This is a genomic window from Aliidiomarina soli (assembly GCF_003986975.1).
Taxonomy (GTDB): Bacteria; Pseudomonadota; Gammaproteobacteria; order Enterobacterales; family Alteromonadaceae; genus Aliidiomarina; species Aliidiomarina soli.
Window position 1 is genome coordinate 632,586 of record NZ_PIPO01000001.1, and the last position, 115,343, is coordinate 747,928.

117 protein-coding genes and 1 tRNA gene (2 of these 118 cut by a window edge) are annotated in these 115,343 nt (G+C 50.8%); 31 read left to right on the top strand and 87 right to left on the bottom strand.

The window, feature by feature from the left end; genetic code table 11:
* The 6 genes from argH to CWE14_RS03115 all read right to left on the bottom strand — a co-directional run.
* Positions 1–1,257, bottom strand: the 5' portion of a protein-coding gene (argH, locus tag CWE14_RS03090; protein WP_126798023.1) for an argininosuccinate lyase. 594 nt of this gene lie to the left of the window's left edge; only the first 1,257 of its 1,851 coding nucleotides appear in the window; the start codon lies at positions 1,255–1,257; its stop codon lies off the left edge, out of view.
* Positions 1,254–2,474, bottom strand: a complete 1,221-nt coding sequence (locus CWE14_RS03095) for an argininosuccinate synthase (RefSeq protein WP_126798024.1) — start codon at positions 2,472–2,474, stop codon at positions 1,254–1,256. The genes argH and CWE14_RS03095 overlap by 4 nt, the downstream gene beginning before the upstream one ends.
* On the bottom strand, positions 2,471–3,391 hold the full coding sequence (argF, locus tag CWE14_RS03100) for an ornithine carbamoyltransferase (RefSeq protein WP_126798025.1): 921 nt from the start codon (positions 3,389–3,391) through the stop codon (positions 2,471–2,473). The genes CWE14_RS03095 and argF overlap by 4 nt, the downstream gene beginning before the upstream one ends.
* A 29-nt stretch (positions 3,392–3,420) precedes the next feature.
* The gene (gene argB, locus CWE14_RS03105; protein WP_126798026.1) at positions 3,421–4,215 is read right to left on the bottom strand and encodes an acetylglutamate kinase; all 795 of its coding nucleotides are present in this window, start codon (positions 4,213–4,215) and stop codon (positions 3,421–3,423) included.
* A complete protein-coding gene (gene argC, locus CWE14_RS03110; protein ID WP_126798027.1) occupies positions 4,212–5,240 on the bottom strand; it encodes an N-acetyl-gamma-glutamyl-phosphate reductase in 1,029 nt (342 codons plus the stop codon). Before argC ends, argB begins: the two co-directional genes overlap by 4 nt.
* Positions 5,241–5,348: 108 nt before the next feature.
* On the bottom strand, positions 5,349–5,915 hold the full coding sequence (locus CWE14_RS03115; protein ID WP_126798028.1) for a nitroreductase family protein: 567 nt from the start codon (positions 5,913–5,915) through the stop codon (positions 5,349–5,351).
* A gap of 135 nt (positions 5,916–6,050) precedes the next feature.
* On the opposite strand from CWE14_RS03115, the gene sppA reads away from it, so the two are divergent.
* Positions 6,051–7,916 (top strand): signal peptide peptidase SppA, encoded by a 1,866-nt coding sequence (gene sppA / locus CWE14_RS03120; protein WP_126798029.1) that lies wholly within the window; start codon positions 6,051–6,053, stop codon positions 7,914–7,916.
* 59 nt (positions 7,917–7,975) lie between these two features.
* Positions 7,976–8,977, top strand: coding sequence for an asparaginase (ansA, locus tag CWE14_RS03125; protein ID WP_126798164.1), 1,002 nt, complete (start codon positions 7,976–7,978; stop codon positions 8,975–8,977).
* Positions 8,978–8,984: 7 nt separating this feature from the next.
* On the opposite strand, the gene CWE14_RS03130 is transcribed toward ansA, so the two are convergent.
* The 14 genes from CWE14_RS03130 to yceD all read right to left on the bottom strand — a co-directional run bounded on the left by CWE14_RS03130 (position 8,985) and on the right by yceD (position 21,736).
* Positions 8,985–10,931, bottom strand: coding sequence for a sensor domain-containing diguanylate cyclase (locus CWE14_RS03130; protein ID WP_126798030.1), 1,947 nt, complete (start codon positions 10,929–10,931; stop codon positions 8,985–8,987).
* A 276-nt stretch (positions 10,932–11,207) separates the two neighbouring features.
* On the bottom strand, positions 11,208–11,990 hold the full coding sequence (locus CWE14_RS03135) for a TatD family hydrolase (RefSeq protein ID WP_126798031.1): 783 nt from the start codon (positions 11,988–11,990) through the stop codon (positions 11,208–11,210).
* Positions 11,991–12,036: 46 nt separating this feature from the next.
* Positions 12,037–13,008 (bottom strand): DNA polymerase III subunit delta', encoded by a 972-nt coding sequence (locus tag CWE14_RS03140; protein WP_126798032.1) that lies wholly within the window; start codon positions 13,006–13,008, stop codon positions 12,037–12,039.
* Positions 13,005–13,637: a dTMP kinase gene (gene tmk / locus CWE14_RS03145; RefSeq protein ID WP_126798033.1), complete on the bottom strand. Its 633-nt coding sequence runs from the start codon at positions 13,635–13,637 to the stop codon at positions 13,005–13,007. Before tmk ends, CWE14_RS03140 begins: the two co-directional genes overlap by 4 nt.
* The gene (mltG, locus tag CWE14_RS03150) at positions 13,634–14,659 is read right to left on the bottom strand and encodes an endolytic transglycosylase MltG (RefSeq protein ID WP_126798034.1); all 1,026 of its coding nucleotides are present in this window, start codon (positions 14,657–14,659) and stop codon (positions 13,634–13,636) included. Before mltG ends, tmk begins: the two co-directional genes overlap by 4 nt.
* Before the next feature lie 4 nt (positions 14,660–14,663).
* The gene (gene pabC / locus CWE14_RS03155; protein WP_157981772.1) at positions 14,664–15,485 is read right to left on the bottom strand and encodes an aminodeoxychorismate lyase; all 822 of its coding nucleotides are present in this window, start codon (positions 15,483–15,485) and stop codon (positions 14,664–14,666) included.
* Positions 15,486–15,500: 15 nt separating this feature from the next.
* On the bottom strand, positions 15,501–16,739 hold the full coding sequence (fabF, locus tag CWE14_RS03160) for a beta-ketoacyl-ACP synthase II (RefSeq protein ID WP_126798036.1): 1,239 nt from the start codon (positions 16,737–16,739) through the stop codon (positions 15,501–15,503).
* A 110-nt stretch (positions 16,740–16,849) separates the two neighbouring features.
* Entirely contained in the window at positions 16,850–17,089 is a 240-nt protein-coding gene (gene acpP, locus CWE14_RS03165; protein ID WP_126787857.1) for an acyl carrier protein, read from the bottom strand.
* A 127-nt stretch (positions 17,090–17,216) separates the two neighbouring features.
* The gene (gene fabG, locus CWE14_RS03170) at positions 17,217–17,954 is read right to left on the bottom strand and encodes a 3-oxoacyl-ACP reductase FabG (protein ID WP_126787855.1); all 738 of its coding nucleotides are present in this window, start codon (positions 17,952–17,954) and stop codon (positions 17,217–17,219) included.
* Positions 17,954–18,889: an ACP S-malonyltransferase gene (fabD, locus tag CWE14_RS03175; RefSeq protein ID WP_126798037.1), complete on the bottom strand. Its 936-nt coding sequence runs from the start codon at positions 18,887–18,889 to the stop codon at positions 17,954–17,956. Before fabD ends, fabG begins: the two co-directional genes overlap by 1 nt.
* Positions 18,890–18,995: 106 nt before the next feature.
* Positions 18,996–19,943: a beta-ketoacyl-ACP synthase III gene (locus CWE14_RS03180; RefSeq protein WP_126798038.1), complete on the bottom strand. Its 948-nt coding sequence runs from the start codon at positions 19,941–19,943 to the stop codon at positions 18,996–18,998.
* Between the two features lie 28 nt (positions 19,944–19,971).
* Positions 19,972–21,015: a phosphate acyltransferase PlsX gene (plsX, locus tag CWE14_RS03185; protein WP_126798039.1), complete on the bottom strand. Its 1,044-nt coding sequence runs from the start codon at positions 21,013–21,015 to the stop codon at positions 19,972–19,974.
* A gap of 5 nt (positions 21,016–21,020) precedes the next feature.
* On the bottom strand, positions 21,021–21,191 hold the full coding sequence (gene rpmF / locus CWE14_RS03190) for a 50S ribosomal protein L32 (protein ID WP_126787847.1): 171 nt from the start codon (positions 21,189–21,191) through the stop codon (positions 21,021–21,023).
* Between the two features lie 20 nt (positions 21,192–21,211).
* Positions 21,212–21,736 carry a 23S rRNA accumulation protein YceD gene (yceD, locus tag CWE14_RS03195; protein ID WP_126787845.1) on the bottom strand — a complete coding sequence of 175 codons (525 nt, stop codon included), beginning with the start codon at positions 21,734–21,736 and terminating at the stop codon, positions 21,212–21,214.
* Positions 21,737–21,872: 136 nt separating this feature from the next.
* On the opposite strand from yceD, the gene CWE14_RS03200 reads away from it, so the two are divergent.
* Positions 21,873–22,469 carry a Maf family protein gene (locus CWE14_RS03200; RefSeq protein ID WP_126798040.1) on the top strand — a complete coding sequence of 199 codons (597 nt, stop codon included), beginning with the start codon at positions 21,873–21,875 and terminating at the stop codon, positions 22,467–22,469.
* Between the two features lie 5 nt (positions 22,470–22,474).
* Here the strand turns inward: CWE14_RS03200 and CWE14_RS03205 are convergent, their stop codons facing one another.
* A complete protein-coding gene (locus CWE14_RS03205; RefSeq protein ID WP_126798041.1) occupies positions 22,475–23,116 on the bottom strand; it encodes an HAD family hydrolase in 642 nt (213 codons plus the stop codon).
* Positions 23,117–23,124: 8 nt separating this feature from the next.
* Positions 23,125–24,081 carry a 23S rRNA pseudouridine(955/2504/2580) synthase RluC gene (gene rluC / locus CWE14_RS03210; RefSeq protein ID WP_198675662.1) on the bottom strand — a complete coding sequence of 319 codons (957 nt, stop codon included), beginning with the start codon at positions 24,079–24,081 and terminating at the stop codon, positions 23,125–23,127.
* 446 nt (positions 24,082–24,527) lie between these two features.
* Here rluC and rne point away from each other — a divergent pair, with 446 nt between their 5' ends.
* Positions 24,528–27,692: a ribonuclease E gene (gene rne, locus CWE14_RS03215; protein ID WP_126798042.1), complete on the top strand. Its 3,165-nt coding sequence runs from the start codon at positions 24,528–24,530 to the stop codon at positions 27,690–27,692.
* A gap of 64 nt (positions 27,693–27,756) precedes the next feature.
* On the opposite strand, the gene CWE14_RS03220 is transcribed toward rne, so the two are convergent.
* The 11 genes from CWE14_RS03220 to gyrA form a co-directional block, all read right to left on the bottom strand.
* Positions 27,757–28,065, bottom strand: a complete 309-nt coding sequence (locus CWE14_RS03220; RefSeq protein ID WP_126798043.1) for a ComEA family DNA-binding protein — start codon at positions 28,063–28,065, stop codon at positions 27,757–27,759.
* A 105-nt stretch (positions 28,066–28,170) separates the two neighbouring features.
* The gene (pyrF, locus tag CWE14_RS03225) at positions 28,171–28,863 is read right to left on the bottom strand and encodes an orotidine-5'-phosphate decarboxylase (RefSeq protein WP_126798044.1); all 693 of its coding nucleotides are present in this window, start codon (positions 28,861–28,863) and stop codon (positions 28,171–28,173) included.
* Positions 28,864–28,878: 15 nt separating this feature from the next.
* Positions 28,879–30,036: a lipopolysaccharide assembly protein LapB gene (lapB, locus tag CWE14_RS03230; protein ID WP_126787832.1), complete on the bottom strand. Its 1,158-nt coding sequence runs from the start codon at positions 30,034–30,036 to the stop codon at positions 28,879–28,881.
* A gap of 7 nt (positions 30,037–30,043) precedes the next feature.
* A complete protein-coding gene (locus tag CWE14_RS03235; RefSeq protein ID WP_126798045.1) occupies positions 30,044–30,298 on the bottom strand; it encodes a LapA family protein in 255 nt (84 codons plus the stop codon).
* A gap of 80 nt (positions 30,299–30,378) precedes the next feature.
* Positions 30,379–30,669 carry an integration host factor subunit beta gene (gene ihfB / locus CWE14_RS03240; RefSeq protein WP_126787829.1) on the bottom strand — a complete coding sequence of 97 codons (291 nt, stop codon included), beginning with the start codon at positions 30,667–30,669 and terminating at the stop codon, positions 30,379–30,381.
* A 50-nt stretch (positions 30,670–30,719) separates the two neighbouring features.
* Positions 30,720–32,393, bottom strand: coding sequence for a 30S ribosomal protein S1 (gene rpsA / locus CWE14_RS03245; RefSeq protein ID WP_126798046.1), 1,674 nt, complete (start codon positions 32,391–32,393; stop codon positions 30,720–30,722).
* A gap of 130 nt (positions 32,394–32,523) precedes the next feature.
* Positions 32,524–33,210: a (d)CMP kinase gene (cmk, locus tag CWE14_RS03250; protein WP_126787826.1), complete on the bottom strand. Its 687-nt coding sequence runs from the start codon at positions 33,208–33,210 to the stop codon at positions 32,524–32,526.
* Positions 33,211–33,320: 110 nt separating this feature from the next.
* Positions 33,321–34,610, bottom strand: a complete 1,290-nt coding sequence (aroA, locus tag CWE14_RS03255; RefSeq protein ID WP_126798047.1) for a 3-phosphoshikimate 1-carboxyvinyltransferase — start codon at positions 34,608–34,610, stop codon at positions 33,321–33,323.
* Entirely contained in the window at positions 34,607–35,716 is a 1,110-nt protein-coding gene (gene hisC, locus CWE14_RS03260; protein WP_126798048.1) for a histidinol-phosphate transaminase, read from the bottom strand. The genes aroA and hisC overlap by 4 nt, the downstream gene beginning before the upstream one ends.
* A 53-nt stretch (positions 35,717–35,769) precedes the next feature.
* On the bottom strand, positions 35,770–36,852 hold the full coding sequence (serC, locus tag CWE14_RS03265) for a 3-phosphoserine/phosphohydroxythreonine transaminase (RefSeq protein WP_126798049.1): 1,083 nt from the start codon (positions 36,850–36,852) through the stop codon (positions 35,770–35,772).
* Entirely contained in the window at positions 36,839–39,490 is a 2,652-nt protein-coding gene (gyrA, locus tag CWE14_RS03270; protein WP_126798050.1) for a DNA topoisomerase (ATP-hydrolyzing) subunit A, read from the bottom strand. The genes serC and gyrA overlap by 14 nt, the downstream gene beginning before the upstream one ends.
* Before the next feature lie 217 nt (positions 39,491–39,707).
* Between gyrA and ubiG the strand changes: the two genes are divergently transcribed.
* From ubiG to CWE14_RS03300, 6 genes are all read left to right on the top strand, one after another.
* The gene (gene ubiG / locus CWE14_RS03275; protein WP_126798051.1) at positions 39,708–40,412 is read left to right on the top strand and encodes a bifunctional 2-polyprenyl-6-hydroxyphenol methylase/3-demethylubiquinol 3-O-methyltransferase UbiG; all 705 of its coding nucleotides are present in this window, start codon (positions 39,708–39,710) and stop codon (positions 40,410–40,412) included.
* A gap of 4 nt (positions 40,413–40,416) precedes the next feature.
* Positions 40,417–41,091 carry an HAD family hydrolase gene (locus CWE14_RS03280; protein ID WP_126798052.1) on the top strand — a complete coding sequence of 225 codons (675 nt, stop codon included), beginning with the start codon at positions 40,417–40,419 and terminating at the stop codon, positions 41,089–41,091.
* A gap of 315 nt (positions 41,092–41,406) precedes the next feature.
* Entirely contained in the window at positions 41,407–43,731 is a 2,325-nt protein-coding gene (gene nrdA / locus CWE14_RS03285) for a class 1a ribonucleoside-diphosphate reductase subunit alpha (protein ID WP_126798053.1), read from the top strand.
* A gap of 22 nt (positions 43,732–43,753) precedes the next feature.
* Positions 43,754–44,884, top strand: coding sequence for a class Ia ribonucleoside-diphosphate reductase subunit beta (nrdB, locus tag CWE14_RS03290; RefSeq protein ID WP_126787811.1), 1,131 nt, complete (start codon positions 43,754–43,756; stop codon positions 44,882–44,884).
* 15 nt (positions 44,885–44,899) lie between these two features.
* A complete protein-coding gene (gene yfaE / locus CWE14_RS03295) occupies positions 44,900–45,163 on the top strand; it encodes a class I ribonucleotide reductase maintenance protein YfaE (RefSeq protein WP_126787809.1) in 264 nt (87 codons plus the stop codon).
* A gap of 137 nt (positions 45,164–45,300) precedes the next feature.
* Complete coding sequence (locus CWE14_RS03300; RefSeq protein ID WP_126787807.1) at positions 45,301–45,570, top strand: GrxA family glutaredoxin; 270 nt, start codon at positions 45,301–45,303, stop codon at positions 45,568–45,570.
* Positions 45,571–45,707: 137 nt separating this feature from the next.
* Here CWE14_RS03300 and hrpA read toward each other — a convergent pair whose 3' ends face one another.
* From hrpA to CWE14_RS03315, 3 genes are all read right to left on the bottom strand, one after another.
* The gene (gene hrpA / locus CWE14_RS03305) at positions 45,708–49,577 is read right to left on the bottom strand and encodes an ATP-dependent RNA helicase HrpA (RefSeq protein WP_126798054.1); all 3,870 of its coding nucleotides are present in this window, start codon (positions 49,575–49,577) and stop codon (positions 45,708–45,710) included.
* Positions 49,578–49,681: 104 nt separating this feature from the next.
* Positions 49,682–50,104 (bottom strand): CBS domain-containing protein, encoded by a 423-nt coding sequence (locus CWE14_RS03310; RefSeq protein ID WP_126798055.1) that lies wholly within the window; start codon positions 50,102–50,104, stop codon positions 49,682–49,684.
* Positions 50,105–50,110: 6 nt separating this feature from the next.
* A complete protein-coding gene (locus CWE14_RS03315; RefSeq protein ID WP_126798056.1) occupies positions 50,111–51,169 on the bottom strand; it encodes an isoaspartyl peptidase/L-asparaginase family protein in 1,059 nt (352 codons plus the stop codon).
* A gap of 152 nt (positions 51,170–51,321) precedes the next feature.
* Between CWE14_RS03315 and sbcB the strand changes: the two genes are divergently transcribed.
* Entirely contained in the window at positions 51,322–52,755 is a 1,434-nt protein-coding gene (gene sbcB / locus CWE14_RS03320) for an exodeoxyribonuclease I (protein WP_126798057.1), read from the top strand.
* A 126-nt stretch (positions 52,756–52,881) separates the two neighbouring features.
* Here the strand turns inward: sbcB and CWE14_RS03325 are convergent, their stop codons facing one another.
* Together CWE14_RS03325 and CWE14_RS03330 are read right to left on the bottom strand one after the other, a co-directional pair.
* Positions 52,882–55,242: an efflux RND transporter permease subunit gene (locus CWE14_RS03325; RefSeq protein ID WP_126798058.1), complete on the bottom strand. Its 2,361-nt coding sequence runs from the start codon at positions 55,240–55,242 to the stop codon at positions 52,882–52,884.
* Positions 55,243–55,256: 14 nt separating this feature from the next.
* A complete protein-coding gene (locus tag CWE14_RS03330) occupies positions 55,257–56,390 on the bottom strand; it encodes a WD40/YVTN/BNR-like repeat-containing protein (RefSeq protein ID WP_126798059.1) in 1,134 nt (377 codons plus the stop codon).
* Between the two features lie 313 nt (positions 56,391–56,703).
* On the opposite strand from CWE14_RS03330, the gene CWE14_RS03335 reads away from it, so the two are divergent.
* On the top strand, positions 56,704–58,056 hold the full coding sequence (locus tag CWE14_RS03335) for a DUF1329 domain-containing protein (protein ID WP_126798060.1): 1,353 nt from the start codon (positions 56,704–56,706) through the stop codon (positions 58,054–58,056).
* Positions 58,057–58,144: 88 nt separating this feature from the next.
* On the opposite strand, the gene CWE14_RS03340 is transcribed toward CWE14_RS03335, so the two are convergent.
* From CWE14_RS03340 to CWE14_RS03350, 3 genes are read right to left on the bottom strand one after another with little or no spacing between them, the layout of a single operon-like run.
* Positions 58,145–59,020, bottom strand: coding sequence for an NAD(P)-dependent oxidoreductase (locus tag CWE14_RS03340; protein ID WP_126798061.1), 876 nt, complete (start codon positions 59,018–59,020; stop codon positions 58,145–58,147).
* Positions 59,017–59,820, bottom strand: a complete 804-nt coding sequence (locus CWE14_RS03345; protein WP_241972303.1) for a methyltransferase domain-containing protein — start codon at positions 59,818–59,820, stop codon at positions 59,017–59,019. Before CWE14_RS03345 ends, CWE14_RS03340 begins: the two co-directional genes overlap by 4 nt.
* Entirely contained in the window at positions 59,798–60,559 is a 762-nt protein-coding gene (locus tag CWE14_RS03350) for a Nif3-like dinuclear metal center hexameric protein (RefSeq protein ID WP_126798062.1), read from the bottom strand. The genes CWE14_RS03345 and CWE14_RS03350 overlap by 23 nt, the downstream gene beginning before the upstream one ends.
* A gap of 101 nt (positions 60,560–60,660) precedes the next feature.
* On the opposite strand from CWE14_RS03350, the gene CWE14_RS03355 reads away from it, so the two are divergent.
* Positions 60,661–61,065, top strand: a complete 405-nt coding sequence (locus tag CWE14_RS03355; RefSeq protein WP_126798063.1) for a hypothetical protein — start codon at positions 60,661–60,663, stop codon at positions 61,063–61,065.
* Positions 61,066–61,171: 106 nt separating this feature from the next.
* Here the strand turns inward: CWE14_RS03355 and CWE14_RS03360 are convergent, their stop codons facing one another.
* The 11 genes from CWE14_RS03360 to CWE14_RS03410 all read right to left on the bottom strand — a co-directional run bounded on the left by CWE14_RS03360 (position 61,172) and on the right by CWE14_RS03410 (position 69,950).
* Positions 61,172–61,399, bottom strand: coding sequence for a DUF3912 family protein (locus CWE14_RS03360; RefSeq protein WP_126787796.1), 228 nt, complete (start codon positions 61,397–61,399; stop codon positions 61,172–61,174).
* Between the two features lie 71 nt (positions 61,400–61,470).
* Complete coding sequence (locus CWE14_RS03365; RefSeq protein WP_126798064.1) at positions 61,471–62,004, bottom strand: DUF3833 domain-containing protein; 534 nt, start codon at positions 62,002–62,004, stop codon at positions 61,471–61,473.
* Complete coding sequence (locus tag CWE14_RS03370; protein ID WP_126798065.1) at positions 62,004–62,540, bottom strand: chalcone isomerase family protein; 537 nt, start codon at positions 62,538–62,540, stop codon at positions 62,004–62,006. The genes CWE14_RS03365 and CWE14_RS03370 overlap by 1 nt, the downstream gene beginning before the upstream one ends.
* Positions 62,533–63,057 (bottom strand): DUF2878 domain-containing protein, encoded by a 525-nt coding sequence (locus CWE14_RS03375; RefSeq protein ID WP_126798066.1) that lies wholly within the window; start codon positions 63,055–63,057, stop codon positions 62,533–62,535. Before CWE14_RS03375 ends, CWE14_RS03370 begins: the two co-directional genes overlap by 8 nt.
* On the bottom strand, positions 63,042–64,310 hold the full coding sequence (locus CWE14_RS03380; protein WP_126798067.1) for an SAM-dependent methyltransferase: 1,269 nt from the start codon (positions 64,308–64,310) through the stop codon (positions 63,042–63,044). Before CWE14_RS03380 ends, CWE14_RS03375 begins: the two co-directional genes overlap by 16 nt.
* A gap of 45 nt (positions 64,311–64,355) precedes the next feature.
* Positions 64,356–65,099 carry a DUF1365 domain-containing protein gene (locus CWE14_RS03385; protein ID WP_126798068.1) on the bottom strand — a complete coding sequence of 248 codons (744 nt, stop codon included), beginning with the start codon at positions 65,097–65,099 and terminating at the stop codon, positions 64,356–64,358.
* Between the two features lie 2 nt (positions 65,100–65,101).
* Positions 65,102–66,367 (bottom strand): NAD(P)/FAD-dependent oxidoreductase, encoded by a 1,266-nt coding sequence (locus CWE14_RS03390; protein ID WP_126798069.1) that lies wholly within the window; start codon positions 66,365–66,367, stop codon positions 65,102–65,104.
* Positions 66,368–66,419: 52 nt separating this feature from the next.
* Positions 66,420–67,136, bottom strand: coding sequence for an SDR family NAD(P)-dependent oxidoreductase (locus CWE14_RS03395; RefSeq protein ID WP_126798070.1), 717 nt, complete (start codon positions 67,134–67,136; stop codon positions 66,420–66,422).
* Positions 67,133–67,573, bottom strand: a complete 441-nt coding sequence (locus CWE14_RS03400; protein ID WP_126798071.1) for a nuclear transport factor 2 family protein — start codon at positions 67,571–67,573, stop codon at positions 67,133–67,135. Before CWE14_RS03400 ends, CWE14_RS03395 begins: the two co-directional genes overlap by 4 nt.
* 10 nt (positions 67,574–67,583) lie before the next feature.
* On the bottom strand, positions 67,584–69,014 hold the full coding sequence (locus CWE14_RS03405) for a cryptochrome/photolyase family protein (RefSeq protein ID WP_126798072.1): 1,431 nt from the start codon (positions 69,012–69,014) through the stop codon (positions 67,584–67,586).
* Positions 69,015–69,017: 3 nt separating this feature from the next.
* Entirely contained in the window at positions 69,018–69,950 is a 933-nt protein-coding gene (locus CWE14_RS03410) for a YbgA family protein (protein WP_420837091.1), read from the bottom strand.
* A 139-nt stretch (positions 69,951–70,089) separates the two neighbouring features.
* Between CWE14_RS03410 and CWE14_RS03415 the strand changes: the two genes are divergently transcribed.
* From CWE14_RS03415 to CWE14_RS03425, 3 genes are all read left to right on the top strand, one after another.
* Positions 70,090–70,674 carry an LON peptidase substrate-binding domain-containing protein gene (locus tag CWE14_RS03415; RefSeq protein ID WP_126798074.1) on the top strand — a complete coding sequence of 195 codons (585 nt, stop codon included), beginning with the start codon at positions 70,090–70,092 and terminating at the stop codon, positions 70,672–70,674.
* 85 nt (positions 70,675–70,759) lie between these two features.
* Complete coding sequence (locus tag CWE14_RS03420) at positions 70,760–71,374, top strand: sigma-70 family RNA polymerase sigma factor (protein WP_126798075.1); 615 nt, start codon at positions 70,760–70,762, stop codon at positions 71,372–71,374.
* Positions 71,371–72,045, top strand: a complete 675-nt coding sequence (locus tag CWE14_RS03425; RefSeq protein WP_126798076.1) for a ChrR family anti-sigma-E factor — start codon at positions 71,371–71,373, stop codon at positions 72,043–72,045. The genes CWE14_RS03420 and CWE14_RS03425 overlap by 4 nt, the downstream gene beginning before the upstream one ends.
* Before the next feature lie 89 nt (positions 72,046–72,134).
* On the opposite strand, the gene CWE14_RS03430 is transcribed toward CWE14_RS03425, so the two are convergent.
* From CWE14_RS03430 to thrS, 7 genes are all read right to left on the bottom strand, one after another.
* Complete coding sequence (locus CWE14_RS03430; RefSeq protein ID WP_126787782.1) at positions 72,135–72,425, bottom strand: integration host factor subunit alpha; 291 nt, start codon at positions 72,423–72,425, stop codon at positions 72,135–72,137.
* Between the two features lies 1 nt (position 72,426).
* Positions 72,427–74,817, bottom strand: a complete 2,391-nt coding sequence (pheT, locus tag CWE14_RS03435) for a phenylalanine--tRNA ligase subunit beta (protein WP_126798077.1) — start codon at positions 74,815–74,817, stop codon at positions 72,427–72,429.
* Between the two features lie 12 nt (positions 74,818–74,829).
* A complete protein-coding gene (pheS, locus tag CWE14_RS03440) occupies positions 74,830–75,810 on the bottom strand; it encodes a phenylalanine--tRNA ligase subunit alpha (RefSeq protein ID WP_126787780.1) in 981 nt (326 codons plus the stop codon).
* A 239-nt stretch (positions 75,811–76,049) separates the two neighbouring features.
* Complete coding sequence (gene rplT / locus CWE14_RS03445; RefSeq protein ID WP_126787779.1) at positions 76,050–76,406, bottom strand: 50S ribosomal protein L20; 357 nt, start codon at positions 76,404–76,406, stop codon at positions 76,050–76,052.
* Between the two features lie 25 nt (positions 76,407–76,431).
* Positions 76,432–76,629 (bottom strand): 50S ribosomal protein L35, encoded by a 198-nt coding sequence (rpmI, locus tag CWE14_RS03450; protein WP_126787778.1) that lies wholly within the window; start codon positions 76,627–76,629, stop codon positions 76,432–76,434.
* A 102-nt stretch (positions 76,630–76,731) separates the two neighbouring features.
* The gene (gene infC / locus CWE14_RS03455; RefSeq protein WP_198675661.1) at positions 76,732–77,286 is read right to left on the bottom strand and encodes a translation initiation factor IF-3; all 555 of its coding nucleotides are present in this window, start codon (positions 77,284–77,286) and stop codon (positions 76,732–76,734) included.
* Between the two features lie 6 nt (positions 77,287–77,292).
* Positions 77,293–79,206, bottom strand: a complete 1,914-nt coding sequence (gene thrS / locus CWE14_RS03460; RefSeq protein WP_126798078.1) for a threonine--tRNA ligase — start codon at positions 79,204–79,206, stop codon at positions 77,293–77,295.
* Between the two features lie 179 nt (positions 79,207–79,385).
* On the opposite strand from thrS, the gene CWE14_RS03465 reads away from it, so the two are divergent.
* Both CWE14_RS03465 and CWE14_RS03470 read left to right on the top strand, forming a co-directional pair.
* Positions 79,386–80,285 (top strand): DMT family transporter, encoded by a 900-nt coding sequence (locus tag CWE14_RS03465; RefSeq protein WP_126798079.1) that lies wholly within the window; start codon positions 79,386–79,388, stop codon positions 80,283–80,285.
* Between the two features lie 150 nt (positions 80,286–80,435).
* The gene (locus CWE14_RS03470) at positions 80,436–80,648 is read left to right on the top strand and encodes a CPXCG motif-containing cysteine-rich protein (RefSeq protein WP_126798080.1); all 213 of its coding nucleotides are present in this window, start codon (positions 80,436–80,438) and stop codon (positions 80,646–80,648) included.
* Positions 80,649–80,663: 15 nt separating this feature from the next.
* Here CWE14_RS03470 and CWE14_RS03475 read toward each other — a convergent pair whose 3' ends face one another.
* A complete protein-coding gene (locus CWE14_RS03475; RefSeq protein WP_126798081.1) occupies positions 80,664–81,290 on the bottom strand; it encodes a riboflavin synthase subunit alpha in 627 nt (208 codons plus the stop codon).
* Here CWE14_RS03475 and CWE14_RS03480 point away from each other — a divergent pair.
* Positions 81,289–82,395, top strand: a complete 1,107-nt coding sequence (locus CWE14_RS03480; protein WP_126798082.1) for a DUF3080 family protein — start codon at positions 81,289–81,291, stop codon at positions 82,393–82,395. The two genes, CWE14_RS03475 and CWE14_RS03480, sit on opposite strands and share 2 nt — an antisense overlap.
* Here the strand turns inward: CWE14_RS03480 and glsA are convergent.
* Complete coding sequence (glsA, locus tag CWE14_RS03485) at positions 82,392–83,336, bottom strand: glutaminase A (protein ID WP_126798083.1); 945 nt, start codon at positions 83,334–83,336, stop codon at positions 82,392–82,394. The two genes, CWE14_RS03480 and glsA, sit on opposite strands and share 4 nt — an antisense overlap.
* 171 nt (positions 83,337–83,507) lie before the next feature.
* On the opposite strand from glsA, the gene CWE14_RS03490 reads away from it, so the two are divergent.
* Positions 83,508–83,584: transfer RNA gene (locus CWE14_RS03490), tRNA-Val, on the top strand.
* Positions 83,585–84,098: 514 nt separating this feature from the next.
* On the opposite strand, the gene CWE14_RS14865 is transcribed toward CWE14_RS03490, so the two are convergent.
* The 4 genes from CWE14_RS14865 to CWE14_RS03510 all read right to left on the bottom strand — a co-directional run bounded on the left by CWE14_RS14865 (position 84,099) and on the right by CWE14_RS03510 (position 85,913).
* Positions 84,099–84,533, bottom strand: a complete 435-nt coding sequence (locus tag CWE14_RS14865) for a GFA family protein (protein ID WP_126798084.1) — start codon at positions 84,531–84,533, stop codon at positions 84,099–84,101.
* Between the two features lie 35 nt (positions 84,534–84,568).
* Positions 84,569–84,976 carry a GFA family protein gene (locus CWE14_RS03500; RefSeq protein WP_126798085.1) on the bottom strand — a complete coding sequence of 136 codons (408 nt, stop codon included), beginning with the start codon at positions 84,974–84,976 and terminating at the stop codon, positions 84,569–84,571.
* An 87-nt stretch (positions 84,977–85,063) separates the two neighbouring features.
* Positions 85,064–85,258, bottom strand: coding sequence for a hypothetical protein (locus tag CWE14_RS03505; RefSeq protein WP_420837092.1), 195 nt, complete (start codon positions 85,256–85,258; stop codon positions 85,064–85,066).
* Between the two features lie 55 nt (positions 85,259–85,313).
* On the bottom strand, positions 85,314–85,913 hold the full coding sequence (locus CWE14_RS03510; protein WP_126798086.1) for a pentapeptide repeat-containing protein: 600 nt from the start codon (positions 85,911–85,913) through the stop codon (positions 85,314–85,316).
* A gap of 309 nt (positions 85,914–86,222) precedes the next feature.
* On the opposite strand from CWE14_RS03510, the gene CWE14_RS03515 reads away from it, so the two are divergent.
* From CWE14_RS03515 to CWE14_RS03540, 6 genes are read left to right on the top strand one after another with little or no spacing between them, the layout of a single operon-like run.
* The gene (locus CWE14_RS03515; protein ID WP_126798087.1) at positions 86,223–87,491 is read left to right on the top strand and encodes an efflux RND transporter periplasmic adaptor subunit; all 1,269 of its coding nucleotides are present in this window, start codon (positions 86,223–86,225) and stop codon (positions 87,489–87,491) included.
* A gap of 15 nt (positions 87,492–87,506) precedes the next feature.
* Positions 87,507–88,205, top strand: coding sequence for an ABC transporter ATP-binding protein (locus CWE14_RS03520; protein WP_126798088.1), 699 nt, complete (start codon positions 87,507–87,509; stop codon positions 88,203–88,205).
* Positions 88,206–88,215: 10 nt separating this feature from the next.
* The gene (locus tag CWE14_RS03525; RefSeq protein WP_126798089.1) at positions 88,216–89,511 is read left to right on the top strand and encodes an ABC transporter permease; all 1,296 of its coding nucleotides are present in this window, start codon (positions 88,216–88,218) and stop codon (positions 89,509–89,511) included.
* Positions 89,512–89,516: 5 nt separating this feature from the next.
* Entirely contained in the window at positions 89,517–90,710 is a 1,194-nt protein-coding gene (locus CWE14_RS03530; protein ID WP_126798090.1) for an ABC transporter permease, read from the top strand.
* A 3-nt stretch (positions 90,711–90,713) separates the two neighbouring features.
* Positions 90,714–92,039 carry a sigma-54-dependent transcriptional regulator gene (locus CWE14_RS03535; protein WP_126798091.1) on the top strand — a complete coding sequence of 442 codons (1,326 nt, stop codon included), beginning with the start codon at positions 90,714–90,716 and terminating at the stop codon, positions 92,037–92,039.
* Positions 91,963–93,333, top strand: a complete 1,371-nt coding sequence (locus CWE14_RS03540) for a sensor histidine kinase (protein WP_241972304.1) — start codon at positions 91,963–91,965, stop codon at positions 93,331–93,333. The genes CWE14_RS03535 and CWE14_RS03540 overlap by 77 nt, the downstream gene beginning before the upstream one ends.
* A gap of 15 nt (positions 93,334–93,348) precedes the next feature.
* Here CWE14_RS03540 and CWE14_RS03545 read toward each other — a convergent pair whose 3' ends face one another.
* From CWE14_RS03545 to CWE14_RS03565, 5 genes are all read right to left on the bottom strand, one after another.
* Entirely contained in the window at positions 93,349–93,864 is a 516-nt protein-coding gene (locus tag CWE14_RS03545) for a hypothetical protein (protein WP_126798092.1), read from the bottom strand.
* Between the two features lie 297 nt (positions 93,865–94,161).
* Positions 94,162–94,476, bottom strand: a complete 315-nt coding sequence (locus CWE14_RS03550; protein ID WP_126798093.1) for a hypothetical protein — start codon at positions 94,474–94,476, stop codon at positions 94,162–94,164.
* A 125-nt stretch (positions 94,477–94,601) separates the two neighbouring features.
* The gene (locus CWE14_RS03555; protein WP_126798094.1) at positions 94,602–95,216 is read right to left on the bottom strand and encodes a hypothetical protein; all 615 of its coding nucleotides are present in this window, start codon (positions 95,214–95,216) and stop codon (positions 94,602–94,604) included.
* A gap of 21 nt (positions 95,217–95,237) precedes the next feature.
* Entirely contained in the window at positions 95,238–95,696 is a 459-nt protein-coding gene (locus tag CWE14_RS03560) for an SRPBCC domain-containing protein (RefSeq protein ID WP_126798095.1), read from the bottom strand.
* A gap of 98 nt (positions 95,697–95,794) precedes the next feature.
* Positions 95,795–96,106: a hypothetical protein gene (locus CWE14_RS03565; RefSeq protein WP_126798096.1), complete on the bottom strand. Its 312-nt coding sequence runs from the start codon at positions 96,104–96,106 to the stop codon at positions 95,795–95,797.
* Between the two features lie 469 nt (positions 96,107–96,575).
* Between CWE14_RS03565 and CWE14_RS03570 the strand changes: the two genes are divergently transcribed.
* On the top strand, positions 96,576–97,661 hold the full coding sequence (locus tag CWE14_RS03570; RefSeq protein WP_126798097.1) for a serine hydrolase domain-containing protein: 1,086 nt from the start codon (positions 96,576–96,578) through the stop codon (positions 97,659–97,661).
* Between the two features lie 160 nt (positions 97,662–97,821).
* Here the strand turns inward: CWE14_RS03570 and CWE14_RS03575 are convergent, their stop codons facing one another.
* A complete protein-coding gene (locus CWE14_RS03575; RefSeq protein WP_126798098.1) occupies positions 97,822–98,331 on the bottom strand; it encodes a Gar/GrdA family gentamicin resistance ATP-binding protein in 510 nt (169 codons plus the stop codon).
* Between the two features lie 108 nt (positions 98,332–98,439).
* A complete protein-coding gene (locus tag CWE14_RS03580; RefSeq protein ID WP_241972305.1) occupies positions 98,440–99,186 on the bottom strand; it encodes an SDR family oxidoreductase in 747 nt (248 codons plus the stop codon).
* Between the two features lie 99 nt (positions 99,187–99,285).
* Between CWE14_RS03580 and CWE14_RS03585 the strand changes: the two genes are divergently transcribed.
* The gene (locus CWE14_RS03585; protein WP_126798099.1) at positions 99,286–100,194 is read left to right on the top strand and encodes an AraC family transcriptional regulator; all 909 of its coding nucleotides are present in this window, start codon (positions 99,286–99,288) and stop codon (positions 100,192–100,194) included.
* Positions 100,195–100,216: 22 nt separating this feature from the next.
* Here the strand turns inward: CWE14_RS03585 and CWE14_RS03590 are convergent, their stop codons facing one another.
* The 15 genes from CWE14_RS03590 to CWE14_RS03665 all read right to left on the bottom strand — a co-directional run bounded on the left by CWE14_RS03590 (position 100,217) and on the right by CWE14_RS03665 (position 113,891).
* Positions 100,217–100,600, bottom strand: a complete 384-nt coding sequence (locus CWE14_RS03590; RefSeq protein WP_241972306.1) for a GNAT family N-acetyltransferase — start codon at positions 100,598–100,600, stop codon at positions 100,217–100,219.
* Positions 100,601–100,659: 59 nt separating this feature from the next.
* Positions 100,660–100,974, bottom strand: coding sequence for a hypothetical protein (locus tag CWE14_RS03595; RefSeq protein ID WP_126798101.1), 315 nt, complete (start codon positions 100,972–100,974; stop codon positions 100,660–100,662).
* 372 nt (positions 100,975–101,346) lie between these two features.
* On the bottom strand, positions 101,347–102,033 hold the full coding sequence (locus CWE14_RS03600; protein ID WP_126798102.1) for an SDR family NAD(P)-dependent oxidoreductase: 687 nt from the start codon (positions 102,031–102,033) through the stop codon (positions 101,347–101,349).
* A gap of 516 nt (positions 102,034–102,549) precedes the next feature.
* Complete coding sequence (locus tag CWE14_RS03605) at positions 102,550–102,996, bottom strand: hypothetical protein (RefSeq protein ID WP_126798103.1); 447 nt, start codon at positions 102,994–102,996, stop codon at positions 102,550–102,552.
* A 78-nt stretch (positions 102,997–103,074) separates the two neighbouring features.
* On the bottom strand, positions 103,075–103,482 hold the full coding sequence (locus CWE14_RS03610) for a GFA family protein (RefSeq protein WP_126798104.1): 408 nt from the start codon (positions 103,480–103,482) through the stop codon (positions 103,075–103,077).
* A gap of 530 nt (positions 103,483–104,012) precedes the next feature.
* Positions 104,013–104,747, bottom strand: a complete 735-nt coding sequence (locus CWE14_RS03615; RefSeq protein ID WP_126798105.1) for a hypothetical protein — start codon at positions 104,745–104,747, stop codon at positions 104,013–104,015.
* A gap of 190 nt (positions 104,748–104,937) precedes the next feature.
* The gene (locus CWE14_RS03625) at positions 104,938–106,041 is read right to left on the bottom strand and encodes a hypothetical protein (RefSeq protein WP_126798106.1); all 1,104 of its coding nucleotides are present in this window, start codon (positions 106,039–106,041) and stop codon (positions 104,938–104,940) included.
* A 118-nt stretch (positions 106,042–106,159) separates the two neighbouring features.
* Complete coding sequence (locus tag CWE14_RS03630; RefSeq protein ID WP_126798107.1) at positions 106,160–107,035, bottom strand: DUF4231 domain-containing protein; 876 nt, start codon at positions 107,033–107,035, stop codon at positions 106,160–106,162.
* Positions 107,035–107,535 (bottom strand): TIR domain-containing protein, encoded by a 501-nt coding sequence (locus CWE14_RS14870; protein ID WP_126798108.1) that lies wholly within the window; start codon positions 107,533–107,535, stop codon positions 107,035–107,037. The genes CWE14_RS03630 and CWE14_RS14870 overlap by 1 nt, the downstream gene beginning before the upstream one ends.
* 92 nt (positions 107,536–107,627) lie before the next feature.
* Complete coding sequence (locus CWE14_RS03640; RefSeq protein ID WP_126798109.1) at positions 107,628–108,959, bottom strand: PIN-like domain-containing protein; 1,332 nt, start codon at positions 108,957–108,959, stop codon at positions 107,628–107,630.
* A gap of 91 nt (positions 108,960–109,050) precedes the next feature.
* Positions 109,051–109,461, bottom strand: coding sequence for a transposase (locus CWE14_RS03645; RefSeq protein ID WP_126798110.1), 411 nt, complete (start codon positions 109,459–109,461; stop codon positions 109,051–109,053).
* A 314-nt stretch (positions 109,462–109,775) separates the two neighbouring features.
* Positions 109,776–110,552, bottom strand: coding sequence for a response regulator (locus CWE14_RS03650; protein ID WP_126798111.1), 777 nt, complete (start codon positions 110,550–110,552; stop codon positions 109,776–109,778).
* 21 nt (positions 110,553–110,573) lie between these two features.
* A complete protein-coding gene (gene bcsG / locus CWE14_RS03655) occupies positions 110,574–112,193 on the bottom strand; it encodes a cellulose biosynthesis protein BcsG (RefSeq protein WP_126798112.1) in 1,620 nt (539 codons plus the stop codon).
* Positions 112,190–112,372 carry a hypothetical protein gene (locus CWE14_RS03660; RefSeq protein WP_126798113.1) on the bottom strand — a complete coding sequence of 61 codons (183 nt, stop codon included), beginning with the start codon at positions 112,370–112,372 and terminating at the stop codon, positions 112,190–112,192. Before CWE14_RS03660 ends, bcsG begins: the two co-directional genes overlap by 4 nt.
* Positions 112,359–113,891: a BcsE family c-di-GMP-binding protein gene (locus CWE14_RS03665; RefSeq protein WP_126798114.1), complete on the bottom strand. Its 1,533-nt coding sequence runs from the start codon at positions 113,889–113,891 to the stop codon at positions 112,359–112,361. The genes CWE14_RS03660 and CWE14_RS03665 overlap by 14 nt, the downstream gene beginning before the upstream one ends.
* A gap of 118 nt (positions 113,892–114,009) precedes the next feature.
* Here CWE14_RS03665 and CWE14_RS03670 point away from each other — a divergent pair, with 118 nt between their 5' ends.
* The 3 genes in view from CWE14_RS03670 to bcsA are tightly spaced (at most 10 nt apart) and all read left to right on the top strand, a layout consistent with a single transcriptional unit that may run on beyond the window.
* Positions 114,010–114,246: a hypothetical protein gene (locus CWE14_RS03670; protein WP_126798115.1), complete on the top strand. Its 237-nt coding sequence runs from the start codon at positions 114,010–114,012 to the stop codon at positions 114,244–114,246.
* Positions 114,247–114,248: 2 nt separating this feature from the next.
* A complete protein-coding gene (locus tag CWE14_RS03675; protein WP_126798116.1) occupies positions 114,249–115,001 on the top strand; it encodes a cellulose synthase operon protein YhjQ/BcsQ in 753 nt (250 codons plus the stop codon).
* Positions 115,002–115,011: 10 nt separating this feature from the next.
* A protein-coding gene (bcsA, locus tag CWE14_RS03680; RefSeq protein WP_126798117.1) for a UDP-forming cellulose synthase catalytic subunit crosses the window boundary here: on the top strand, positions 115,012–115,343 show its start. The gene runs 2,209 nt beyond the window's last position; the window shows 332 of its 2,541 coding nt (coding positions 1–332); its start codon is at positions 115,012–115,014; its stop codon lies off the right edge, out of view.

The following is a 115,343-nucleotide window of genomic DNA, read 5'->3' on the forward strand; positions in this document are numbered from 1 at the left end:
CTCTGCTATCACCGGGTTGATCTGTTGCATCTGCGCAAGCGGGAGCTGTTCCAGACTAACCCCTTTATCGATCGCCTGCAGCACCAGCTTACCGCTTTGCTCATGCGCATCACGAAACGGAACGCCTTTGCTAACCAGATAGTCGGCTAAATCGGTGGCATTGCTATAGCCTCGTTTGGCCGCCTCCGCAGTAGCATTGGAGTCGACTTCAATATGAGCCAGACTGTAAGTAATGATATCGAGGCTATTTTTCCATTGACTGACGCCATCAAATAAGGCTTCTTTGTCTTCCTGCAGATCCTTGTTGTACGCCAGGGGCAAGCCTTTCAGCGTCATTAGCATCGCCTGCAAGTGGCCGGCAACGCGGCCACTTTTACCCCGTACCAGCTCGAAAACATCCGGGTTTTTCTTTTGTGGCATCAATGACGAACCACTGCTTATGGCATCGCCAAGAAGGAAAAAGCCTGCTTCACCGGAGGCGTAGAAGACCACGTCTTCACACAAGCGGGACAGATGAACCATCGACAGGCTGGCGACACTAAGACACTCCACTACAAAGTCGCGATCAGAGACTGCGTCGAGGCTATTCTCACACGCACTTTGAAAGCCCATTTCCTGCGCCAGTGCCTCACGATCGATATCCAGTCCGGTCCCGGCCAATGCGCCACAGCCAAGTGGTGACTGGTCCATGTGCAGGACAGCAGCCTGCAAACGCATATGATCACGTTCCAGCATCTCGACGTAGGCCAGTGCCCAGTGGGCCAGCAATACCGGCTGCGCCCGCTGCAAATGCGTATAGCCGGGCATGACCGTTGCCTGGTGGCGTTTAGCAAACTGGATGAGCGCGTTAATGCAACTGATAAGAGAGGCTTGCAAAGCCTGGTACTCAGCCTTTAGCCACAGCCTGAGATCGGTCGCCACCAGGTCGTTGCGGCTCCGCCCGGTATGCAGTTTACGGCCCACCGCGCCCAACTTGTCCTGTAACTCAGCTTCAATCCAGCTATGAATGTCCTCGGCGCGATCCCGCACCGGTAAATCCGCCGTTTGCTTGAGCTCCTCAGCCAGTTCATCAAGCCCCTGCAGCAACTGTTGGCACTCATCGGCGTTAATAATTCCCGCGCCCTGCAGCGATTTCGACCAGGCTTTGCTGGCGACAATTTCATACGGTGCCAGCACATAGTCAAACGGCAATGAGTCATTGAAACGGGTAAAAACCTCTGCTGAAGGCGCCGCAAAGCGCCCACCCCACATACTCATAGCTGACCTCCTTTGGTTTGCTGCAGCGCCCGGATCCGGCTCGGCAAACTGTGCAAACGAATAAAACCTGCGGCGTCTTTCTGATTATAGACATCGTCATCTTCAAAGGTGGCAAATGCTTCTGAGTAGAGGCTTTGCGGCGACCGTCTCTGCACCACGGTACACTGCCCTTTATACAGCTCCACCACAACGTCGCCGGTTAACACCGCTGCCAGTTCGCCTGCGGCCGCAGTCAGTGCATGGCGCACCGGCGTAAACCAGTTACCATCGTACAGAACCTGGGCCAACTGATTGCCAAGGTACTTACGCAACTGCACACTGGGACGATCCATCGTAAGCTGTTCGAGCCCCTGCAACGCGCGGTACCAGAGGGTTCCACCCGGGGTTTCGTAACAACCGCGTGACTTCATGCCGACCAGCCGATTCTCCACAATGTCAATCCGCCCTACGCCGTGGGTGCCGGCCAGTTCGTTGAGTTCACTGAGCATGGAGCTAAGTGTCCCCTGGCGTCCGTTGACCGCATTCAGACATCCCTGCACAAAGCGTAAATTAACCTCAAGTGGCTGATCCGGTGCCTCCTTCGGGCTGTTGGTTAAGGTCCAGACTTTATCGCTTGGCGACTGCCATGGGTCTTCCAGCTCTCCACCTTCGTGCGAGATATGCCACAGGTTAGCGTCACGGCTGTACATTTTTTCTTTACTCGCCGCACAGGGGATCTGGCGCTCAGCGAGGTAATTGAGCAAGTCTTCACGCGACTTGTAGGGCCATTCACGCCATGGCGCAATCACGCTTAGCTGCGGCGCTAATGCCGCGTAGGTTCCTTCAAAACGTACCTGATCATTGCCTTTGCCGGTGCAGCCATGCGACACCGCATCCGCCCCTAGCTCCAGCGCAAGCTCGACCTGAGCTTGAGCAATCACCGGCCGTGCCAGGGCGGTGCCAAGCAGATAATCGCCTTCATAAATGGCGCCTGCCTGCATCGCCGGAACCACCACCTGCTGCATCATTTTTTCTTTCAAGTCGACCACATAACAGGCTGACGCACCTGAGTTACGCGCTTTGTCTTCAATGCCTTCTAATTCGGCATCGCCCTGACCCACGTCAGCAACGAAAGCGATGACCTCACATTGGTAGGTTTCTTTTAACCAAGGCACAATCGCCGAGGTATCCAGACCGCCCGAATAGGCTAAAACAACTTTGTTAATAGACGTGCTCATTGGAATTCCTCGTTCATCATAATGGTTAAAAGTGCTTTTTGTACGTGCATACGGTTCTCTGCCTGGCGCAAGACCACAGCTTGCTGCTGATCCAGGATCTCACTGCTGATCTCTTCATCGCGGTGAGCCGGCAGACAATGCATGACATGACGGGCACCAGTTTGCTTAAGTAACCCGGCATTGACCTGATAGCCGCTTAAGGCCGCTTTTTTTGCATCTACCTCGCCGCCTTCCTCACCCATCGAGATCCAGGTATCGGTGTAGAGAACATCCATCGTGTGGAGTGCATCGACCGCATTGTGGGTTGTGACCCGGTGCGCCGGATACAACTGGTCCAATTGCGTCTGAATGTCCTTAGTGGGCTGCAACGACGGCGGCGTTACCACCTGCAACGAAAGGTCCAGCGCCGCGGCGCCAACCATCAGCGACTGGCACACGTTATTACCATCGCCCAGGTAAGCAACCCGGGTCTCGCTGAGCTCGTCGCCATAGAGTTCCTGCAAGGTCAGTAAGTCGGCTAAGGTCTGACAGGGATGATGCTGATCACACAACGCGTTGACCACTGGGATACGCCCCTGGCTTAACTCCGTCAGAGTCGCATGCTGGTAGACCCGGGCCACAATGGCATGGGTCCAGCACCCCAGATTATTGGCGATATCCTGAACCGTTTCGCGTGAACCCGGCCCAACCTGCTTACTATCGAGGTAAATCGCCTGGCCGCCTAATTGATAGATACCCACATCGAAGCTAACCCGGGTGCGCAGGCTCGGCTTTTCAAACAGCATCGCGATACTTTTGCCGCGTAAACAATTCGCGTACGCGGCCGGTTCTGCTTTCATCTGTCTGGCCAGATCGAGGACACCCCGAATATCGGCTGGCGACAAATCAAGCAGTGATAAACAGTGTTTAGACTGCATTGAAGTTCCTTGAATTAAAATAAATTGGATTAAGCTGACGTTGAATCGTCGACAACGATCCGGCTGGCCAGAGCCTGGCCATTGAGGATGGCGGTAAGCGGCGCCTGGCTATACCAGGCCGCTACCGCGGTGCTTCGTCGGGAAAGCTGAGCAGCCTGCAGCGCTGCTTCCAGTTTTACTTTCATGCCATCATGGACCACATTGCTGTCGATCAGCGCCTGCGCCTGCAGCGGTGTAACATCAGTCACCGGATTGCCCTGCTGATCAAGAATGGCATCCACATCAGTCAGCAACAGCAGATCGGCTTCCAACACCGCCGCAACCGCGGCTGCCGCAAGATCCGCGTTGACGTTAACCAACTGGCCGTTGGCCAGCATCCCCACAGAACTCACCACGGGCAGCAAACCGGCATCTAACAAGGTCGTCAGATACCCTGCATCGCTCTGCGCAATGTCGGGTATGCCAACAGCACCGCGGGCAGTGTCCTCAACCAGGCGACACCAATGGGCGTCCGCTAACGACATACCACAGGCAGCTGTTCCCAGCGCATTGATGGTGGCAACCAGCTGACTATTGAGCGCACCGGCTAAGGCCCCGGCCACCACTGGCATGTCGCTCGCCTGAGTGACTCTGAGCCCCTGGTTTTTAACCACCGGACGCTCGAAACGTTGCAACCAGGCATCGATCAAATCGCCCCCGCCATGGACCAGCACCGTGGGACGGGTCTGGCTAGTCGCGACCAGCCGGGTTAACAAGGATTCGAGGGCCGCCAGATCGTTCAGCGCCCGCCCGCCGATTTTGACAACTAAAGGAGGTTGCTTCATAGCAGTGCCTCCATGCTGTCAAACCCGTTGCTTAGATTAAATACCTGCACCGCCTGGGAGGCCGCGCCTTTGAGTAGATTATCCAGCGCAGCAATAATGACCACTTTACGACCGACAACCTGCACATAGAGATCGCAAAATGGCGTATGCGCGACATCATCGATCTTTGCTGGCTGATCACGCAGCCGAATCGCCGGCTGATGACCATAGGCCTGCTGGTACAATGCCTCTACCACCGCCTTGTCCGGGACACGACCATCCGCGTCGGCTTTCAGCGTTACCACAGCGGTCGCCACGATGCCGCGCTTGAAGTTACCCAACTGAGGGACAAATATAAGTTCACACTTCAGGTTTTGCTCAAGCTCAATCTGATGACGATGGGTCAGCACCGCATAGGGCTGCAAGCTTACTTCGCAGAAACTGGTGGTCAGGGATGCTTTGCGACCTGCCCCGGAAACACCGCTTACTGCGGTCACCACCGGCATCTGTGCTGAATCGCATAAACCACTTTGCAACAACGGCGCAAGCGCAAGTGTTGCAGCGGTGGGATAACAACCAGGGAGACTTTGCAAAGGCGCATCGTAGGCTGCGTTGGATTGATTTAGCTCAGGCAGCGCATAGTTGGCTGCAGCGAGCAACTCGGGGTGAGTGTGCTCGAAACCATAATAAAGTGGATAGTTATTCACATCGTCGAGGCGAAACGCGCCGGACAGATCATACACCCGACAGCCTTGCTGCAACAACAAGGGGGCCAGAAAGGCGCTTGCTTCATGGGGCAGCGCAAGGAAGACACTATCCACTGCAGAAGCAGCCTCGGTAATCAGGCTGTCACACCATGGCTCTACCATCAGCTCGAGTTGGCCGCTTAATTCTGGATAGAGTTTGTTTATTTCAACTGGCGAGGATCCTGCGGAACTAAAGGCGCCAGCAATGTTCACCGAGGGATGTCGCGCCAGGATGCGACACAAGGCCGCACCACTATAACCACTGGCACCTAAAACCCAAACCTGATGAGACTGTTGCATGCGTACTCCCGACTAGCTGCGCATTGTTTGAACCAATGGCAGCAGAATACGGGATACAAATGCGGCTGTAAAGAATTTTTATTCAGTTATTTGATATTAATATTCACTTTATTCATCCAGCTTTAGTCTCGTCCATTGCAACAGCGAGGCTTCGCGTTCAGGTTTGATAGGGGTTGGAACCGCAGGCGTGCCAACATAGAGGAAGCCAACCAGGTCATTGTCGCTACGAATACCAAGTCCTTTCTTAACCACTGTCGATTCAGCGTAAGACCCTGTGCGCCAGATAGCACCATAGTCCAGCGCAAAGCAGGCCTGTTGCATCGCCATCGTTGCACAGGCTGCACTGGCAAACTGTTCTTGCCGTGGCACCGCAGGATGTTCCTTATAATCGGTGCTAACGACAATAATCAACGGCGCTCGTAATGGTAACTGCCCCGCGCGTTCCCGATCGCGAAGATTAAAACCACTCTCCTGCTCGCAGGCTCGCTGAAAGAGCAGACCTAAGTTGACCAATTCATCGCCGGCCAGTAACTGGCAGCGAAACGGCAGCAAATTCATATGATCGGGCACCCGCAATGCAGCCCGTTGAATAAGTTGCAACGCCGCCTCATCCGGAGCCGGTGCAATCAAACGAGGCATTGAAGAGCGCTGGGTCAGTAAGTCTATCGCCTGCATGGGAATCTACCTTGGTAACTAGCTTCGGAAAGCCGCAAACATAGCATAAACGAAGTCTTTTGTTACAAAGTTTAAGCTGTACTAACGCCTTAAGTTGGTTAACATAGACTCCCCTATTTTTACTTGTGGATTCTTATGAAATTATTGCGCAACCTCTTGAGCAAGCTGTGGCGGATCATTAATGCCACGCGAATTGTTTTACTTAATGTAATTTTCTTTGTTCTTTTGATTCTCTTTATTACTGTGTTAAGCACAGGTGAAGATATTCCTGAAGTGCCTGAAGATGGCCTGCTGGTTATAAACCCCCATGGCATCCTGGTTGAAGAAGAAACCTATGTTGCGCCTTTCGATATGTTTTTCCAGGAAGCTTTTAACAGCGGCCCCGAAATTCCTGAAGTGAATGTACATCATTTAGTCGCCACTATTAATGAAGCGATTAACGATGAGCGGATTGGCGGGATTGTCCTCGACCTGCGCCACTTTTCAGGTGGCGGGCTGAGTAAAATGCAAATGGTCGGCGAACGGCTGAATGCGTTTCGTGAAAGTGGCCGCCCTGTCTTTGCAGTTGGAGACTATTACACGCAGAGCCAGTACTACCTGGCAAGCCACGCCGATACTCTGTACCTGAATCCAATGGGCGCGGTCAATATCGAAGGTTTCCATTACTATCAGATGTATTTCAAGAATCTGCTGGAAAAACTTAAGATCAACCAGCACATTTTTCAGGTCGGCCAATATAAGTCGGCGGTCGAGCCTTTCATGCGCGAAGACATGTCCGCCGAAGCCCGGGAAGCGAACCAAGCCTGGTTAAATGAGCTGTGGACACAGTACCTCAACGGTGTTCAATTGCATCGTGACATCGCCCCTGAAATCGCCTCAGGTCGGATTGAAGATTTCATGCGGGTGTTTGAGCGCTCTGGCAACGATCAGGCCCAGATGGCTTTAGACAGCGGTCTGGTTGACCGACTGGCAAGCCGCGAGGAAATGCGGGTTGATTTAATCAATATGGCAGGGCTGGATACAGACAAGAATACCTATCGCCATATTACTCTCGAGGACTACCAGCACGCATTACGTGCTGCCCAACGCCCACAAATTGGTGAAACCGGGCAACCAGAAGTTGCGGTTATTGTCGGTCGTGGCGCGATCATGGACGGCTCACGTCGCGCCGGCGAGATTGGTGGCGATAGTCTGGCCGCTGAACTTCGTGAAGCTCGCCTCAATGACAATGTGAAAGCTGTGGTTTTGCGCATTGACAGCCCTGGTGGCAGTGCCTTTGCCTCAGAGATTATTCGTCAGGAAATCGTCGAACTGCGTGAAGCCGGTAAACCAGTAGTAGCCTCAATGAGCTCTACTGCGGCATCAGGCGGCTATTGGATCGCAGCAGGTGCCGATGAAATTATTGCAGCACCGACCACCATTACCGGCTCCATTGGTGTCTTTGGCCTGTTCCTTACGTTCGAAGACAGCCTTGAGCATATCGGCGTTAATATGGACGGCCTGTCGACCACTGAAATGCCCTACTTCAACACTGCTAAGCAACTTGAGCCTGCCGCAGAGCAGCTCATTCAGAACTCGATTGAGCAAGTGTACCAACAATTTTTAACCCTGGTTGCGGATGCACGCAACATGACAACCGCTGAAGTTCATGAGGTTGCTCAGGGTCGTGTCTGGACCGGACAGGCAGCACTGGATCTGGGCCTGGTCGACGCGCTGGGTGAAATTGATCTGGCGATAGCCCGCGTTGCGGAGTTAGCCGAGCTGGAAGCGGACAGTTTTAAAGTAAGCTGGCCTGAAACCCACCTTAGCCCTGCAGAAGCCTTCGTGGCTGAAATGTTTGGTACTGCGATGACCTGGCTGCCAGAACGCGAAGCGGCAGTTCAACCATCAGGTCTGGCCGAAAAAGCATTGCTGCAAGTGTGGCAAGATGTGAAAATCCTCAACCAGTTTAATGATCAGGAAGGCGTTTATATGCGCTGCCTGCAATGTAAGGTTGACTAGTGATTTCACAGACTTCTCGTAAGAAGGTTTATATTGCCTACACGGGCGGTACTATCGGGATGAAAAAATCGGCGCAGGGCTATGTCCCTGCGCCGGGATTTCTGACCGAAACCGTCGCCAGCCTTCCCGAATTTACGCGTCCGGAAATGCCCGAGTTTGTCATTCATGAATACAATCCATTAATGGATTCGTCAGATATGGCGCCGGCTGACTGGCAGCGAATCGCCGAAGATATTCAGACTAATTATGCCCATTACGACGCTTTCGTGGTGTTGCATGGCACAGATACCATGGCCTACACCGCGTCCGCATTATCCTTTATGTTTGAAGATCTGGATAAACCAGTCATTATCACGGGGTCCCAGATCCCGTTAGCGGCGTTGCGCTCGGATGGTCAGATCAACCTGTTGAATGCTCTGTATATCGCAGCCTACTACCCTATTCACGAAGTGACGTTGTTTTTTAATAATCGCCTCTTTCGTGGTAACCGCGCTACCAAATCTGACGCCGATGGTTTCGATGCATTTTCATCTCCAAACTGCCCGCCACTGGTTAAAGCAGGCATAGAAATTGAGGTGCTGAACACCGAACTGGCGCAAAATATTAAATCATCCTTACGGGTGCAGTCAGTAACCCCCCAGGACATTGGTGTGGTCACCCTGTATCCGGGGATGAGTCCCGCGATCATCGACAGCCTGGTGCAGCAACCGGTTAAAGCACTGGTTCTGCTCAGCTACGGGGTTGGCAATGCACCTCAAAGTGCTGGATTGCTGGATAGCTTGCGCCGTGCCATTGAGCGACAGGTGGTGGTGCTTAACTGTACACAGTGCTACAAAGGCACAGTGAACATGGAAGGCTATGCGACTGGCAACGCCTTAGCGGATATTGGCGTGATTAGCGGTCATGACATGACCATTGAGGCCGCTTTGACTAAACTGCACTATCTGCTTAGCTGTGATATGCGTGGTCATGATCTGAAAGCTGCGCTGGAACAGTCGTTGCGTGGCGAACTGACCAGTAATCCACCCAATAGACAGGAACGGCTGTTAAAAGACCATTAATCGCTGTCTAATCAGACGCGGTAGCCCACTGATTGCGGCCTGCATGCTTAGCTTCGTAGGCCGCAATATCTGCACGACCCAGCAACATTGCAACCGAACTGTCGTCTTCCTGCAGGGCGGCAACGCCAATGCTGACCGTTACCGGTAAGACAGTCCCTTTAGTATCTTTAAGGTTACCGATCGCACGAACCAGTTCACTGGCAATACGTTCCCCTTGTTGCAACGGACAGTTTGGTAAAAAAATAACGAATTCATCGCCACCAAGACGACCCAACACATCGCTGTCACGGGTAAAGCGACGCAGCATGGCAGCAACATTTTTCAAAATTGAATCGCCAAACGCATGACCGTAGTCGTCATTTAATTGCTTGAAGTTATCCAGATCAAGAGCCAATACCATCAGTGCCTGTTGATTGGAGCGGGCTTCAATAAACAGATTTTGCATCGCTTTTTCGATACCGCGGCGATTCAATAGCCCGGTGAGCGTATCCTCGTGAGCGGCATGGCGCAGGGCTTCAATCTTTTGCTGCTGGGCCGTGATATCAGTGACGGTGCCCACATGGCCAATGCAGAGCCCTTCGGAAAAGACCGGGGCCGTTTCCAGACTCAGCCAAAGCAACTGCCCCTCACTGTGACGCATTTCCAGCTCCAGGCTAAGCGAGGCTTCTTCTTCCAATGCTAAATGAACCCGTTGGGCAAAGCGGTCACGGTGAATACCGCTAAGATGCGGCAAAAAGCCACTTTGCTGCAATTCACGGGCGTTGAAGCCGGTAATCGTGGTTAATCGAGGGTTAACATATTCAATCTGACCAGTTACATCGGCCATAAACAGACCCGCCGACGAGGTTTTCAGGATCTGATCAAGATAGGCCTGGCGCTGCTGCAAGGCATGTTGAGCCGCCTCATTTTGTGCCAACAGGCCATTGAAACGAAAGACTAACTGACGCAGTTCATCCAGGCCCGGTTCGGTAAGCTGGATCAGGCGCCCTTCTTTAATTGCGGATACTTCATTTTGCAGTCTGACTAAGGGGCGTAACGAGGTACGCACGATCCAGGTCAAAAACAGCAAGCTCATGACTATCGTAATTCCCCCCACTATCCATTGCACCCGGCGCAGCTGATGCACTGGCTGCATTGCTTCGGCAAGGCTTAGTGAGGTAACCAGGAACCAATCGCCTCCGGCCAGCGAACGCACAACCTGTATACTTTCGGTACCTTGCGCATCTTCGGTCATACCTGTCTGCTGGCTGGAGTCTGAGATGGCACCTTGCAGAAACTCAAAATCATCCCCCAATGGCATCCCCACCATGCGTGGCTCCGGATGGGCAATAACCTGCGCCTGCCGATTCACAATAGCCACATAGCCGTTACGCCCGATAGGCGTGGTAATAATACGGTTCAGCACCATATTATTATGCAGCGAGAATGCACCCACCACAGCACCGGCAAAGGAGCCGTCAGCATCTCGAACAGGCACCACTGCATTGACAATCAATTCGCTGGTGTAATAGGAGTTCTGCGGGGAGGTAAGAAAATAATCATCGCTTTGCTGAGCACGAAGAAACATGGCATTGCGCTCAATGCTTAGATTTTCATCCAGTGCACCAAGCTTCGGATATTCATCGACCACTCTGCCACGGGCATCAACGACCCACAAATGGTCGAACAGCTGCTTCAGCGCCGCTTCATCTTCAAGCATCGGATGGGTATTGTCCTGCCAACGGCTCAAATTCGCTGCCAGGTTGCGAAGCGCCTCCTGGCGGGTCAGAAGAATCACATCCAGCGTTGTTTTAAAAACGTCTGCGGTTTGCGTAAGTTTAGCTTCAGCCTGCGCTATCAACGTACGCTGCTGCACACTCATTGACACACTGATCAGAATAAGCACAGTCAGAGTGACACACAAACCTACGATCCAATAAAGTCGCGTCGACAAACGACGTGCCACTGATTTCACTACCGTACCTTAATAACTGCTTATATTAGATAAGAATACAGAATGGAGTAGCAGATAAAAAGCGCAGTGAGCAGCTTCTATACTAAATGACCGGGTAAGCTCAACTAATGTTGTCTTTTTTTGCATTATCAGGTTAAAAAACTAGCAAAATATAAACTCTGTTCTACACTCAAATTGTACAAATTCTGCACCAGTTAGCGCACGGCTCAATCCCATTGAGCCATTCCCCTGAGCTCGGGGTCCCCCTGGCCCCGAGCCTTTTTTTTCTGCCCGACGTTAAGCGCCCGCCTTTGCCTGCTGAAAAAGCTCATAGAAGTTATCCTTGGTGACCGCTGCCACTTCTTCAACCTCAATATTTTTTAGCTCAGCAATGCATTTGGCGACTTCAGTTACATAAGCAGGCTGGTTCTCCTTGCCGCGGTGTGGCACCGGAGCCAGCCAGGGTGCATCAGTTTCTATCAGCAAACGTTGCAATGGCACTGATTTTACCACCTCGCGCAGTTCAGAGGCGCTGGCAAAGGTGACAATGCCGGAAATCGAGATATAGAAATCAAGTTCCAGTGCTCGCTCGGCCATCCACTGATTTTCGGTAAAGCAATGCAGCACGCCACGACATTGCTCAGCACGCCCTTCTTTGAGCATCGCAATAGTGTCCTCGCGAGCGTCGCGGGTGTGGATAATCAATGGCTTGTTTACCTGGTTGGCAAGTTCAATATGCTTAGCAAAACTTTCCTGCTGGGTGTGGTGATTGTCTTTATCATAGTAGTAATCCAGCCCGGTCTCACCCACCGCTACCACATCGTCTCGCTGGCAAATAGTGGTTAGTTCGTCGTAGTCGACGCGATTCTTAGCTACATACAAGGGGTGAAGGCCGCAGGACATACTAATGTTAGAGCGACCAGCTATCAGCTCGGCCATCGGATAGAAGTCATCCAGGGTTACGCCAACACAAAGCATATGCTCAACCTTGGCAGCCGCTGCATCATTCAGTACCGTCTCAAGACCGAGCTCTTCGACGCGCTTTATTTTATCCAGGTGACAATGGGAATCTACAAACATAATAAGGGCTTCCACTTCATTTAGAATGGCTACTGCTAGTCAACTATCAACGCTGAGCAAGCTGGCGCAGCTGATTTAGCAATTGCTGAATAGCCAGCTGCGTATTGAGGCCGCTTTGCTGGCGCAGACGCGCTCTTAACTGATGACACTGTTGTAAGAAATCATTCAGCGCCGAGGTTGCAACCGGTTCCCGGGTGTCCCCTACAAGCCCGCTTTGCATCAGGCCATCCGCGTCGATCAGCAGGCTTTCATTATGTGTCTGCTGATAGCACAACGTATCACGCAGTAAACGTTCCATATCATCGAGTGCGCCCAGAGCGCCTTCTTTACTCGCCCAGGACTTTGTATCCGGTGTCTCTCCACCAAGCACACCAGCCATGCTATTGGCGCTTTGCAATGTACCCTGACCAAGCCGCTCCAGCGCGGTCAGGGGCGCATCACACCAGACTCGCAAGGTCTCAGTCGCATTCACCGGCTGCTCCCCATATTGGGTTAGCCACTGTGCTAGCTGGGTTATACCCGGACGGGTGACTGGGTAATACTGCAAGCGACTGCGGATCGTTGGTAACAGCGCCTGATAACGCCGACTGGCGACAATAATAGTAGTCGCTGCGGGGGGTTCCTCGAGTGTTTTTAACAAGGCATTGGCAGCCGCCACGGTAAGTTTTTCCGCTTCGGCTATCACCGCAACTTTATGACCGCCCTGATTGGCCGAGGTACTGAGACGCTGTTGCAACTGGCGAATCGCATCAACTCCAATGCTACTGTCATCATTGTCGCCGATACGGTGGTAATCCGGGTGTCCCTGAGCATGCCACAACAAACAGCTTTTACACTGCCCGCAGGCTTTCATCTGCCCCTCTGAGTGCTGGCATAACAGCCACTGGCTGAGCTGGTCGAGCAAACGATCGCTGCCAAGCTGAGGGTTCCAGATTATCGCCAAACCATGGCTTAAGCGCTGATTCTGCGCCGCCTGCATTAAGGCTTGCCAGGTCGCTCGTAACCAGGGTAGTTTCATGCGCTTGATAAACCCTGCAAAAATTGTTCAACCTGCTGACGAATACTTGCACTTACCTCATGCAACGGCTGGCCCGCATCAATCACCTTAATCGTCGGGTCTTCGCTGGCCAGCTCGAGGTAGCGGTTACGGGTCCGTTGAAAAAAACTGATGTCTTCCTGTTCGATACGGTCCAACTGGCCACGGCCTAGCGCGCGCTGAAGCCCTACTTCGGGCTGAATATCCAGATACAGGGTTAACGACGGCTTAAAATCACCTAAGGTAATATCCCGCAATGCCTGCAGTTTGGCGCGCCCCAACTGGCGCCCTCCGCCCTGATAGGCCTGTGATGACAAGTCATGGCGGTCACCAACGACCCAGGTGTCCGCTGCCAGGTTTGGCTTAATTACATTTTCCACCAACTGCAAACGGGCCGCATACATAATGAGTAGTTCAGCATCTGCGCTGACCGTTTCCTCCCAGTCTCCCTTGACCAGCTCGCGCAACGCTTCGGCCATAGGAGTACCGCCAGGCTCGCGAACATGGACATGGCGGATCCCGGCCTGGTTGAGGACCTCTTCAAGGCAAGCAACAGCCGTGCTCTTACCCGCGCCTTCAAGACCTTCGATGACAATAAACTGACCGCTCATTGGTTCCTCTGATACTGATAAACCGCCCGGTTATGTTCTTCCAGCGTACGCGAAAATATATGCTGACCATCGTTGCTACTGACAAAATAGAAATAGTCCGATTGCTCCGGGTTCAGGGTTGCGCGGATCGCTTCGTAGCCCGGCATCGCAATCGGTGTTGGTGGTAAACCATTAATTCGGTAAGTGTTGTAAGGCGTATACTGGTTTATATCAGAGCGGTAAATAACGCCCCGATAATCATCCCCCAGCCCATAAATAATGGTCGGGTCCGACTGCAGTCGCATCCCGGTGTGGAGCCGGTTTACAAATACCGAGGCAACTAAACCTCGCTCATGCGTCGCACCCGTTTCTTTTTCCACAATGGATGCCAGAATCAGTGCCTGATACGGAGCGCTTATCGGCAACCCGTCTTGTCGCTCAGCCCATAATTCGTCAAGGGTTTGCTGCATTCGGCCATACGCCTGACGCAGCAACTGCAGATCCGTAGTGCCTGCGGTAAAACGATAGGTGTCGGGAAAGAAAAGTCCTTCCGGATGTTGTGCTGGCGCATCCGGATCAATCATCGCGACAATATCCTGGTCAGTGAGGCCCTCAGTCACCGTTTCCAGATAATCGTGCGTAGCAAGCTGATCGCGCCACTGACTAAATTCACTGCCTTCGATAAAGGTCATTTGAAACAAGTGCTGTTGTCCGTTCACCACCCGGTGCCAAATCGAACGTGGGCTATCGGCCGGGTGTACGGCATAGACACCGGCGCGGATATGGTCGGCATTCATAAACAAGCGCGCCGCCACATAATTCATCAGGCTGTGTTCTATATAGCCTTCGGCTGCCAGCTTTTCTGTCAGTTGACGACCGTTAGAACCACGCGGCACTTCGAACAACACAGGCGAAAACAGATCGGCTTCCTGCATGGTGACGCGGGGTTGATTAAACCACCAATAAAGCGCAGCAACCGATCCCCCGGCCAGTAATGCGCCCAGCACCAACAGAATCAAAATATACTTCAGTAGTCGTGCCATGCTGTTAACGGCCCTCATTTAAGCGCGTAGTAAGTTGGTCTGGATAGTCCGCGGTCTGGGGTAATCGCCGGCCCATTATGGTGTGAACCGGTACCAGCCCCATCAGCGAGTTACAAATAAAGGCCTGTTCAGCCTGCTGCAGGTGGTGCAGTGGATAATCGCCCTGCGCGACCGAGTTGTGAGCGAGCAACTCAGCCCGTACTACACCTTTGATACCACTTTTATCAAGTTTGCTAGTGTACCAAGTATTGTGGCGCCGCCAAAACAGATTTGACGCTGTGCTTTCACAGACAAAACCGTTGCTGTCACAGACAATTAACTCATCCGCGTTGTCCGTCTCGGCCAACTCCTGCTTCAGCAGTACTTGTTCCAGACGATTCAAGGTTTTTAATCCAGCGAGCATAGGTTGAATCGCAAGGGTCTGTTGGCTCAGTTGTAGCGCGATGCCCTGTCGTCGCCATTCAGCATAATGCGCTGGTACCGCCATGCGGCTCAAAATACGCTGGGGTTGACTGGTTGCCGGCGCCTGGTAACCCCGGCCGCCTGTGCCCCGGGTCAGCGTAATACGTACCCCGCACTCTGCGCTGTCTGCTCCAAGTTGACGACACTCCTGCAAACATTGCTGCATAAGCAAACGACTATCAGCCAATTCAAAACGCAGGCGTTGCGCGGTGAGCAGTAAACGCTGCTGATGACGCTCCCAAAGCTGAGGCTCGCCATCGAGCAGGCGGATGGTGGTAAAAAAACCGTCGCCATACAACAACCCCCGATCCTGCAATGCAATGGACTCGGCAGGTTTGCCATTCAGCAGGATTTGCGTCAACACAGGCTCCTTTAACAGCTAGACTCGGCTAAATAGCAACGAGCCATTGGTACCACCAAAGCCGAAAGAATTACATAAGCTGACATCAAATGCCAGATCCCGTGCCGTATGTGGCACATAGTCTAAATCACAGTCAGCGTCCGGATTGTCCAGGTTAATGGTCGGTGGCACTTTTTGGTAATACAGCGACTGAATACTGAAAATGGCCTCAACTGCCCCTGCAGCCCCAAGCAAATGACCGGTCATCGACTTTGTCGAGCTTACCGGGATTTGATATGCAGCCTCGTTGAATACCGACTTAATCGCCTGGGTTTCAGCAATATCTCCTGCCCCGGTCGAGGTGCCGTGGGCATTGATGTAACCAACTTGCTGCGGGTTGATGCCTGCGTCGTGCAACGCATTATTCATTGACGCGGCGGCACCACGGCCATCGGCCGGTGGCAGGGTCATATGATAGGCATCTGAACTCATTCCGAAACCAGTTAGTTCGGCGTAAATCCGGGCTCCGCGTTTTTTCGCCTGTTCGTACTCTTCCAGCACTACCACACCAGCGCCATCACCGAGCACAAAGCCATCACGGTCGGCATCAAAAGGACGGCTGGCAGCCTGAGGGTCATCGTTCCGCGTGGAGAGTGCCCGTGCAGCATTAAAGCCGCCAATACCTAGCTCAGTGGAGGCTTTTTCAGCGCCCCCTGCCAGCATAACGTCGGCATCGCCGTAGGCAATCATACGAGCCGCCTGACCAATGTTATGCACACCTGTGGTACAGGCAGTTACAATCGCCAGACTGGGGCCAGTGATACCATAATGCATCGACAGCTGACCCGATAACATATTCGTGATCGAGGCAGGTATGAAAAACGGCGATACTCGACGGGGGCCGCTGTTTAGTAATTTAGTGTGATTTTCTTCAATACCAAGAATTCCGCCAATGCCTGAGCTGACCATCACGCCAATGCGATGACGGTTGTGATCGGTAATTTCAAGACCTGCATCAGCGACCGCTTCCATCCCCGCAACCACGCCGTACTGGATAAACACATCCATTTTCTTGGCATCTTTTGCCGACATATACTGCGACACATCGAAGTCTTTAACCAGACAGGCAAACTTAGTGGCAAAAGCACTGGTGTCAAAGTGTTCTATCGGGCCCGCCCCAGAGCGCCCGTCAAGTAAGGCAGACCAGGTTGAATCAGCATTCAGGCCGAGCGGCGTTACCATACCTAACCCAGTGACTACCACGCGTCGTTTTGTCATTGCCACGTCCCCGTTATTTTTATAGTTCTATCTTATAGCTCGAATTACTTGAATTGCAGACACAAAAAAAGGCGGAATATAAGCATTCCGCCTTTTTTTACCGGAACTGCTTAGTCTTCAGAATGAGCAGATACGTAATCAATTGCAGCCTGAACAGTGCGGATTTTCTCTGCTTCTTCGTCAGGAATTTCAGTTTCGAATTCTTCTTCCAGTGCCATCACCAGTTCAACGGTGTCCAGAGAATCGGCGCCCAGGTCATTTTCAAAAGAAGCTTCAAGCTTTACTTCTTCTTCTTTAACGCCCAGTTGCTCAACGATAATTTTTTTTACGCGTTCTTCGATAGTGCTCATTGTTATCCCTCAAATAGGTATAGCTCGTCTTAATTTGCGAGTAGTGTAGTAAAACCAAGCATCAGTTAAAAGCAAAAATTGCCCTTTCAACACGAGGTCTTACCTCGCAAGGGCAATTTTTCACCCGTTAAACCATGCTCATACCGCCATTTACATGAATGGTTTCGCCTGTAATGTAGGCTGCGCCTGGCGATGCTAAAAATACGACTGCCGCCGCAATTTCTTCGGGCTTGCCTAAACGAGCGGCCGGAATACCGCTAAAAATGCTCTCTTTTTGCTCGTCAGTCAAGGCCTTGGTCATATCAGTGTCGATAAAACCCGGTGCAACAGCATTTACAGTGACGCCGCGCGCTGCAATTTCTTTGGCTAACGACTTGGTAAAGCCGACTAAACCAGCTTTGGCTGCACAATAATTGGCCTGCCCCGGGTTCCCTGTTGTTCCAACCACTGAACCGATATTAATAATACGCCCATTGCGTTTTTTCATCATCCCACGCATGACCGCTTTGCAAGTCCGGAATACCGACGTCAGGTTGGTATTCAGTACCTCATTCCAGTCATCTTCTTTCATCCGCATCAGCAGATTATCTTTCGTGATACCGGCGTTATTGACCAGAATATCAAGCCCGCCATGGACTTTCTGAATTTCGCTGATGACCTGCTCGACTGAGGCTGCATCAGCGACGTTCAGAACCATCCCTGTGCCCTTCTCACCCAGGTAGTCACTAATTGCCTGAGCACCCTTCTCTGAAGTTGCAGTACCCACAACAAAGGCACCCTGCTCAGCTAACGCTTCGGCAACGGCACGACCGATACCACGGCTCGCACCCGTTACCAGCGCGACTTGTTCATTTAATGAAAACATTAACTCTCCTGCTCCTGTAAAAACTGTTGCACCGACGCTGCATCGTTTACTGCGCTGGCATTTAACGATTTATCAATCCGTTTGCATAAACCGGTTAATACTTTACCTGGACCGAATTCATAAATCTCGGTAATACCTTCAGCGGCAATTGCCTGCATGATTTGTGTCCAGCGAACCGGTGAATAAAGCTGCGCCACCAGATTGTCGGCGATATGCTCAGCCTGTGCTTCGCTCACATCCACGTTATGCAATACGCGAACCGCTGGCTTGTTAATACTGATATCTTTTAACTCTGAAGCCAGGGTTTCAGCCGCGGGCCGCATCAACTCACAATGCGACGGCACACTGACCGGTAACGGCAATACCCGTTTAGCACCCGCCTCTTTACAGCCATCCGCTGCTCTGGCTACTGCCTCTTTGCTCCCCGCGATCACCACCTGACCCGGCGAGTTGTAATTCACCGCCGCGACAACATCGCCCTGCGCAGCGTCAGCACAGGCTTGTTCAATCGCCGCGTCGTCGAGGCCAATCACCGCCGCCATAGCGCCGGTGCCCTCTGGCACTGCTTTTTGCATTGCCTGACCGCGCAGCTGAACTAATTTAATAGCCTGTTGGAAATCCAGCGCACCTGCACAGACTAACGCAGAATATTCACCCAGGCTATGTCCTGCCATTATCGCAGGCTTACTGACCCGATCTTCAACACAGCGGTAGATGGCCACGCTGGCTGCCAGTAATGCCGGCTGGGTAAATTCAGTCTGGTTGAGCTTGTCTTCAGGGTTGGACTGAACCAGATCCCACAAGTCATAACCCAGCACATCGGATGCCTGGGCAAAGGTTTGCTTCACTTCATCGTACTCGTCAGCCAGATCAGCCAACATACCAGCGGTCTGTGATCCCTGACCGGGAAACACAAGTGCGTATCGTTCTGCCATAAAGCCTCATTGTTGTTCGTTTAGGTTAATCGCTTTCGTTTATTCGTTTCTGCGGTGCGGACACCTCAATCTATGGGGGCGGAGACCCGGATTTCAATACTCTACTTTAATACTCAACAAGAGCAGAACCCCAGGCAAAGCCGCCGCCGAATGCTTCCAATAATAGCCGCTGGCCGCGCTGAACGCGACCATCACGTACTGCAACATCGAGCGCAATAGGTACTGATGCTGCGGAGGTATTGCCGGTATACTCCAGCGTCATCACCACCCGTTCCATTGGCATACTGAGTTTCTTTGCTGTCGCCTCGATGATGCGTCGGTTGGCCTGATGCGGAATCAACCAGTCGAGATCAGCCTTGGTCATACTATTATGCTGCAAGGTTTCACTGACCAGTTCACTTAACTTACTGACCGCTACTTTGAAAACCTCGGAGCCCTTCATATACAACCAGGCTTCATCGTCGACGCTTGGCGTATGACCAGAGCCAAGTAAACTGGCGAACTCGCCGGCACTGTGCAAATGGGTCGAGAGCACACCTGGCTCATCGCTGGCACTTAATACCATGGCACCGGCACCATCACCGAATAAAACAATGGTGTTGCGATCATTCGGGTTGCATAAGCGGGCAAGTACATCCGCGCCAACCACCAAAATATGTTTTGCCTGCCCATTGCGTATGTACTGATCGGCGATACTCATGGCAAACATGAAACCCGCACAGGCAGCCCCTACGTCAAAGGCAGGAATATTAGTAACCCCAAGAGCATGCTGCAACTCGCAGGCAGCACTCGGAAAGGCGCGCTCGGCGGAGGTGGTCGCGACTACAATCATATCCAGTTGTTCAGCGCTGAGCCCGGCCGCCTCAAGGGCCTGCTGGCAAGCCGGCACGCTCATAGAGACGACTGACTCAGAGAGGTCCGCAATACGTCGTTCACGGATGCCGGTGCGTTCGCGGATCCATTGGTCTGAGGTGTCGACGCGCTGTTCTAAATCCAGATTGGTCAAGCGCGTGGCAGGCAGAAAATGCCCAGTTCCAGAAATTCGTGCGTACATAGCGCTCACTGTCCCAGCTTAGCGCTACTCAATCTCGTTGGTCGGTAACCCGTTCGAGCAGCGCATCTTCAATTCGGTCATGAATAAGACTGGGGAGATCCGCCGCGGCTTCGTCAATGGCGTGAGAAATCGCGCTAAAATAGGCGTTCGCAGAAGCATTCCCATGGCTTTTCATGACCACTCCGCGCAATCCTAACAGACTAGCACCGTTATACTGGTCGGGGTTGAGCCATTGCCAGGATTTACGATGGCGACGGAACAGCAGTTTAGCCACCAGCTTGGTAAAGAAATGACCGCTGAAGCTCTTGCGCAGGTTATCGTATAGCAGCTCAGCCAGGCCTTCACAGCTTTTAAGCGCTATATTGCCGGTAAAGCCGTCACAGACAATGACATCCGCCGTCGACGAGAAAAGGTCGTTACCTTCCACAAAACCAATGTAATTCACATGGGTCGAGGCCTTAAGCAGCTGAGCGGCGTGTTTAACCACATCATGCCCTTTGAGGTCTTCCCGCCCCATGTTAAGAAGAGCAACCCGGGGTTGCGCCTGCTTATTTACCTGCTGCGCCATGACAGAGCCCATTACCGCAAACTGACACAGGGTTTCTGCATCACAGGTCGGATTCGCGCCGAGATCGAGCAACAGGCTTTGACCACCATCCTGTTGCGGCAGCGATGCCACCAGAGCTGGTCGTAAGACACCAGGCAAGGTTTTCAGGGTAAGGTAGGACATCGCCATTAAGGCACCAGTATTACCGGCACTGACGCATCCCTGAGCGGTTCCGTTATGAACCAGTTCGAGCACGCCACGCATCGACGAATCCGGCTTGGCACGAAGCACCGCACTGGGTTTGTCGTCCATCGCCACGACTTGACTGGCGTGTTGCATAGAAACGCGGGAAGATGCCACAACTTTAGGATAGCGTTGCAACAATGGAGTCAGGACGGCTTCATCACCGACCAGAATAAAATGTACATGCGTAAACGAAGACAGCGCTCTTTCGAGCGCTGTCACCACGATGCCGGGGCCTTGATCACCCCCCATCGCGTCTAACGCAATGGTTAGTTCAGTCATACGCCTTACTTGGCGATAACTTGCTTGCCTTTGTAATAGCCGTCAGCAGTCACATGGTGACGACGATGCGTTTCACCAGAGGTTGAATCCACCGACAGTGTAGGCCCGCTCAGCGCATCGTGTGAACGACGCATGCCACGTCTTGAACGTGTCTTTTTGCTTTTTTGTACAGCCATTTACCCTATCTCCTAACTATTTACTTTCGTTTTAAACCTTGTAACACCGCGAACGGGTTGGCTTTCTCTTCTGCCTCAGGCGGAAGGTCACCAAACGTCATGGCATCACGGTCAACTTCACAATCTTCCTGCGCATGCATGGCTACGATTGGCATTTCCAGAAGAAGTTCATCTTCCACAACATCGTGCAACATAACTTCACCAAGCTCATTCAACTCCACAGCCTCATAGGCTTCTGGCAAGTTCTCTTCGGTCTGGCGCTTCGTAATGGGCGCATAGGCGAAGTCACTTACTAAGTGAATTTGCATCGGCTGGTTGCAGCGTTGACATATAACATCAACGGTTACTTCCGCATGACCTGCGAAATAACTAACACGTTGCTGATCAATATCAAACCGTAGCGACACCGCAATATCTTGTGGTGTGTTTATGAGTGCTTCCCCTAAACGCTGCATATTACCTGCTGGCACAAGGCCATCGTAGGTCAACTGCTTCTGTGCGCTTTTAACGGGGTCTACCGATATCGGTATTCGAACCTTTTGCATAGCGCGCGAATGATATAGCCTGTCAGGCCTGGAGTCAAAAGAAATTCGTGAGCGGACAAGGTTTTCGCTACACTATGTCGGCTTTTTACACACACACCTACATTGACACCTTTCATTTGTGGAGCACCGATTAAACATGTCACACCCGCTACCCATTGTACTCGCTTCCAGCTCACCCTATCGTAAGGCCTTATTAGAGAAGCTTGGTCTGTCCTTTAGTTGTCAGTCGCCCGATATCGATGAAGCTCGGTTGGCGGATGAATCACCGCGCCAATTGGTGGCCCGGCTTGCTGCTGCAAAAGCCAAAGCGCTTAAAGAAGCCTTTCCCGCTCATCTAATTATTGGCTCCGATCAGGTCGCAGTGCTGGATAACGACAGCGCTATTCTTGGTAAACCAGGTAATAAAGACAATGCGATTGCACAATTGCAACGTTGCAGTGGGCAAACAGTGACGTTTTTAACCGGCCTCTCTTTATATAACAGTAAGAGTGACCGTATAGATACGCTGGTTGAACCCTATGAAGTTGGGTTCAGAACCTTATCTGAACGAGAAATTGAATCCTACGTAGATAAGGAAGAACCTTATAACTGCGCTGGCAGCTTTAAAAGTGAAGGTCTTGGGATTGCTTTATTTGACTATTTGCATGGCGATGACCCCAATGCCCTGATTGGTCTGCCTTTAATAAGGCTGCTGCAACTACTCCGCCAGCAAGGTGCTGACGTACTCGCTTAACTGGCTTATAAATGCTGGCGAAGCTCTGCAACAGCATTGATAATGAGTTTGGGGTTTGCACTTTGCAGACGTTCTTTCGAGTGCACCCCGTAGGTTACACCAATACTATCCACTCCGGCGTTCTGCGCCATCATCAGATCATGAATCGAGTCCCCGACCATCACCGCCTCTTCTTTAGCGAAGCCAGTTTCCTCAAGAATTTCCTCCAGCATCGCCGGGTGAGGTTTTGAAGGAACTTCTTTGGCACAGCGCGAGCTGAGGAAAAAGTGCTCAGTATCACTGGCTAGCCAGGCACGCTGCAAACCAGGGCGTGCTTTGCCGGTTGCAACCGCCAGCTGATAACCACTCTGCTTTAAATAGTCCAAAGTGGCTGTGGCCCCGTCAAACATTGGCGTCGGCGTGGTGTCCCGCTCCACATAAAAATCACGATAGACGTCAATCAGCGCCTGCTGGGCCTCGTCGCCATGACAATCAAATAAACGCTCAAGGGCGATCGGCAGGCTTAAGCCAATAATATCGTGAATTGCCTCTGTGCTGGGCACCGGGAGCTGACAATGCTGAGCCAGCGATTTCAATGAAGAAACAATTCGAGGTACCGAGTCCATCAAGGTCCCGTCCCAGTCAAAAATTACCAGCTTATACTGCATCGCTTGCCTCAAACCTTGGTTAACTTGTCCAACACCTGAACTAACTCTGCATCAAGGGGCGCCTCGACGGTGGTCCAGTCTTCGCTTTTTGGGTGATAGAAGCTCAATGTTTCTGCGTGCAAAAACAGGCGTTGCAGACCTAATGAACGCATTGCGGCTGAGAATTCCTGGTCACCATACTTGTCATCCATTGCAATCGGGTGGCCCGCCGCCTGGGTATGGACGCGGATTTGATGGGTCCGCCCTGTCACCGGGCTTGCCTGAACCAGGGTCCCTTCGGCGAAACGCTGGCGAATTTTAAACCGCGTTTCCGAGGGTTTCCCTTCACCGTCAACACGCACCATACGTTCGCCACTTTGCAGAACCTGTTTCCTTAATGGTGCCGTCACCGCCCGATCCAACTTGCTCCATTCACCCTGCACCAGTGCCAGATAGATTTTCTTCATCTGCTTTTCACGCAGTTGGGCATTCAGTAAACGTAACATGGAGCGTTTCTTCGCCACCAATAAGCACCCCGAGGTTTCCCGATCGAGACGATGAACCAGTTCCAGGGTGTCACTGCCACGCAGGCTGCGCAGTGCTTCAATTAAACCGAAGCTGATTCCGGAACCGCCATGCACAGCCATCCCGGCAGGCTTATTCACCACCAGCAAATAATCGTCTTCATACAGAATACGATCCGTGAGCTGGCTTACCTGGGCCAGGTTTGGATTGGGCAAATCAGTCGGCGCCGAGACCCGCACGGGCGGAACCCGAACCTGATCCCCAGCTTGCAGTTTGTAGTCTGGTTTGATCCGCTTCTTGTTCACGCGCACTTCGCCTTTGCGTAAAATGCGGTAAATCATGCTCTTAGGCACCCCTTTTAACTGGGTGCGTAAAAAGTTGTCGATGCGCTGGCCAGCCATATCGGCATCGATGTCCAGCCAGCGAACCTGGTGATGTGTATCTTGAGTGCTCTCATTCATGGCGCGCATTCTATTAAACTCTGCTTGTCAAAGCCAGCTAAACCATGCACAATAAGTCATTGGAATGGCTAGCTGTGAGTACCTCGTCAGCATACGGTTAGAGATGTTGATGTGTCAGGTCCCGCAAACAGCATTAAAGTGCGTACATGTTTAATGCTGTGTCGCCACGCTCGGTTCATTCCATAGGTACATATTTCGAAGCAACAGCACCAACACGGCGTAACGTGTGTAGGCTTAGTAAAAAATTTTTACTACACGTTGTTTTCAATTTGAAAGCAACGGGTAGGTAAACAGGCAGCAATGGCAATAATTAGATACCATCGGCAGCCTGTGAGCAGTTGAAAAAGCATATAAAGCAAACAGATACGTGCGTACACAGGCTAAGATTACTGTGTGTCGTGTAGTGTTGTGGCTATTTTCGTAACTTATATGAAGAGTCACAAACTATGAAAAGAATGCTAATCAATGCCACGCAGCAGGAAGAACTCCGCGTTGCGCTGGTCGATGGCCAAAAACTCTATGATCTGGATATCGAAAGCCCAGGTCACGAACAAAAAAAAGCTAATATATACAAAGGTAAGATTACCCGCGTTGAGCCTAGTTTAGAGGCAGCTTTTGTCGATTATGGTGCCGACCGGCACGGTTTCCTCCCCCTTAAAGAAATTGCCCGAACCTACTTCCCTGCAGGTTATAAATTTGATGGCCGTCCGAATATCCGGGAAGTCATTAAAGAAGGCCAGCAAGTTATTGTCCAGGTTGATAAAGAAGAGCGCGGCCAGAAAGGTGCGGCACTAACAACCTTTATCTCCCTGGCGGGTAGCTACCTGGTACTAATGCCGAACAACCCACGTGCCGGTGGTATCTCTCGCCGTATCGAAGGTGACGAGCGCACTCAGTTAAAAGACGCATTATCAACACTGGAACTGCCAGATGGCATGGGCCTTATCGTGCGTACGGCAGGTGTTGGCAAGTCGGCAGAAGAGCTTGCCTGGGATTTAAAAGTATTACGTCACCACTGGCAGGCGATTGAAGAAGCCGCGGAATCGCGCCCTGCTCCGTTCCTGATCCATCAGGAAAGCAATGTCATCTTCCGCGCTATTCGTGATTATCTGCGTCGTGATATCGGCGAGATCCTGATCGATGACGAAACCATATTTGAACGTGCAAAAGAACACATCAACCTGGTCCGCCCTGATTTCGTTCAGCGGGTAAAACTCTACCAGGGCGATGTGCCGTTATTTAATCATTACCAGATCGAATCACAGATCGAATCGGCCTTCCAACGCGAAGTGCGTCTGCCGTCAGGCGGTTCGGTGTCAATTGATCCGACAGAAGCGCTGACCTCTATCGATATTAACTCCGCCAAAGCAACCAAAGGTGGTGATATCGAAGAAACCGCATTGCAAACGAACCTGGAAGCGGCAGAAGAAATCGCCCGCCAGCTTCGGTTACGCGATGTCGGTGGTTTGATCGTGATTGATTTTATCGACATGACCCCGCCACGCCACCAGCGTGAAGTCGAAAACCGTTTAAAAGAAGCGCTTAAGCAGGATCGGGCACGGATCCAGACCGCCCGGATTTCTCGTTTTGGTCTGCTGGAAATGTCTCGTCAGCGTTTACGTCCGTCACTTGGCGAATCATCGAATCACGTTTGCCCGCGCTGTAATGGCCAGGGCACGATTCGTAGTAACGAGTCGCTGGCATTATCAATTCTGCGTTTGATTGAAGAAGAAGCGCTAAAAGACAATACGGCGCAAATCAATGCACAGGTACCCGTTGATGTTGCTACGTACCTGCTGAATGAAAAGCGCGGCTCGGTCAACGACGTTGAAAGCCGCCATAAAGTCAAAGTTCTGATTATTCCAAATCCGAACCTGGACACTCCTCACTTTGACGTGCAGCGTTTACGCCATGATGAGTTAGACGGTGTGCAAAGTATCGAATTAATTAGTCAGAGCGAAGCACGTGGTATTGTTATCACACCAACCAAAGAACGCAGCACGGATGAACCCGCGTTGAAAACTCTGGTTGCACCTGAAGCACCAGCTCCTAAACCGACTGCGGCAGCACCAAGCAGCAAGGTTGCGAGCACACCGTCTTTATTTAGTCGCTTGGCGAAGTGGTTAAAAGCACTGTTTACTGTTGACGAGAGCGATACCAAAACGCAAACGTCATCACGCCAGCAGAGCTCAGAACGCTCTGCCCCATCGCGTAACAACAGCGAGCGTCGCCGCAATAGCAGCAATAACCGTCGAGGTGGAAACCAGAACCGACGTCGTCCTGCCGATAACCGCAATCAGGACAGAAAGTCAGCGAAGCCCGAAAGCAACGGCCGTGATGATGCAACCGAGACGTCGCCAGCCAGCGAACAGTCTTCATCAACTGAGCAAAAGGCAGAGCCGAAAACTCGTAACAGACGCAACCGTCGTCGTAAAAATAGCGACACGCGGACTGATAATCGGGCTGATACTGCAGCCGATAATGCTGCATCGACTTCAGAGTCGGTAGCTGCAGAAAAAAGCGCAAGCAAATCGACCGAGAGCAAGCCGCAAACCGAACAGCTGAAAGAACGCCGTTCGCGTCGCAAACTGGCGAAATCGGTACGTCTTGAATCGCAGCCAGTTCAGGGTGAGCAAGAGGCCTCTTCAGAGACCTCTGCCACTGAGAGCCCGGTTGTCGAAACGAAAACGCCTGCAGCAACCACTAAGCCCGCAGCGACTGTGGTTGAGACTGAAGTTGCTGAAACTGAGAACAAGCAAGCTTCAGAGCCTGAAGCCGTCAACGATAATGCGACTGCACCAGCAGCGAAACCAGCGCAAGCAGCTAGCGAATCGTCTTCTGCCCAGCCGTCTTCAGCAGAGGTTTCAACAGAAGGTAATGCTACAGTAGAGAATGCTGAAGTAGCGAGTGCCGAAGTAGCGAGTGCCGAAGTAGAAAGTACTGACAGTAAACCAGCAAAAGGTGAAAAACGGGACCGTCGCTCACCTCGTCACATGCGAGCAGCCGGACAACGACGTAAGCATGAACGCGAAGAGTCTCAGTCTGTGGATGGCTCACAAAACACTGGTGACAAAGGACAAACTGACACCACTGTTGCTGAAGAAGCCACAAGTGAAGAAAAAGCCCCGTCTTCTGAGCTTAGTGCTGCTGACGTAAATCATAAAGCCGCTACAGCAGAGACAGAGACCACCGCCAGTGACGATCAGGCTAAGGACGACGCGGCTAAGCAGGCTGAAACTGCTGAAGTACAGCCTGAGAAAGCCAAGATTGCTGAGCAAGAAGCAGAAACTAAGGCAGAGAAGACCCCTGCCCCTGAAGCTTCAGTGGATGAAGCTGCGGTTGCTAAGCAAGCAGAGCCAGCCAAGGCACCGGCGACCCCAGTCAAGAAACCTAAGGCTGAAGCTAAAGTAGTACAACCAGCCCGCAATCATGCACGAGCAGAAATGGCGAAAGCATCGCCGTCTGCCTCTGATGACCTGGGTCAGGTTTTATCTGCCGCTCGCATAGAGACCCGCGGTGACTTCCCTCGCCCACAGCAGATAGCCACAGTCACTCAGGCTAAAAATCACGCCACGTCCGGCATGACCAAGTGCACGGTCACGCCTGACTAAAAAGCGTAGCGGTTAGCTAAAAGAAAAAAGCCAGGCCAGCGCCTGGCTTTTTTGTGCCAACAAATCACAGCTCAATTTTATCTTTATTGTTTTCCAGTGTTCGAATTCCCAGGCCTTTCACCTGTAACAGCTGCTCGATTTCGGTGAAGCCACCCAGGCGCTCGCGTAATTCAATGATCGCCTGGGCTCTGGCCATACCCACCCCACGTAATGCGTGAGCAAGTTGCTCAGCAGACGCATGATTGATATTAACCTTAGCCTGTTGTGCTGCTTCTGCCTGTGCTTGAGCAGGTTGCCACGGCTCAGCCAGAGCGGGTGCGGTAAAGGCCATTGGAGTTAACAGAGAAGCAAACATCAGCGTTTTATATAACATAGCATCGTCCTTATAAACAAAAAGGCTGCATCCATTGCAGCCTTCTTAGTGTATACCTGCTTTGCTACGCTGAATTATCTTTCAGCAATAACTGACATCTTTGAGTTAACCCGCAATGCTCTGATTGACTGCGTGCAGAGCCGCAACCGGGTCATCAGCATGACGTATCGGGCGGCCCATCACCAGGTAACTGACACCGGCGTCGATAGCCTGTTTTGGTGTCATCACCCGCTTTTGATCATCCGCCTGACTACCCTGAGGGCGTATTCCCGGGGTCACTAACAGAAAATCACTACCCAGTTCGCGACGCAGATCTGCCGCTTCCTGTGCCGAGCATACGACGCCATCAAGGCCGCAGTCTTTGCTTAATTTAGCCAGTGCCCTAACGTGCTCCTGCAGCGACCGTTGTACACCCAGTTGATGCAGTTCCTTTTCCGACATGCTGGTAAGGACCGTCACCGCAATAAGCTTAGGCGCGCTGTCGGCAAAAGGTTGCAACGCGGACGCAGCGGCTTTCATCATCTCTTCACCGCCACTGGCGTGGACATTAACCATCCACACACCAAGTTGTGCAGCCGCAGCGACGGCTTTCGCCACCGTGGCTGGGATGTCGTGAAACTTGAGATCAAGAAATACTTCAAATCCAAGCCGATGGAGTTCGTGGATCAGCGCAGGCCCTGCGCTGGTAAAAAGCTCTTTGCCGACCTTGACCCGGCACAGCGAACTATTCAGGGTCTTCACGAAGGTCAGCGCTTCATCCGCTTGCGCATAGTCCAGCGCCACAATCACTTTGTTCATTCAGTTCCAGCTCCTTTATTCACCATCCAGCCCTTTACTCGGCTTAATTGCTGCCCAGGCCTTGCAGGAAGGGCAATGCCAGTACAATGTCTGGGTCGCAAAGCCACAATGACGGCAATGATACTTCGCGTTCAGTTTCAACCGTTCAGCAACCATTTTCTGTAACATCACCAGGCTTTCTCTGGCTCTGCCCTGCTCTGCTTCGCGTACATGCAGCTGAATTAGCTTATGAAATCCTTTCGCCGTTGGGTTCTCAGCCAACGCCTGCGTGAGGAAATTCTCCGCTTCTTCGACGTGATTTTGCTCTGCAATTAGATCGGCTAACATGTTCACCACGCTGGCCGAAGGATAGATCTGCAGGCACTCATGTAAGTATGCCGCGAAACTTTGCGTATCACCCATGGCATGGTAGGCGTCGCGAATTAACGGCAACGCTTCGCTAACAAAATCAATATCCTGATCTTTAACCAGGGTTAAATAGCCCAGCGCTTTTTTATAACGGGCCTGGCCTAACCACCAACGACCAAGTGCAAGAGCCGCACGGACACAACTGCGGTCATGTTTAAGCGCTTTTTCATAATATTTTAAGGAGGTCTCAGCATCTTCCTGCAAGTCGGCGAGCTCGCAATAAAACTGAGCCACCGTAGGTTCAACGCTTTTGTCGGTACGGGAAATTTTCAGAGCAACTTTAATCGCCTTATGCCACTCGTGCGTTGACTCGTAGATGGCGATTAAATTATATAAGCTGGGTTCACGAAAACGAGGCTGGTTTTGCAGGTCACTAAACATATTCTCTGCCCGGTCATATAAACCGGCAGATAAATAGTCTTCACCTAATTCAAACAACGCCTGATGCCTGTCATGGTCGGCCAGTGACGGTCGCGATATCAGGTTCTGGTGGATACGGATGGCTCGCTCGACTTCGCCACGGCGACGAAATAGCTTGCCCAGGGCCCAATGTGTATCAAGGGTTTCGCTGTCGACATCGAGTATATCGACGAAAAGGTCAACCGCTTTGTCGCTCTGATCAGAGAGCAACAGGTTGATACCGGTAACATATTTCTGTGAGAACTGTTCCTGCTCTTTGCGTTGCTCAGCGCGAACACTATTGCGGCCCATGAACCAGCCATAGGCAGCAGCAATTGGTAGCAGCAAAAACAACAGCTCAAGCATAGGACTCTCAGTGCTTACGTTTATTAAGTTCTTTGCGCAAGCGACGGTTCTTCAGCTTTTCCCGCCAATAACTTAACGACAGACTCAGTGCACCAAAGACAAAACCGACCGCAAGGAATAATGCCAATAAACTGGCTATGGTCATCTCTTTTTGAGCAACAATAAAATTAACAGGAACCACTACTTTATTATGGGCACCAAACACCAGTGCAAAAATAAATAACACCGCCAAGGGTAAGAGAACAAAAAGCGCTCGCCACATAGGCTTTCCTTCGCAAGTTAATCAGTACATGTTAAAAAAAAGGCATGCCATTATAGCATGCCTTTTTCACAAACCTACGTTTAGCCAGCGTGCACCGCATTCACACGATCCCGTAACGCTTTACCTGGCTTAAAGTGTGGAACGTACTTGCCGTCCAACTGCACTTTATCGCCCGTTTTCGGGTTACGCCCCATGCGGGGCTCGCGATAATGCAATGAAAAGCTCCCAAAGCCGCGGACTTCGACCCGGTCTCCGTTAGAGAGTGCATGAATCAATGACTCAAGCACCTCTTTAACCGAGCGTTCCACGTCTCTGGGGCTTAAATGCGGCTGCTTATCCGCCAGTTGTTCGATCAACTCTGATTTTGTCATACCTGATCCTTTTCAACTCGCGCGCAGCCACATCGCCTTTCAAAAGAAGTTTAGTCTTCTTTTGCCGCTTTGAACGCTTCAGCCATTGCGTTACCGAATGCTTTGTCGTCCTGTTGGTTGTTAACCGACTCAACCGCAACTTTCTCTTCTGCTTCGTCTTTCGCTTTGATAGACAAGCTAAGAACACGGTTCTTACGGTCAACGCCCATGAAGCGTGCTTCAACAGATTCGCCAGCTTTCAGCACTTCTGATGCATCTTCAATACGGTCACGCGAAATGTCTGCTACACGGATGTAACCTTCAACGCCTTCAGTCAACTCTACAGTTGCACCTTTAGCGTCAACTTCTGTGATAGTACCAGTAACAATAGCACCCTTCTTGGTAGCTGTCAGATAGTTGTTAACTGGATCTTCAGAAATTTGCTTCACGCCCAATGAGATACGCTCGCGTTCTGCGTCAACCTGGAGGACCACGGCTTCCACTTCTTCACTTTTCTTGTACTCACGAACAGCTTCTTCGCCGTTTGCATTCCAAGAAATGTCAGACAAGTGAACCAGACCGTCGATACCGCCTTCCAGACCAATGAAGATACCGAAGTCAGTGATAGATTTGATCTTACCGCTAACTTTGTCACCTTTCTGGTAGGTCTTCGCAAACTCTTCCCAAGGGTTAGGCTTGCACTGTTTCAGACCCAGAGAAATACGACGACGCTCTTCGTCAATTTCAAGAACCATAACTTCAACGCTGTCATCCAGGTTTACAACCTTAGATGGGTGAACGTTTTTGTTGGTCCAATCCATTTCAGACACGTGAACCAGGCCTTCAACGCCTTCTTCGATTTCAACGAAGCAGCCGTAGTCAGTCAGGTTAGTTACGCGACCAGTCAGGCGAGCACCTTCTGGGTAACGAGTAGCGATATCGCTCCACGGATCTTCACCCAGTTGCTTCAGACCCAGAGATACACGAGTACGCTCACGGTCAAACTTCAATACTTTACAGTTAATTTCATCACCGACATTTACGATCTCGCTTGGATGCTTAACGCGCTTCCAGGCCATGTCAGTAATATGCAGAAGACCGTCAACACCGCCTAAATCTACGAACGCGCCGTAGTCAGTCAGGTTCTTAACGATACCAGTAACTTCCTGGCCTTCCTGCAGGTTCTCAAGCAGCTCTTCACGCTCTGCACTGTTCTCTTTCTCGATAACAGCACGGCGAGACACAACAACGTTGTTGCGCTTCTGATCCAGCTTGATCACTTTGAATTCTAAATCTTTACCTTCCAGGTGTGCAGTGTCGCGTACTGGACGTACGTCAACCAAAGAACCTGGTAAGAATGCGCGAACACCGTTCAGTTCAACAGTGAAACCGCCTTTAACTTTACCGTTGATAACACCGATAACAGTTTCTTCGTTCTCGTAGGCTTTCTCAAGCTGCAGCCAAGCTTCATAGCGCTTCGCTTTCTCACGAGACAGGATGGTTTCGCCGAAGCCGTCTTCTACCGCGTCCAATGCTACATCAACTACATCACCAACTGAGACTTCCAGCTCGCCTTCGGCGTTCAGGAACTGTTCAGCTGGGATAGCACTTTCAGATTTAAGACCTGCGTCAACCAGAATAAGGTCTTTCTGAATGGCAACGATAGTGCCTTTAATGATGGCACCAGGACGTGTTTCGACTTCTTGTAAGCTTTCTTCAAAAAGCTGGGCAAAATTTTCGGTCATATGATTAGATACTTTAGGTTAGGTTACATCCATTGACGTCACTGTCGAATGGGGTTGTGAATGATTATCAGCACCCTCCTGGCGCTGACCGTGAAAACCTGCTTACACAGGTTTCAGAACATGTACCGGCTTATGCTGAAAGCTTGTGATGTGCGTATTGCAGCACTTCGTCCAAGACTTTATCGATTGACATCGCTGTCGAATCCAACATAAGCGAACCCTCCGCTGGCTTTAATGGTGCCGCGGAGCGATTCATATCCCGTTCGTCACGCTCACGAATTTCTGTGACGAGTGCGTCCATATTAGCATCCATGCCTTTTTCTTGCAATTGATTAAAACGTCGCCGGGCACGTTCCTCGGCGCTCGCCGTTAAAAATATTTTCGCTTCGGCATCAGGGAAAACTACGGTGCCCATATCGCGACCGTCTGCGACCAGGCCAGGCATTTCACGAAACGCACGTTGGCGCCTAAGCAAGGCTTCACGTACCCGTGGTAATGCCGCAATTTTAGACGCCTGATTAGCCACTTCCTGCGTGCGGATGGCCATGGTGACGTCCTCACCTTCCAGTATCACATGGGTCAGGCCGGTTTCGTCATTAGCAATGAACTTAACATCCAGATCGGTCGCCAGTGCGACCAGGCTTTCTTCGTCCTGAGGACCAAAATTATGATGCAGTGAGGCCACCGCTAACACTCGATAAATGGCTCCACTGTCAAGCAGGTACCACCCCAGTTTATCTGCCAGCATACGACTGATAGTGCCCTTCCCGGAGCCACTTGGACCGTCAATGGTAATTACAGGTGGGTTCGCTGACATAACTTCCTCTTACGTATTTGGAACATGTAGTCACGCACCGGGAACTTCACCAGTGCATGAATCAGGCGGCGTAATTATACGGACTTTGGCCGAAAAAGCCATGTTGGCAGCTAGAGATGACAGATTTTCGCGAAGTCTTGAAAGAAGTCGGGATAGGTTTTTGCACAGCATGCAGGGTCTTCAATTTCAACACCTGCCGGCGCAAAGGCAAGCAATGCAAAGCACATTGCCATGCGATGATCATCATAGGTTGCTATCTGAGCGTGCTTAATAGTGGCGGGTGGGACAATGCGTAAATAGTCTTCGCCCTCTTCCACCTCAGCGCCTGTTTTGCGCAATTCCGTGGCCATCGCGGCAAGACGATCGGTTTCTTTCAGGCGCCAGTTGTAGACATTGCGTATTTCGGTTGCCCCTGCAGCAAAAAGCGCGGTGGTTGCTATGGTCATTGCAGCGTCGGGAATGGCATTGAGATCAAACTGACCGCCTTCCAGCCGGCCTCTCTCAACTTCAATAAAGTCGTCGCCCCAGGTCACCTTTGCGCCCATTTGCTGGAGCACGCTGGCAAAGGCTATATCACCCTGCAAACTTTTCTGACCAGTGCCTTCAACCCGCACGGTGCCGCCTGCGATCGCCGCTGCGGCAAGAAAGTAGGACGCGCTGGAGGCGTCCCCTTCGATAAGAAACTCACCAGGCGACTGGTAGCCGCCGGTGGCAGGTACCATAAACTCGCGATCTGATATGCGCTCGACCACCACCCCAAAACGTTCCATCATAGCAAGGGTCAGTTCAATATATGGCAGCGACACTAACTCTCCGGTCAGGGTGACATGTGTCGCTACTTGATTAAACGGCAATACCATTAACAACGCAGTAATAAACTGGCTGGAAAGGCTACCGTCAATGCATACACTGCCGCCGCTAAACGCCTGGCCATGGACCAACAACGGCGGGTAGCCTTCATTCTGTTGGTACTCTATATCAGCACCCATTGCAGTCAGGGCTTCAATCAGTGGCCCGATTGGCCGCTCAAACATGCGCTTATCACCAGTCAGAACATAGTCACCCTGACTGAAAGCGAGTGCCGCAGCCAGCGGCCGCATCGCGGTTCCTGCGTTACCCAGATGGAGTTGTTGCGACTCTGAGCATTGGAACAGCCGGCCAAGGCCATCGACCTCGATAACCAGCTCACCATCCAGCGTCTGCTCGCGCAAGCCGACACCTAACTGAATCAGCGCCTTACGCATGTAGCGCGTGTCATCACTATCCAGCATATTACGCAAACGCGTCGTACCACTGGCTAACGCGGACAATAATAAGGCACGGTTAGCCATGCTCTTCGAGCCTGGTAAGCGGACTTTGCCACTAGCTAACCGTTGCGGATCCAGCTTTAGGGTGTTCATTCGCTAAGAATAGACTCCATTGCTTTGCAAAAGGCATCATTTTCATCAGCCAGGCCAATGCTCACGCGCAGATGGTTTGGCAACTCATAGCCGCCCACTGGGCGTACAATGACACCAGCCAGCAAGAGCTTTTGGTAGATATCTGCTGCGTTCGGCCCTACTTCGATGGTCAGAAAATTACCATGCGACGGAATATAGTTAAGGCCATGCTGGTCGCAAAAATCAATCAGCTGCGTCATACCCGCCTGATTGACGTCAATAGATTCCGCCAAAAAATGCTCATCGGTCAACGCTGCAAGGGCTGCCGTTAATGCCAGCTGATTCATATTAAATGGCTGACGGATACGGTTCATCAGGTCTGCTACTGCAGCATGTGACACCGCAAAACCGGCACGCAAACCAGCAAGCCCATAGGCTTTTGAAAAGGTACGGCAGACCACCAGGTTTGGAAAACGGTCAATCCACTGCATCGACGGCGCGCGTTCATGCTCTGGCACATACTCATAGTAGGCTTCGTCCAGCACCACCAAAACATGCGCCGGTACTTTCTGTAAAAACGCCTCGATCTCCTGTTTCTGCAGGAAGGTCCCGGTCGGGTTGTTCGGGTTGGCGATGAAAATCATCCGGGTTTTATCAGTAATGGCGGCTGCCATAGCATCCAGATCATGGCCATAATCTTTGGCTTTGACCTGCACCGGCGTAGCGCCTATGGCCTTAGTCACCAATGGATAAACCACAAAAGCGTGTTGCGAAAAAATCACTTCATGCTGAGGCTGAACGAAGGTCCGGGCCAGTAATTCCAACACGTCGTTGGAGCCGTTGCCGAGCGTAATCTGGTTGATATCAACCGTAAACTTGGTCGCTAAGGCGTCTTTCAGATAAAAGCCGTTGGCGTCCGGGTAACGGGCCAGACCACTAATGGCGGTAGTCAACGCTGCCTGAACAGCCGGGCTTACCCCTAACGGATTTTCGTTGGACGCTAGTTTCACAATATCTTTGATACCTAGTTCACGCTCGAGCTCTTCGATTGGCTTACCGGCCTGATACGGCTGTAGTTCGCGGATGCCTGGTAAGGCCAACTCTGCAGGGTTAAAGCTAGTAGTCATTGATCTTGTTATCCTACTTGTTGGTGTTTTAAAGTTATTTTTATTGTTCGTTATCAGCGGTTTCGCTGGGCAAAGCGGGTCATAAAATCGACCAGCGCCTGGGTACCTTCATACGGCATCGCGTTGTACATGCTGGCGCGCATGCCACCGACAAAACGATGTCCCTTCAACGCCACCAGGCCCTCCTCCGCCGCTTCTTTTAAGAAAGTAGCGTCAAGCTCAGGCTTAGCCAACTGAAAAGGCACATTCATGATTGAGCGGTTACGCGGGTGGACCTGATTCTGATAAAACGGATTATTATCAATGCACTCGTATAACAAGCGAGCCTTGGCATGGTTGCGCTCACCCATAGCGGCGACGCCACCTTCTGCTTTAAGCCACTTAAAGACCTCACCGGACAGATACCAGGCCCAGGTATTGGGGGTGTTGTACATTGAACGCTCTGCGTCCTGCACCTGATAATTCATTACTGTGCAGACACGGTTTTGCCGGGTTTCAAGCAGGTCTTTACGAATAATAACCACCGAGAAGCCTGACGGCCCGATATTCTTTTGCGCGCCGGCGTAAATCACACCGAATTTACTCACATCGAGCGGCTCAGCAAGGATCACCGATGACATGTCAGCCACCAGGGGTGCCTTACTATCCGGGATCTCATGCAAGGCAATCCCATCGACGGTCTCATTCGGGCAATAGTGCAAATAGGCGGCGCCCTCACTTAACTGCCAGTTTTCGAACTGTGGAATGGCTTTACCTTGCGCTGTGTCTTCAGCGCTGGCTGCCAGATTGACCTTGCCGACATACTTCTTCGCTTCGTCAAACGCAATCTGTGACCAACTGCCAGTGGTGACGTAATCGACAGTGGCATCCGCACTGGCAATGTTCTGCGGCACCGCTGAGAAATGGTTACGCCCGCCACCATGCATAAACAACACCGCATAATTGTCCGGAATGGCCATCAGATCACGCAGGTTCTGCTCCGCTTCTTCGGCCATCGCCACGTATTCCGGCGAACGGTGACTAACTTCCATCACCGACACGCCACGGCCCTGCCAATCAAGTAGTTCAGCCTGTGCCTTTTTAAGCACAGCGGCCGGCAACATCGCCGGCCCTGCAGAAAAGTTATGAATTGTCATCGCCACCTGTCTCTGTCGCATCGTCTGCGGCTGGCGTGTCACCCTGCTGGGTCACCTCACCTTCGATTTCCACACCAGCTTCCGCTTCGGCTTCATCGCTGTCTGCAATGCGCTGCAAGCCAACTACAAACTCGTCACTAGCAGTTCGGATCAACGTCACGCCCTGGGTGTTACGGCCCACCAGTGAAACTTCGTCAACACGGGTACGTACCAGCGTACCGCGGTTACTGATGATCATCATCTGCTCACCCGGAACCACTTCCAGCGCGCCTACCACGGCACCATTTCGTTCGCTGACTTTAATCGAGACGACGCCCATAGTGGCCCGGCTTTTCGCCGGGTACTCACTCAACATGGTGCGTTTACCAAAGCCGTTTTCAGTCACGGTTAGCACCGCACCTTCATTCTCGGTACCTTCCACACTGCGCGGTACAATCAAGGACACAACTTTTTGCTCGTCGGTCAGACGAATACCACGTACGCCGGTGGCAGTACGGCCCATCGAGCGAACCTGTTCTTCTTTAAAGCGAACCACCTTACCTGCGTCCGAGAACAACAGAATATCCTGTTGGCCATCGGTGATATCAACGCCAATCAATTCGTCGTTATCGGCCAAGTTCAGCGCAATAATGCCGCTGGTACGGGGACGTGAGTAGTCGACCAATGGGGTTTTCTTGACTGTACCGTTGCGGGTTGCCATGAACACAAACTTGTCTTCATCAAAATTGCCAATCGGCAGAATGGCAGTGATCCGCTCGTCATTTTCCAACGGCAGTAAGTTAACAATCGGCTTGCCGCGCGAAGCACGACTTGCCAACGGTAACTGATAGGTTTTGATCCAGTACACCCGGCCACGGGTGGAGAAACAGAGCACGGTGTCATGAGTATTGGCCACCAGCAGACGCTCGATGAAGTCTTCGTCTTTCATCTTAGTCGCGGCTTTACCTTTACCACCACGTTTCTGCGCTTCGTATTCGGTCAGCGGCTGGTACTTCACGTAGCCCTGATGCGACAGCGTCACAACCACGTCTTCCTGCTCGATCAAATCTTCCAGGTTAATATCGTGGGCGGCTGCACTCAGTTCAGTGCGACGCTCGTCACCAAATTCTGCTTTAACCTGTTCTAACTCTTCTTCAATCACTTCCATTAAACGCTCTGCACTGGACAAAATGTGCAGGTACTCGGCGATGCGCTCAAGCAGTTCTTTGTATTCACCCAGGATCTTCTCGTGCTCAAGGCCGGTCAGCTTGTGCAAGCGCAATTCAAGGATTGCCTGAGCCTGGTTTTCAGTCAGGTGGTAGATGCTATCAATGACACCAAAACCGTCTTCCAGCCAATCTGGTCGTGCAGCGTCAACACCGGCACGCTCAAGCATAATGGCGACATCACCGAGGCTCCAGCCACGTGCAACCAGGGCTGCTTTCGCTTCTGCTGGAGACGATGAGCCTTTAATCAGCTCGATAATTTCTTCAATGTTGGCCAGCGCGATGGCAAGACCTTCAAGGATATGCGCGCGTTCCCGTGCTTTACGTAATTCGTAGACGGTACGGCGGGTCACCACTTCGCGACGATGCAGAATAAAGGCTTCGATCATTTCACGCAGGGCGAACAGTTTTGGCTGACCTTTATCCAGCGCGACCATATTGATACCGAATACCACCTGCATTTGGGTATTGCGATACAAATGGTTAAGCATGACTTCGCCGGACTCGCCGCGTTTCATTTCGATTACGACACGCAAACCGTCTTTATCCGACTCATCGCGCAGTCCGCTGATACCTTCAAGGCGCTTCTCTTTTACCAGATCCGCTATTTTTTCAATCAGCCGGGCTTTGTTCACCTGATACGGTAATTCGTGAACAATAATGGTGTCACGACCGTTGTCTTCAACGATCACTTCGGCGCGGGCACGGATATAGATTTTGCCACGGCCGGTGCGGTACGCATCGATAATGCCCTGACGGCCTGAAATGATACCCGCCGTCGGGAAGTCTGGCCCTGGAATGTATTCCATCAACTCTTCAAAGCTGATATCCGGGTTTTTAATCATCGCCAGACAACCATTAACGACTTCGTTCAGGTTGTGGGGCGGAATATTGGTTGCCATGCCCACAGCGATACCAGACGAACCGTTCGCCAGCAGGTTTGGAATTCGCGTTGGCATGACATCAGGAATTTGCTCAGTGCCATCATAGTTCGGCACAAAATCAACGGTCTCTTTATCCAGATCCGCTAATAACTGATGGGCAATTTTTGACATCCGTACTTCGGTGTAACGCATGGCCGCAGCACTGTCACCGTCGACTGAACCAAAGTTTCCTTGTCCGTCAGCCAGCATGTAACGCAAGGAAAACGGCTGTGCCATCCGAACAATGGTGTCATAGGCAGCGGTATCACCATGTGGGTGATACTTACCAATCACGTCACCGACTACACGAGCCGATTTTTTATAGGGTTTGTTGTAATCGTTGCCGAGCACGCTCATCGCAAAGAGCACGCGACGGTGTACTGGTTTCAGACCATCGCGTACATCCGGTAGCGCGCGGCCTATGATTACGCTCATTGCGTAATCCAGGTATGAATTCTTCAGTTCGTCTTCAATATTGACCGGAACCACTTCCTGGGCATGATCGCTCATACAGAAATTCCCTACAAATTAGCGTTGTTTGTTTGCTTCTAATCGACATTGCACGACCGCACCAGGATTGTTGGTTTAGTCACGCATGCACGCTCGTTTTAATCGAGTGAGCATACCATAGCCTGATTACCTTGAGTAGTCACAAAGCTAGTATCAAACCCTGAGGTTGAGTACACTGTGCGCCGTTGATTTTCACTTTGAACAGGAAGTAAACAGCATGCAGCAAAATGTGGATCTTAATGAAATTGATAAGTTCAGCAGTGTCGCTTCGCGTTGGTGGGATGCGGACGGTGAATTTAAGCCACTGCACCTTATTAATCCACTGCGTGTGAATTACATCGAAACTCAAAGTAATGGTCTGTTCGGTAAAAAGGTGATTGATGTTGGCTGCGGCGGCGGCTTGTTAAGCGAGGCGTTGGCCAAACTTGGCGCCGAGGTCACTGGCCTCGATATGAGTACTGAAGCACTCGACGTAGCGCGTTTGCACGCGCTCGACAGCGGCGTCAGCATTGATTATCAGCAAAACACCGCAGAAGCATTCGCAGAGCAGCACGCGGGCCAGTTTGATGTCGTTACCTGCCTTGAAATGCTGGAACACGTGCCTGATCCTGAAGCGGTCATCGCTGCCTGCGCAAAGCTGGTTAAGCCCGGTGGAGAACTGTTCTTCTCAACCCTTAACCGCAATCTAAAATCACGTCTGTTGGGGGTCGTTGCGGCGGAATATGTGCTGCGCTGGGTCCCCAAAGGTACCCACGACTATCAGCGCTTTATCAAACCAAGCGAGTTGCTGGCCATGGCTGAACGCCACGCGATTCGCGCCAGTGATATGACTGGCCTGCACTACAACCCATTGTCACGGCAGTTTTTTCTCAGCAACCGCAATGTCGACGTGAACTACATTGTGTACTGCAAAAAGGACTAACTCAGTGATAAAGCCAGAAGCAATCCTGTTTGATCTCGATGGCACCCTACTGGACACCGCTCCAGACCTGCACCGGGCACTGAATACCGTTTTAGCGGCGCATGGTCGCCCTGAGGTAACATTGCAACAGGCGCGGCCAGTGGCATCACATGGCTCAACGGGGTTACTTGAACTTGGTTTTGGTGATGATTTTAACGAACATAGCCGGCTTCCGTTAAGACAGGCATTTTTAGACGCTTACGCGGACGATCCTCATCGTGATACCCGCTACTTCGCCGGTGTCGAGACGCTACTGGCAAAGCTGCAAAACGCCTCTATCAAATACGCAATTGTCACCAATAAACCGACTCAGTTTACCGATGCCCTATTGCCCCACTTTACCCAATTACAGGCGTCATCGGCAGTGGTTTGCGGGGATACCCTCAAGGTCGCCAAGCCTGACCCAGCCCCCTTGCTATATGCCGCCCAGTTAAGCCAGGTCGACCCGGCCCGCTGTTGGTATGTCGGCGATGCCGAGCGTGACATCGAAGCCGGCCGCCGCGCCGGGATGACCACCGTCCTCGCTGCCTATGGGTATATTGCCGACCATGATCAGCCGGATCGCTGGCAGGCCAGTTATGCTATCTCAGATGCACTGCAACTGCTTGATCTGCTTAAACTAACGGATGCCGTATTGTAAATTTTATGTAAGTGAATGCTTTCGCTCTAGCGCATTGCTCGTAGAATAATGTTAGATATTTTAATAACCAAATAGTATTACCTCTCTACCCCTCGCCAGCTAAGGCTTATAGCCTCAAATCAAAAATGGCAAGATGAAAAATCCTGATTTCAGGTAATTTTAAGGTTGAGAAAGCCCCCGCTCAGGTCTAGTATATCCGGCAATTCCTTAAACACTATATATAGTGTAATTTCTAGTCAGTACCCAGACCTAGACACTATATATAGTGGTAATAACTTCGCCAAAAGACGGCAGCGCTAAACAGGTAAAGAAACCATGAGCCAATCGATCGAAGTCACTAAACGTAATGGTGTCCGCGAACCCCTAGATCTGGATAAAATCCACCGTGTTATCAGTTGGGCTGCAGAAGGCCTCAACAATGTGTCGGTATCTCAGGTTGAGATAAAATCACATATTCAGTTCTACGACGGGATTAAAACCGCTGATATTCATGAAACGATTATTAAGGCTGCGGCAGACCTGATTTCGGAAGAAGCCCCGGACTACCAGTACATGGCAGCCCGACTCGCCGTATTCCACCTGCGTAAACGCGCTTATGGCCAGTTTGAGCCGCCTCACCTGTACACTCATGTGAGCAAGATGGTGGATGGTAACCGTTACGATAAGCATCTGCTGGAGGACTATTCAGAAGAAGAGTTCAACCAGATGAATGACTTTATCGACCACTGGCGTGACATGAATTTTTCCTATGCCGCGGTAAAACAGCTGGAAGGTAAGTACCTGGTGCAGAACCGGGTTACCGGCGAAGTCTATGAAAGCGCCCAGTTCCTCTATCTGTTGGTTGCGGCCTGCCTGTTTGCCAAGTATCCAAAAGAAACCCGGATGGATTATATCCGCCGCTTCTACGATGCCACGTCACAATTTAAGATTTCACTACCTACGCCTATTATGTCAGGTGTGCGCACCCCTACCCGGCAGTTCAGTTCGTGTGTACTGATTGAATGTGGCGACAGCCTTGATTCCATTAACGCCACCGCCAGCGCTATCGTGAAATACGTTTCCCAGCGTGCCGGTATCGGCATCAATGCGGGCCGTATTCGTGCCCTGGGCAGCCCTATCCGCAATGGCGAAGCCTTTCATACCGGCTGTATTCCGTTCTTTAAATATTTCCAGACGGCTGTCAAAAGCTGTTCACAGGGCGGCGTGCGAGGCGGGGCTGCGACATTGTTCTATCCTTTGTGGCACCTCGAAGTCGAATCTTTGCTGGTGCTGAAGAATAACCGCGGTGTTGAAGAGAACCGTGTGCGTCACCTCGACTACGGCGTGCAGTTTAACAAAGTCATGTATCAGCGTTTGATTAAAGACGATTACATTACCCTGTTCAGCCCATCCGATGTACCGGGTCTGTATGACGCCTTCTTTGCTGATCAGGACGAGTTTGAACGCTTGTATGTACAGTATGAGCAGGATGACAGCATTCGTAAGAAACGTATTAAAGCGATCGAATTGTTCAGCTTATTTATGCAGGAACGCGCCAGTACCGGTCGTATCTACCTGCAGAACGTCGACCACACCAATACCCATAGTCCGTTTGACGCTAAGGTTGCGCCAATCCGTCAGAGCAACCTGTGCCTTGAAATCGCCCTGCCAACTAAGCCGTTGCAACACGTCAACGACGAAGAAGGTGAGATCGCGCTGTGTACCCTGTCAGCGTTTAACCTGGGTTCTATCGAGTCATTAGACGACTTTGAAGAAATGGCTGATTTAGGTGTGCGTGCACTGGATAGCCTGCTCGACTATCAGGACTACCCGGTTCCGGCAGCCTGGAACGCCACAAATGGTCGTCGTACCCTTGGTATTGGTGTCATCAACATGGCCTACTACCTGGCCAAGAATGGGGTTAAATATTCGGATGGCAGCGCCAATGGGCTGGTTCACCGCACCTTTGAAGCGATGCAGTACTTTCTGTTGAAAGCCTCGAACAACCTGGCGAAAGAAAAAGGCGCGTGTCCGAAATTCAATGAAACCACCTATGCTCAGGGCATTATGCCTATCGATACCTATAAAAAAGATCTCGATACCATTTGCGATGAACCACTGCACTACGACTGGGACGCCCTGCGCGAATCTGTCAAAGCGCATGGTCTGCGTAACTCGACCCTGTCTGCATTAATGCCTTCAGAGACGTCGTCACAGATTTCTAACGCAACCAATGGCATTGAGCCACCGCGTGGCCATATCAGTGTTAAGTCGTCGAAAGACGGAGTGATGAAACAGGTTGTACCGGACTACGAGAATCTTAAAGACGCCTATGAGTTGCTTTGGAGTATTCCGAACAACAAAGGTTATCTTGAGCTGGTCGCGATCATGCAAAAATTTGTCGATCAAACTATTTCTGCAAACACCAATTATGATCCGGGCAAGTTCGAAAGCAGCAAGGTTCCGATGAAGCAGCTACTGCAGGACCTTCTGTACGCCTACAAACTTGGCGTGAAAACCATGTATTACCATAATACCCGCGACGGTGCTGCGGACAACCAGGCTGACATGAAAGCGCGTCAAGCCGAACCAGAACAGCAAGCGGTCACCGCCACCATTGAAGAAGATGACGATTGCGCCGGTGGCGCCTGTAAAATATAACTCAGACAGGTACTAACTCAGAATGAAATACTCAACGTTCAACCAGGCTCATACCAATGCATTAGGCGAGCCGATGTTTTTCGGTAATTCAGTCAACGTGGCGCGTTACGACCAGCAGCGCCACAGCATTTTTGAAAAGCTGATTGAAAAGCAGCTGAGTTTTTTCTGGCGCCCGGAAGAAGTCGATGTCAGTCGTGACCGTGTCGACTTCCAGGCGATGAGCGAAAGTGAAAAGCATATTTTCATTTCCAACCTGAAATATCAGACCCTGCTCGATTCAGTCCAGGGCCGCAGCCCGAACATTGCCTTTTTGCCAATTGTATCGCTGCCGGAACTGGAAACCTGGATCGAAACCTGGTCGTTCTCAGAAACCATTCACTCACGCTCATACACGCACATTTTGCGTAACCTGTTCAGTGATCCGAGTGAGGTATTTGACGATATCGTAGCGAATGACGAAATCCGTGAACGCGCTACGGATATTTCCAAGTACTACGACGATTTAATTTTCCACACCCAGCTGTGGCAAACCCAGGGCGAAGGTGACATTACCCTTGACGGTGAAACCTATACCGTAACCAGACGCGAACTGAAGAAGAAGCTCTTCCTGTGCATGAACTCGGTCAATGCGTTGGAGGCTATCCGCTTCTACGTCAGCTTTGCCTGCACCTTTGCCTTCGCTGAACGCGAAATGATGGAAGGGAATTCGAAGATCATCCGCCTCATTGCGCGCGACGAGAATCTTCATCTGACATCCACTCAGCATATTCTGAACCTGTGGCAATATGGTGAGGATGATCCTGAGATGAAAGAAATCGCCGAAGAGTTGAAAGACGAAGCTATGGCGATTTTCAAATCTGCCGTTGAGCAAGAGAAAAAATGGGCCCGTTACCTGTTTAAAAATGGCTCTATGATAGGCCTTAACGAACAAATGCTGTGCCAGTACGTTGAGTATATCGCCAACATGCGCATGGCCGCGATTGGTCTTGAGCCTGGTTATTCGCAAACCAATAACCCCCTGCCCTGGATGAACAAATATCTGGTCTCTGACAACGTGCAGGTAGCACCTCAGGAATCTGAAATCAGTTCCTACCTGGTCGGACAAATCGACAGTGAAGTCAGTGTCACAGACTTTGGCGATTTCGACTTGTAACTATGACCTGCCAGCATGAGTAAGCCATTGCGCGTCAAGGTGAACGGAGAGCCATTGTTCGAGGTACCGGCGCAGAATAAGGACAGCTTGCTGCAGTCAATGGAGCAGGCTGGCCTTGAGACTCACTTCCACTGCCGCAATGGATTCTGCGGCGCGTGCCGAAGCCACTTGATTTCCGGACAGGTTGCCTACATAACAGAACCATTGGCATATGTTCGCCCGGGAGATATTCTGCCCTGTGTCTGCATTGCCACCAGTGATCTTGAGTTAGAACACTGAGCTGGTGAACGCCGTTGTTAAGGCTATATAGATAAAAGTGATTAAACAAATCGTATTAATCAGTTTTCCTTACATAGCGACCTTTGGCATACTGGCGTCAGTCAGATTCGTTTTATCCATCAAATTTGGGAGTCATTATGTTAACTGTAATTTTCGGTCGCCCCGCGTGCCCTTTTTGTGTTCGGGCTAAACAAATCGCCGAACAATTAAGCGAAGAACGCGATGATTTCGAATTTAGATACGTCGATATCCACGCCGAAGGCATCAGCAAGGCTGATTTAGAGAAAACCGTAGGCAAACCTGTATTAACAGTGCCACAGATTTTCGTCGACGAGCAACATATTGGCGGCTGCACTGAATTCGAAGCCTATGCGCGTGAGAACCTTGGTCTGTATCAGTCTGCATAAGCGCAGTTGATACCGATGAGTTAAGAGTGAGTGAGAGTAGTTGGTGAGAGAGCATTTTCACCAGTGCGGACAAAAGGCAGACGTTTAGCGTCTGCCTTTTGTTTATCTGACGCACCGATAAGCGCCGGAACTGCCATCTAAAAACTCTCCAGGGCCTGGCGTAAGCGCTGCTCCGAAACCGGATAAGCCGTTCTAAGCTGCTGCGCAAATAATGATACTCTCAGCTCTTCCAGCATCCAGCGAAACTCAAGCAAGTCGACTGAAGGGGTGTCCCCCGCCGCTACTTTGTTTAATTTAGCCTGCCATGCCTGCTCCAGCTTTTGCATGGTCAACATGCGTAACCGGTCGCGGTTGGGGTCAACCGGTAGTTTTTCCTGCCGGTATTTCAATGCTTTCAGATAACGTTCAATATCGGTCAGCCGCGCCTGGCCAAATTCGCTGACAAAGCCCTTGAAAACCAGCAGGTTAAGATGCTCTTTGATGTCGCCGAACGACTGCACCTGATCCAGTGGTATCTTTCCTTTTAGGCGTTTTTGGATCTCGTGGCTTAACACCAGGCAACGTTCAACCTGTTGCGCTATCGCCAGCGTGGTATCGTTCAACTGCCCCCGGATATCCTCCAGTGCCGTTGCAAACGCCTCCTGATTGGTAATGTCGTGCGCCTGCAGCAAACTGTCGATGGCCGCATAGATACAATCCCCCACCAATGCATCGACTTTGCCCCAGGGGTTAAAATACATAGCCAGTTTAGATTTATTGGGTAAGTTATCGCGCAGGTATTTCACGGGTGAGGGTACATTAATCAGTACCAAGCGGCGTAAGCCCTGTCGGTTCGCCTGCGCGGCGCGCTGTGGATTGTCATAGAGTTCAATCGCAACAGAGTCCTTACTATCGACTAACGCAGGGTACGCACGGATCGCAAATCGCCCCTGGTTCTTCTCGATACTGGCGGGTAATTCACCAAAGCTCCAGCTGGTTAACCCGCTCTGCTCAATACTATCACCCGCAGTCTCAACCAAAGTCTTCTTAACCTGCCCCTGCAATTGATGTTGCAGTGCTTTCAGATCCCGCCCCTGAGCAACTAGCTCGCCTTCATTGGTAAGGACCTTGAAGTTAAAGCGTAAATGCGCTGGCAAGGCTGCGACATCCCACTCGTCGGCTTCGACCCGCTGCCCTGTCATCCGTAACAGATGCTTGCTTAAGCTCTCGGTTAAACTACCCTCACCGACTTGCATCGCCTGCAGTGCCGCTTGTGCATAATTTGGGGCAGGAACAAAGTTCCTCCGCAGGCGCTTAGGCAGACCTTTGATCAGTGCTATCACCAGCTCTTCACGCAAGGCCGGGATCAACCAGTCACAGCCAGCATCGTTGACCTGGTTCAGAATACCCAGCGGTATTTCCAGACTAACGCCGTCATCGACCGCCTGTGGGTCAAACTGATAACTGAGCGGTAAATGCAGATTTCCCTGTTGCCAGGTATCAGGATAGGCATCGTCTGTGACAAAGGCCGCGTCCTGCATCATTAACTGAGCACGGTCAAAACAGAGTAAATCCGGTGACTGTTTGACCGCTTTGCGATACCAGGCGGCTAAGCTGCGATCATCGTAAATAGCCTCTGGAATATGTCGGTCATAGCAGGCAAAGAGCGCATCTTCGTCAATCAGAATATCGCGCCGCCGCGATTTTTCTTCTAACGCCTGTACATCGGCGATGGTGGCCAGGTTCTTATCAATAAAAGGCAGTCGCTGTTTTATCTCACCACCGACCAGGGCTTCACGGATGAACACCTCGCGCGCGACTACCGGATCAATCGGTCCATACTGAACCCGACGTTTGGGTACCACGATAAGTCCGTACAGCGTGACCTGCTCGTTGGCCACTACCGCCCCGCGCTTCTTCTCATAGCGCGGTTCTGAATGACTTCGTTTAACCAGATGTTCAGCCGCTGGCTCGATCCATTCTGGTTTAATGGCCCCCACCACACGGGCGTAGAGACGGGTCGTTTCAACCAGCTCTGCTGCCATAACCCACTTCGGCGGCTTCTTAAACAGCCCTGAGCCAGGAAAAACATAAAATTTTCGGTTACGGGCGCCGGTGTATTCGTGCCCTTCGTCTTTAGTTCCCAGGTGTGACAGCAAGCCCGTAATCATCGCCTGGTGAACCTGATCCGTATCCGCGGGTTCGTCATTAATCGGCAGGCTCAGTTCACGCACCGTCTGGCGTAACTGAGTGTACAGATCCTGCCACTCCCTTACCCGCAGATAATGAATAAATTCCTGCTTACACAGCTTGCGAAACTGACTGGACGAAAGTGCCTTACGTTGCTCCTGCAGATAGTTCCACAGATTAAGAAACGCCATAAAATCCGACTGAGGGTGATGGAAGCGGCTGTGCTTTTCATCTGATTTCTGTTTCGCATCGGCTGGCCGCTCTCGTGGGTCCTGAATGGACAGCGCTGCAGTAATTATCATCACTTCGCGCACTGCGCTAAACGACGGCGCCGCCAACACCATTCTCGCCAGCCTTGGGTCAATCGGTAAGCGAGCCAATTGACGACCGATGCTGGTCAGTTCAAGTTGCCGCCGACGTCTTGAGTCAATAGCGTGCAACTCTTCAAGTAGGGTTAAACCGTCATTAATGAATCGCTCGTCTGGCTTCTGCAAAAATGGAAACTGGCGAATATCACCAAGTCGCAATGATGTCATTTGCAGAATAACCGACGCCAGATTGGTGCGCAGAATTTCCGGATCGGTGAACTCCGGCCGGTTAAGAAAATCGTCCTCGCTATACAAACGAATGCATATCCCGGGACCCACCCGACCACAGCGCCCTTGCCGCTGATTCGCACTGGCTTGAGAAATTGCTTCAATAGGCAGCCGCTGCACTTTAGTGCGGTAACTGTAGCGACTTATGCGCGCCGTCCCCGGGTCAATCACATACCGGATCCCCGGCACCGTCAACGACGTTTCCGCCACATTGGTCGCCAGCACAATACGTCGCCCGCCATGGGACTGGAAAACACGGTTCTGCTCGTTGGCTGACAAACGCGCATACAGAGGCAGTATTTCCATCGGCTGCCGACCGAGAAGACCCTGTCGGTGCGCGTCGTTAAGGGCATCCGCGCTGTCACGAATTTCCCGTTCGCCGCTTAAAAAGACCAGGATGTCACCCGGCCCTTCGTTGATCAGCTCACCCGCTGCGTCGATGATACCCTGATAGAGATCCTGATCGTCGCGCTCTGAAACTGGCTGATACCGCGTTTCGACCGGGAACGTTCGTCCGGAAACGCTGATCACTGGGGCATTGTTGAAGTGGCGGGAGAAACGATCGGTCTCGATCGTCGCTGAGGTAATAATAACTTTCAGATCCGGACGCTTGGCGAGGAGTTGATGCAGTACCCCTAACAGAAAATCGATGTTCAACGAGCGTTCATGTGCTTCATCAATAATGATGACTTCGTAATTACTTAAAAACCGGTCTCGCTGCAGCTCCGCAAGTAAAATACCATCGGTCATTAATTTAACTGACACCTGGTCACTAGACGTATCCTGAAAGCGAACCTTATAGCCAACGTGGCCTCCGATGCTTTGGCCAAGCTCCTCTGCTATTCTGGTTGCAACCGATCGGGCTGCTAGTCGACGTGGTTGGGTGTGGCCGATAAGCCCCGCCGCACCGAATCCCATCTGCAATAATATCTTCGGTAACTGAGTGGTTTTGCCTGAGCCTGTCTCGCCGGCGACGATCACCACCTGGTTACTGGCAATGGCCTCGGCGATCTCATCACGAGCTTCAACCACCGGCAGCTCCGCAGGAAATTCGATAGCAGGCATTTGTTCGCTGCGGGTAGCCACAGACTGCACCGATTGTTCCATATCCTTTTTAAGCGCAGCTTCACGAGCCTCATCCGGCTGCTTCTGCAAGCGACGCAACTGTTGACGGAAACGATGACGGTCTGCGGTTCGGCACAAGGGAAGCGCAGAGAAAAGGGATGCAGGGAGAGCGTTCATGAACAACCTTTACAAACAAATGAGCGCGTAGTGTAGCAAGGGTTATGGCAAGCGCCAACGCCTTACAGGCGCATCCTGCAAGGCGTTACTATGGTCAGATAGAATTATGGCTTGTGATAGGAGTCGCGCAGGTGTAAATCCAGTGCGATCATCACCTGAGTTCGCGAGATGACTCCCTGCAAACGGTTCTCGTAATCAACCACCGGATAAATTTTGGGTCGATTAGAACCGAATCGTTGCGCTAAATCCAGTATGGCAGTGTCACTGTTCACGGTAACCACCTCGCTATTCATACATTCAGCAACTGTGGCTGAGCGCTCTTTATGATAAGTCCCTTCAAGCATATGAGCGAGGCAATCCTGCTCGGAGAGAAAACCGATGACCTGCTTTTTCGCGTCGACAACGGGGCCTCCAGCAAGGTTGGCGCGCAATAGGCGCTCGACAGCTTCTTCAATCGGCATATTGGCGGTTAGTACAGCCGGATGGCGGCTCATATAATCGCCCACTTTCAATGACCGTAGTGGCATAGGTAGCTACTCCTCGTCGTTGTAAATTCCTACCGTCAGGGGTTGGCTTGATGTTTTACTGGCCCGGTACATCCCCTCTGTATTAAACGGCATATGAACATTGCCTTTGTTATCCACAATGATCACTCCACCTGTGCCCCCCGCCGACGGCAGTACCTGATGAATCACTTCATCCCCGGCGGTGACAATGTCTTTGTCCTGGTACAATACACGGCTGCAAATATCAGCGGCCACCTGATAACGAATAAAATACTCGCCATGACCGGTCGAGGACACCGCACAACTTTCATTGTCAGCCCAGGTACCTGCACCAATAATCGGCGAATCGCCGATGCGGCCATATTGCTTTGCAGTCATGCCTCCAGTGGATGTGGCTGCTGCCAGGTTCCCTGCACTGTCGAGTGCGACCGCACCAACGGTGCCCATATTAAAATTTGGGTCCCAGTTCGGATTACTGGCAATCTGTTCACCTGCCTGCTGACTGCGTTCCAGTTCTTTTAGCGCATCCTGAAGCTGCTGATAACGATGTTCACTATTGAAGTGGTTGTTTTCTACTTCCGACAACCCCTGCTCCCGCGCAAACTGACTGGCACCTTCACCGCTTAACATGACATGTCTTGAATTCTGCATAATTTCACGCGCTAAGGCTATCGGGCTTTCCACTGTTTTGACCCCGGCGACCGCCCCAGCTTCACGACTGTCACCGCGCATAATAGACGCGTCCAGTTCATGCTCACCCTGATAAGTATAGACGGCGCCAATTCCTGCATTAAACAGCGGGTTGCCTTCCATCACCTGCACCGCCGCGATCACCGCATCTACGCTATCGCCGCCCGCTTCCAGTATCGCGTAGCCAGCCTCGGTTGCTTCGCGTAATGCCGCGTCAAATTCAGCTTCGCGCTGCGCTGACATATTTTCCCGCGTTATAGTGCCGGCTCCACCGTGAATCGCTATGGCCAGTGGCGACTCAGTTTCCGACTCTGCAGAGGCATCGGCGGCCGGTCCACAACCACTCAGGCCAAGCGCAAAAAGTAGCCCCACGGATACAGATGTTTTCGTTTTCATATGATGTCGCCCTTTATTATTCAAGTAATTAGCTTAGCATCTAACTCGCTGCATAACTTATTATGACCATGAAGAAGCCTCGCGTACAAGCCATTGCAAATGCTATCCTTGCCCTTAACTCAGTCTAACTAACCGGCTATATAGAAAACACCATGACTAAAACCCTTTACTGGTACGACTTTGAGGCTGGTGGTGCAAACCCGAGAGTGGACCGGCCCAGCCAATTTGCAGGCATTCGAACCGACGAATCGCTGAATATTATCGGTGAACCTCTGGTTCAGTATTGCCAGCCGAGCCCCGATTACCTGCCCCACCCGGAAGCCTGTTTAATTACTGCGATTACCCCGCAAAAACAGCGCCGTGAAGGTCGCAGCGAAGCGGAGTTCTGTAACCTGATTGAGCAGCAGTTCAGCCAGCCTGACACGACGATTGTCGGCTACAACAATGTGCGCTTTGACGACGAAATGACCCGTGTCATGTTCTACCGCAATTTTCACGACCCGTATGCTTACAGCTGGCAGAATAATAATAGCCGCTGGGATCTGGTTGATCTGGTTCGTGCCTGTTACGCGCTGCGGCCGGACGGGATTGAATGGCCCACCGTCGATGGCCGGGTTAGTTTCAAACTGGAACTGCTGAGCAAAGCAAACGGCATTGAACATGGGCAGGCGCACGATGCGATGTCAGATGTGTACGCCACCATCGGCATGGCCAAACGAATTAAAGAAGCGCAACCGCGGCTATACGACTTTTATTATCGCCTACGCCGAAAAGCGGCCGTGCAGCAGTTGCTTGACGAAGCCATGGTGCAGAGCAAGCCGCTGGTCCATGTCAGCAGCTACTATGGTACTGACCAGGGCAACGTCAGCTGGATTATGCCAGTCGCACACCACCCAACCCAGGCCAATGCCGTAATCGCCTGGCGGCTCGACCGTGACCCGCAAGCTATTGCCGGATTAACACCGCAGCAGCTTATCGAAAAACTCTACGCCCCACGGGATTTGTTGGGTGATGACGAGGAACGTCCGGGGCTGATGGTCATTGTCAGTAACAAATGCCCCTTTGTAGCCCCAGTCAATACCTTAAGTTCAGAGCAGGCCGAACGCTTTGCTTTAAACTGGCAGCAGGCGCAGCAACACCTGCAAACAATTCAGCAACAGCCTGCCCTGCGTGAACTAATAGTCTCGGCATATGCCATAGAGCGGGAGCCGAAAGTTGCGCCGGACGATGTCGAAATGCAGCTGTATTCCGGCCCGTTTTTTAGTGCTCAGGCAAAGAGCCAGATGGAGATGATCCGCCATGCCAGCCCTGAGCAACTCGCGACCCTTGATATCAACTGGGATGATCCTCGTTTCGCAGAGCTGTTATTTCGCTACCGGGCGAGAAACTATCCACAAACCCTGAACCAACAGGAAGTCGACCGCTGGCGACAACACTGTCGGCAACGACTGACCCAGGGCACCCAGTATCACCTGAGTGTGGAAGAGTTTGTTCTGCGCCTAGAACAACTAGCGCAGGAGCATGCCCAGAATGACCGTAACATGGCGATCATAAAGGCGTTGGCTGAGTATATTCAGGAGCTCTGACTCCCCTCCCTCGCTCCGACCTGCCAGGCGAAGCGCAATAAAAAAGCCAGTTCATAACGAACTGGCTTTTTTCTGCTTGCTGTCGCGAGCGCTAGCTGCGATTCGCAGCTAGCCTCAGGCGCTTTTTCAGGCTTTATCGGTGCCCTTATTCGCCACCTTAGGACCGACTTTAAACAGACGGGCTAGTGCTGGGATCAGTATCAACGCGCCCAACATATTCCACAGGAACATAAAGGTCAGTAAAATCCCCATGTCAGCCTGGAATTTAATCGGCGACCAAATCCAGGTTGCAACCCCAATTGCCAGAGTCAGACCGGTGAAACCGACTGCTTTACCTGTTTTAGTTAACGCGTATTCGTAAGCATCGTACAGGCCATAGCCTTCACGCATCGCTTCCCGCATTTTACTGTAAATGTAAATGCCGTAATCGACACCGATACCAACGCCTAAGGCAATCACTGGCAGCGTCGCAACCTTCACGCCGATGCCGAGCATTGCCATCAGCGCCTGGCTCATAATTGTAGTGAACAACAATGGCAGGACGATACAGAGCACAGTACGGATGCTGCGGAAGGTAATCAGACACAGTGCAATAACCACCCCATAGACCCAGATCAGCATTTCCAGCTGCGCCTGCTCAATAACCTTATTGGTCGCCGCTTCAATACCTGAGTTACCGGCCGCGAGTAAGAAGTCTATTTCGTCCGACGGATACTCATCAGCGAATGAGCGAACATTTCCGACCACCCGCTCGAGAGTTGCCGCTTTGTGGTCATTTAAGTAGATAATGATCGGCGCCATCGAGCAGTCCCGGCTCATTAAGCCACCGGGGGCACGCGAAATAGAGGCATTGATAATGAAGTCATCACGGTTAACGCTATACCATTTAAGATTACCTTCGTTGATCCCCGCCATACCCATTTTCGAGGCGTAGACGATGGAGCGCACTGCCTGCACACCCTCAACATTCTCCATGTGCCACTGGAAGCGATCAATCAACGCCATATTCTGATAGGCAATGCATTCTCCCGGTGCTGTTTCCGCCATAACCACGAAAATATCGGTGCTCGAGCTGTAGTTCTCAACCATGAACGCATTATCAAGGTTATAGCGCGAATCCGCGCGCAATTCCGGCGCACCGCTGTCGAGATCACCAATTTCCTGGTGCTGTGCTTTATACAGACCAAAGGTAACCATCACCAGCGACACTATGATCGCACCAGCCGCCCATTTAGGCTCAGCAAACCGCGAAAAGACGCGAACGACCGGGTGTGTACCGTGGCGTTTGCTATCCAGGTAGTTAATACCGCGTTTTGAAACATCGAGGTACGAGGTCAGTATTGGCAGTAAACCAAGGTTGGTCAGAACAATAACCGCAACACCGATACTGGCGGCAATCGCCAGCTCTTTGATCACCGCGATATCAATAACCATTAAGGTAGTGAAACCGATAGCATCACTCGCCAATGCGGTCAGGCCGGCAACATAAAGTCCACGAAAGGCGTAACGCGAAGCCTTCATTTTATCAGCGCCATCAACCCGGTTTGCCATCACCGCATTGATAATCTGCACTCCGTGGCTGACGCCGATAGCAAATACCAGGAATGGCACCAGCATCGAATACGGGTTAATACCCGAGCCAATTAAATGGATGATACCCAGCTGCCAAATAACCGCGATAACCGAACAGCTCAGAACAATTAACGAACTGCGGACACAGCGACTGTATAAAAACAGCATGATGAAGGTAATTATCATCGCCAGGACAAAGAACATCCCGACCTGATTCGCACCTTCGATCAAATCACCAACGACTTTAGCGAAGCCAACAATTTGAATATTGATGGTGTCTGAGCTGTACTGGTCGCGAATTAACCGTTCCAGATTCTCTGAAAAGGCCGCATAGTCCAGTTGCTCACCGGTTTCCGGGTTAATTTCGTTGAGCGGCACATAAATAAGTGCGGATTCGAAGTTATTGGCAACCAGATTACCCACTTCACCCGAGCGCAGCACGTTCTGGCGTAACTGCTCCAGAGACTCTTCAGAACCGTCGTAAGTGTCCGGGATGACCGGGCCACCAACAAAGCCGTCCTCAGTAACCTCCGACCAACGCACGTTGGGAGTCCACACCGAACGTATCTGAGAGCGGTTTACGCCGGGGATATAGGACAATTCATCGGTCACCTGACGTAAAACGTCCTGGTACTCTTGGTCGAAAATATTCCCTTCGGTGGTCTCTACTGAGACCCGAATCGCATTTCCTAGACTGGAAAGATCATCCGCATACTCGTAGTAGTTCTGAATGAACTCGTGGTTCTCCGGGATCATCTTGTTGAAGCTGGCATCAGGGCGAACCTGCAATGCGTTGTACAATAAGAAGGCAGTAATTACGGCGAAGAATAGCAGCCAAAAGCCGCGAAAACGAAACAGCAGGTTTTCGACGAGAGACGCCCGCCCCTGCGCGAAAGCATTAGTTGATTGAGTCATTACAGCATCCTTAATTAGCGCGCAGTTGCAGGATAGATGAATTGCATCAGGCCAGAGCGACCGACCATGATCATTTGATTTCCGGCATCCTGGAGCACATCGCTTAACGGCACATTACTGCTATGTTCATAGCGTTGTGGCTGCAAGGTTTGCGGGTCAAAGAAGACCATAGTGCCGGAATGGCCTGCCAGTACCACAGTGCCATCAGCCATCACGGTGCCACTATTTAGGTTGTAGCGTGTATTGGCATCGATCTGGCGGAAACTATCGCCGTTATCATCCGAGACAAACACGCTGCCACGCAGGCCATACACCCACAGACGCTCCTGCTGGTCAAACAGACCACCAAATAAAGAACCGTGGTAAGGCGAATCAAGTAAGTCCCAGTTAGCTCCCGAGTCTTCACTGCGGAACAGCTGCCCGGCTTCACCAATAATGAACAAATCACCGCGCTCATTGGTAATCATTTTGTTGAGGTGAAATGCGGTTGGGTTTTCCAGGCGCTCGTTGACCATGCTCCAATTGCTGCCACCATCAGTGGTTTCCAGCATGGTGCCGTAAGCACCGATCGCGAAGCCATGTTGATTATCGATGAAGAACACATCAAGAAATGGCTTAGTGGGCCCGACTTCCTGTTGAATTGAAGCTGCCTGCACCAGAAATGACAACTCATCAAGCAGGTATTCATACTCATACGCCTGCTCTTCGTCGTCGGCGTTTTCCAATGCCTCGGTTAAATAGTCTTCGCGTTGCTGCAACCAGTCCAGTTCCATCTCCAGCAACTGGTAACCATCCATCATCCGCTGCCAGCTTTGACCACCGTCGGTGCTTTTAATCAAAACACCATCGTGGCCTGAAGCCCAGATAGTATTAGCGTCGATGTAATGCAGCGCGGTCAATAACACGCTGGTTGGCACCTCAGCTTGCTGCCAGTCTTCATTGCCTTCACGCACCAGTACGGTACCAAATGCACCAACCGCAATGGTTTTGTTTATATAACGTTCTAAGCCAATGAGTACCCCTTGCTCAGCTCGTTGAGCTTGCGGGGATGGGGCGAAAATAACATCATAGTCGTCACCAGCCTGATTGGCGTAGGCTGAGGTTGCGGTCGCCGACAGCAAAGCTGCGCACATCGCGATCCATTTCATGTGTTTCTCCTAAGGAGTCTATCTTACTTCAGACACCCGATTGTATAGTCTAACAAGCGTTTGAAAACCCCTTTATGCAAAAAAAGCGTTAATCGTCGGAGTTTTGCTCAGCTATGACTATCGGCAGAGGCCAGTATTTCCAAAGGAAACTAATTTTTTAACAGCTGGTCTTACAAACAGTTGCAAATTTGTAACGTTGGTTTCATCCTAGGCAGGTGAGGCAACGCTTATTTAATTTTTACATTTTTTGGTGTAGCTTAACTTTATATAAGCCACGTTTATAAGCATAAGCACAGTAACAAGGATAAACACGATGAGAAAAACAATTCTTACCGCTGGCGTAATGGCGCTATCGCTGGTTTCTGCCAGCGTTGTGGCAGCCGTTTCCAACGAAGAAGCCGCTCGCCTTGGTAACGATTTAACGCCGATTGGCGCAGAACGCGCTGGTGGCGCTGACGGTCGAATCCCTGCCTGGGATGGCGGTTTGTCACGTCCGGGGGAAGACGTCGAACGTCCAGTCAACCCATTTGCCGATGATGAGCCTCTGTATACCATTACTCATGACAATCTGGATGAGCATCGTGATCGCTTGTCTCCCGGTCAGATCGCGATGTTTGAACGTTACGATTCGTTCTACATGCCGGTCTATGAAACCCGACGTACTTCTACCTACCCTCAGGAAATCTTTGACCTGGTCAAGCAGAACGCGACCAATGCAAGCCTGGTAGAAGGTGGTTCAGGCCTTGAAGGATTTGAAATGGCGATTCCATTTCCTATCCCGCAAAGTGGTCTGGAAGTTATCTGGAACCATTTGACCCGTTACCGTGGTGGTAAGGTTGAGCGTCTGGTTAACCAGCTGCCGGTGCAATCTAACGGTAACTTTGAAGCGGTTCGCCTGCGCGAGCAACTGGTTTGGCCTGAGTACCTGCAAGGTGGTCGTGACGAATCTGCCGATGACAACATTCTATTCTACTTCCTACAGCAAGTACTGGCTCCCGGCCGTTTGACCGGTACCGTACTGCTGGTTCACGATACCATCGATCAGGTTCGTGAAGGACGTCGTGCATGGATCTACAACGCGGGTCAGCGTCGTGTCCGTCGTGCTCCTAACGTAGCGTACGATGGTCCGGGTACAGCGGCTGACGGCCTGCGTACATCAGATCAGCTCGACATGTTCAACGGTGCACCAGACAAATATAACTGGGAACTGGTTGGCAAGAAAGAGATGTACATTCCGTACAACAACTATGAACTGCTGAATACAGATCTGGCTTACAGCGACATCATTCAGCCTGGTCATGAAAACCCAGAGTACACGCGCTATGAATTGCACCGTGTGTGGCACGTTGAAGCAACGCTGAAAGAAGGCGAGCGGATGATTTACTCACGCCGTTCATTCTTCATCGATGAAGATACCTGGACTGCATCAGTGATTGATCAGTACGATGGTCGCGACGAGTTATGGCGTGTATCTCAGGCTTACCATGTTCAGTTCTATGGTAACGACGTGCCTTGGATGGCGATGGAATCAGTCTACGACCTGAACAACGGCCGTTACATTTCACTGGGTCTGGCGAACGAAGAAGATGAGTACATGGACTTCGATATCGAGCCACGCCGCAGTGACTTTAGCACCAACGCATTACGTCGTATGGGTATCCGTTAATCCGGATTATTGCTAACGCCAATTAGTTAATAAAAAGGCCAGCTGTAAAGCTGGCCTTTTCGTTTCTGGCATATCCAGTGAGACTGGTTTAATGCAGTTTCACTAAACGCTGCATCAGGGATGAGGTGTCCCAGCGATTACCACCTAACGCCTGCACTTCTGCATAAAGCTGATCAATCAACGCGGTTACCGGTAAACTTGCGCCATTTTTTTGTGCCTCGGTCATCGCAATATTCAAATCCTTGCGCATCCAATCCACTGCAAAACCAAAGTCATACTCACCATTCCACATGGTATGAGACCGGTTTTCCATCTGCCAGCTCCCCGCCGACCCTTTGCTAATCGCTGCAACCAGTGCTTCCGGATCAAGGCCTGCTTTTTTACCGAAGGCAAGGCCCTCAGACAACCCGGCTAAGACCCCGGCAATACATACCTGATTAACCATCTTTGCCAACTGCCCACTGCCGACTGGCCCCTGCAAACCAACATGGTGTGCCATGACTTCAAGCATTGGCTGAACCTTGCTCAGCACCTTCTCTTCGCCGCCCACCATCATCGTCAGCTTGGCATTCACTGCGCCTGCCTCACCGCCGGATACGGGTGCATCAAGAAACTCAAAGCCTTGCTCCTGACAGGCAGCACCGAGCTCCCGGGCCAGCTCTGCAGAGGCGGTAGTATGGTCGATAAGCACCGCCCCCTGGCGCATCCCAGCCAACACACCGTCATCACCATAAACAACACTGCGGACATCGTCATCATTGCCGACACAGAGCATCACTACATCAGCGTCTTCAGCTGCGATTGCTGGTGTGCTGGCTGCACGCCCGGCATACTCGTCACACCAGGCTTCTGCCTTGCTGGCAGTGCGGTTGTAAACGCAGACATCGTACCCTGCGCGCTGCAAATGGCCGGCCATTGGGTATCCCATTACGCCCATACCGATAAAGGCTACTTTTGTTGTCATCCTGATACTCCTTCAATTTCTTTACGTAATAAAAAATGCTGGTATCGCCCGAGCTGACGAAAAGGCTCCTGTCGCCGATACCTTAACTCCATTTCAATTAAATCGTCGCGCTGCTGGTGCTCAAGGTCACGCAAGTAATCATGGATACAGCGTACCCCACTATGCGCAACCAGCTGCAAGCGGTGACGTAAAGTCCAGTCACTAACCTGCTCAATATAAAGGGGCGTCTGCGGACTAAAACGAACTTTCTTTTTTACCTGCAGGCCCGCTTTGACATAATCAAAGTTACCGTAAATCAAGTTGGCCATTTCTTTGGCCCGACGGTTATAGAACATCAGCGACAGCCAACCGCCCTCCACCATTAACTGACTTAGAATGGATATCGCCGCGGCAGGTTGCTCAAGCCACTCCAGCACCGCATGACAAAGTACGACATCAAACGGAGGCTGGTCGACAAGTTGAGCGGGTAAATCCTGCAAGGGGGCAGTTATATACTGGTACTGCGCGCTAAGGCCAGCCTGTGAATGCTGTTCTTTCGCCTGCGCGACCATTTCGGCAGCTATATCAGAATGCCAGACCAAATGCCCCGCCTCCGCGAATAACTGATTTACCTGACCTAAGCCCGCGCCAATATCGAGTACCCGCAAAGGCCGCTCGCTGGCAATCAAAGCAGCCAGATCGGCAGCCAGCACGGCCTGGCGTATACGCCCTTTCGAAGTGTGATAAATATTTTTTTCAAAGCGCTGCACGTCCACAGCAAAGCTTCGATCCTGACCTTTACGCGGGGCTGTCAATGTCAATAAACTCCACGTCAAGGTTGGCTTCACGCGCTAGTTTCTCACCCAGCGCTTTGACCCCATAACGTTCAGTCGCGTGATGCCCTGCCGCCAGGTAGTGAATGCCACGTTCGCGCGCCACATGTACTGTTTGTTCTGAAATCTCACCACTGATAAAGGTATCGGCACCGGCTTCAACGGCCGCTTCAATAAACCCCTGACCACCACCGGTACAAATAGCGACACGCTTGACCGCATGCTCACCACCGTCAACCTGGGCTATCAGGCTTCGTTCAACAGCGCTTTCCAGCTGCTCGACAAATGCGTTCAGGGTAACCTCGCCAGTGACATCTCCAAGCATAAGAATACCCGTGGGTGCCTGTTCGGCAGGACTAAGATCAGTCAAACCAAGGCGACGTGCCAGCTCGGCGTTGTTACCAAAGTCAGGGTGGCAATCCAGAGGTAAATGATAGGCAAACAAGCTAACGTCAGCACCGAGCAGCGCTTGCAGACGATGCTTTTTCATGCCGGTCACTGGGGCTGACTCACCCTTCCAGAAGTATCCGTGGTGAACCAGAATAGCATCCGCGTTGCGGGCTAACGCCTGATCGATAAGTGCCTGACTTGCGGTGACCCCGGTCACTATTTTTTGGATATGGGAGCGGCCTTCGACCTGCAATCCGTTGGGGCAATAATCCTGAAATTGGCCAGCGTCAGTCCACTGGTTAAGTAATTTATGCAGTGCATCACGCTGAATACTCATAGCGACAATTAAACCCCCGATGCAAATTAGACAGGACGGCAAAAAGAATGTATAAAAATATAGATATAGCAATCATATAGTATCACAACAGGATAATCCGAATGAGCAATCTCGACAAAGAAGCGGTACTCGACGAATTTTCAGCAGCCTACAAAGCAGCCAATGGCAAAGCGCCCGACGTGGAAGCAGCGAATGGCTGGTACAGTGTAGATGGTGGAAAAAACATGCGTCTTGCCCAGCTCGACGAGTGGACCCAGGAATTAAAAAGCGGGGCCGGTAACAAGAAAGCCACGCCAGCCAAACCAGCCGCAAGCAAACCTGCAGCCAAAAAAGCGGCTAGTAGCAGTAAAGCGAAGAAACCAGCGGCGAAGACAAAAACCGCTAGCAAGAAAACTGAAAGCAAAAAGAGTTCATCTTCAAGCGATGGCTTAACCGCGAAAGAACTCTGGCGTCAGCGTCTTGAACAACAAGACGGTACTGCCCGCCTCCCACGCGGTGTGCGTTAGGTTCGGATCTTTACCAAGATGTGGATCTGATATCAGGCAACAAAAAAGCTGAGCATAAGGCTCAGCTTTTTTATTTGTTTTTCTCAGGTTCTCAGGTCAGTCGACGTTAGGTACGTGAAACCGGAACCTTAATTTTACGATACCGATGGACCAGAAAGTCACTGCGGTCGAAAACTACGGTTTCCTGACCAAAGTCGCCCAGCGATACCTGGTAACGTTCATCGTCCAGCTCTCGGATGACCTGGCCCATTTTTCCCTGATGCGCACCGCGTTTAACAAACACGGTTTGCCCCAGAAACTGGCGACTGTTATAGGTAAAACATACCCCTGCCATGGACCTACCTCTTTATTTATTGAAATGCTGCGTCCTATTACTATCGGCCGCCACGCAAAAATCTTCAGCCATTATGGCTGGGTCCGTTCAATATATAAAGTGATATCGCCAACATGGAAACCGAAATAGGTCATCTTAGTCCGGTTTATCATCCGATCTTCGTCCAATAAGTACATCCAGTCATCCAGCGTCACATTCAGCGTTCGGCCACCCGTTTCAACTTGCAGCTTATAAACCCAGTTCAGTGCATTTCCCGCAGTAGTGCCAACGGCAGTGCCCTCAACATCCCCTGCGCGTCCTTCGTAGGTATTTGCACCGACCTTGGTCAGCCGCCAGACCCGTTCCTGCTCGCGTCCGTCGTCCCAATAGAATTGCTCATCAAGCACACCTTCATTACCCTCCCAGGTGCCTTCCATGGTCGCGGTAAAGCGCTGCGTGACTTTACCGGAACGGTTCTGGACCATGCCATGGGCAACCAGCGGACCATTGAAAAACGTTTCCAGTTTTAGTTCCGGGCTCTCTCCCTGATAATCATCGATGCTGGCAGAACAAGCGGTTAGCAGTGCCATAGTAGCGACGGCAATTAGTATAGATTTCACGGTCATTATCGTTCTCCTGTTAACTCATCACGATTACGACGAAAGCTGGAATCTTCACTGAGCCAAATCGCAAAAAAGCGCTGTTTGAACTCGTCGTCGTCGATTCCTCCTAACTCGCCCTCGGCGTTGTAAAAACGAACACCTTGCTGTTCACCGGCATACGCCAGCAGACAGTCACCATCCGCTACATCTGGCCAAATTTCGGATAGAGTTTGGAGCCAGGCCTCTTCTCGCTGACCTACCGAATAGCCCAGTGACTGCCATTCATCACGTGTTGTATCCACCAACTGCCGGGCCTCAATGTCACGCAGGTAGCTAAGCTCCAGCGCCAGTGACTGGTCCTCCGGGTAGTTGCCGCTATCGGTGTACAGGACCGCGTCGTACACCTTGAAAAAATAAACCCGTAACCGGGTTTCACCGACTTTTTCCAAGGGTTCAACGACCCCGGCCTGACAGGCAGCGTGGGCGGTCGATGTTGTAAATGCTAAGGTGCATAGAGCCAGTCCAAGTGATGCGACCAGCCCTGTAATCGTTCTAAACATAGCGTTGCTCCTTGTCAGTATCCCGCGCCAGTAGGTAAACCAGCACCATCATCAATAACGCCCAAACCAGCGAATACGTAACGCCAACCCAGAAGGCGGCTACTTCAAGCTGCGCTGCACCCAGCCCAACACCGGCAAAATAGGTAATAGGGCCAAACACCAGACCTGCAATAGCGGCCAGTACGTAGCGTTCGCGCAACCAGGTGAACACCACCATCGCCATAGCGGCAAAGCCAAACCAAAGTACAACCAGCCACCAGGGTAAGTGGTCAGTGCCGGTAAAACTTATAATACCCGCCTGCACCACCAGATACTCCGCGGCCAGGCCGAGTACTATGTAAAGGGCCAGTGTTCGCCTGCGTGCCCATAAATAACGCCAGGCACTGAGATAGAGTACAACGACCAGCCCAATCGTCAGCCACAACCATTGCTCCCTTCCCCAGACGGCAAGGAACCAGATCAGGTCAAACAGAAAGAAGTGAACCAGCCTGGTTAATTGCTTTAGTGCGTTGCTAATTTTGTTCGTAAGGCCCCCTTATCAGCTGGCTTGGTTGCAAGCAGCTGGACTGCACTGACCCGGCGCTCACTAAAGCCACCTTCGCAATAACAGAGGTAATAATTCCAGAAACGAGTAAAGCGCTCATCGTAACCAAGCTCGCTAAGTTCGTTCGCATGCTGGTTAAACGCCTGACGCCAGTCACTCAACGTCTGTGCATAATCAAGACCGATATCGTCAAGCTGGCGAATAACCATGTCGGTTTTCTTGCGGGTCAGGCGGCCAATTAACTCCACCGATGGTAAATACCCGCCAGGAAAAACATGCTGCTGAATAAAGTCGACATCGCGGTTGTAACGCTCGGCACGCTGATCGGCAATAGTAATAGCCTGCAGCACCATACGGCCGCTGGGCTTCAGCAACTGGCTGCACTTGCGGAAGAATCCAGCCAGATATTGCTGTCCGACCGCTTCTATCATCTCCACCGAGACCAGTTTATCGAAGGTCCCTTCGAGGTCACGGTAGTCCTGGTTGAGCAATGTCACCTGCTGATCTAACCCTTCCGCACTAACACGCGTTTGCGCGTACGCCAGTTGTGCATCGGAAATAGTGGTAGAAGTCACTTTGCAGCCGTAATGTTTAGCCGCGTACACAGCAAGCCCGCCCCAACCAGTGCCAATTTCCAGCAAATGATCGCCAGGCTGCAGGTCGAGCATGTCGCAAAGGCGTTTCAGCTTATAACTCTGAGCCTCCGCAAGCGAAGTATCCTGGTCTGGATAGACTGCACTGGAGTACTGCATTTGCGGATCGAGAAAACGGCTGTATAACTCATTGCCTAGATCATAGTGCGACAGAATATTCTCTTTGGCTTTACGCTTCGAATTGCGCCGCGACATAAACGCGAGCTTTTGCAACGGCCAGGTTAGCCAGCCAAAGCGGCTCGCTATCTCATCCATCGCATCCAGATTACGGGCAAAAATGCGAATCACTGCAACCAGATCAGGTGTTTGCCAGTCACCGTCAATATACGACTCGCCTGCGCCGATATCCCCGTTCAGTAAAAAGCGGCGATACATGCGGGCGCTCTGCACATCAATACGGGCATGCAGCGGGTCCTGTTTATTACCAAACTCCCCCACCACGTGGCCCTGCTCAGTCAGTATCAGATGGCCATATTTCAACCGGGCGAACGCGCGCAAGGCAATCTCGCGGCTCCACTTCTCTATACCCCGGGCCTCTAAAGGGGCACCAATCGCTCGTTGTTGCTCTGCCATAATTACTTCGTCCTGATTAACACGTAATTTTTTTAATGGATTCTTTTAACGCTTGCCGTTTCCCGGGTGCCCATACAAAGGGGTCCGTTTAACGAAAAGTTTCAATGCTTGCCAGTAAATGCCTGCAACAATCTTCAGGCTCATCACCGGATACGACTTTAATACGTCGCGAACGCCTACTCGGTTCAATGGCTGGCGTTTTAATGCCATGGTGGCATCGAATTCCCGCTCACTACGATGGGCTTCAATATGCACAAACTGACGTTCACCGGGTTGGTTAATCTTCCATTGATACTGCATTTTCATTGGGTTGAAAGGGGAAACATGGAACGCCTTTTCAGTCGGTGCCTGCTGAGCCAGGTCGACCAAATAGTAATGACGCTGATTCCAGGGGGTATTCGAAACTTCCGCTAGCATATGGCTAAAGCGGCCATCCGACTGCTGCAGGAAATAACAGTTGAGAGGACTAAAAAACAGCCCCCAACAACGTATATTGCCGAGAAAGAAAACACGCCCCTGCAGCGGCTCACCTTCATTCAGCGCATTCATCTTGTTCAGCACTGCAGCACTTAAGTTCGACGCCCCCTGCCATTGGTCGCGCAGATAATCAGTCGCTTTGAAGTGCAGTGGCGCAAAGCTGGCTGAGGTGCTGAGCCACTTGCTCTGGGCCCCCGCTTCCTCAAGTTCATCCAACGCCAGCCACCATTGCATCAGCTTGTAAGTAAACTGGTGCTGAGTTGGCTGAAAACGGCGGTGACGAACCTGCCCGGTATAAATTGCACTGTGCATAGTTAGTTGCTCTCAACCTCTGGTGCCAGATCAAACCGCGCCGCCACATCAAACGCACTTCGCACACCATCTTCATGAAAACCGCTGTACCAGTACGCCCCGGCAAAGTGGGTATGGCGTTTGCCACAAATCAACGGACGCTGTTCTCTCGCTGCCATCGACGACAGCGAATAAACCGGATGATGATACTGGAAACGGCGCAGGATGGTGTCCGGATCAATTCGCTCGCTGTTGTTCAGCGTCACGCAATAGGTGGTATCACTTTGCAGCCCCTGCAGAATGTTCATGTTGTAGGTGACCGAACTCAGTTTCTGCTCCCGCTTATCACCTTGCGGAAGCCAGTAGTTCCAACTCGCCCAGGCTGCTTTGCGCTGCGGTAACAGGCTAGTGTCGGTATGCAGTACGACCTCGTTGGCCTGATAACCTATCGCTCCAAGTACGTGTTTTTCATCGTCACTGGCATCAGCTAACAGTTTAAGGGCCTGATCACTGTGGCAGGCCAGAATCACTTCATCGTAGCGCCGTGCTTCGCCATCGTCGGTGGTCAACAGCACACCCTGTCCATCGCGGGCGATTGAGCGTACGGGGGTATTCAGGTAAATACGCTCTTTGAATGACGCCGTCATAGGTTCAATGTACGCTCGTGAACCACCACAAATGGTCGCCCATTGCGGCCGGTCGGTCACATTAAGCAGGCCATGATTCATAAAAAAGCGCAGGAAAAAACCGAGCGGGAACTGTGCCGCATCGCGTAAGCTGGCTGACCAGATCGCTGCGCACATCGGATACAGGTAGTTCTCTTTGAACAGCGTGCCTACTCTGAGACTGTTAACAAACTCGTCCAGGGTACGCTGATCCGCATCCTCACCAAGCGTGGCCAACGCCTGCTTAGCTGCCTTATTAAAGCGCACAATATCCCACAGCATGCGATAAAACGAGGGGCGCAGCAGATTGCGTTTTTGCGCAAACATGGTGGCCAATGTGTGCCCGTTGTATTCAAGTCCCGTGGTCGGGTTATGTACGCTGAAGCTCATTTCGGTATCGCGCCACTCAACGCCCAGGGTACGCATCAAGTAACGGAACTTCGGGTAGGTGCGGTCATTGAAAACAATAAATCCGGTATCAATGGCGTGGCCATCAACATCGACCGTGGCCGTGTGCCCACCGATATAATCGTTGGCCTCAAATACATCCACGTCATGACGCTTACTCAACAGATAGGCACTGGTCAGCCCGGCAATTCCACTGCCGACTACGGCGATTTTCATCGTTCGTTTATTCCTCAAATGATGCTCAGATAAGGTTCAGGTGAACCTCGAGTTAATCTTTCATTCGCTGTGCAAGCCAGAGCTGCATGGCGGTAGGTAATTTATGCATAAAGCGCAGTATCCAGCCGAATACACGGGGGAAGTAAATAGTTCTGCGGCCCTTTGCCAACTGACTGCGCAATGCGGCAGACGCCTGGGCCACAGTAACCCGCATTGGCATCGCGAAATCATTGGCATCGGTCATCGGGGTTTTGACAAAGCCCGGCGACACCGTGACCACTTCGATGCCTTTTGGCTTTAAGTCGACACCGAGACTTTTGGCGAAGTAAAAAGTCGCTGCTTTACTGGCGCCATAGGCTTGCGCACGGGTAAATGGCAATAGTCGGCTCATGCTATCAATAAAGACTAATTTACTGCCCTTACTCAAGTTTGGTAACAGGCTTTGGGCACAGTTGACCATGCCAAAGAAATTGGCCTGGAATACGCGCTCTACCAGCTCAACCTCGAAATGCTGAGCATCGTCGATGTATTCACACACACCCGCACTCAAAATCACTAGGTCCAGCCCCTGCAGATCACCAAGGTGCTGTTGACATTGTTTTGTATCGGTCACATCGAACTGCAGCGGGTGCACATCGCCAAGCGCAGCCAGTTGCGCAAGCTTTTCTTGGTTACGGCCACAGACCCAGACCTGATGCCCTGCCGCTGCGTAGTCACGCGCAACCTGCTCGCCAATGCCGGAGGTCGCGCCAGTAATAAGAATGTTCATGAGGTTTTCATCCGGTCTTTGACCTTGTTGGTCAGCCAGCCGACGACAGGGATATGCTCATAGACCAGCGCCCCCATGTCATAGTAATCGTGATGTTCACGGATCAGGCCGTTGTCGTCATCGAATTTCAGTTGGGTCACGCCGGGCACCACAATTTCCGCTCCATCGCGGATTTTTGGATGGGCAAAGCGCATTTGCCAGGTCAGAAAACCACCCTTCTCATTGACCAGTTCATCGTCAAAGGTAAAGTGACAGTAGTCGACATTCTCAATGCTATGTTCCAGGTAGGACTTTAGGTCTTCGAGTCCTAAAACCTGTTGCACCGGATCTTCAAAGGTTACTTCCTGATGATAAAAATCACCCAGCGACTGCAGTTTACCTTTCTCCATCTCAGCGTAGAATTCTTTAAGCTGGTCTAGCAGTTCATCGTGTTTCATTGTGTAAACCTCATTTGTTGACCGCCGTTTTTAATCCTTTAAAGGTGCTAATAAATGTTTCTCTGGCTACTTTGTGATCAACCATAGGTTGCGGGTAGTCAGTTGAACCCTTGGCTCGCAAATAATCATGCGGGGTATGAATATACTTCGCAGGCACATTATTTAGTTCACTAACCCATTTACGAATATAGAGACCTTGCGGATCAACTTGTTCACTTTGTCGGGTCGGATTAAACACCCGAAAATACGGAACCGCGTCGGTCCCCGTCGACGCACTCCACTGCCAGCCACCATTATTCGCCGCAAAGCTACCGTCAACCAGATGCTGCATAAAGAAGCGCTCGCCCCAGCGCCAGTCTATATGCAGATCTTTGACCAGAAAATTTGCCACTATCATGCGGACACGATTATGCATCCAACCTTCCGTCTGCAGCTGTCGCATGCCCGCATCCACAATCGGGTATCCGGTACGCCCTTCACACCAGCGAGCAAAATCCGCTTTATCATATCGCCAGGGGAATTCTTCAGTATACGCCTGAAACGCCTTGCCCATACTCAACGCTGGCACGTGAAACATCAGATGCTGATAAAACTCACGCCAGGCCAGCTCACTAAGCCAGGTTTTCGCACCCTCGTCCAAGCCATAAGGAAATTCAGGGCTGAGTGCCTGCAGCGCCCGGGCGGCGGCACGCGGTGACAACACGCCCACTTCCCACAGGGGCGACAATCGCGAGGTCGCATCGTCGGCGGGTACGTCGCGTTTGCGTTGATAATCTGCCACCTGCTCTTCAATAAAACCCTGTAGCTGGCCGCCCGCATCACGCTCGGTCCGGGCCCATTGGCTGGCATCCCTTTTCTCTCCGTCGAGCTCTATAGGCGTAAAATTCAGCGCCTCGGCCTTTCCCTTATAACCGGCAAGCGTTCGCTTACTGGATTCTGCTATGCCCAGCTCGGCCAGGCGCGCACACCATGATTTGAAAAACGGCGTAAATTTCTTGTAGTATCCGGATGTTTGCGGCTTAACCTCCAGCGGCCGCACCAGCAAGTTACTGTCAAACCAGTGGCATTGCAGGTCATGCAGTTCAAACCAGGCATCCACGGCAGCATCACGTCGGCGTTCATCCAACGCATAGTCACGATTGGCATACAACGCCGAAACCTGAACCTCGTTTGCCAGTTGCAATAACAGGCGCGGTAGTTCGCGGTAATAATCGCACTGCACTACCCGCAGTTCGATTCCCAGCTCAGCAAGTGCCTCACCGAGAAAATTCAGTTGCCGTTGGTAGAGGTCACGCTTAATCGGTGCCCATTCATGGTCGCTCCATTGAGCCTCAGTTAACGCCACCACAGCGACCACTTTGCGGTGATTTTGCATGGCTTGTAGCAAGGCGTCATTGTCGTCCAGGCGTAAATCCTGGCGGAACCAAACTAATCCAGTCATGGCTTACAACCCGTAGCGTAATTTGAGGTCATCCGGGTACGGATGGAGGTAACTTTGCTCTTGCAGGTACGTATCCGGGTGCTTACGCAGATAGTGATTAATTAAAGTCAGCGGGGCCACCAGCGGCAGCTGTCCACTATTGTAACCCAGTATCACTTCGGTCAAATCCTGTCGCTCATCGGCGTCCATCTGGTCGCTGAAAAAGCCCTGGATATGTTGTAAAACGTTGGTGTGGTTCTTCCGCGATGCGGGTTTTGACAAGGCATCCATTAAGGTCTCGATATACCAGGTAGTAAAGTCCTCATCAAAACTCCGTTGCTCCGCCAGCTTACGCCCAAGTTCGCGATACACAGGCTGGTTGTGAGCGAGCAAAGTGAATTTCTGCTGCGCATGAAAGCGTTGCAGTACCGACGCTGTTAGTGGTCGTGGTAATTGCTGCCAGGCAGAATACACATACACCCGAAGAATAAAATTCTCCCGCAGCAGCGGGTCATTCAGGCGTCCGTCTTCTTCCAAAGGCATAGCGGGAAACATCTGCTGCACACGGCGCGCGAAGATCCCCATTCCATCGCGGGTATTCTCATTACTTCCTTCTTTATATACCCGGACGCGTTCCATGCCACAGCTTGGCGACTTTGCGCAAAGAATATAGCCACTTAGTTGCTCAAACTGACGCTCCCGGTTGTTCGCAAAATCGGCCAGCCGCTCAGTCACCGACTCAGCCGTTTTTACAATCACCGCATCGGGGGCGTCACTGTCACCCTGCAAACGTATAGTCGGTCGCGGAACACCCAGGCCAATGCCCACTTCTGGGCAGTAAGGAACCAGTTGAAGGTGACGTCGCAACTCGACATCACAAAAATCCGATCGTTTATGGCCACCGTCGTAACGTACCTTTTCGCCAACTAAACAGGAGCTGATGCCCACTTTGATCACTAGACTCATCCTCATTATTCTATGATTGTTCGAAAAATACGTGTGTTTTAATTAAATGGATCGCGCTTTATTTGAGATCCATCTTTAAACTTGGTGCGTAAAATATGGTCATCAGGTTCATAAACGTTAGAAGTATACTATGACACCATTTAAGCCAACATCGATAGCTCTGTTTCCACTGACGTCGCACGTGCTTCCCGGTGGCAGATTACAATTACGAATTTTCGAGCAGCGTTACATTCGAATGATAAAAGAGGCCCTGTCCGAACAGAAAGGGTTCGGCGTCTGCATGCTTAATCCAAAAGGCCGCAGTGACAACAATTCACACATACTGCCAATTGGTACTCTGGTCAATATCATCGACTTTGAATCACTGCCCGACGGCATGTTGGGGATCACCGTGGCTGGCGAGCAACTGTTCGAAGTCGGACACATCGACACCGCCAAAGATGGTTTGCGCACCGCCGATGTCACGCTGCGCGAAGAATGGCAGGCAACAGAATTAAGCGATGAGGACATTCTGTTACGTCAGCGCTTACAGGAAGTATTTGAAGCCTACCCTGAGCTGGCAGAGCTTTACCCGGAAAAAAAGCTCGACGATGAACCCTGGATATGTCAACGTTGGCTGGAGATTCTTCCATTGGAGCCGCAAAAGAAACAGGAACTTTTAGCGAGCCACAATACCCAACCTGTGAAAGAATTCATTCGTTCGCTGGTAGAGTGATCTGTTTACATCTATACGCACGTAATGGTTAGTAATAACTAGTGGCATTAAACTCCTTAGTGAGTAGCGAACAGGCTGAAACGATATGCAGTTACAACCAAACAGAGATGCGCCCCGTACCGTTATGAAAACGACCAAGCCGGACGAAGCAGAGCACCTGACAAGGTTGCTGGCGACAGTAGCCGGTGATCGGTGTCGTCGTTCCTTTAGTGAACTATTTCGCCATTTTGCGCCTAAATTACTTGCCTATGGCTCACGCCAGTTTGGCAACGAACAAATTGCTGCCGATCTGGTTCAGGAAACGATGACCAATGTCTGGCATAAAGCGCACTTATTCAACGCCGACAAAGGCGCCCCTGCTACCTGGATTTTTACCATAGCGCGTAACATTCGCTTCGACATCCTGCGTAAGAACAAACATCGCCGCGACGAAATCAGTGCCGACGAGTTATGGCCAGTATTGGCAGAAACCTCGGACTCGCTGGGTGACGACTATGCCCTCGACCATGGTATTTTGATGCAGGAAATTAGCGGCTACTACGCCAAGCTGCCTGATGCGCAACGCGTTGTCATCGAAAAGATTTATGTGGAAGGCAAGTCACAACAGGAAGTGTCCGATTCACTTGGAATTCCTCTGGGTACCGTTAAATCACGGACTCGACTCGCATTACGTAAACTAAAAGAGTTGATTACCGAATGATTAAATCACACCCAGCCCAAAATTTATTGCGCAACTACGTAGCCGGTGACCTTAACTCCGCGTCGGCCCTGGTTGTTGCGACCCATGTTGATATGTGTCCACATTGTCAGCGCCATTGTCGTGCTATCGAGGCTGAACTGAGCGCAGAAGTGTTTCAGAACTCTGCCCAACTTGGTGACAGTGATATGCAGCTGATGTTGGATGCAATATTCAGTTCCGAGAGCGCTACTGAGCAGCGCCCCCTCACCGCTGAAACCAACCATGATGGTATGATTTCACTGGAAGGTAAGCGCTTTAAACTGCCCCGCTCGCTGGCTCGTCAACAAGCCCGTATTGGCCCATGGAATAAGATGATCGGCAATATGTGGCGGGCATCGCTTTCTCTGGGTACTGAAGAAGTCGCTAACCTTATCTACATGGGTCAGCATTGCAGCGTACCTGAGCATACCCACCGTGGTAGCGAACTGCAGGTAGTCATTAATGGGACTTTTTCTGACGAGTACGGTCAATATTCAGATGGCGATTTACTGCTACTCGACGGCACCCATAAGCATACACCGCATACCAACGACGAAGATTGCCTGATTTTAGCGGTAATGGATGCTCCACTCCATTTCACCTCAGGTATTAGCCGCTTGTTGAACCCATTCAGCAACTTGTTTTTTCGCTAATACATAGCGCTGAGCACGCTCGGTAGAGTCACAAAAAAGCACGCCAATTATGGCGTGCTTTTTTCGTTTCAGACAGTCTCGGACTTGTCTCAGATCTTCGCGTCTTCGACCCGGACTTTTAGCTTTTGACCGGGCCTGAAGGTAACAACACGACGGGCTGAAATTGGAATGTCTTCACCAGTTTTTGGATTTCGCCCCGGTCGCTCCGCTTTATCACGTAGCTCAAAGTTACCAAAACCTGATAACTTAACCTGCTCTCCGCTTTCCAGTGCAGCCCGAACCTCTTCAAAAAACAGTTCCACCATGTCCTTGGCGTCTTTTTTGCTCAGTCCAACCTTTTCAGACAGGTGTTCTGCAATTTCAGCCTTCGTCAGTGCCATATTAGCCATCCCTTAGTACCGCGTCGAATTCGTTTTTCAGCAATTCGACAACGCCATTAACAAACTCGTTCACTTCGTTTTCTTCAAGGGTTCGTTCAACATCCTGCAAAACCATGGAAATCGCCAGGCTCTTTTTACCTGCAGGCGTATTCTCACCCTGATAAACGTCAAATAAGTTTAGGTCAACTAAACGACTTTCGCCAAATTTCTCAATAACAACAAGGATTTCCCCTGCTGCAACCTGCTCATCAACGAGTAAAGCCAGGTCGCGGCGAATCGATGGATAGCGTGAAATCTTGCTTGCTTTGGGCAATGTCCGTTGCAGAATTGCGTCCAGTTGCAATTCAAAGGCAAACACGCGGCCTTTTAAACCAAAGGTTTTGCTGAACTGCGGATGAACTGCTCCGACATAACCCACTAAACGCTCACCTAAGTAAATAGCGGCGCTCTGCCCTGGGTGCAACGCACTGTGTTGACTGGCGACAAAGCGGAAATCAGCGGCATGCGCTGTCAGCCGCAACAGGTTCTCAACATGGCCTTTGATATCATAGAAGTCAACCGCCTGCTCACCATCGGCCCAATGCTCGCCTTGCACGCTACCGGCAATCACACCAGCAATCATCGACTGCTGACGGACACCGTTTTCAGCTGTTGTGTCAGGGACAAAACTGAGTCCCGACTCAAACATGCGCACACTGGCCTGCTGTCGCTTCTGGTTATAGCCGACTGCACTTAATAAGCCCGGCCATAAGCTCAACCGCATCGATGACATCTCCACCGAAATCGGATGAGGCAAGGTCAGTGTGGCCTGTTCAGGGAATAATGCCGCCTGATGTTTCGGGTCAACAAAGCTATAGGTGATAGCTTCCTGGTAACCCAACGCCTGCAAACTACGCTGGGCGTCACGCAAACTTAGTTCAGCCTCGTTACGACGGGACATTTTCAGCGCGGCTTTAGGTGCCACCGACGGAATGTTGTTGTAGCCATACACCCGCGCTACTTCTTCAATCAAATCTTCCTCAATCGCGATATCAAAGCGATAGGTCGGCACTTCAACCTGCCAGCCAGCCTCATTTGCTGTCACTTTAAAACCAAGCCGTTGCATGATTTCGGTGACCTGAGTATCCGCAACCGAAATACCTAGCACCGCGGCCAAACGCTCGCGGCGCAATGACACCTCAGCAGCCTTGGGCAGATGTTCGGCTGAAACGGCTTCGACAACAGGGCCAGCCTGACCACCGCAGATCTCGAGCAACAGCTCAGTCGCGCGCTCCATGGCAGTACGCTGTAATTCCGGGTCAACGCCACGTTCATAGCGATGCGAGGCATCGGTATGTAAACCAAAGCGGCGCGCACGGCCCATAATCGCAGTCGGTGCAAAGAAGGCACTTTCAAGGAATATATCGCTGGACGCTGCAGTCACACCGCTTTGTTCACCACCGAAAATACCCGCCATCGCCAGTGCTTTTTTCTCATCGGCGATCACCAGTACGTCGTCCTGTAAACTAACTGTTTGCCCATCCAGCAACGTCAGCGACTCATCCGTGTTCGCCATGCGTACCTGAATATCACCCTCTAACGTCGCTAAATCAAACGCGTGCATCGGGTGGCCAAGCTCCAGTAAGACATAGTTGGTAATATCGACCACGGCATCAATTGAGCGCACACCACTGCGGCGCAAACGCTCTTTCATCCACAACGGTGTTGGCTTGGTCACGTCAATACCACGCACCACACGGCCAAGATAGCGCGGGCAGGCTTGCGGTGCCTGCAAGGTGATCTGTAGCGTGTCGTCAATGGTCGGGGCGACCGGGCTGACTGCCAGCTCCTGCACGTCGAGGTTATTTAGCACCCCTACTTCACGGGCAATGCCTTTGATACCAAGGCAATCGGCACGGTTTGGGGTTAAATCGACATCCAGCATGGAATCATCAAGACCAAGCCACTGACGATAGTCTTCGCCCACAGGCGCATCAGCCGGTAGCTCAATGATACCCGCATGCTCGTCATCAAGACCGAGTTCTTTACTGGAGCAAAGCATGCCGTGTGACGGCGCGCCGCGCAGTTTGGCTTTCTTGATCTTAAAATCACCGGGCAGTGTCGCACCCACGGTGGCCACGACCACTTTCAAACCCTGACGGCAGTTCGGCGCACCGCAGACAATATCAAGCAGCTCGTCGCCACCGACGTTTACTTTGGTCACCTGCAACTTGTCGGCATCCGGGTGTGGACCACATTCAACAACCTCGCCCACCACGACCTGATCAAAGGCGGCGGCAACCGGTTCCACGGCGTCTACTTCCAGACCGGCCATACTAAGCTGCTCAGCCAGCTGGTTACTGGTTAAATCCGGGCTGACCCATTCACGTAGCCATTGTTCACTGAATTTCATTGGCTCTGGTCCTTATTTAAACTGCTCGAGGAAACGAAGATCATTTTCAAAAAATGCACGCAGGTCATTGACGCCATAGCGCAGCATGGTCAGGCGCTCAACGCCCATGCCAAAGGCAAAGCCGGTGTATTTTTCACTATCAATGCCAACTGCTTTTAATACATTGGGGTGAACCATGCCACAGCCCAGTACTTCCAGCCAGTCACCACCGGCGCGGCGCACGTCCACTTCAGCCGACGGCTCAGTAAACGGGAAGTACGACGGACGGAAACGGATCTCCAGATCTTCTTCAAAAAAGTGATGCAGAAAATCGTGCAAAATACCTTTAAGCTCGGTAAAGCTGACATCGGTGTCAACCATCAGGCCTTCAACCTGATGGAACATCGGGGTATGGGTCTGATCATAGTCATTTCGATAGACCCGGCCCGGCGATATGATTCGTAGCGGCGGTTGCTCAGTTTCCATGGTGCGGATCTGCACACCCGAGGTCTGCGTCCGCAGCATGGTTGCCGGGGTAAAATAAAAGGTGTCATGATCAGCCCGCGCAGGGTGTTGCGCCGGAATATTCAGGGCATCAAAGTTATGGAAGTCGTCTTCAACTTCAGGCCCAACTTTGACACTAAAGCCTAACTGGCCGAAGTAGTCTTCAATGCGCTGAATGGTGCGTGTAACCGGGTGCATACCACCGCGGTTAGCACGGCGCCCTGCTAAGGTGACATCAATGCGCTCAGCGGCCAGCTTCTGGTTCATTTCCGCCTGCTTAAGCTCGTCATTACGCGCATTCAGGATCTGCTGCAGCTCTTGTTTTGCCTGGTTGATCGCCTGGCCAGCCTGGGGACGTTCTTCAGCAGAAAGCTTGCCCAGCTGCTTTAGCTGTTCGGTTAACAGGCCTTTTTTACCCATGTAGTTGACCCGAACGTCATCTAGTTCTGCGGGCGTACTGGCGGCTGCAACCGCCGCTTTCGCCTGCGTCAGTATCTCGTTTAAATCCATGATTTTCCTCAACCAGGGTTTGAGTTGCACTGGGCTGGCGACTAGCACCTGAGAACGGGCTCTGCACCGCAGCCAATGCATTGATTCACGTGAAAAATAAAGTGCTCATGATACCTGAATGTCAGTACGAAATGCAGGTGTAAATGGGCATGCTTGTGAAAATTGTCAGCAAACAGGCACAAAAAAGGGAGCCACTGGCTCCCTTTCTCTATTCTTACTTACTCGCGAGAGTGACTAGCTTACGCCAGACCTTCTTTTGCTTTCTCAACCAGAGCGGCAAAGCCTTTCTGATCGTGAACCGCGATGTCAGCCAGAATCTTGCGATCGATCTCAACAGAAGCTTTCTTCAGACCGTTGATAAAACGGCTGTAAGACAAACCACTTTGACGCGCCGCAGCGTTGATACGAACGATCCACAGTTGACGGAACGTACGTTTCTTCACACGACGGTCACGGTATGCGTATTGACCTGCTTTCGTGACAGCCTGTTTCGCTACACGGAAAACACGACTACGTGCACCATAATAACCTTTCGCTTGCTTCAGTATTTTCTTGTGACGCGCACGCGCGACCACACCACGTTTTACTCGTGCCATGCTTTATCTCTCCTCTTTCGTACGCTTACGCGTACGGCAACATACGATCAACTAGGGCTTTATCATTCTGGTGTACCATCGACTTGGCACGCAGATGACGCTTACGCTTAGAGCTCTTTTTGGTCAGGATGTGACGCAGGTGAGACTGCTTGCACTTGTAACCGCCTGAAGCAGTTTTCTTAAAGCGCTTAGTTGCACTTTTTACCGATTTCATTTTAGGCATTGCTAAAACTCCGCATTGTAATCCCCATTAACGGGGTAACAGTTAAATGTGTGACAGGGTGAAACGCAGCTGTAAACAGCTGCGCTTACTTGAAGACCTCAATCACTTCTTGTTAGGTGCCAGCACCATAATCATCTGGCGACCTTCGGCCCGGCGAGGGAAGAACTCGCACAAAGCAATGTCTTCGAGGTCTTTTTTGACCCGTTCCAACAGCTCAGTACCCAGTTCCTGATGTGCCATTTCCCGGCCACGGAAACGTATAGTGACTTTAGTTTTGTCACCACCCTCAAGAAAGCGACGCAGGTTGCGCAGTTTTACCTGGTAATCGCCTTCATCAGTTCCAGGCCGGAATTTAACTTCCTTAACCTGGATCTGTTTTTGCTTTTTCTTCGCTTCCTTTTGTTCCTTACTTTTTTCGTAAAGGAACTTACCGTAATCCATTACTCGACACACTGGCGGCTCTGCATTAGGACTGATCTCGACGAGGTCTACCCCCGCTTCTGCTGCAGCGTCTAGTGCTTCATTCAAACTTACGATGCCAGCCTGCTCGCCTTCCAGATCGATTAAACGGATCTCAGCAGCAGTGATGTCATCATTAATTCGGGTTTTATCGACCTTTTGGCCTCTTTTTCCGCCTTTAATTGTGTATTCCTCCAAACAGAATTATAAGTTGCGTGTATCCACTTCCTGACGCAGGTGCTCGGTAAACTCAGCCACGCTGAATGTTCCTAAGTCGTCACCTTTGCGCGTACGGACGGCTAATTCGCCGTTTTCGACCTCTTTGTCACCAACGACAATGAGGTAGGGAACACGCTGTAAAGTATGCTCGCGAATTTTAAAGCCTATCTTCTCATTTCTCAAGTCGGCGGTCACGCGAAATCCTTGTTTTTTCATATCTGCGACCACTTCATTGACATAATCGGCCTGTTTATCGGTGATATTCATCACCACTGCCTGTCTCGGCGATAACCAGGTCGGGAAGAAACCAGCATATTCTTCAATCAAAATACCCATGAAACGTTCCAGCGAGCCCAGAATTGCACGGTGAATCATCACCGGCGTATGGCGCTCATTGTCTTCGCCCACATAGGTTGCGCCTAAACGCTCAGGCAAGGCAAAGTCTAGCTGAATGGTGCCACACTGCCAGTGCCGGCCGAGGCAATCAAACAAGGTGAACTCAATTTTAGGACCATAGAAAGCGCCCTCGCCTGGCAGGTATTCAAATTCGATGTCGTGGCTTTTCAGTGCTTCTGCCAGCGCCGCTTCAGAGCGGTCCCACATGGCATCATCACCCAGCCGTTTCTCCGGCCGCGTTGACAGCTTGACGTCAATACGATCAAAACCGAATGCCTGGTACGTCTCGTAAACCATGCGAATACAGCCAGCGACTTCTTCCTGAATTTGTTCTTCAGTACAGAAAATATGGGCGTCATCCTGGGTAAACCCGCGCACACGCATCAAACCATGCAACGCGCCTGAAGGTTCATTGCGGTGACAGCAGCCAAACTCGGCCATACGCAATGGCAGGTCACGGTACGACTTCAGACCCTGGTTAAAGATCTGAACATGCCCCGGGCAGTTCATCGGCTTGATGGCATAATCGCGCGATTCAGAATGAGTGGTGAACATCAGCTCGGAGAACTTCTCCCAGTGCCCTGATTTCTCCCACAGCACCCGGTCCATCATGAATGGGCCTTTTACTTCATCGTAATCGTATTCACGTAGTTTTTCGCGAATGAACTTTTCCAGCTCCTGGAAAATAGTCCAGCCATTGTGGTGCCAGAACACCATTCCCGGCGCTTCTTCCTGCCAATGGAACAGATTCTGGATCTTGCCGATTTTACGATGATCGCGTTTTTCTGCTTCTTCCAGACGTTGCAGGTAAGCCTTGAGCTCTTTTTTGTCGGCCCAGGCGGTACCATAAATACGCTGCAGCATCTTGTTATCAGAATCACCGCGCCAGTAGGCACCGGCCACTTTCATGACTTTAAAATGCCTGCAAAAACGCATATTCGGCACGTGCGGACCGCGGCACATATCGACATATTCTTCGTGGTGATACAGCCCCGGACGATCATCTTTACTGATATTGTCATCCAGGATTTCAACTTTGTACGGTTCACTGCGCTCAACAAACACTTCCCGCGCCTCAGCCCAGCTGACTTTCTTTTTGACCACGTCATAGTCAGTCTTAGCCAGTTCCTGCATGCGCTTTTCCAGTGCCTGCAAATCGTCCTGGCTCAATGGCCGGTCGATATCGACATCGTAATAAAAGCCGTTATCGATGGTCGGGCCGATGGCCATTTTGGTGTCTGGCCACAGCTGCTTAATGGCATGGCCAAGTAAATGCGCACACGAATGGCGAATTATCTCGATGCCTTCGCTATTTTTTGGAGTGATAATTTCGACTTTTGCATCGGTTTCTATGGGATCACTGGCGTCAACCAGTTCACCATTCACGCGACCAGCAACGGTTGCTTTGGCCAGGCCGGGACCAATGTCCAGCGCAATATCTAACACGGAAACAGGGCGGTCAAACTCGCGTTGACTGCCATCAGGAAGTGTAATTACAGGCATGATAGTTCCTTTCACAGTGGTGACACCTACCAAGTGCCACATGCATTGTTTGTCGGTAAGGCTATAACGTGGCAGAAACTATACCTAAAGCAGGGCCTTAGCGCAACGCAACCTTTGCCCGGATGCCATTATCCACGTAAGCTAGCGACTTTGTTTGCAAACATGAATGCAGTTCAATTATGACTTTGCTTATTGGCCAGCTGGCGGCGTTATCGGCAGCCTTATTCTGGGCGCTGGCGACCTTACTCTATAATCGCTCAAGCCTGCACCTCAGTGCCGCGCAGTTAAACCTGGTAAAAGGCCTGGTTGCCTGCCCCCTGTTACTTGGCAGCCTGTACCTGTTTGGTCTTGGCTTCGAACTCGACCTGCGCTCACCGGCCCTGTGGTGGTTACTGCTCAGCGGCGTTATTGGTATAACCGTCGGCGACACCTGTTACTTCTCCGCCCTACGGCGTCTTGGTCCTGCACACACTATATTGCTTGAGTACCTGGCCCCACCCTTTGCTGCCGTGCTGGCCTGGATGTTTCTGCGTGAACGGCTCAGCCTGCTTGAAATTGTCGCCGCGCTGACGATTATTGCCGGGGTTATCTTTGTGCTCAGCGAGAAACGTATGCAACATGATCAGATGCCCGCGCGCCTGAGCCGTTCTGGGTTGGCCTTTGCAGTCACCGCGGCCTGGTGTCAGGCGGTGGGTCTGGTGATGGCCTTTCACGCCTTGCAGGCCTTTGAAATTAACGCCCTGCAGGCAGCATTAGTGAGGCTTGGCGGTGGCACCCTGGCGTTAACCATCGGCCTGTTATTGGTCGCCCCCGGCATTTTAACCAGTACCCGTCAGGCACTGGCAAAAACCCGCTTGTTGCCGCTGATGGTGGCGATCTTCTTTGGTACCTTTATGGCCATTGGTCTGCAACAGGTCGCCATTGCCTATGTGACACCTGGCATTGCGCAAACCCTGCTCGCCACAGCACCGTTGTTCATGATTGCGATTAATGTACTGCTGGGAAAAGCATTGTCGCTACGAGCCCTGATCGGAACCCTGCTGGCTCTGGCAGGTATTGCACTGCTGTTCTTACGCTAGCAGCCCTGTTTGCTTGTCGGCAGAGTCTTGCTGGCATAGTTGTGCTGGGCATAGCAGCGGGCAAAATCTCGCCTGCTTGCTACACTTATTTACCAAGCCAAGCTATCCGAACCCGGGCAGCAGACAACAAAAGGGCAACCGAGGCGCGCCATGGCAGCAACTACGCAGTTAAAAGACGCAATTTTACACTGTCCACATTGTGGACATAATGTTCATCTCGATATCGATATTAGTGAGGAAGAACAGGACTATCAGGACGAATGCGCGGCTTGTGGCGGTGATATCCACATCCGCATGCACCGTGACATCGGCGACGGTAAACTGCATGTCAGTGTCGACGCCGATGACGAACAATATTATTGAGTGTCAGATGCCTGTTTAGCCAGCCATTTGTTTGGCCAAAACGCGCTTCACGGTTTCAACAGTGGTGATAGTCTGCTGATCCGCTTCAATGTTTAAGCTGTCACCAACCTGAACCCGGCCCAGCGTAGTGACCGACAAGGTTTCCGGAATCAGATGCAACCAAAAGCCATTTTCGTCGGTTTCGCCGACCGTTAAACTGGCCCCATCCACCGCAACAAAACCTTTCGCCAGAATATACTCCATCCATTTTACCGGCACCTCGAGTCGCATACTGCAATTGTTGGCGCTGTCATTACGCTCAGTCACAGTGGCGACGCAATGCACATGGCCCGACACAATATGGCCACCCAGCTCACGACCTACGGTCAACGAGCGTTCAAAATTAACCGTATCAGCCTGCTGCAAACGGCCGAGGTTGGTTAACCGCAAGGTTTCGTCAATCACATCGAACTCAGCAAACCCCTGTTCGCCTTGCTCTTCGAAGCGGGTCACTGTTAAACAACAGCCATTAATTGCAATACTAGCGCCCACTTCCAGGTTTTGCAGATGCAAGGGGTTGACGGCCAGGCGTAAATGGCGAAACTGGTTCTTATCTTCGATGGCGTCAACACGCGCCTGAGTCTGGACAATACCGGTGAACATGCAGCAACCTCAGTCAGTAAAATTGACCACAAGTGTACTCAGTTTAGCCAGGCTGGGAAAGTCCATTGTCATTGCCAGTCTGCTCGCACTGGCGGCCTGCTCAGGTGGCAGTGACAGCGAACGGCTGTGGCAAAACTACCACCAGGCGTTGAGTGACAGTCTCGGTGAACAACCCGTCCGCATCCAGCCGACGCCGCTACCTGTGATGCCGCGAGCAGACGCATTGCGCCTTGAAATTGAGCGTTTCAGTGTCGGTCTGCTCGACACCTTGCGCCTCGACCATTGCCGACTAAGCCAACTGATTGCGCAGCGTAACAGTGCGTTGGGTATCGCGCAGTCACCACAAGCCAGGCTGCGCTATGAATTAGACAGTCTTAAAGCAATTGACGAGTGCCTGCAAAATGCACAAAGTGCAGCTGACAACGACCCGCGTATCCATAGCATGCTGACCGAGGCCCGTGCGCACAAGGTAGAAAACCTGCCACTTTATATCGACCAGCTACTCACCCGTGGCGACAGCTTTCGTCAGGCGTTACGCGCCCATTCTGCCGGTCATGCCAGCGACGATAGTTCTGATTTAAAGACTACCTTAGCCGCGCTTGAGTACCTGCAACAGCTTTTCACTCAGGCGATGGCAGGCGACTTCGGCCTATTGGACCTAGAACCCTACAACCAACACTTACGGACCTTAGCGCAATCAGACGCGCTTCCACGGCAATGGCGAACCATGCAACAAACCGAAGCCTGGCTGCGCTCTATTAATCAACAGCTTGCCGGCGCCGCCGACCAGCTTGAGTGCATCTCAGCCAGTGCTTCTGGCTTCCCCGCCCAAGCGCAACGCCTGCAAACGCTCATGCAGACTGTTTATCTCGGTCAGGTTGAGCCGCAATTGACACGCTGGAACGCAGACCAACAACTGATTGCCACACAGCTCAAGAAGTTAAGCGCATTCAGTGTTCAGGCTGAGTGGCAGCAGTATATTAATCAGCTTATTGGCAGTGACAGCCATGGTGAACAGGTTCGTGTGCTAACAGTTGAGCACAACCGACTGTGGCAGCATCTACGCGCTCAATGTCAGCTCACCACAGATCCACCGGATAATTAGGCAGGACGGGAAAAAACACCCAGTTGCCAGCGTTGAGAGAGCTTTTTCAAAATCCGGACCCCGGCAATGCTATTACCACTCTCATCCAGTGCCGGGCCAATAGTAGCCAGCCCCATCCGGCCCGGAGCCACCGCCATAATGCAGCCGGAAATCCCGCTTTTCGACGGCATTCCCACCTCCAGGGCGTACTGACCAGATGCCTGATACATGCCGGTGGTAAACATCAGGGTTAATACGGTTTGCACGGTGCGCTCGGAAACCAGTTGCTCGCCGCTTTTCAAATCACGCCCGTAATTGGCAAACACCGCGGCAATCCGCGCCAGATCCATGCAGTTCATTTCAATCGAGGTCTGCTTAAAATACGGCGTCAGCTTGTCCTCTTCGCGCCCCTGCAGCACCCCGTGGCTGCGCATTATATAGAACAGCCCCCGGTTGAGGTCCTTGTCTTCCTCTTCGTACATTGTGTGGTTGTAATCAATGCTATCGTTGTCTGCCAGACGACGAACAAAATCAAGAATACGGGCAAAGCGCTCGGTGCCATTCTGGCCATGGATCATGGCCGTGGTCGCAATGGCACCGGCATTGATCATCGGGTTCGACGGAATACCATGAATGCCCTCTTCTATTGCAGCCGCCGAATTAAACGCATCACCACGCGGCTCCTGACCAATATGACGAAAGAACTCATCATGACCGACATCTTCCAGTGCCAGCGCCAGAGTCAGCGCTTTTGAGGTGCTTTCAAGGGGAAAACGAACCCTGTCATTCGAGCCACAGCAGGTTTTGCCATCCAGCCCCACCGCACAGACCCCAAACAACTCTTGCTCATTGCTATCACTCACGCCGAACGTAGTTACCCGCTCCCCCTGATGATCAATGGCTTTTTCTTCCTCAACCACCTGCTCCATAAACGCGGAAATATCCTCATTAATCTTTTGCACTGGCAGCTACTCCACAGTTGTAAACCAACTCCCAGTGTAGCCGAGCTATCGCGGCGCACCGCTCAGCTTTTGTGCAAACAGTTCAGACAACAGGAAAAAGTACTTGCACCACCAGGCCCAACTCACTATTATTAGCGCCGTCTTCAACGCAGCAACGCTGTCGAAGCATTTGCGTCCTTAGCTCAGTTGGTTAGAGCGCTGCCTTGACATGGCAGAGGTCGGTAGTTCGAGTCTACTAGGACGCACCAAATACTGAAAAACCCCGTTACGCGAGTAACGGGGTTTTTTGTTTGTGTGGTGTTTGATTTTTAAGGGCGCTATGACCTATATGGCATGTACCGCTAACCTCTTGCTGCTCAAGTTTGTTTATAGAGCCGGCCAACACGGCGAATATGATAGGTTTAGTCTGTGATCGCATACTAACTTTACTCCTTTAAAGTGTGGCAACAGGTCACATCCCTGTTGATGGCGAAGTTATATGCCCCTTAACCAAGCTGCTTCAGGGAGTTGAAAAGCGCGGTGCCCTGCTCCATTCGTTCACGGCTTATCTCCCCGCGCTCAAATGCAACCTCAAAAGAGGCGAGCTGCGTTACAGGGGAGCCTGATTGCTTGTTCTTAGTCAGTAGCAACATGCAAGTTCTGCTCCATTATTCCCGGTTACAAAGTCTGCACAGTATGCACAGTTCAAGGTACTTAAGGGTTGCTGCACTTCTATCATCTCATCGTTGCTAACTCTAACCGACTCCCAAGAAATCAGGGCGCTTATCGGCTTGTCCGCTGCAATGCGTTGTTAAGTGCTTGCAGACTATCGGGTCCAGCATCTAGTCGAATGCAGCTACCTGATTCAGACTCCCAAGTAGCCGATGATGATAGGTGAAGATGAACTGCTACTTCGGATCTCGTTGTTTCATCAAGTAAGCCAGCAGGAATCCATACTAAATCAGTATTTCTCAATTTATTGGGTACTGAACTACCACAATGCGAGCAGAAATCATTCCGATACCCTGTTGGCTTTTGAAATGAACTGATTTTAGATAGACCTGTAACCCACTGAAAGCGCTCCTGAGTTACAAATGTAGCCGCATTAGCCGCTGCTCCCGTGGTTTTGCGGCATAGCGAGCAATGACATTGATATAAATTCGGCAGTTCCCCGTCGATCGCAAATTTCACTGCTCCGCAAAGACACTCTCCCTTCATAGGGTATTCCTTAATTAACGTGTTGGTGTGATGACCTATGGTTGCGTATCATAGGTCATCACACCCTCCGGTATTTGTACCCAGTCTTGTTTTTCACACACCCACACGTGAATGGTTGGGTTTATATCGCTTGTATCTGAAAGCGTGGATGGCTTTAACATAAGATGCTGAGGATTGCCTGGGTTGTAATGGTATATGTGGTTAGCGCACACCGGACAGAACTTGGCTGAGCTTGTATTCCCGCTCGCAGCAACCCTGCTCCATTCATTCATTTCACCACTTATATCAATGGCATCTGAATCTACCATTGCAGTAATGCTAAAAGCACTCGTCGAGAGCTTTTGGCATTGCTTGCAGTGGCACGCGGCTACCGCAATCGGGGGTTTAGCAAGTTTGTAGGTAACTTGCCCGCATTGGCATGAGCCAGTAATGGGATATTTCATTGGTAGTAAACCTCTATTTATTGGCTATGCTACGTATTTTGGCGGCCTAAGCGCCAAGCAATGGATGGTGTTTCAGGCTATGGTATTTCAATGCCATTTGCAGGCAATGGGCGCAGTGCCACCTTTTACCAGGTAGCTGGCCTCGCCCCACTTAAGCGTTTCCTCAACTGCGCCCAAATTATTCTCTTCCGCAACAGCAAAAATGAGACGACGGACGGCATCCAGCTGCGTTTGCGCTTCAGCGGGGTATGTCGAAAATTTGGTTTGTATTTCAGGCTTCACGGAACCTCCAGTTCACGGCACATAATGTTTAACTATCCCTAGTGGCATTCGGCTATTAATCAACCAACTCAATGCCTAAGCTTTCTAACAGGCTCAACGCCTCATACCGTGAAAACTTGGCCTTTTTGACATTATTTTCCAGTACATCAATTGTGTACGCCGTTGATTCGCTAAAATCGACTGCCTGTAAATTTGTTCCCATGAATAAACTATGACTGAAGTCACTATAAGTCATGGTTGAACCTACAAAGTTACCGCCACGAAAATCAACATCATGCAACTTGCACTCGTCAAAAACCAGTTCATTTAAGGTCAGCCCAAAAAAAGACGAGTCATTCAAAATACAACGCTTAAAACTTAACTCAAAATCTGAGTGATAAACTGGCCAGGTTGCTTTCGTCCAGTCAACACCAACTAACTTGCTATCTTCAAATTGAAGCTCAAATAAGTTTGAATTTGAGAAATCGACCAAGCTTAAATTACAGCGTTCAAATGTGCAGTTTATAAATTTACATTTTTGAAATTTAGACGCTGAGAAATCACAGTCGGAGAACTGGCAATCCTCAAACTCGATGCCGTTGTAATGTCCATCAGGTAAAGAAAGCTTCTCAAACGCAAGGTCGAAATAGTGCTCGTTATTTTTCAAATCTGTCATCGTATTCTCTGCAGAGCCTAACGTTTATATAGTGCGCCAGCACAGATTGTCAGCGCGGAAGGTACTGTCTGCCCATGTCTGCTATTGATGGCAAATTAACTCTATGCAACTGACCTTACTAAAGTTATTCCGGTGCCGCAACTGCGCGGTGTCCGCACATTTTCAACGGACACTGTGAGTGTCCGCGGACACCCTGCCGCCGCCTCAAAATGCTCTAAACCCCTTTAAAATCAACAAGGTGAAACCTGGCATCAAAGGTGCAATACAAGGCTATTAAGCATACGTATCGAATCGTCAGGACAAGCACACATGATCCAAGGCACCAGCCAGCAAGACCATATTATCCAGCGCCAAGCGAAGAGTGCGCTGCGTCGGTTCTTCCCAAGTATTGCCATCGTCAGCACCTTGATTGTGTTGGCGGTGGTCCTTTTTCAATCGTTTGGAGAAGGTGCCAGTTTGGTACTGCCGCGGAATCAGATGCAGTTCGCTACGGTACAACGAGGAGATCTGGTTCGGGATATCTCGGTGCAGGGCCGAATTGTCGCTGCCAACGCCCCTACCCTTTACAGTCAGGAAATTGGTCAGGTGCAGCTGTTCAAGCAGCCCGGTGAAGCGGTGACTGAGGGCGATCTGATAGCCACCATTACCAGCCCGGCTCTACAAAATGACCTACAGCAGCAAGAAGCAGTTCTGGCCGGCATGCAAAGCGATGCTGAACGAGCGGAGCTGGAAGCGCGCTATCAGCAGCTGGATATGGAACAGGTGATGAATACGGCGCAAATCAATCTGCTGGCTGCCCGCCGCGAATTGCAGCGCGCCCGTCAATCGATTGAGTTCGGTGTCATCCGCCAGCTTGATTTCGATATCGCCGAGGACAACCTGACCACGTCCGAACTCGAGTTTGACCATGCCAAACGCAAGGTGGAACTGGCGCGCGATATGCTGAATTTTGAGCAAAGCTCGCGCGCTCAGTCCATTCACCGCCAGCAACTGATAGTGGACGAACTACAGCGCAAAGTCATTGCACTCAACATTACCGCGCCAGTGACTGGTCAGTTGGGCAACTGGCTGGTTGAACAGCAAAGCCATGTGTTGCCAGGCCAACCACTGCTGACAGTGATTGATTTGAGCCAGTATGAAGCAGAACTTGCAGTACCTGAAAGCTACGCCCGTGATCTGATGGCAGGCCAACAAGTCGAAGTGCAGCTTGGAAGCCAGCAGCTGCGCGGTGCAATTAGTTACATTGCGCCGGAAGTGCGCAATAGCCAGGTGAGCGCCCGCGTGCGTTTCACTGAGGCTGACAGCAGCCAGTTGCGGCAGAGTCAGCGCCTGACAGCACGCGTTATCTTAGAGCATAAAGCAGACGTGCTGAAAATAGCCCGCGGTGACTTTGTCAGCTCAGGCGGTGGTCGCCAGGCTTACCAGGTTATCGACAACCAGGCGGTGCGTAAGCAGGTGCAACTTGGCGCACTGTCGGTGCAGTGGGTCGAAATACTCGACGGCGCCACCGAGGGTGAGCAATGGGTGATTTCAAACCTAAGCGATTTTAAAGACCAAAACCGGGTCAATCTTAATTAACACAGGGACCAAGCAATGATTACGCTAACAAACTTAAGCAAAATTTTTCGCACTGAACTGATTGAAACCCATGCGTTGCGCGACGTCACTCTGCAGGTCAACGAAGGTGAATTTGCCGCCCTGACCGGCCCTTCGGGCTCCGGCAAATCAACGCTGCTGAATATTCTTGGCACGCTGGAAAGCTTTGACAGCGGTGACTACCTGCTCGACGGTAAGTCCATAAAAGGGTTATCAGATGCGGCGCTGTCACAGCTGCGCAACGAAAAAATCGGCTTTATCTTTCAAAGCTTTAACTTAATTAAAGACTTCAGTATTTACGACAATATCGAGCTGCCATTGCGCTATCGCGGGTTAAAAGCAGCGGAGCGCAAGCAACGTATTGAGCAGGCGTTAGAGCTAGTCGGCCTGCATGCACGGCGTGACTATCTGCCCGCTCAGCTGTCCGGCGGACAGCAACAGCGAGTCGCGATTGCCCGTGCAATTGCAGGTCGGCCGCGCATCCTATTAGCGGATGAGCCCACTGGTAACCTCGACTCCTTAATGGCGCGCCAGGTGATGGAATTGCTCGAACAGATCAATCAGCAAGGCTGTACCATTTTAATGGTTACCCACGACCCTGATCAGGCTCGTCGCGCTGGGCGCAATATTCAAATCATCGACGGTCAGCTGCATGACAGCACCATGTATGAACCACTGGCAACGCAAAGCGCATAAGGGACAGCCCATGGAACAGTTTATTTATTACCTTAAAGTGAGCCTGCTGAGCATTAAACGGGCCCCACTGCCCTATGCCCTAACGGTTTTCATTCTCAGCGTGGGCCTGGGGGTGTTCTTTGCCAATGCCACCTTTTACTATCAACTGAACTCTGACCCTTTGCCGGGTAAAAGTGACAAGCTGTTTTTCCCGATGACGCTGACCCCATACGATTGTAATGACTGTCGCCCGCCCAGAATTCTGAGCTACAGCAATGTGCAAAAGCTGGCCGCAAGTGATATTCCGTCAGCTCAGGCTGCCATGTACAGCTCCGATGGCTATGCGCGCCTGACCATAGATCAGCCGCCCACACCAGTGGTCATTCGTATTACCCAGCGCGACTTCTTTCAGATGTTTGACGTTCCGCTGCTACATGGTTCAGTGTGGCCGGACGACAATGGTCATCATCAAGTCATACTAAGCAGACCGATGGCGTTGAAACTATTTGGCCGTACCGCGGTAGTCGGTGAATCATTACTGTTGGACGACAGAAACTTCCGTATTATCGGGGTGTTGGACGAATGGCAAATGTTGCCGCGCTTGTATGACGCCAATGGCCGCAACCACCTGACGGCTAACGAAGATATTTTTCTACCGCTGGAAACAGGATACGACCTCAATTACCTGTCGAAGACCAACTCACAAACCTTTGATGACACTGATTATCGCCAGTTAGCCACGGAGGGTCGTGTTGGCGCCCTGCACCAGCTGCAATACTGGGTGCAGCTTGATACGGCGGCACAACAAGAGGACTATCAGCAGTATATGCAGAGCCTGGCCGAAGACGAGAAGGCGGCTGGACGCCATCCGGCCCCGATCAATAACCAGTTAGTGCCGATGCTCGGAATCGTTGATTACTTTGGTGACGACCCCGGTGATATCAAAGCCTTTGCGCTGGTGACCCTGCTGTTCCTGGTGGTGTGTCTGTTCAATGCCAGCCACCTCGCACTCAACCGTTACCTGAGTAACCAATATGAATTCAGTCTGCGCCGGGCGTTGGGGGCTAGCCGGAGTCAGTTGCAATTACAAATGCTGGCCGATGTGCTGCTGATGACGGTGTTCTCCCTTCTCGGGGCGCTTTTCATTGGCTATGCAGGCGTCTCATTAATGAACGCGCTGCTGCCTCAAAATAGCCTGTTCTCAACCTGGGATCTGACCTTAATCACAGCGCTCATACTGGCTGCGTTCACTTGTAGCTATCTGGTGACTTTGTATCCGTCACTGCGTGCCTCGTTTGGTTCGCTGAACCAGCAACTGAAGGAATAACCACCATGTCATTATCGCTACTGCTTAAAGTGATGCTCAATCGCAAAATTGTCACCATCTTACTGTTGCTACAACTGGCGATCACCCTTGCGCTGTTGCTAAACAGCGTGCTGCTGGCGCAGCAAACTCACCAGCAACTGAACCAGCCGACTGGTCTTGAACTGGAAGACACGTTACTGGTGCAGCTAAAACCAACGACACCGCAACTTCGCATGTATCCTTTACTGGAAGATTTACTGCAGCGACAGGTTAGGGCCTTGCAAAATATTCCGGGCGTTATCGCCGCGGCCTATAGTAACCAGGCCGTGATCACCCAGGGCGGTAACAACGGCAATATTTACGATGTCGATAACGAGGACAGAACCAATATTAGCAGTGTGCCAATGTATTTTGTTTCACCAGACTTTTTCAAAGTACTCAATGTGAACGTCGTGCAGGGCGAATTACCGCAGCTATCAAGCTACCTGGATGGCGATACTCAGCCCGGTGTGATACTCACCCAGCGCCTGACTGAGCGATTATTTCCCGGCGAGTCAGTCGTCGGCCGCCAACTGAATCGAGGTCCGGTTAGCGCTGTGATTAGTGATTTTTATGGTCAACGCAGTGCCGAGGACGTCATGTATAACAGCATTCAGGTCGCCCCACCTTACGCTGTAGACTGGGGCTACGCCTTGATGCTGCGCACCGCACCGGGTCAAGCTGGAGCGGTCCGCGAACAGTTAACGACGGTGTTGCAAACAGTCGAACCAAACATCGAAATCTACTACATTCGCAGTCTCGCGGAGCAACAGCGTCAGCTATATCGCAATGAATACGGTTTAGCCAGCCTGCTCACCATCCTGACCGCACTGATGCTCCTGGTCACCATGATATCGAGCTACAGCAGTGCCCATTTTCATGTCTTGAAGCGGCAACAGGAAATAGGTGTTAAACGTGCATTAGGTGCCAGCAAGCGGCTGATTTTTATCGAGCTACTAAGTGAAAGCTGGTTGTGCACGCTGATCGGTGCATTCCTTGGTATCGGTTGCGCGCTGATATTAAATCAGGCTCTGGCGCAGGTGATTAGCATACCATCGCTCAACTGGTGGTTACCGCTGATAACCAGTGCGATTTTGTTATTCTCTGTCACCCTGGCCACATGGTATCCTGCTACCATTGCTACCCGGGTGTCTCCCGCCACTGCCACTAAAGCCTTGTAACCCATGCTAAAGATATTGGTTATTGATGACAATTCGTCCATTTGCCAGGCCCTGCAAACGCTGTTTTCGCTGCAGGGCTACCAGGTCTGCTGCGCGACGACACCAGAACAGGCATGGCAACTGTTAAACGAACAGCCTGTCGACTTGATCCTGCAGGATATGAATTTCTCGGCGGGTGAAATGCAAGGGGATCAGGGCAGAGTCTTGTTTTACCAACTGCGTAAGCACTACCCAGCCTTGCCGATTGTGCTGATGACCGCCTGGACCCAGCTGGATATGGTGGTTGAACTGGTCAAGGCCGGGGCGACCGATTACATCGCCAAGCCATGGGACGACCAGCGTTTACTACTCACAGTCGCCAATGCGCTAAAGCTGAAACAGCTGAGCGAACAACAAGCACGCCGAGACGAAGAGCAACAAGCCGCCTTTGCTGGTAAAGATCTCTGTGGTTTGGTCTTCGCCAGCAGTCAGATGCAGCAACTGATGCAAATGACGCTACAACTGGCACCAGCCAATGCTGCGGTGCTTATCACCGGCCCCAATGGCGCCGGCAAAGAAGGCATCGCCAATGTCTTGCACGCCAACTCCCCGCGCAAAGACAAGCCTTTTATCAAGGTGAACATGGGTGCCCTGCCAGCCGATTTAATGGAGGCTGAACTCTTTGGCGCGGAAGCTGGTGCCTACAGTGGTGCCAACAAAACCCGCATCGGGCGCTTTGAAGCCGCCGACGGAGGTAGCTTATTCCTCGATGAAATCGGTAATTTGTCGTTATCGGGTCAGGCCAAACTGCTGCGCGTGCTACAAACCGGTGAATACGAACGTTTAGGTTCCAGTACCACCCGCCGCGTCGATGTGCGCCTGATTAGTGCCACCAATACCGATTTAACTGACGCCATCGCCCAGGGGCAGTTTCGCCAGGACTTGTACTATCGGGTCAATGTAGTGCAACTCGCCCTACCCGCTTTGGCCGAGCGACCTGATGATATTTTGCCACTGGCACGGTATTTTCTCGGCGGTAAGAAAAGCCTGGCGGCTGAGGCCGAGCGACGCCTGCTGAGCTATCAATGGCCTGGCAATGTGCGCGAACTGCAGAATGTTTGCCAGCGGGCTCTGCTACTTAGCAGTGGCAATGATATTGAAGAGGCTGACTTAGGACTCCCCGATAGCGCAATCGCGGGAAAACGCGTATTGGACGATATTGACCGCGCTTCTATCGATCAAGCCTTATTGCAGGCTGGCGGAGTGATTTCACGTGCAGCGAAACAGCTTGGTATCAGTCGCCAGGCACTTTATCGGCGTATGGAGTTTTACGGTATTGAAACGCCTTAGTTCATTGTCCTTCCGGTTCAGGCTGAGCACCAGCCATCGGCTCAACCTGCTCTGTCTTCTGTTGACGCTGCTGGCATTAGGCGTGCAATTCGCTTATCTCGAAAAGGCGCCACATATCAGCGCGATTATTTGCGCCGGTGGGCTTCTCCTTGCTCTGTTTCTGCGCTGGATGCTGCGGCCTTTGATGACAGAGATACACGCCCTTAACCTGCATGCACAGAACCTGCAGGACGGCAGTTTTAATACCAGTGCCAATCAGCTCAATATACATGAACTTGGCAGCCTGGCGGAGAGCCTGCAAAGTATGTCCGCTCAGCTGCGGGCGGAGCGCGCAAGCTTGTATCAGCGCGAACTGCTGTTAGACACAGTCCTGCAAAGTAGTCCACTGGCATTAGTACTGACCGACGCCAGCGACACGGTACTCATGAGCAACCCGGCCGCGCGCCAGCTATTGACTGCAAGCAACCCGATTGATGGCAGTAAGTTAACTGCGGCAGCGTCAAAGGTGGAGGTTCTGGCTGAAGCCATAGGCAGTAGACAACAGGGGTTGCTGCGTTTGCCCGACCAGAGTGTCTGGCACTTGTCGGTTAATCAATTCAAACTGAATCACAATCAACACTGGCTCTATTTACTAAAGCCTCTGACCCGCGAGATCCAACGGGAAGAACTCACTGCCTGGAAGAAACTGTTGCGGGTGATTGGTCACGAGCTGAATAATTCGTTGGCGCCGCTGTCGTCGTTAGCCTATTCAGGGCAGCAAAGGGCTCAGCAGTTACAACAAAGCGAACTGACCGGTCTGTTTGAAACTATCAGTGCGCGCGCGACTGATATTAACCAATTTGTGCAGGCGTATATTCACTTTGCCAAACTCCCCCCACCGCAACTGGCCACCGTGAACTGGCCTAGGTTAATCAATCAGTTACAGAATTTATATGATTTCGAATTGCGCGGTGATTTACCGCAACGCGCCTGGCAGGCAGATCCCAGTCAACTCCATCAGGTGTTGTTGAATTTACTGAAAAATGCTCATGAAAGTGGTTCACAACCAGAGCTGATTTACCTTGAAATTACCGAGCGCGGACAGCAACTCGAGATCACCATACAGGATGGCGGCGGTGGAATGAGTGAACAGCAGCTTCAACACGCCCTGATCCCATTCTATAGTACGAAGGCGACGGGATCTGGTATCGGCTTAACGCTCTGTCGTGACATCATTGAAGCACATGGCGGGCGCATCAACCTGCGCAATCAACCGTGCGGGCTAGAAGTTACACTGCTGCTACCACAACCTTAACGACAGCCGCTGCATTTACTGCAGAAACTTTTGTTCGTCCTCAATCATGCAGGCTTGCACACTTGTCGGGCGATTGCTTTTATCAATGACCCAGCACTCCTCATAAATTGAGCAATAGCACAGCTCAATCGTAATTGAGGTGTCTGCGGTTGCAAGTGCATCGGCGCTTTCTCCCTGATAGGCAACTGGCTTAACGCTGTTTTGCGGCGATAATGTACGTGTGCTGATATGAGACTGAATGATATCTTCGAAAGGTTCGATCTCGTGCCATGCTTTTACATATTTTTCGCCGTCATGGACTTTTGCGTACTTGATTATTGCAGGCCCCGTACCGTTGTTACTGACCCCGTAACTAAATGAATCACCGCTAAAGCTTCTGAATATTTCCAGTCTTGGCCAAACCGAGGCTCTTGAATATTCGCGGTCAACGTAGGCTGAATAGATTGACGTAAACGCTGTCACTAACCCGATTAACAGAGCAGATAAAGCCACTATCATCTCAGGATTTTTATACCACTTGCGGTAAGTCATTTTTTATTATTCCTTGTTTATATTCGCAAGTGCGAAACCGGTTGGATTGCCGAGGCTTCTCTGCTGGGTGGGTTCGTCCCATAAAAAACCGAACACGTCAGCATCGCTCTGGCACTACGCCGAATATCCATGGCGCACCGCTATGTTATTGACTTTACTAAAATTAACTCACACTCGCAACTGAAAAATCAGGCCGTTTTCCTGGCGATAATCTGCAATACGTGAAGCTATTTGAGAGGCAGATTCAGACATATAAACGTCCCGAGGAACGACTGTCCGAAAGGAATGAACTTAATTTTAAGTGTTTGGCTTCGCATGGACTTGCACCGCTTCACCATAAATTATCCAGCCGCTTGAACCACCTTCTTGAATTTTTATTGCCATAAAGTCTTTACCGTACCGTATGCGCTGCACGTCGTATTTGGCATGGGCTTCTACTTCAAATACCACACTGCACCCTGCTTGATTGGAATAGCCACACTCCCAATCATTGTATGCAGGCACCGGTGCAGTTATCTCCACAACCTTGGTCCGATCGGTAGCGATGTCCATGAGCCATACACCCACAACAACCAACGAAAATATGAGTACCAAACCTAGACTAATTTTCATAACAACACATAACACAAAGCTAAGCGGCGCCCTGACAAGGGCTTCCTGTGGAGGCCCGAAGGACCGATACGAATCTGAAAAGACTCTTCGATGGTCATAATCAAGGACTGCATCTTTAGCGCCTATTATGCCCCAGCATACCAGACCCCTTGTCTTGCCTGATTAACATAGTCTGCATACCATTGACCGAAACTACCAATCTTAACCTGTTGTTTTTCCACAATATCTGCGATATAGACTTCATGTTTCTCGTCTAGACATAAGAATCGATCATCAAGCTTGGCGAATGGCACGAAAGAGGGATTAACTTCCTGAACATGCCGCAAGAGTCTGCCCATGTAGGTCCATTTTCTATCCAGCCATTCTACTAATGCGTTATAGACATACCCACCATTCTTTGCCATCTTCTCTAAATCAGTTGGATAGATAAAGCCATCAGGAAGCTCATCTATACTATATAAAGAAAATGCCCGTGTCTTATTACTATAAAGAGAGAGTATTTCTTCATTAATACGAGCGGTATCCGCAGTACCTTTTACGCTATTAAGAATACCTATGATTTTCTTAGACTCCCCCTTCTTGCAGCCACAAAGATCCATCAACCAATCATTTGGAACATCACATTCCATAATCAAAGAATCTGCCCACGCAATCACATCCTGATCGGATACTAGATCATTCAATAAGCCATAGAGATAAGCTTCAGCCTTGCATTTAGATTCGTTCATAATTTCACGCATAGCTTCGCCTACTGCACTTGGTTAGGCACGTTTATCGAATACGATTGTTTCTGCTCTTGTCTTGAGGGCTTGATTCATTTCTTCGAATCCACGTTTGCTATCACGCTCCAGAGTAGCACGCAGCGGCCCAACGAGAAGGCCACTAAACCTTTCGCTCTGTTCGAAGCGGACTTTAGTGTCTGATAACTTCTCGATAATAAAACAATGTTCCCCGTCAAATATGCCCGGGACGATTAACCGCCCGAGCCAGCGGAGCTCGCGCCCTGGCTCTGAAGCAAGAACCTTGGGAGAAAAACGCATTGGCTTAGCTCCACTAGGCTGAATCGTAATTTGGAGTCTCTCCCCTTTGATTGGCTGCCCAACGGCAGACTTAATAAAAGGGTTCCACTCGGGGTAGGAGTTAAAATCGGATAAAACACTCCACACTTGCTCAGCCGACGCGTCAATCTCAACTTCCGTTCGAATAATATGTTTGCCCATCATCTTTCCTTTCAGTTGGTGCCTAACGCAGCCAACACGCGCGGCTTTGTAGTGAAGGCGAAGCTGCAACCGAAAAGCTGTCGCTGTGCTTGGCCTTGTTAAGCGGTTTCATTTAATGACCCCGGAGGCCATCGAGCTAGTGTTCTGGCTATAGCTTCAGCAATTTGCATTGCTGACGGAGCTTCACACTCGAACCATTCGCCAAACGAAACCGCGACTTTTTGATATTCGGTTTCGTTGAGTTTGGCCAAAATCGTTGGTGTTACATCATCACCAAGTATTCTCCAGATAGCCTCACAGCACTCCTGAGGTGACGCATCGAGGAATGGAACGGGAGGAGAGACCAAATTTCCGAATTCCTCCCCCATTGCGACTTCGAAATCTGTTCTTAAGCTCTGATCGTCTGACATAGGTAATTTTGACGCTTAACAGTTGTATAGTGTGCCAGCACGCTTTCACAGGCTGCTATTTCAGCCAAGCGCAGAGTCAGGTCATTGAAATAGCTAGAGGATCTTACTGAGGAGGCTCTTTCCCTTGAAAAACAATCTAAGCATGCTCGTGTTGCTTTGGCGCTATGCCTGATATCCCTGGCTACGTTTTCTTATCTCATTGACCTTACAAGACTTAATTTATCCAGGCAAGAATAAATGCGCAGCGTATTAGGTAATCCATAAGTCTTGAGGTGCATTCATCTCCTCGTGCAGCACGCGGACAGTAAGGACTTCGGCTTCAAGCTTTTGATAAACCACGGCGTGACGCTCAGCTTGACCACTACAAGCAGTAGTGCCGATGGAAGGATAAGAACATCTACAGAACAGGTGTTGCTTTATCTAAATAGGTGGTTTACGTTTTCTATACTCAAATTAGGAGTGTCATTTTATGCGCTTACGCCATCTCACCTGCCTGTGCCCCTTAGTGCTTATTGCTTGTGTTCAGCCAGTTTCAACCCCATCAGATTCATCGCATCCACAAGCTAGCGTCCAAGCATCCAATGTCAATTTTGAGTCACTGCGTGAGACGATAGATAATAGTGACTTTTCCGGTGTGGCGGCAATCGCAGAGAACGGCGAACTGCTCTTTGTTTCGGCTCACGGCATGCAAGATCGTGCACAAGGGATCCCGAACACCGTGGACACCAGGTTCGCGCTGGCATCAACCTCGAAGGTGATTACGGCCATCGCGATCATGCAGCTGGTCGAACAGGGAGAGGTAGCGCTCGATGAGCCGATCGGTCGCTTCTTTCCCGACTATCCAAACCGTTTGGTTCGAGAGCAAGTGACGGTAAGGCATCTTCTCAAAATGCGGTCTGGCCTCGGCGACATCTTCGATCTGGATCACGATCCGAACACGAATCCTTTGACCAATCACGCGGACTACGTACGGCTTTTTGAACACGAGCCCTTGGCATTCACGCCCGGCGACGACTTCGCATATAGCAATGCTGGCTATATTTTGCTGGGACGAATTATCGAACTGGCGAGCGATCAGGACTTTTACACGTATGTAGCTGACAATATCTTTCAGCCTGCAGGTATGATGCAGACCGGGTACGATGATGAAATGAGGCTCGGGCCGAGAATGGCCGTGGGTTATCGCGCCGAGGGCTTCGATGGCATTCCCGAACGAGTTGAGGAGATAGAAGGCCGCTCGCTCGTTCCAAATATCAACCCGCTTACCCCCCGCGGAACCGCAGCCGGAGGAGGCTATTCAACTGTTGGCGACTTTGCCAAACTCGACCTAGCGCTTCGGACCAACAGCCTCATCTCAGAGGACTCCTTTTCGACTATTTTTGGGAAAGGCTTTGCGCTTGGAGAGAGAAATGCTGGTATTGCTGGCGGTGCTCCGGGCACAAGCACCCGCTTTCTCATGAGGCCCGATGGTCGAGCGATAATCGTTTTTGGAAACAAGGATCTTCCAAGTGCGCCCACTATCGCAAATGTCATCGCGGAGCAGCTGGAGCTCTAACCGTAAGTAATCTTGTGTTTTGGGGATTTAGCACCGTCATAGCCATAGGAGCACTCATATTAGTGCAATACCGGGCAATTTGGAGCACAGCGGAAAATTGCTCCGCATGCTTGCGTTTGTTATACGCTGTGCCTGATATCCCTGGCTACCTTTTCTTATCTTATTGACATAGTCCGAGTTGAGCTAGCATCGCGTTAACCAGCACCAATGGCGACGCCGAGACATCAAAAGGTTCACCTAAATCAACGCCAGTACCGCGTTTTAGCATCTCACGCTCTTCAGCCACTGTGTGTAATTCGAAATCTATCTCGTCCACAGCGCGACCACTTGCTCGGCGATTAATCCGTTTAAGATTTTCCTCGGTTGGAAGCGTCAGAAGGAAACAACGGAAATCAGCGTCATAACTGGCTAACCGACGACGTAGATCATCAATCTGTTCTTGCGAAGTCCAAATATGGGCAATAACAAAGTGCTGGTATCCCAACTTCCGATAATGGGGTACCAAAAGAGAAAGCGTTGAATGCAGATGCTCAAGCCCGTCGGTTGGCTCTGGATTGGCGGCGACCAATGAGTCACCGTCGAGCATGACACACTGATCGATGCTTTCCATCAGGGCGTCTGCAAGTGTTGTCTTTCCAATACCAAGAGGCCCATTGAGGAGAATGATCATGCGATATATTCCGGGACGAGGGTTATATTTTCTATCTTATTGACCTTACAAAACTCAATTTAGCCAGGCAAGCAAAAATGCGCGCCATAGAGCGCGCATTTCGCGGTGTTACTTTTTGTCTGCCAGCGCGACGGCGTCGGCTCCGGCAGGAAAATGCAGTTGGTCGGACACATCGTTGGCAGCGCGCCAAACCACGTCGGCCACGTCGGTTGCCTGGGTGACTGCGCTTAGCGTCGACATGCCGCTAAACACGGCCTGCGCAAACGGCTCGTAAGCCTCTGGAATAAGCCCCTGCATACGCTCCTGCCCATTCGCTGTAAAACTGGTCGAAGGCCCGTAACCAGGTTCCACCAGTTTGACCCGGATACCCAGAAACTTCAGCTCGTGCTCCAGCGATTCGGTAAAGCCCTCGATTGCTGTCTTGCTGGCGGTATAACCCGCTACCAACGGAAACGGCGCCAGAGTTGTACTGGAGGTGACATTCACGATAGTGCCTGCCCCGTTGCTACGAAACTGCGGAATGACCGCCTGACACATGTTCATCACGCCAAAGGTGTTGGTTTCGAACACCTCGCGCACCGTGCTCATGGGCGTCGCCTCAAACGCACCGAACAGACCAATGCCTGCGTTGTTGACCAGCACGTCGATCGGCCCGCTGTCGCTCAAAGCCCGGGCGATGCTGTCGGGCTGGGTAACATCCAGCGCGAGCACCTTAAGGTTAGCGGATTGCGGCAAAACGTTGTTAGCAGGATTACGCATGGTGGCGATGACATTCCAGCCCCGGGCTAGAAAATAGCGTGCAGTTTCTAAACCGTAGCCAGACGAGCAGCCAGTGATAAGTACTGTTTTCATCATTTACTCCGTTCATAGTGGTTGACCTGGAGTGAACTATAATTCAGCCTTTAAGAACTTTTACTAACTTAAAGTCCATATAATTTTAGAGATAGTCCATACATGTTTGACCCTTTATCCGAAGTCGTTAAATTCCTTCAGCCTCAGGCCTTGTTAGCCAACATTATTAGTGGTCGTGGCGACTGGGCTGTTCGCTACTCGGAATTCGGACTACCCAGTTTCTGCATTATGCTCGAAGGCAGCTGCCTGCTAACGGTGGATGGCTATGAACCGATCACCATCAGTGCGGGCGACTTCATCCTGCTGCCCACAACACCGGGCTTTACGATCTCAAGCTTCACCCCGGCACCGCCAGTGCTCCTGGACCCTAACGCTGTGGCAGGACGAAAAGACGAACTACGTTACGGTGAGCAAAGCGGCGCGGCTGATATGCGCTCATTGGGAGGGTCATTTAAGTTTGATTGCGCCAATCCGGATTTATTGGTGGGTATGTTGCCGGGCGTGATCCACGTACAAGGCTCAAGCAGGCTGTTGCAGCTGGTGCAGTTGGTAGCAGAAGAAACCGCCAACGACCAACCCGGCAGCGACTACATGCTCTCACGGCTGGCAGAAATACTATTGATCGAAGCAATGCGAGCAACCACATCCGACAGCGCACCACCCGGCCTGTTGCGGGGTCTCGGTGATAAGCGTCTGGCACGGGCACTGCAGGCCATTCACGCCGATGTTGCGCACCCATGGACGGTCGTTCAGCTAGCCAGACTCGCGGCCCTCTCCCGCTCTGCATTCTTTCAACGTTTTACCAGCACCCTCGGCATGACGCCAATGGACTATGTCGTCAGCTGGCGTATGGAGCTGGCAAAGGCCCTGCTGCAACAAGGGGACCTACCAATCGCTGAAATCGCCCACTTGGTAGGCTACGGCTCGTCGAGCACCTTCAGTGTCGCGTTCAAGAAGCGGCTCGGCCAGACACCAAGCCAGTATGCCGGCGCGTCTATTGCTGCGAAGTGAATGCTCTCGCTAATTGACTGGTTCAGTTGAACTCCATCACCAACTCGAGGTGGCCTGTATGCGGGTCCTTTCGTTCCAATACTTCGCGAAAGCCACAGTGTTTATAAAATGCCACGGTCCTTTGATTCTCTTTATAAACATTCAATGTTATATGCTGACGAAGCGATTTGACCTTTGCTATCAGCTTCTGGCCTATCCCCTCGCCCTGGCAACCAGGAGCCACGAAAATAGCCGCCAACGTATCATCGTGCAATGAGAAGAAACCTTTCACTTCATTGTCCGATTCATACACATAAGTTTCCGAGTTCGGTATATAAATACTTCTCATATCATCCAGTCTGGATTCCCAGAACGCACGCTCAACAAAGTCATGCGCCTTAACCGAGGATTCAAGCCAGATACTCAAAACACTATCCATATCCGAAGCAATAAATTCACGTATCATCTTTTATTCTCATAACAATGTTAAGCGTTTGGCTTAGCATGGACTTGCACCGCCTCACCATAAATTATCCAGCCGCTTGAGCCACCTTCTTGAATTTTTATTGCCATAAAATCTTTACCGTACCGTATGCGCTGCACGTCGTATTTGGCATCGGCTTCTACTTCAAATACCACACTGCATCCTGATTTATTAGCGTAGCCACACTCCCAATCTGTGTATGCAGGCACCGGCGCCGTGATCTCCACAACCTTGGTCCTATCAGTGCCGATATCCATGAGCCACACGCCCACAACAACCGATAAAAATACGAATACCAAACCTATACTAATTTTCATAGCGACACTCAAAGCCCGAGCTGTGCGGCGCAAGCGCAGCGTAGTTTGTGTTCCAACGAACTACTGGTTACGCATACTAGTCGAGGTCCTCAATGATACACTGTCTATGACACTTTCAACTCTACGAATACCATTTCATATGGCTCGTTTCTGTTTATGCACTCAGCAGGGACATAACAATGCACGCACCAGCCGATTGGATTAAAGGTCGAGAGCCCTATGGTTTTCTCAAATACCTCAAACTTTATTTCTGGAGGCAATGGTACACTGTTAAAAGCGTCATCAAAAAAAGAGGCGGCATATTGAGCGACTGGTTAGGAGCTAACAAGCCATACCTCTGTGCCGTTAGGAACCTCATGCTGGCAAGACTTGTTAGCTAACGAATTTCTGTGTGAGAGTGATATCCCCCACATCTGTACTTCTTGAGGAACGCAGGACGAAATCAACAGCCAGTATTACGTCAGCCATCGGTATAGGAACGAGGTTAGGAGACTGACCCGATCTGATATCCTCCAATACTTCCTTGGTGCCCACATAGCCTGGATTGATGACAGTGAAACCGATACCCTCTTTCTCAAACCCGAGTCGAAGGGCATGAACTGCTCCACGAAGGCCAAACTTAGAAGCCGAATAGGCAACCTCTAAAGTATTCGATACCTCTAGCCCAGAAGTCGCCCCCATAAATATCGCACGCGGGTTCTCGGCTTTTCTAAGATTTTCGAGCAACCCTTTGGTGATTTCGATCGGAGCTATTAAATTAACGTCAATTATGGATTGGGTCTCGGTGTGAGAACTCTTCTCGAAGTCATAGTCTTCGGTGAATGCACCTTTTTCCCATACTCCCCCCATAAACAACAAAGCATCGAGTGACAGGACCGATGCAGCCTTTATAACTTTCTTAATACCCCCAGGGGTTGAAATATCGGCGCCAACCCACTCACCGATTTTCGACGGCGTTCTCGATACAGAAATAACATTGTCTCCGTTTGCATCGTAGAATTCAGCGACTGCAGCGCCAATCCCTCGGCTTGCACCTACAATTAATAGGTTTTTTTTCATACTAGTGAGTTCCCTCAGCTAACGCCTTGCTTACCGGTAAATTAGACGCGCAGCGAGTAATTTATCCAGGTGTAGAAACTGGTTAGGCAGCACTATGCCCAGGGGTTGGGCGACTGGGGTCCCCATTCAGAAAAATAGAGCCTCAGCAACGGATTGCCCCACTTGCTACGATAGTTACGATAGTTACGAGGATCAACGTGATCCTCGAATCTGTGACACCGACAAAGAGCTTCTCCTTCTTTCCCTGACCTCTAGCTGATAGTTCTACCTCGATGATCTGACTCTCACCATTATCCGTGAACATCTGAAAGATAGAAAAACCAATAACTCTTCCCTCTACGATGGCGAAAAATCCTTCGCCGGAAGCAAACGATTTTTCGATAATGTTCCTATTGCCGTAGAACCCCGCTCCGCCCTGATCGCTTTCTGTCTTGAGCCATACGAGAACCTCTGCAAAATTGTGTCGGTTGGCGTCCTAGCGTCCCAGCGGCCACAGGCCGCGAGTGCTGCGCTTTGTCAGGCATTTTTGTCGCCTAAAACTGACCATTGCTGCCAAGTACCTACAGCAAAAAGGCCGCCAATAAACAAGCAGATACCAGAACTAATTAACCAAAACGTCAGGCTGTTTTCTGGGAACATTGGCATTAACCCGACGAAGGAAACGCCACGCAGTAAAAATATACTGGTTATGACTATTAACGCTAGTTTTGTCAGAGGTAAACGTTTGATTGCACCCGCACCCGACAGGCCATAAAGCCCCCAAACCAAAAGCACCAACACAATGACAGCGGTTATAATTGTCGGATACCAAAGCCCTTCCTCTGCCATCCGAGCCATTTGCTCACCTGCACCAAAGAAACGATACCAATCGCCACCAAATACTATGCAGCCAAAATGAGCAAACGCGACCGCAAAACAACACATTGCCGCAGCCAGAAGATACTTATTATTCGCAGAATCCATCTTGCCTCCTTGAATGCCTAACGCCCGCGTAAAGCGCGCGAGGTACAAGCATCGTCTTTGACGCGTTTGTTATGTGAGCTACCCGCGGTCTGCGGGGTGGTTAACACCATCATAAGCAGGAATCCCTTCAATCTTTAACGGATTTATACCCTCCAGGCAGCCCACGTTAATCCCATATTGGGTTGGATTGGAACGCCGCTGATGATGGGTATAAATTCCACAGTTGGAGCAGAAGTAGTGCTTTACTGTCTTTGTGTTGAACTGATATAGCTTCAGAGCTTCCTCACCTTTGAGGACATTAATTCCTGCCAAGGGCACGGACGCTACAACTGCCCCTCTTCTGCGGCACATGGAGCAATCGCAACGACGCACGTCTACAAGACCGCCTGGCAAGCTAAGCTCGATTTCTACGGTGCCGCAGTGGCATGTAGCTTTATGTTTAACTTGAATAGGGACGCCGTCAACTTCCTTTAGATTTATCGTCATACTTAAATTCCTGAGAACACATAACGCCATTGTTTAGCGACACTAATGTAGCGCAGCGAAATCGGCGTCCGGTGCAGGGCCGCCAGGCCCTGAACGTACTACAACTATTTGTTAAACCTATCAAAATCCATGCTCATAAGTATAAATGAATGGTGCAGGAGTCAGCTTTTTGACCGATCCTCTGTTGCTTGGCGACACGCCCCATTCGCTGGAGAATAGATAGACTTTGCCCGCATTGGACAATTTGACCAACTCTCTAAATTCTGACACCGAGTGGAGTGGTCGCCACACGCCTTGGTATCTGACATATATAGCCCTTGTCTACCTTCCCTTTCATAGACAATGCGCTCAATGATATCGACTACTTCAACATGTGTAAATTTGTCAGATTTAGATCTCGATTCGAGAACCCACAGCAGCTCAGATGTGAGAACTCTGTAGCGAAGATCACCCTCGGGCTGCAGCATGAATCACCTTTTAGGTTTAACGTCTAAATCAGGTGCGCCGCAGGCGTCACCTGAATTTACTTGTTATGTTTCTTTTCTGTACACCCACCTTTTATCAATTAAATACCTATCGCCACACTCGCAGTCGATATAAGTATTCTCTTTTACCTTGTGCTGATCTACGTAAATATCGTTCCCACAGTCACAGGTGATTTTCATCTGAATAGGTTTTACAAGTGGCTTTTCATCAATATAGTTCTCTACATAATATATTTTGCCACATTGCTCATTTAAGCATCTTATGTTCTTACCAATCTTTATTGTTTCTAGGTTGTGATATACGCTTTGCCCACAATCATGGCAATTAAAATGTGCTGCTATCCCCATTCGGCTATCAAACGTACAATCTATGATTGGCTCTAGTTCCTTAACAAGCTTATCCAGATATCTCTTGAGCTTTGTTGATGCTTCGTGATACTCGGCTTGCTTGTTAAGGGTTGGCGTGTGCAAATAATATCCAATCTTGTTGTAATTTTTTTTTATATATTGAAGCGAAATTGTCTTATGGTCACCGGAAAATACAAGTTTCTTCGGATTTCCATTCTCATCTTCTTCATAAATATTTAGGTGGTAATCTTTATCAGCCTTAGGCTCCATTTCTAAAAGAAAATCAAAGACTCTCTTTGGGTGCCATTCAGAAAACTGGCTTTCTGGAACTACCTTTTTATAGTTCTTTAGTTTTGCATAGGCAATTGATTCAATGCACTGTCGTAGTTCAAGGCAAGCATATCTGAAGCTAGCTTCATCATCATTCGACATGAGTGATTTGACCCTTTCTAGACAGTCTTTTTTATGGAAGCTGAGCACTATTCCTCCTAGAAACATAACGCCCGCTTAAGTGGTGAGCAACGCAATACCGTGTTTCCGCACACCACCTAAATCACTAAAATCACTAAAATCAACGCATAGTAAAAATGCTACGCGTTGCGAATCCGTCTTAAAGCGTTTGTTAAACGTTTTTTTGCGAAAAATGTTCAACAACCTTCATTCCTACAACTGTATTTTTATGGTCAAAGAAGCCCAAGTATTTTTTCAGATCTGACGTACCGCTACTGCTAAGAATCAATTTATTAACCATGGAACGAATGCCAAATTGGTTTACTAGTGTGTTTAGTGGCTGTCCTTTTACAGCCATCTTAAGTACACCAATACCGGCTGTGAATGTAGGAGCATTAGAGTCTACGGAGCCAATTGTTGAATCAACGTACAAAGAGATAGATTGCAGAATTTTGGAAAATTTATTCATGTCTTTGTAGCTGCCATCACTTAATGCTTGCTGATAGCAATTTAACCAATCTCTTAGCTCTTGGTACTCACTTCTTAATTGAAGAGCCACTTTAATCATATCACTCGCAGTATTTGACTCTTGTATTACTCTGATTGGCAATGGAAGCATGTTTACATTTAATGCATATAACTCACTACCAGCATTGTGTAATGAAGCTATAGAAGCTCTTTTCTCTGAAACTAGTCGGTTTAGTCTTAGCACTGAGTCTTCGTTTGAAACCATTATTCCAGCATCAGTAAAAAAACGCTTTCTCACAGGGTGCGGTGTATATCCTTTTTCATAAACAAACCCTCTAGCCAACATCCCTGCACCACCCCATAAAGTTTGGGATAAATAACCATGAGGAGCATATCTATTTTGAAGAAAACCTATACGGTTTTCTTCATGATCTTTCTTCAAATCTGATGTTAGACTCAAACGGTCAATAAATTCGTCTCGTGGTCCTTGCAGTCTTTTATAGTCTACTAGAAAAGGATAAGATCGGATGACACCTTGAGATACAGCTTCTTGAAATGGATTACCTTCATGATTCCAAGCATGGATAAAGTTTTCTTCAACTAAAATCTGATCACGTAAAATTATATCAGTAAGCAAATCAAACAGCGCTTCAGTATTAATGATGGCACTCAAGCTATCTTCGTAAGAATAACTGTCATTTTCTTTATCGATTGCTATGTAATGTGATTTGCTTTCATCAACACCTTTGGTTAATAGTTCACCAATATTTTGTAATGACCAATTATCCGAAATTACACTTTGACTCATTTGCGATCCTTTAAATACTACTGCTTCTGAAGCTGATAAAAACGTTTAACGCCGTGCTCACCGGTAAATTTGGAGCGAAGCGGAGAATTTATCCGTGTGCAGCACTTTGTTAGACCCCTTATAGTGAATCCTTGCGAGCCAACCACTGCGTATGCTCCCTAGAAAATGCGTTTTCGCTGTCAGCGATAAATTCCGCCAACTTCTCCTCAGAGTCGATTTGCTCTAGCTCACCCCTTACAACTCCAATTTCGTGAGCAGTCAACCCATATGCAGCCGCTAGCTCTTTAAACCGTTTCACCTGAATCCACGTTAAAGCCGAACCTGCTGCAACAACAAACACATCTGCAGGCCAATACCCAGAATCTGGGTAAGCTACTCTTAAGATTAAAAACAAGACGGCGAAGGCTTGGCAGCCAATTAGAATAGAAAACCACAGTCTTCCTTTTTTACGATTCCAGGCAGATTTATTTGCATACCAAGAACGTTGCTCGTCAATTCTATATGTTCGATAGAAATCAATTCTTTGCTCCCAAGAAAGATTTCTTGTTTCGCACATCTTTTCGGTGATCTGCTCTTGCTCAGAAACCGTACCCCCCAAGTGTACTGCCAAGTCTTTATGTTCACTTAAGATGTTTTTTAGGCGCGCCCTAAACCGAGACTTCACGACTCGTACATCAGGGGCATCTACATAGGGCTCACATCTCATCATAAAGCGCCAAGAGCTTGTTTTAACCGATTCAGCGACAGACCGAGCCCTATACCATGTATCTTCATCTCGCCTAAGAAGCATCAATACAGAAAGGAATATAGATCCTATGACGAGCAATGCCGCCACAATTGCAGACCACTTTTCATTTATTCCATAGACACCCAAGCCAGCTGCCGCAATAAGAAGAAACGAATACACCCTAACGAAACCTAAGTATTGATTTTGGGCATCCATTGATGCCTTGTTTGTGGCGCAGTATAAGGCCGGATATTGCTTGTCTTCCATCAGAGCCCCAGCTTCGTGTAGACAGAATTGTTGTATAATCTTGGACCTTTATCGCTTTGACTGCATCGATGGTACTCACTAGGAAAGTTATCTAACGCATACTGAATTATTTTGAGTTTAAACGGAATGTGGACCACATACTCATCACGAATTATTGGAGGACAATGATCTCCGTCTTGACTTCGCTGTCCATTTAAATTGACAGCGATAATTGGTATGTCGAGATTCATGCATGTTTGAAGTTCCCAACGTACAAACCGATGCAAGTTCTTTGTCTTTTCTCCAACAAGAACTATGGCTTGCTTTGTACTCCCAAGTCTTTCTCTTAGTCTTCTCTTAACTGTATCCTCTCCCGCAGAATCTGTAAGTGGCTTCAAATCGTGAGCATCAAAGAAGTTGAACTCAATATTTTCGTTAGCCTTCCAACCGCGCATAAACCGGTATGCCCACATATCTTCATCGCCATCAAAAATGACGTACGTCTTATTTCTATAGCTCAATTTCTACCTCCGAAGAGTTGGTCTAACGCCGCATTCAGCGGCTCGTCCGCTGCAATGCATTGTTAAGCAAGCAGCGATCATCGATATCAGCTCTATTCATCGTCGTCCTTTGGTGACTCTCCAAAGGGCTTTGATGCACCTAAAGCTCTCTGTATCTCAGTTACGGGTTTCAAAGCGTCTAAAGCTCTCTGCATTTCAGCTGTTGGCTTCAATGCATCCAAAGCTCTCTGCATCTCGGCTGTGGGCTGCAGCGTATCCAAAGCACTCTGCATTTCAGCTGTGGGCTTCAACGCATCCAAAGCACTTTGCATTTCAGCTGTTGGCTTCAGCGCATCTAAGGCACTCTGCATCTCGGCCGTTGGCTTCAGCGCATCTAAGGCACTCTGCATCTCGGCTGTGGGCTTCAGCGCATCTAAGGCACTCTGCATCTCGGCTGTTGGCTTCAGCGCATCTAAAGCACTCTGCATCTCGGCTGTGGGCTTCAGCGCATCTAAAGCACTCTGCATTTCAGCTGTTGGCTTCAATGCATCCAAAGCTCTCTGCATCTCTGCTGTGGGTTTCAGAGCATCCAAAGTTCTCTGCATTTCGGCTGCTGACCATGCAGATGCTAACGAAGATTCAACATAACGAGAAGCATCTACTGGAGGTAGTGATCTCTCCTCGGTTTCGATTTCTGAAATTTCTTCGGGTGTCAGCTTTATTCTGGCTTTCACTTTGGTTGTTTCAACGAAATGCGTCAGGCCCTCAACTAAGTCCTCAAATATATAAACAACAGGGTCATCTGTGATTTCAGCAAGCTCTGATCTTAAGAAACTGTTTAGAAAAAAGCGTCCGCCAAAGCTGGTTCCATAGTCTCCGTCTCGAGAAATTATCCATAGGCGCCGCTTCCCAGAAAAATTGCTTAGAACCTGTTCCCAAGTGATTTCATCACCGACCGGATCATTTCGCTTTCCAGGAGGGTTTCCTGTTTCTTTCCGTTCACGGGCACGTTTAAGTTCGTCAGAGGTAGCTCTCACTGCTTTTGAAAATATGGGAGCCAAGGCCTTTGATACTTCATCCTTAGATTCAGCAACCTGAGCCATGATTTCAAGTGTGTGAGCATCTATCTCAGCATTCACAGACTTTACCGATTTGCTGATATCTCTCATTTGACCAAGAATTTCTTGATTCTTGCCAGTTTCAGAGCCTGAAAAATGATCAGGTACATTAATACTGTGAAGCTTCAAGCCTTGACTCTTCGCCCGCATGAAATCTGCCGCAGCACTAAGCTTGTTTCGCTGAACCTCATCAACTATCTGCTGAGTGACAAAAATATAAGATGCTTGCTCAGATAAAGGTGCTAGTAGTTTACGGCCTTTATCAGTGCGATAAAGATCCAAGTATTTGTTGGCGTCAATCAAAAGCAGCGCATCTAAATCATGCATCCAGTAATATTCCTATAACGTCAATATGCTTAACGCGGAGCGCACCGGCGCACTTTAGTGCGTCCGAGTGACGCGAATTGTTATATTTTCCCTAGGAGGCCAGGAACCTGCGAAGATAGTGCTCAGTTTCCGCCTCATTCTCACATTTATATGTCTCACGAATAATTTCCCGCATTGTTCTGCCGGTATTTGGAATCTCTTGATCACCCTCAGCGAGATTAACGGAGTTCAAATCTTCTTGGGTTAACCCTTCGTTCGACATTGGGTTTATTGTCCAGATGTCTAAGGCATTGATGTGGGAACCATCAGAAAGCTCAAGCTTCTCAAGCAGTGGCTTTAAGGCCCTTGCTCCGCCTCCATACATTAACGCATACGAAAATCTTGGACTTATCTTCACGTCGATCTTAGGTTTGGAAGAGAAAAGGGTGATATCGCACCTCTGGCCGTTCAGCGCACAATTCTCGAGCCGAGATAAAAGCCAAGATATTCTATCTTCGTCCATAGTAGCGACTCCTCTAAATATAACATTTGTATAGTGTACCAGCACACTTCCCCAGCTCGGGTTTTCGAGTACAAAAGGCAGCAGGTCATTGAAATAGCGAGAGGATTTTACTGAGGAGGCTCTTTCCCTTGGAAAACAATCTGAGCATGCTCGTGTTGCTTTTACGCTATGCCTGACATCCCTGGCTACGTTTTCTTATTGTATTGACCTTACAAGAGTTATTTTTACCAGGCAAGAACAAATGCGCCCCCTTTCCGGCGCAATAGTGCCGGAAAGTTCATGACGCGTTAGCAACGTTGGGACGGGTTGGATGGTTAGCCGTACAGCCGCATCATTCGCGCTTCGACGATCATCAGCAGGCGCCAGGGTTCGATGGGTTTGGTGATGAATTCGTCGAAGGCGATGCTTAGGGCGGCGAGCTTGATGTCGACGGCGGTGTCGTTGGACATGAAGAGGATGGGTAGTTCTGCTAGTACTTCATGCTGACGTAGCAGCTGGCCGAATTCAAGGCCGGAGCATTTGGGCAGGTGGACGTCGGTAATCAACAGGCCGGCATCGTTGTCGAGCAGGTATTGCAGCGCCTGTTCCGGGTCATCGGCGATGACCACGTTAAAGCCGCCACTTTTCAATACGGCACCATACAGATCGGCCTGTACGGGCTCGTCTTCAAGCACGACAATAAGCCGTTGCGAGGGCTCGCTCTGGCCGCAGGCCTGACGTATTTTTTCAATTAACTGCGCGGTATTGAGCGGTGCCTGAAAGAAGAAACTGGCGCCGGCACGAACGGCGGCAAGACGTGATTTAAAGTCGCCACGTTCACTTAGCATGAAACAAGGCACTCCGGGGTTTTCTTCTTTAAACGACAGTAGCTCGTCACTGGCGCTGACTCGTTGCCTTTGGAAATCGAGGTCAATCAAAACCAGATCCGGTACTTGCTCAGAGCTTTGCTGTTGAAAGTCACTCAGACTGTCAGCGCAACGGGTTTGCAGACCTTCATCGTGCAGCGCGCCCCTGATCTCTGCCAGTGGCCCGTTGCCTTCGGTTAAAATCAGACAATCTAGCTGCTTGTTATCAGGTGTTTGCGACTGCATTATGCGAACTCCCTTAGTTGCTTACCTTGCATAGCGAACCCAGTTGCCAGCCGAGGTTTGAATTAGAATTTCCGACTGAAACTCAAACATAATGGCCTGGTCGTTTTCGCTGATTACCTTCGAGGTGGGTAGATTACGACTCAGCTCGTTTAAGTTCAGCGGCTGCGGTTCGCCGTTTAACTGGTCCACTGCCTGCTGCACCAGGCTCGCCACTGCTGAAGGGCCTGTTACGGGGTCAAAGCGAACGGCGTCACCGTCCACTGGCATACCAAAAAATTGCACAGTCACTGGCACATGGGTCAAGGCCGGGCTGGGAATTTCACGCATGCCAGGAACCTGGAAACGGTCGCCCTGCAAACCTGCACCATGTTCCGGCACCATCACAATAATGGTCGGCTTACCGCTCGCCTCGACCCGGTCGTAGAGCTCCTGAATATCATCCAGTAGTTGTTCAGCTCGCTCCCGGTAGCTGGCCATCGAGTTGCCGCGAAAACCAAACAATTGATTGCCATCGTGCAAACTAACCGAGTTGTACAGGGTAAAGCCTGAGCCGCTCTCTGCCCGCTCCGACTGCCACTGATTTAACAGGTGGGCGTCCGAATACACTGGCATTTGGTCAAAACCGAGCATGGTTTGTGGCACGTCTTGCAGCGGATAAAATGCGGCCTCCTGCAACTGCCCGTATTGGCGCACCATGTCGAGGTAGTCGTCAAAGTCACCGTGATGGTTCATCACCACCTGCTGATCCCACTGTTCGCTGGCAAACATCGAGCCTAAGGCGCACGACGAACCCGGGGTAAACAACCCACTATGCGGCTCATGGCCGCAGGCACCGCGCATTAAACGCAAGGTTGACGGGCCAGAATAGGAACTGCCACTGTAGTAGTTAGTAAAGGTCAGATCAGACCCTGTCAGCACTGGATGGTCACTCAGGCCGCTAATTTCCAAATCCTGCCACGATAACGAACAGATATTAAGCAACAACACATCGACACCGTCTTCAGGTGCGTTTATCTGATCGCTCCAGGCCAGATCCTGCTGCTGTTGATAGAATTGCTGCAATGCCTGATCCGGGGTATTTGCTGCACCCTGACGTTGTTCGCGGTTTTGCCCACGAGCGCCAGCATCGTCCGCCGTTTGCTCCTCTGCGGTCACAAACACCTGCGACTGATTAGGCCCCCACAGACTCACGCCGAGAATAGCGACAATGGAAACGGTCGTCAGGTTGAGCAGCTTGCTCAGGTACCAGTAAATAATGGCGAAAACCAGCATCGCGGCGACGACCTGTGCATCGACAAAGCGCAGCAGCAATTCGAGCTGATAGCCAAAGGTAAAGCCGCTGACAAAGTCCCACTGCGCGGTCAGCCGCTCAAAAGGCGGCAAAAAGCTTTCCTGATACAACACAATGACTGCTAACACCGCCACTACCAGGTGGCGTGTATAGCGCAGCCATTTGCGTTCAAGCGGAACCAGCAGAACGGCAATTAACGCCAGGTTCTCCCACAGCATCAGTTCAATGTTATCGGTAAACGCCAGTACTGCCTTGAGCAGGAAGTAAAAACTCCAACCGCCGATGGAAAGTAGCGGCCAGCCTGCATCCACAAGCTCACGTCGAAAAGCAGCAGGTGAATGGCTGGTCATTCTGAACGTCCTTCTTTATTGTTATATCTTTTTTTTACACGGAAGTGGCGATTCATGGTCAGCAGCGCCCAGTTCTGGCGCCAGACCCGGGCGCTAATTGCTTTGAGCAGAACAAAAAACAAAATACCGCAAGCAAAAGCCAGTACAACCAATACCATCACCAGATCAATTGGTAGCATTGCCGCCCCCTTTTTTGCGCAGCTGAATTGACGAAACCGGAGCTGGCTGCGGGTAAAACAAGGTACGCCGGGCATCCTCGTCTTCTGACAAGGCTAACACGGGCATGGGTTTACTTGGCAAAGCGCGCTCTGCCTGCAGTGCCCGTTCACAGATAAACTGCACGGCATGCAGCGACTGTGCTCTGTCTTCCCCCGAGAAAAGATGAGACACCGGCATGCTGAACAAGCTAAACAGAACTTTGTCGACATCGTTTGCGCGACACGCGGGCAGGAAAATATAAACCCCCTCCCGGGTGCTGGTTATCAGGTCACCCTCTCGCTGGATCTTGCAGCGCGAGAGGATCTCCGAACTGCTAACCCCTGCAGCGGGATGGGCAAAAATTAATGAGAAATCCAGTTTGTAAGCGGCATTGCGCTGGGCTATTTGAGGCACCACCTGAAAGAATTCGGCTGCTTCCAGATACCCTTTGTACGACGACACCTTAAGCCGGCCACTGAGTGTTTCCAGGGTCGCCAGGCGCTGCTCAAATTTCCAGCCCGACACTGACTCGACCAGGCTCAGCAGACGATTGAGTGGCAGTTGCTGCGGCACCACCAGGGTCACCCCTGCTTGCAGCAAGACTTTTTCTTCATACAAACGAACGCTTGAGTTGCGCTCGCGAATGACAATTTTCCAGTAAGGTCCGGCGTACTTTCGGATCCCATGCACGGTCTTCAGCAGTGTCTGTATTTCTGAATGCTTAGTAAAAGGCAGTAAAATAACGCCATCGACCCCGGGCTCGATGTAATCCTGAATATCGTTATAGGACTCGATCACCCGCCATTCTTTCGGCAGCGATTCAGTGCTGGCCAGCGCGTCCGCCACCGCATACTTAGGCGCACGGTTTCCAAGTAACACCGGCTCATGGGCTGCAGCGTGTGACGAGGTTGATGCAGCAGCGGATTCATCCAGTACATCAATATCAAACTGCAATACGCGACCATGGCTAAACCAGTAATGAACCAGCCAGTCGTCACCATGTTCAGCAGGTTCGATTGACTGCACGCTGGTTAGCTGGCTTAGCGGGGTTATCAGTGCGGTACGCACCTGGTCGAGGGGGAAGTCGACTAAAACGACTACCACCGGTAACATATGATGGCGGGCAAATTGAGCCAGCTCACCCTGTACCACCATTTGCAACCTGGCCGGTGCCGCATCAGAGGCCTGTTTCTCAATGATGTAAACGATGGCTTCGAGCCCTTTACTTAACACCTCTAACGAGCGTCGGATCGAGCTGGTTTTGAGGCGCTTTGTGTACTTCCATGTGGCGAGGGTGCAGTTGGCTGACAACGCATTTCGCTCGTCATTTGGCTCGTCATTCCAAGGCGAAATAACCAGGCTGGGTTGTTGAACGGCAATGAATTCCGCTAACTGAAATGCACGTTGTTTAGAGAGCACCGATACGGCATGGACTTCGCCAGCTTTAACATCAGGAAACTGATCATGCGCACTGTCCGTCGACTGCTTCAGTGTTAGCAATGAATTCTCCTTGCCATCAGGGGGTACAGGTCCCTATGATTAAAGAAAAGAAGTTGTTAAGCAAGTACTATAACGCCTGTTTATATAAAGAACTGCTTATAAATAAGCAAGGAGCAACATGATCACAAAAAGTATGCTCACCCCGCCCTCCCGCGCGACGACCCGCCTTTCAGAAGCGGAAGATATCGCCATGTTGCAACTTCACACTGGTGAGCAGGGGCTACAATTTCGCGAGTTAAACCTTTCTCAGCAAATCACCACAACACGCACTAAATGGCGGCTCTTCCATTCGCCGCTTGCAAGCCTGGTCGCCAGCGCTGAAACAGCAGCCGACCCAGCACAAGACGACCGTTAAGTATGCTTTCGATTGGTATTGTCTCGTTGACTCCCGGGGCGGGCGCGAAAACACTGTGTGCGAATCTCGCTAATGAGCTGGCGACGGCGGCCTCCCCTACGCTGGCGGTGGACTTAACCCCAGAAAATATGCTGCGGCTGCATTTTGGCATGCCGTTAGAGGACCGTCGCGGTCTGATAAACCAGGATCCACTGGAGGTATTCGAGTATCCATCCGGTGTTCATTACCTGCCTTACGGAGAGAGCCTGCCTCATGGAGAGAGCCTGCAGGGCGCCAGCTCTCAGCTCGACAGAGGCGAGCCTGCAACAGGTTCGCAACTGACGCAGGTACTTGAGCGACTGCCGGATGACTATACGTATTGCTGTATTAACCTCGGCACTCAGGATCTGAACCACCTCGATGCGCTGCAAAACAGCCTTGATATCCTGTTGTGCGTGCTTGAACCAGCGCCTTTAACCTACGCCTACCTTTACCGGGCGTTATCTCGGGACTTAAAGAACGCGCCGCTGTCATTTTCCTCGGTGTATTTTGTGTTTAATAAAGTGGCGCCTAATTTAACCTTGAACAAAGACATCCTTAACCTGTTAAAAGCAGAACTGAACCCCCGTATTCTTGCGCCGATGATGGTTCACCATGACCAGCATGTACCTGAGGCGCTCGCTACGCAGCAGCCCGTAGTCGATTACGCCATCGCCTCACGCGCCGCCGGCGATTTTGAAGCCCTCGCACTGTGGCTAAAAACGGTGCTGAAGTGAAGGTGGCTGAATGAGTGTGCTAAAGACACTGCAGGCACAGTGGAAAACCCTGCGTCGCAACCATTCAAAAACCCATTCAGTCGGCGTGCTTAGTGCTGCCCTCATAGGGCTCTTGCTGTTGTCTAAACGCACCTCGATGCAGGGCCTGCAGGCACGTTTCTGGTTTCCTCATGTAGCGCGCCAACGCTGGTCCTTACTGGACCCCTTGCGCATTGTCATTCAGGTAGTCTGGCTGGTTTTTGCCAACCGGGCGCCGCGGCAAAAAGCCGATAACCAACGTTTTACCGCACTCAAGCTGTCGGCCTATCAGGCCCGGAATGCACGACCGGTGAGACTATTACA

Coding starts and splice junctions, on each gene's coding strand:
- CWE14_RS03380 (WP_126798067.1), bottom strand. CDS start 64,310: ATGGCAGAGCAACAACGAGCGATTGGTGCCCCTTTAGAGGCCCGGGGT.
- CWE14_RS03355 (WP_126798063.1), top strand. CDS start 60,661: ATGAGCAATCTCGACAAAGAAGCGGTACTCGACGAATTTTCAGCAGCC.
- CWE14_RS03465 (WP_126798079.1), top strand. CDS start 79,386: ATGACTTTGCTTATTGGCCAGCTGGCGGCGTTATCGGCAGCCTTATTC.
- mltG (WP_126798034.1), bottom strand. CDS start 14,659: ATGGCACGACTACTGAAGTATATTTTGATTCTGTTGGTGCTGGGCGCA.
- CWE14_RS03430 (WP_126787782.1), bottom strand. CDS start 72,425: ATGGCACTGACGAAGGCTGAAATTGCAGAACACCTGTCTGAAAAGGTT.
- CWE14_RS03630 (WP_126798107.1), bottom strand. CDS start 107,035: ATGGAAGACAAGCAATATCCGGCCTTATACTGCGCCACAAACAAGGCA.
- CWE14_RS03370 (WP_126798065.1), bottom strand. CDS start 62,540: ATGTTTAGAACGATTACAGGGCTGGTCGCATCACTTGGACTGGCTCTA.
- CWE14_RS03565 (WP_126798096.1), bottom strand. CDS start 96,106: ATGTCAGACGATCAGAGCTTAAGAACAGATTTCGAAGTCGCAATGGGG.
- CWE14_RS03135 (WP_126798031.1), bottom strand. CDS start 11,990: ATGTTTGTAGATTCCCATTGTCACCTGGATAAAATAAAGCGCGTCGAA.
- CWE14_RS03675 (WP_126798116.1), top strand. CDS start 114,249: ATGCTTTCGATTGGTATTGTCTCGTTGACTCCCGGGGCGGGCGCGAAA.
- yceD (WP_126787845.1), bottom strand. CDS start 21,736: ATGCAAAAGGTTCGAATACCGATATCGGTAGACCCCGTTAAAAGCGCA.
- CWE14_RS03470 (WP_126798080.1), top strand. CDS start 80,436: ATGGCAGCAACTACGCAGTTAAAAGACGCAATTTTACACTGTCCACAT.
- CWE14_RS03640 (WP_126798109.1), bottom strand. CDS start 108,959: ATGCATGATTTAGATGCGCTGCTTTTGATTGACGCCAACAAATACTTG.
- argC (WP_126798027.1), bottom strand. CDS start 5,240: ATGCAACAGTCTCATCAGGTTTGGGTTTTAGGTGCCAGTGGTTATAGT.
- CWE14_RS03530 (WP_126798090.1), top strand. CDS start 89,517: ATGTCATTATCGCTACTGCTTAAAGTGATGCTCAATCGCAAAATTGTC.
- CWE14_RS14865 (WP_126798084.1), bottom strand. CDS start 84,533: ATGAAGGGAGAGTGTCTTTGCGGAGCAGTGAAATTTGCGATCGACGGG.
- pheS (WP_126787780.1), bottom strand. CDS start 75,810: ATGGATTTAAACGAGATACTGACGCAGGCGAAAGCGGCGGTTGCAGCC.
- CWE14_RS03335 (WP_126798060.1), top strand. CDS start 56,704: ATGAGAAAAACAATTCTTACCGCTGGCGTAATGGCGCTATCGCTGGTT.
- CWE14_RS03095 (WP_126798024.1), bottom strand. CDS start 2,474: ATGAGCACGTCTATTAACAAAGTTGTTTTAGCCTATTCGGGCGGTCTG.
- CWE14_RS03330 (WP_126798059.1), bottom strand. CDS start 56,390: ATGAAATGGATCGCGATGTGCGCAGCTTTGCTGTCGGCGACCGCAACC.
- argF (WP_126798025.1), bottom strand. CDS start 3,391: ATGCAGTCTAAACACTGTTTATCACTGCTTGATTTGTCGCCAGCCGAT.
- serC (WP_126798049.1), bottom strand. CDS start 36,852: ATGACAATTCATAACTTTTCTGCAGGGCCGGCGATGTTGCCGGCCGCT.
- CWE14_RS03325 (WP_126798058.1), bottom strand. CDS start 55,242: ATGACTCAATCAACTAATGCTTTCGCGCAGGGGCGGGCGTCTCTCGTC.
- rpmI (WP_126787778.1), bottom strand. CDS start 76,629: ATGCCTAAAATGAAATCGGTAAAAAGTGCAACTAAGCGCTTTAAGAAA.
- sbcB (WP_126798057.1), top strand. CDS start 51,322: ATGACTAAAACCCTTTACTGGTACGACTTTGAGGCTGGTGGTGCAAAC.
- CWE14_RS03415 (WP_126798074.1), top strand. CDS start 70,090: ATGACACCATTTAAGCCAACATCGATAGCTCTGTTTCCACTGACGTCG.
- CWE14_RS03475 (WP_126798081.1), bottom strand. CDS start 81,290: ATGTTCACCGGTATTGTCCAGACTCAGGCGCGTGTTGACGCCATCGAA.
- CWE14_RS03315 (WP_126798056.1), bottom strand. CDS start 51,169: ATGAAAACGAAAACATCTGTATCCGTGGGGCTACTTTTTGCGCTTGGC.
- cmk (WP_126787826.1), bottom strand. CDS start 33,210: ATGTCAGCGAACCCACCTGTAATTACCATTGACGGTCCAAGTGGCTCC.
- tmk (WP_126798033.1), bottom strand. CDS start 13,637: ATGAGCGGTCAGTTTATTGTCATCGAAGGTCTTGAAGGCGCGGGTAAG.
- pyrF (WP_126798044.1), bottom strand. CDS start 28,863: ATGAACAAAGTGATTGTGGCGCTGGACTATGCGCAAGCGGATGAAGCG.
- CWE14_RS03555 (WP_126798094.1), bottom strand. CDS start 95,216: ATGCGTGAAATTATGAACGAATCTAAATGCAAGGCTGAAGCTTATCTC.
- CWE14_RS03515 (WP_126798087.1), top strand. CDS start 86,223: ATGATCCAAGGCACCAGCCAGCAAGACCATATTATCCAGCGCCAAGCG.
- CWE14_RS03300 (WP_126787807.1), top strand. CDS start 45,301: ATGTTAACTGTAATTTTCGGTCGCCCCGCGTGCCCTTTTTGTGTTCGG.
- CWE14_RS03200 (WP_126798040.1), top strand. CDS start 21,873: ATGTCACACCCGCTACCCATTGTACTCGCTTCCAGCTCACCCTATCGT.
- CWE14_RS03310 (WP_126798055.1), bottom strand. CDS start 50,104: ATGCCACTACGGTCATTGAAAGTGGGCGATTATATGAGCCGCCATCCG.
- CWE14_RS03605 (WP_126798103.1), bottom strand. CDS start 102,996: ATGGATTCTGCGAATAATAAGTATCTTCTGGCTGCGGCAATGTGTTGT.
- CWE14_RS03670 (WP_126798115.1), top strand. CDS start 114,010: ATGATCACAAAAAGTATGCTCACCCCGCCCTCCCGCGCGACGACCCGC.
- CWE14_RS03580 (WP_241972305.1), bottom strand. CDS start 99,186: ATGATGAAAACAGTACTTATCACTGGCTGCTCGTCTGGCTACGGTTTA.
- ihfB (WP_126787829.1), bottom strand. CDS start 30,669: ATGACAAAATCAGAGTTGATCGAACAACTGGCGGATAAGCAGCCGCAT.
- fabF (WP_126798036.1), bottom strand. CDS start 16,739: ATGACAAAACGACGCGTGGTAGTCACTGGGTTAGGTATGGTAACGCCG.
- rluC (WP_198675662.1), bottom strand. CDS start 24,081: ATGAATGAGAGCACTCAAGATACACATCACCAGGTTCGCTGGCTGGAC.
- CWE14_RS03560 (WP_126798095.1), bottom strand. CDS start 95,696: ATGGGCAAACATATTATTCGAACGGAAGTTGAGATTGACGCGTCGGCT.
- rplT (WP_126787779.1), bottom strand. CDS start 76,406: ATGGCACGAGTAAAACGTGGTGTGGTCGCGCGTGCGCGTCACAAGAAA.
- CWE14_RS03600 (WP_126798102.1), bottom strand. CDS start 102,033: ATGAAAAAAAACCTATTAATTGTAGGTGCAAGCCGAGGGATTGGCGCT.
- hrpA (WP_126798054.1), bottom strand. CDS start 49,577: ATGAACGCTCTCCCTGCATCCCTTTTCTCTGCGCTTCCCTTGTGCCGA.
- gyrA (WP_126798050.1), bottom strand. CDS start 39,490: ATGAGCGATCATGCCCAGGAAGTGGTTCCGGTCAATATTGAAGACGAA.
- ansA (WP_126798164.1), top strand. CDS start 7,976: ATGAAAAAATCGGCGCAGGGCTATGTCCCTGCGCCGGGATTTCTGACC.
- CWE14_RS03500 (WP_126798085.1), bottom strand. CDS start 84,976: ATGAAATATCCCATTACTGGCTCATGCCAATGCGGGCAAGTTACCTAC.
- CWE14_RS03510 (WP_126798086.1), bottom strand. CDS start 85,913: ATGACAGATTTGAAAAATAACGAGCACTATTTCGACCTTGCGTTTGAG.
- CWE14_RS03610 (WP_126798104.1), bottom strand. CDS start 103,482: ATGACGATAAATCTAAAGGAAGTTGACGGCGTCCCTATTCAAGTTAAA.
- CWE14_RS03205 (WP_126798041.1), bottom strand. CDS start 23,116: ATGCAGTATAAGCTGGTAATTTTTGACTGGGACGGGACCTTGATGGAC.
- thrS (WP_126798078.1), bottom strand. CDS start 79,206: ATGCCTGTAATTACACTTCCTGATGGCAGTCAACGCGAGTTTGACCGC.
- CWE14_RS03595 (WP_126798101.1), bottom strand. CDS start 100,974: ATGAAAATTAGTATAGGTTTGGTATTCGTATTTTTATCGGTTGTTGTG.
- acpP (WP_126787857.1), bottom strand. CDS start 17,089: ATGAGCACTATCGAAGAACGCGTAAAAAAAATTATCGTTGAGCAACTG.
- CWE14_RS03650 (WP_126798111.1), bottom strand. CDS start 110,552: ATGCAGTCGCAAACACCTGATAACAAGCAGCTAGATTGTCTGATTTTA.
- CWE14_RS03525 (WP_126798089.1), top strand. CDS start 88,216: ATGGAACAGTTTATTTATTACCTTAAAGTGAGCCTGCTGAGCATTAAA.
- aroA (WP_126798047.1), bottom strand. CDS start 34,610: ATGAACACCCTAAAGCTGGATCCGCAACGGTTAGCTAGTGGCAAAGTC.
- CWE14_RS03235 (WP_126798045.1), bottom strand. CDS start 30,298: ATGTGGCGAGCGCTTTTTGTTCTCTTACCCTTGGCGGTGTTATTTATT.
- pheT (WP_126798077.1), bottom strand. CDS start 74,817: ATGAAATTCAGTGAACAATGGCTACGTGAATGGGTCAGCCCGGATTTA.
- CWE14_RS03645 (WP_126798110.1), bottom strand. CDS start 109,461: ATGGACGAAGATAGAATATCTTGGCTTTTATCTCGGCTCGAGAATTGT.
- CWE14_RS03570 (WP_126798097.1), top strand. CDS start 96,576: ATGCGCTTACGCCATCTCACCTGCCTGTGCCCCTTAGTGCTTATTGCT.
- plsX (WP_126798039.1), bottom strand. CDS start 21,015: ATGACTGAACTAACCATTGCGTTAGACGCGATGGGGGGTGATCAAGGC.
- CWE14_RS03390 (WP_126798069.1), bottom strand. CDS start 66,367: ATGAAAATCGCCGTAGTCGGCAGTGGAATTGCCGGGCTGACCAGTGCC.
- lapB (WP_126787832.1), bottom strand. CDS start 30,036: ATGCTTGAGCTGTTGTTTTTGCTGCTACCAATTGCTGCTGCCTATGGC.
- CWE14_RS03585 (WP_126798099.1), top strand. CDS start 99,286: ATGTTTGACCCTTTATCCGAAGTCGTTAAATTCCTTCAGCCTCAGGCC.
- hisC (WP_126798048.1), bottom strand. CDS start 35,716: ATGACTACTAGCTTTAACCCTGCAGAGTTGGCCTTACCAGGCATCCGC.
- CWE14_RS03480 (WP_126798082.1), top strand. CDS start 81,289: ATGCAGCAACCTCAGTCAGTAAAATTGACCACAAGTGTACTCAGTTTA.
- CWE14_RS03575 (WP_126798098.1), bottom strand. CDS start 98,331: ATGATCATTCTCCTCAATGGGCCTCTTGGTATTGGAAAGACAACACTT.
- CWE14_RS03385 (WP_126798068.1), bottom strand. CDS start 65,099: ATGCACAGTGCAATTTATACCGGGCAGGTTCGTCACCGCCGTTTTCAG.
- CWE14_RS03520 (WP_126798088.1), top strand. CDS start 87,507: ATGATTACGCTAACAAACTTAAGCAAAATTTTTCGCACTGAACTGATT.
- CWE14_RS03405 (WP_126798072.1), bottom strand. CDS start 69,014: ATGACTGGATTAGTTTGGTTCCGCCAGGATTTACGCCTGGACGACAAT.
- CWE14_RS03115 (WP_126798028.1), bottom strand. CDS start 5,915: ATGCAGGCGATAGACTTACTGACCCAGCGCTCTTCAATGCCTCGTTTG.
- CWE14_RS03395 (WP_126798070.1), bottom strand. CDS start 67,136: ATGAACATTCTTATTACTGGCGCGACCTCCGGCATTGGCGAGCAGGTT.
- nrdA (WP_126798053.1), top strand. CDS start 41,407: ATGAGCCAATCGATCGAAGTCACTAAACGTAATGGTGTCCGCGAACCC.
- rne (WP_126798042.1), top strand. CDS start 24,528: ATGAAAAGAATGCTAATCAATGCCACGCAGCAGGAAGAACTCCGCGTT.
- CWE14_RS03660 (WP_126798113.1), bottom strand. CDS start 112,372: ATGCTACCAATTGATCTGGTGATGGTATTGGTTGTACTGGCTTTTGCT.
- rpsA (WP_126798046.1), bottom strand. CDS start 32,393: ATGACCGAAAATTTTGCCCAGCTTTTTGAAGAAAGCTTACAAGAAGTC.
- CWE14_RS03360 (WP_126787796.1), bottom strand. CDS start 61,399: ATGGCAGGGGTATGTTTTACCTATAACAGTCGCCAGTTTCTGGGGCAA.
- CWE14_RS03420 (WP_126798075.1), top strand. CDS start 70,760: ATGCAGTTACAACCAAACAGAGATGCGCCCCGTACCGTTATGAAAACG.
- CWE14_RS03340 (WP_126798061.1), bottom strand. CDS start 59,020: ATGACAACAAAAGTAGCCTTTATCGGTATGGGCGTAATGGGATACCCA.
- CWE14_RS03535 (WP_126798091.1), top strand. CDS start 90,714: ATGCTAAAGATATTGGTTATTGATGACAATTCGTCCATTTGCCAGGCC.
- CWE14_RS03180 (WP_126798038.1), bottom strand. CDS start 19,943: ATGTACGCACGAATTTCTGGAACTGGGCATTTTCTGCCTGCCACGCGC.
- fabD (WP_126798037.1), bottom strand. CDS start 18,889: ATGGCAGAACGATACGCACTTGTGTTTCCCGGTCAGGGATCACAGACC.
- bcsG (WP_126798112.1), bottom strand. CDS start 112,193: ATGACCAGCCATTCACCTGCTGCTTTTCGACGTGAGCTTGTGGATGCA.
- CWE14_RS03220 (WP_126798043.1), bottom strand. CDS start 28,065: ATGTTATATAAAACGCTGATGTTTGCTTCTCTGTTAACTCCAATGGCC.
- nrdB (WP_126787811.1), top strand. CDS start 43,754: ATGAAATACTCAACGTTCAACCAGGCTCATACCAATGCATTAGGCGAG.
- argB (WP_126798026.1), bottom strand. CDS start 4,215: ATGAAGCAACCTCCTTTAGTTGTCAAAATCGGCGGGCGGGCGCTGAAC.
- CWE14_RS03615 (WP_126798105.1), bottom strand. CDS start 104,747: ATGTCGAATGATGATGAAGCTAGCTTCAGATATGCTTGCCTTGAACTA.
- CWE14_RS03550 (WP_126798093.1), bottom strand. CDS start 94,476: ATGAAAATTAGTCTAGGTTTGGTACTCATATTTTCGTTGGTTGTTGTG.
- yfaE (WP_126787809.1), top strand. CDS start 44,900: ATGAGTAAGCCATTGCGCGTCAAGGTGAACGGAGAGCCATTGTTCGAG.
- CWE14_RS03425 (WP_126798076.1), top strand. CDS start 71,371: ATGATTAAATCACACCCAGCCCAAAATTTATTGCGCAACTACGTAGCC.
- CWE14_RS03365 (WP_126798064.1), bottom strand. CDS start 62,004: ATGACCGTGAAATCTATACTAATTGCCGTCGCTACTATGGCACTGCTA.
- CWE14_RS03350 (WP_126798062.1), bottom strand. CDS start 60,559: ATGAGTATTCAGCGTGATGCACTGCATAAATTACTTAACCAGTGGACT.
- CWE14_RS03545 (WP_126798092.1), bottom strand. CDS start 93,864: ATGACTTACCGCAAGTGGTATAAAAATCCTGAGATGATAGTGGCTTTA.
- CWE14_RS03625 (WP_126798106.1), bottom strand. CDS start 106,041: ATGAGTCAAAGTGTAATTTCGGATAATTGGTCATTACAAAATATTGGT.
- rpmF (WP_126787847.1), bottom strand. CDS start 21,191: ATGGCTGTACAAAAAAGCAAAAAGACACGTTCAAGACGTGGCATGCGT.
- fabG (WP_126787855.1), bottom strand. CDS start 17,954: ATGTTTTCATTAAATGAACAAGTCGCGCTGGTAACGGGTGCGAGCCGT.
- sppA (WP_126798029.1), top strand. CDS start 6,051: ATGAAATTATTGCGCAACCTCTTGAGCAAGCTGTGGCGGATCATTAAT.
- CWE14_RS03140 (WP_126798032.1), bottom strand. CDS start 13,008: ATGAAACTACCCTGGTTACGAGCGACCTGGCAAGCCTTAATGCAGGCG.
- CWE14_RS03400 (WP_126798071.1), bottom strand. CDS start 67,573: ATGAAACACGATGAACTGCTAGACCAGCTTAAAGAATTCTACGCTGAG.
- ubiG (WP_126798051.1), top strand. CDS start 39,708: ATGCAGCAAAATGTGGATCTTAATGAAATTGATAAGTTCAGCAGTGTC.